At 63.6% G+C, this 115,343-nt stretch carries 89 protein-coding genes, 4 pseudogenes and 1 riboswitch (1 of these 94 cut by a window edge); of the genes and pseudogenes, 42 read left to right on the top strand and 51 right to left on the bottom strand.

The genetic code is table 11. From position 1 onward, the window contains the following. The 4 genes from DDQ68_RS00740 to DDQ68_RS00755 form a co-directional block, all read right to left on the bottom strand. Window positions 1–42, bottom strand: partial view of a 4'-phosphopantetheinyl transferase family protein gene (locus tag DDQ68_RS00740; RefSeq protein WP_109651998.1) — the beginning only. It extends 675 nt beyond the left edge of the window; only the first 42 of its 717 coding nucleotides appear in the window; the start codon lies at window positions 40–42; its stop codon lies off the left edge, out of view. 76 nt (window positions 43–118) lie between these two features. Beyond that, the gene (locus tag DDQ68_RS00745; RefSeq protein ID WP_109652001.1) at window positions 119–817 is read right to left on the bottom strand and encodes an IS630 family transposase; all 699 of its coding nucleotides are present in this window, start codon (window positions 815–817) and stop codon (window positions 119–121) included. A gap of 5 nt (window positions 818–822) precedes the next feature. Then, window positions 823–1,266 carry a helix-turn-helix domain-containing protein gene (locus DDQ68_RS00750; protein WP_162549684.1) on the bottom strand — a complete coding sequence of 148 codons (444 nt, stop codon included), beginning with the start codon at window positions 1,264–1,266 and terminating at the stop codon, window positions 823–825. A 414-nt stretch (window positions 1,267–1,680) separates the two neighbouring features. Further along, window positions 1,681–6,204, bottom strand: a complete 4,524-nt coding sequence (locus tag DDQ68_RS00755) for a Pls/PosA family non-ribosomal peptide synthetase (RefSeq protein WP_109652007.1) — start codon at window positions 6,202–6,204, stop codon at window positions 1,681–1,683. Window positions 6,205–6,884: 680 nt separating this feature from the next. On the opposite strand from DDQ68_RS00755, the gene DDQ68_RS00760 reads away from it, so the two are divergent. The 4 genes from DDQ68_RS00760 (at window position 6,885) to DDQ68_RS00775 (ending at window position 11,544) form a co-directional block, all read left to right on the top strand. Continuing rightward, complete coding sequence (locus DDQ68_RS00760; protein ID WP_109652010.1) at window positions 6,885–8,000, top strand: sensor histidine kinase; 1,116 nt, start codon at window positions 6,885–6,887, stop codon at window positions 7,998–8,000. Between the two features lie 214 nt (window positions 8,001–8,214). After that, a complete protein-coding gene (locus tag DDQ68_RS00765) occupies window positions 8,215–8,949 on the top strand; it encodes a LytR/AlgR family response regulator transcription factor (protein ID WP_109652012.1) in 735 nt (244 codons plus the stop codon). A 236-nt stretch (window positions 8,950–9,185) separates the two neighbouring features. Further along, on the top strand, window positions 9,186–10,217 hold the full coding sequence (locus tag DDQ68_RS00770) for a Kelch repeat-containing protein (RefSeq protein WP_109652014.1): 1,032 nt from the start codon (window positions 9,186–9,188) through the stop codon (window positions 10,215–10,217). Next, the gene (locus DDQ68_RS00775) at window positions 10,201–11,544 is read left to right on the top strand and encodes a DUF4270 family protein (protein WP_109652016.1); all 1,344 of its coding nucleotides are present in this window, start codon (window positions 10,201–10,203) and stop codon (window positions 11,542–11,544) included. The genes DDQ68_RS00770 and DDQ68_RS00775 overlap by 17 nt, the downstream gene beginning before the upstream one ends. 128 nt (window positions 11,545–11,672) lie before the next feature. Here the strand turns inward: DDQ68_RS00775 and DDQ68_RS00780 are convergent, their stop codons facing one another. From DDQ68_RS00780 to DDQ68_RS00790, 3 genes are all read right to left on the bottom strand, one after another. Beyond that, complete coding sequence (locus DDQ68_RS00780) at window positions 11,673–11,825, bottom strand: ATP-binding protein (RefSeq protein ID WP_109652018.1); 153 nt, start codon at window positions 11,823–11,825, stop codon at window positions 11,673–11,675. Window positions 11,826–11,976: 151 nt separating this feature from the next. Further along, the gene (locus tag DDQ68_RS00785) at window positions 11,977–12,711 is read right to left on the bottom strand and encodes a sigma 54-interacting transcriptional regulator (protein ID WP_109652020.1); all 735 of its coding nucleotides are present in this window, start codon (window positions 12,709–12,711) and stop codon (window positions 11,977–11,979) included. A gap of 17 nt (window positions 12,712–12,728) precedes the next feature. Next, on the bottom strand, window positions 12,729–13,034 hold the full coding sequence (locus DDQ68_RS00790; RefSeq protein ID WP_109652022.1) for a response regulator: 306 nt from the start codon (window positions 13,032–13,034) through the stop codon (window positions 12,729–12,731). Between the two features lie 369 nt (window positions 13,035–13,403). Here DDQ68_RS00790 and DDQ68_RS00795 point away from each other — a divergent pair, with 369 nt between their 5' ends. Further along, a complete protein-coding gene (locus DDQ68_RS00795; protein WP_109652024.1) occupies window positions 13,404–13,847 on the top strand; it encodes a thioredoxin family protein in 444 nt (147 codons plus the stop codon). 160 nt (window positions 13,848–14,007) lie between these two features. Beyond that, a complete protein-coding gene (locus DDQ68_RS22315; RefSeq protein ID WP_211320208.1) occupies window positions 14,008–14,160 on the top strand; it encodes a hypothetical protein in 153 nt (50 codons plus the stop codon). 214 nt (window positions 14,161–14,374) lie between these two features. Here the strand turns inward: DDQ68_RS22315 and DDQ68_RS00800 are convergent, their stop codons facing one another. From DDQ68_RS00800 to DDQ68_RS00810, 3 genes are all read right to left on the bottom strand, one after another. Further along, window positions 14,375–15,772, bottom strand: coding sequence for a sensor histidine kinase (locus DDQ68_RS00800; RefSeq protein ID WP_109652026.1), 1,398 nt, complete (start codon window positions 15,770–15,772; stop codon window positions 14,375–14,377). After that, window positions 15,756–16,427 carry a response regulator transcription factor gene (locus DDQ68_RS00805; protein ID WP_109652028.1) on the bottom strand — a complete coding sequence of 224 codons (672 nt, stop codon included), beginning with the start codon at window positions 16,425–16,427 and terminating at the stop codon, window positions 15,756–15,758. The genes DDQ68_RS00800 and DDQ68_RS00805 overlap by 17 nt, the downstream gene beginning before the upstream one ends. Before the next feature lie 62 nt (window positions 16,428–16,489). Continuing rightward, window positions 16,490–17,530 carry an IS630 family transposase gene (locus DDQ68_RS00810; protein WP_109652031.1) on the bottom strand — a complete coding sequence of 347 codons (1,041 nt, stop codon included), beginning with the start codon at window positions 17,528–17,530 and terminating at the stop codon, window positions 16,490–16,492. Between the two features lie 461 nt (window positions 17,531–17,991). On the opposite strand from DDQ68_RS00810, the gene DDQ68_RS00815 reads away from it, so the two are divergent. After that, window positions 17,992–18,660 (top strand): Dps family protein, encoded by a 669-nt coding sequence (locus DDQ68_RS00815; protein ID WP_109658272.1) that lies wholly within the window; start codon window positions 17,992–17,994, stop codon window positions 18,658–18,660. A 198-nt stretch (window positions 18,661–18,858) separates the two neighbouring features. Here DDQ68_RS00815 and DDQ68_RS00820 read toward each other — a convergent pair whose 3' ends face one another. Beyond that, window positions 18,859–19,671 carry a HEPN domain-containing protein gene (locus DDQ68_RS00820; protein WP_109652034.1) on the bottom strand — a complete coding sequence of 271 codons (813 nt, stop codon included), beginning with the start codon at window positions 19,669–19,671 and terminating at the stop codon, window positions 18,859–18,861. A gap of 66 nt (window positions 19,672–19,737) precedes the next feature. Next, window positions 19,738–20,295, bottom strand: a complete 558-nt coding sequence (locus tag DDQ68_RS00825; protein WP_109652037.1) for an urease subunit beta — start codon at window positions 20,293–20,295, stop codon at window positions 19,738–19,740. A 329-nt stretch (window positions 20,296–20,624) separates the two neighbouring features. On the opposite strand from DDQ68_RS00825, the gene DDQ68_RS00830 reads away from it, so the two are divergent. The 3 genes from DDQ68_RS00830 to DDQ68_RS00840 all read left to right on the top strand — a co-directional run bounded on the left by DDQ68_RS00830 (window position 20,625) and on the right by DDQ68_RS00840 (window position 27,182). Continuing rightward, the gene (locus DDQ68_RS00830; protein WP_109652040.1) at window positions 20,625–21,038 is read left to right on the top strand and encodes a hypothetical protein; all 414 of its coding nucleotides are present in this window, start codon (window positions 20,625–20,627) and stop codon (window positions 21,036–21,038) included. Window positions 21,039–21,132: 94 nt separating this feature from the next. Then, a complete protein-coding gene (locus tag DDQ68_RS00835) occupies window positions 21,133–25,731 on the top strand; it encodes a CusA/CzcA family heavy metal efflux RND transporter (protein WP_109652043.1) in 4,599 nt (1,532 codons plus the stop codon). Between the two features lie 248 nt (window positions 25,732–25,979). After that, entirely contained in the window at window positions 25,980–27,182 is a 1,203-nt protein-coding gene (locus DDQ68_RS00840) for an efflux RND transporter periplasmic adaptor subunit (protein WP_109652046.1), read from the top strand. 21 nt (window positions 27,183–27,203) lie between these two features. Here the strand turns inward: DDQ68_RS00840 and DDQ68_RS00845 are convergent, their stop codons facing one another. After that, the gene (locus DDQ68_RS00845) at window positions 27,204–27,623 is read right to left on the bottom strand and encodes a DUF983 domain-containing protein (RefSeq protein WP_245897225.1); all 420 of its coding nucleotides are present in this window, start codon (window positions 27,621–27,623) and stop codon (window positions 27,204–27,206) included. Window positions 27,624–27,708: 85 nt separating this feature from the next. On the opposite strand from DDQ68_RS00845, the gene DDQ68_RS00850 reads away from it, so the two are divergent. Then, entirely contained in the window at window positions 27,709–28,743 is a 1,035-nt protein-coding gene (locus DDQ68_RS00850; protein ID WP_245897227.1) for a Gfo/Idh/MocA family oxidoreductase, read from the top strand. Between the two features lie 229 nt (window positions 28,744–28,972). Next, window positions 28,973–30,139 carry a tol-pal system protein YbgF gene (locus DDQ68_RS00855; RefSeq protein ID WP_245897228.1) on the top strand — a complete coding sequence of 389 codons (1,167 nt, stop codon included), beginning with the start codon at window positions 28,973–28,975 and terminating at the stop codon, window positions 30,137–30,139. 198 nt (window positions 30,140–30,337) lie between these two features. Here the strand turns inward: DDQ68_RS00855 and DDQ68_RS00860 are convergent, their stop codons facing one another. Continuing rightward, the gene (locus DDQ68_RS00860; RefSeq protein WP_109652051.1) at window positions 30,338–30,739 is read right to left on the bottom strand and encodes a hypothetical protein; all 402 of its coding nucleotides are present in this window, start codon (window positions 30,737–30,739) and stop codon (window positions 30,338–30,340) included. 71 nt (window positions 30,740–30,810) lie between these two features. Between DDQ68_RS00860 and DDQ68_RS00865 the strand changes: the two genes are divergently transcribed. Next, on the top strand, window positions 30,811–31,104 hold the full coding sequence (locus DDQ68_RS00865; RefSeq protein WP_162549686.1) for a hypothetical protein: 294 nt from the start codon (window positions 30,811–30,813) through the stop codon (window positions 31,102–31,104). A gap of 160 nt (window positions 31,105–31,264) precedes the next feature. Continuing rightward, entirely contained in the window at window positions 31,265–32,902 is a 1,638-nt protein-coding gene (gene treF, locus DDQ68_RS00870) for an alpha,alpha-trehalase TreF (protein WP_109652057.1), read from the top strand. A gap of 86 nt (window positions 32,903–32,988) precedes the next feature. Here treF and DDQ68_RS00875 read toward each other — a convergent pair whose 3' ends face one another. The 8 genes from DDQ68_RS00875 to DDQ68_RS00905 form a co-directional block, all read right to left on the bottom strand. Continuing rightward, window positions 32,989–34,182 (bottom strand): argininosuccinate synthase, encoded by a 1,194-nt coding sequence (locus DDQ68_RS00875; RefSeq protein ID WP_109652060.1) that lies wholly within the window; start codon window positions 34,180–34,182, stop codon window positions 32,989–32,991. A gap of 229 nt (window positions 34,183–34,411) precedes the next feature. Next, the gene (locus DDQ68_RS00880; protein ID WP_109652063.1) at window positions 34,412–35,356 is read right to left on the bottom strand and encodes a Rossmann-fold NAD(P)-binding domain-containing protein; all 945 of its coding nucleotides are present in this window, start codon (window positions 35,354–35,356) and stop codon (window positions 34,412–34,414) included. 423 nt (window positions 35,357–35,779) lie between these two features. After that, a complete protein-coding gene (locus DDQ68_RS24160) occupies window positions 35,780–35,980 on the bottom strand; it encodes a glutamine amidotransferase-related protein (protein WP_281271059.1) in 201 nt (66 codons plus the stop codon). A gap of 125 nt (window positions 35,981–36,105) precedes the next feature. After that, window positions 36,106–36,852: a carbamoyl phosphate synthase small subunit gene (locus tag DDQ68_RS00885; RefSeq protein ID WP_211320209.1), complete on the bottom strand. Its 747-nt coding sequence runs from the start codon at window positions 36,850–36,852 to the stop codon at window positions 36,106–36,108. 171 nt (window positions 36,853–37,023) lie between these two features. Continuing rightward, window positions 37,024–38,160 (bottom strand): aspartate aminotransferase family protein, encoded by a 1,137-nt coding sequence (locus DDQ68_RS00890; RefSeq protein WP_109652066.1) that lies wholly within the window; start codon window positions 38,158–38,160, stop codon window positions 37,024–37,026. 532 nt (window positions 38,161–38,692) lie between these two features. Further along, on the bottom strand, window positions 38,693–39,676 hold the full coding sequence (argC, locus tag DDQ68_RS00895; protein WP_438830715.1) for an N-acetyl-gamma-glutamyl-phosphate reductase: 984 nt from the start codon (window positions 39,674–39,676) through the stop codon (window positions 38,693–38,695). Further along, complete coding sequence (locus DDQ68_RS00900) at window positions 39,663–40,856, bottom strand: argininosuccinate synthase (protein ID WP_109652073.1); 1,194 nt, start codon at window positions 40,854–40,856, stop codon at window positions 39,663–39,665. The genes argC and DDQ68_RS00900 overlap by 14 nt, the downstream gene beginning before the upstream one ends. After that, window positions 40,853–41,464: a GNAT family N-acetyltransferase gene (locus DDQ68_RS00905; protein WP_211320210.1), complete on the bottom strand. Its 612-nt coding sequence runs from the start codon at window positions 41,462–41,464 to the stop codon at window positions 40,853–40,855. The genes DDQ68_RS00900 and DDQ68_RS00905 overlap by 4 nt, the downstream gene beginning before the upstream one ends. Before the next feature lie 542 nt (window positions 41,465–42,006). Here DDQ68_RS00905 and argB point away from each other — a divergent pair. The 3 genes from argB to argH are packed head-to-tail and all read left to right on the top strand — an operon-like array spanning window position 42,007 to window position 45,192. Beyond that, window positions 42,007–42,786 (top strand): acetylglutamate kinase, encoded by a 780-nt coding sequence (argB, locus tag DDQ68_RS00910; protein ID WP_109652076.1) that lies wholly within the window; start codon window positions 42,007–42,009, stop codon window positions 42,784–42,786. Beyond that, window positions 42,774–43,838, top strand: a complete 1,065-nt coding sequence (locus DDQ68_RS00915) for a M20 family metallo-hydrolase (protein ID WP_109652079.1) — start codon at window positions 42,774–42,776, stop codon at window positions 43,836–43,838. Before argB ends, DDQ68_RS00915 begins: the two co-directional genes overlap by 13 nt. A 19-nt stretch (window positions 43,839–43,857) precedes the next feature. Further along, window positions 43,858–45,192, top strand: coding sequence for an argininosuccinate lyase (gene argH / locus DDQ68_RS00920; protein WP_109652082.1), 1,335 nt, complete (start codon window positions 43,858–43,860; stop codon window positions 45,190–45,192). On the opposite strand, the gene DDQ68_RS00925 is transcribed toward argH, so the two are convergent. From DDQ68_RS00925 to DDQ68_RS00935, 3 genes are all read right to left on the bottom strand, one after another. After that, complete coding sequence (locus DDQ68_RS00925) at window positions 45,189–45,794, bottom strand: nucleotidyltransferase family protein (protein ID WP_109652085.1); 606 nt, start codon at window positions 45,792–45,794, stop codon at window positions 45,189–45,191. The two genes, argH and DDQ68_RS00925, sit on opposite strands and share 4 nt — an antisense overlap. A 102-nt stretch (window positions 45,795–45,896) precedes the next feature. Continuing rightward, on the bottom strand, window positions 45,897–46,994 hold the full coding sequence (locus tag DDQ68_RS00930; RefSeq protein WP_109652088.1) for an alkene reductase: 1,098 nt from the start codon (window positions 46,992–46,994) through the stop codon (window positions 45,897–45,899). Window positions 46,995–47,150: 156 nt separating this feature from the next. Next, complete coding sequence (locus DDQ68_RS00935; RefSeq protein ID WP_109652091.1) at window positions 47,151–48,299, bottom strand: XdhC family protein; 1,149 nt, start codon at window positions 48,297–48,299, stop codon at window positions 47,151–47,153. 1,042 nt (window positions 48,300–49,341) lie between these two features. Between DDQ68_RS00935 and DDQ68_RS22325 the strand changes: the two genes are divergently transcribed. The 5 genes from DDQ68_RS22325 (at window position 49,342) to DDQ68_RS00960 (ending at window position 56,810) form a co-directional block, all read left to right on the top strand. Beyond that, on the top strand, window positions 49,342–49,488 hold the full coding sequence (locus DDQ68_RS22325; RefSeq protein WP_162549688.1) for a hypothetical protein: 147 nt from the start codon (window positions 49,342–49,344) through the stop codon (window positions 49,486–49,488). Between the two features lie 140 nt (window positions 49,489–49,628). Then, window positions 49,629–50,165 (top strand): hypothetical protein, encoded by a 537-nt coding sequence (locus DDQ68_RS00945; RefSeq protein WP_162549689.1) that lies wholly within the window; start codon window positions 49,629–49,631, stop codon window positions 50,163–50,165. Window positions 50,166–50,221: 56 nt separating this feature from the next. After that, entirely contained in the window at window positions 50,222–52,393 is a 2,172-nt protein-coding gene (locus DDQ68_RS00950) for an ATP-binding protein (protein WP_109652100.1), read from the top strand. Between the two features lie 96 nt (window positions 52,394–52,489). Beyond that, window positions 52,490–53,437 (top strand): YitT family protein, encoded by a 948-nt coding sequence (locus DDQ68_RS00955; protein ID WP_109652103.1) that lies wholly within the window; start codon window positions 52,490–52,492, stop codon window positions 53,435–53,437. A gap of 133 nt (window positions 53,438–53,570) precedes the next feature. Continuing rightward, entirely contained in the window at window positions 53,571–56,810 is a 3,240-nt protein-coding gene (locus tag DDQ68_RS00960; protein WP_162549690.1) for a cyclic nucleotide-binding domain-containing protein, read from the top strand. 156 nt (window positions 56,811–56,966) lie between these two features. Here the strand turns inward: DDQ68_RS00960 and DDQ68_RS00965 are convergent, their stop codons facing one another. Continuing rightward, entirely contained in the window at window positions 56,967–58,016 is a 1,050-nt protein-coding gene (locus DDQ68_RS00965) for an adenylate/guanylate cyclase domain-containing protein (RefSeq protein ID WP_109652110.1), read from the bottom strand. 4 nt (window positions 58,017–58,020) lie between these two features. Beyond that, the gene (locus tag DDQ68_RS00970) at window positions 58,021–58,407 is read right to left on the bottom strand and encodes a response regulator (RefSeq protein WP_109652113.1); all 387 of its coding nucleotides are present in this window, start codon (window positions 58,405–58,407) and stop codon (window positions 58,021–58,023) included. Between the two features lie 225 nt (window positions 58,408–58,632). On the opposite strand from DDQ68_RS00970, the gene DDQ68_RS22330 reads away from it, so the two are divergent. Then, on the top strand, window positions 58,633–58,788 hold the full coding sequence (locus DDQ68_RS22330) for a hypothetical protein (RefSeq protein ID WP_162549691.1): 156 nt from the start codon (window positions 58,633–58,635) through the stop codon (window positions 58,786–58,788). A gap of 129 nt (window positions 58,789–58,917) precedes the next feature. Then, the gene (locus DDQ68_RS00975) at window positions 58,918–60,735 is read left to right on the top strand and encodes a glycoside hydrolase family 15 protein (RefSeq protein WP_109652116.1); all 1,818 of its coding nucleotides are present in this window, start codon (window positions 58,918–58,920) and stop codon (window positions 60,733–60,735) included. A gap of 308 nt (window positions 60,736–61,043) precedes the next feature. On the opposite strand, the gene DDQ68_RS00980 is transcribed toward DDQ68_RS00975, so the two are convergent. Then, window positions 61,044–63,218 carry a bifunctional alpha,alpha-trehalose-phosphate synthase (UDP-forming)/trehalose-phosphatase gene (locus tag DDQ68_RS00980; RefSeq protein ID WP_109652119.1) on the bottom strand — a complete coding sequence of 725 codons (2,175 nt, stop codon included), beginning with the start codon at window positions 63,216–63,218 and terminating at the stop codon, window positions 61,044–61,046. A gap of 310 nt (window positions 63,219–63,528) precedes the next feature. On the opposite strand from DDQ68_RS00980, the gene DDQ68_RS00985 reads away from it, so the two are divergent. From DDQ68_RS00985 to DDQ68_RS00995, 3 genes are all read left to right on the top strand, one after another. Beyond that, the gene (locus DDQ68_RS00985; protein WP_109652122.1) at window positions 63,529–63,897 is read left to right on the top strand and encodes a hypothetical protein; all 369 of its coding nucleotides are present in this window, start codon (window positions 63,529–63,531) and stop codon (window positions 63,895–63,897) included. A 767-nt stretch (window positions 63,898–64,664) separates the two neighbouring features. Then, window positions 64,665–67,202, top strand: coding sequence for an excinuclease ABC subunit UvrA (locus DDQ68_RS00990; protein WP_109652126.1), 2,538 nt, complete (start codon window positions 64,665–64,667; stop codon window positions 67,200–67,202). Between the two features lie 238 nt (window positions 67,203–67,440). Then, window positions 67,441–68,079 (top strand): hypothetical protein, encoded by a 639-nt coding sequence (locus DDQ68_RS00995; RefSeq protein ID WP_109652129.1) that lies wholly within the window; start codon window positions 67,441–67,443, stop codon window positions 68,077–68,079. Window positions 68,080–68,322: 243 nt separating this feature from the next. Here DDQ68_RS00995 and DDQ68_RS01000 read toward each other — a convergent pair whose 3' ends face one another. Together DDQ68_RS01000 and DDQ68_RS01005 are read right to left on the bottom strand one after the other, a co-directional pair. Further along, on the bottom strand, window positions 68,323–68,781 hold the full coding sequence (locus DDQ68_RS01000) for a hypothetical protein (RefSeq protein WP_109652132.1): 459 nt from the start codon (window positions 68,779–68,781) through the stop codon (window positions 68,323–68,325). Window positions 68,782–68,883: 102 nt separating this feature from the next. Further along, window positions 68,884–70,866 (bottom strand): TonB-dependent receptor plug domain-containing protein, encoded by a 1,983-nt coding sequence (locus DDQ68_RS01005; protein WP_109652135.1) that lies wholly within the window; start codon window positions 70,864–70,866, stop codon window positions 68,884–68,886. A gap of 910 nt (window positions 70,867–71,776) precedes the next feature. Between DDQ68_RS01005 and DDQ68_RS01010 the strand changes: the two genes are divergently transcribed. Then, window positions 71,777–74,299, top strand: coding sequence for a M1 family aminopeptidase (locus tag DDQ68_RS01010; RefSeq protein WP_109652138.1), 2,523 nt, complete (start codon window positions 71,777–71,779; stop codon window positions 74,297–74,299). A 90-nt stretch (window positions 74,300–74,389) separates the two neighbouring features. Here DDQ68_RS01010 and can read toward each other — a convergent pair whose 3' ends face one another. The 6 genes and pseudogenes from can to DDQ68_RS01040 form a co-directional block, all read right to left on the bottom strand. After that, the gene (gene can / locus DDQ68_RS01015) at window positions 74,390–75,172 is read right to left on the bottom strand and encodes a carbonate dehydratase (RefSeq protein ID WP_170121914.1); all 783 of its coding nucleotides are present in this window, start codon (window positions 75,170–75,172) and stop codon (window positions 74,390–74,392) included. 56 nt (window positions 75,173–75,228) lie between these two features. After that, the gene (locus tag DDQ68_RS01020) at window positions 75,229–75,411 is read right to left on the bottom strand and encodes a hypothetical protein (RefSeq protein WP_109652141.1); all 183 of its coding nucleotides are present in this window, start codon (window positions 75,409–75,411) and stop codon (window positions 75,229–75,231) included. Beyond that, window positions 75,411–75,728, bottom strand: coding sequence for a hypothetical protein (locus DDQ68_RS01025; RefSeq protein WP_162549692.1), 318 nt, complete (start codon window positions 75,726–75,728; stop codon window positions 75,411–75,413). The genes DDQ68_RS01020 and DDQ68_RS01025 overlap by 1 nt, the downstream gene beginning before the upstream one ends. Then, window positions 75,692–76,411: a SulP family inorganic anion transporter gene (locus DDQ68_RS24165; protein WP_281271060.1), complete on the bottom strand. Its 720-nt coding sequence runs from the start codon at window positions 76,409–76,411 to the stop codon at window positions 75,692–75,694. The genes DDQ68_RS01025 and DDQ68_RS24165 overlap by 37 nt, the downstream gene beginning before the upstream one ends. A gap of 157 nt (window positions 76,412–76,568) precedes the next feature. Further along, window positions 76,569–76,862, bottom strand: a pseudogene (locus tag DDQ68_RS24170) (SulP family inorganic anion transporter); the annotation flags it as partial. Between the two features lie 262 nt (window positions 76,863–77,124). Then, the gene (locus DDQ68_RS01040; RefSeq protein WP_109652150.1) at window positions 77,125–78,540 is read right to left on the bottom strand and encodes a sensor histidine kinase; all 1,416 of its coding nucleotides are present in this window, start codon (window positions 78,538–78,540) and stop codon (window positions 77,125–77,127) included. A gap of 393 nt (window positions 78,541–78,933) precedes the next feature. Here DDQ68_RS01040 and DDQ68_RS01045 point away from each other — a divergent pair, with 393 nt between their 5' ends. Both DDQ68_RS01045 and DDQ68_RS01050 read left to right on the top strand, forming a co-directional pair. After that, window positions 78,934–80,406, top strand: a complete 1,473-nt coding sequence (locus tag DDQ68_RS01045; RefSeq protein WP_109652155.1) for an NADP-dependent isocitrate dehydrogenase — start codon at window positions 78,934–78,936, stop codon at window positions 80,404–80,406. Between the two features lie 93 nt (window positions 80,407–80,499). Then, complete coding sequence (locus tag DDQ68_RS01050; protein WP_109652158.1) at window positions 80,500–81,180, top strand: TetR/AcrR family transcriptional regulator; 681 nt, start codon at window positions 80,500–80,502, stop codon at window positions 81,178–81,180. Between the two features lie 298 nt (window positions 81,181–81,478). Here the strand turns inward: DDQ68_RS01050 and DDQ68_RS01055 are convergent, their stop codons facing one another. Beyond that, window positions 81,479–82,156: a response regulator transcription factor gene (locus DDQ68_RS01055; RefSeq protein ID WP_109652160.1), complete on the bottom strand. Its 678-nt coding sequence runs from the start codon at window positions 82,154–82,156 to the stop codon at window positions 81,479–81,481. A gap of 122 nt (window positions 82,157–82,278) precedes the next feature. On the opposite strand from DDQ68_RS01055, the gene DDQ68_RS01060 reads away from it, so the two are divergent. Both DDQ68_RS01060 and DDQ68_RS01065 read left to right on the top strand, forming a co-directional pair. Continuing rightward, a complete protein-coding gene (locus tag DDQ68_RS01060; RefSeq protein WP_109652165.1) occupies window positions 82,279–83,013 on the top strand; it encodes a GAF domain-containing protein in 735 nt (244 codons plus the stop codon). A 57-nt stretch (window positions 83,014–83,070) separates the two neighbouring features. After that, window positions 83,071–83,164, top strand: a riboswitch (SAM riboswitch). 242 nt (window positions 83,165–83,406) lie between these two features. Continuing rightward, window positions 83,407–84,870, top strand: coding sequence for an amino acid permease (locus DDQ68_RS01065; protein ID WP_109652168.1), 1,464 nt, complete (start codon window positions 83,407–83,409; stop codon window positions 84,868–84,870). A 169-nt stretch (window positions 84,871–85,039) separates the two neighbouring features. Here the strand turns inward: DDQ68_RS01065 and DDQ68_RS01070 are convergent, their stop codons facing one another. Beyond that, entirely contained in the window at window positions 85,040–85,459 is a 420-nt protein-coding gene (locus DDQ68_RS01070; protein ID WP_109652171.1) for a secondary thiamine-phosphate synthase enzyme YjbQ, read from the bottom strand. Between the two features lie 196 nt (window positions 85,460–85,655). Between DDQ68_RS01070 and DDQ68_RS01075 the strand changes: the two genes are divergently transcribed. Both DDQ68_RS01075 and DDQ68_RS01080 read left to right on the top strand, forming a co-directional pair. Further along, window positions 85,656–86,543, top strand: a complete 888-nt coding sequence (locus DDQ68_RS01075) for a CPBP family intramembrane glutamic endopeptidase (RefSeq protein ID WP_109652174.1) — start codon at window positions 85,656–85,658, stop codon at window positions 86,541–86,543. Between the two features lie 133 nt (window positions 86,544–86,676). Next, window positions 86,677–89,244, top strand: coding sequence for a type IA DNA topoisomerase (locus DDQ68_RS01080; RefSeq protein ID WP_109652178.1), 2,568 nt, complete (start codon window positions 86,677–86,679; stop codon window positions 89,242–89,244). Between the two features lie 15 nt (window positions 89,245–89,259). Here the strand turns inward: DDQ68_RS01080 and DDQ68_RS01085 are convergent, their stop codons facing one another. Both DDQ68_RS01085 and DDQ68_RS01090 read right to left on the bottom strand, forming a co-directional pair. Beyond that, window positions 89,260–91,188 carry a prolipoprotein diacylglyceryl transferase family protein gene (locus tag DDQ68_RS01085; protein ID WP_162549694.1) on the bottom strand — a complete coding sequence of 643 codons (1,929 nt, stop codon included), beginning with the start codon at window positions 91,186–91,188 and terminating at the stop codon, window positions 89,260–89,262. A gap of 177 nt (window positions 91,189–91,365) precedes the next feature. After that, window positions 91,366–92,844 (bottom strand): SDR family oxidoreductase, encoded by a 1,479-nt coding sequence (locus DDQ68_RS01090; RefSeq protein WP_109652184.1) that lies wholly within the window; start codon window positions 92,842–92,844, stop codon window positions 91,366–91,368. 428 nt (window positions 92,845–93,272) lie between these two features. Between DDQ68_RS01090 and DDQ68_RS01095 the strand changes: the two genes are divergently transcribed. Further along, window positions 93,273–95,876 (top strand): response regulator, encoded by a 2,604-nt coding sequence (locus DDQ68_RS01095; RefSeq protein ID WP_162549695.1) that lies wholly within the window; start codon window positions 93,273–93,275, stop codon window positions 95,874–95,876. 17 nt (window positions 95,877–95,893) lie between these two features. Here DDQ68_RS01095 and DDQ68_RS01100 read toward each other — a convergent pair whose 3' ends face one another. Continuing rightward, window positions 95,894–96,664, bottom strand: a complete 771-nt coding sequence (locus DDQ68_RS01100) for a slipin family protein (RefSeq protein ID WP_109652191.1) — start codon at window positions 96,662–96,664, stop codon at window positions 95,894–95,896. A 185-nt stretch (window positions 96,665–96,849) separates the two neighbouring features. Here DDQ68_RS01100 and DDQ68_RS23635 point away from each other — a divergent pair. Beyond that, a pseudogene (locus DDQ68_RS23635) lies at window positions 96,850–98,442 on the top strand (Na+/H+ antiporter). Between the two features lie 58 nt (window positions 98,443–98,500). On the opposite strand, the gene DDQ68_RS01115 reads toward DDQ68_RS23635, so the two are convergent. From DDQ68_RS01115 to DDQ68_RS01130, 6 genes are all read right to left on the bottom strand, one after another. Then, window positions 98,501–99,007, bottom strand: coding sequence for a DUF1810 domain-containing protein (locus tag DDQ68_RS01115; RefSeq protein WP_245897230.1), 507 nt, complete (start codon window positions 99,005–99,007; stop codon window positions 98,501–98,503). Between the two features lie 23 nt (window positions 99,008–99,030). Further along, a complete protein-coding gene (locus DDQ68_RS22340) occupies window positions 99,031–99,516 on the bottom strand; it encodes a hypothetical protein (RefSeq protein WP_162549644.1) in 486 nt (161 codons plus the stop codon). A gap of 4 nt (window positions 99,517–99,520) precedes the next feature. Then, window positions 99,521–99,919 carry a hypothetical protein gene (locus DDQ68_RS22345; protein ID WP_162549697.1) on the bottom strand — a complete coding sequence of 133 codons (399 nt, stop codon included), beginning with the start codon at window positions 99,917–99,919 and terminating at the stop codon, window positions 99,521–99,523. A gap of 36 nt (window positions 99,920–99,955) precedes the next feature. Next, window positions 99,956–101,323 (bottom strand): M20/M25/M40 family metallo-hydrolase, encoded by a 1,368-nt coding sequence (locus tag DDQ68_RS01120; protein WP_109652204.1) that lies wholly within the window; start codon window positions 101,321–101,323, stop codon window positions 99,956–99,958. Between the two features lie 267 nt (window positions 101,324–101,590). Beyond that, entirely contained in the window at window positions 101,591–102,565 is a 975-nt protein-coding gene (locus DDQ68_RS01125) for a PorP/SprF family type IX secretion system membrane protein (RefSeq protein ID WP_109652207.1), read from the bottom strand. 71 nt (window positions 102,566–102,636) lie between these two features. Continuing rightward, window positions 102,637–106,578 (bottom strand): DUF8696 domain-containing protein, encoded by a 3,942-nt coding sequence (locus DDQ68_RS01130; RefSeq protein ID WP_162549698.1) that lies wholly within the window; start codon window positions 106,576–106,578, stop codon window positions 102,637–102,639. 427 nt (window positions 106,579–107,005) lie between these two features. Here DDQ68_RS01130 and DDQ68_RS01135 point away from each other — a divergent pair, with 427 nt between their 5' ends. Then, on the top strand, window positions 107,006–107,713 hold the full coding sequence (locus DDQ68_RS01135; RefSeq protein ID WP_211320212.1) for a DUF92 domain-containing protein: 708 nt from the start codon (window positions 107,006–107,008) through the stop codon (window positions 107,711–107,713). Window positions 107,714–107,957: 244 nt separating this feature from the next. On the opposite strand, the gene DDQ68_RS01140 is transcribed toward DDQ68_RS01135, so the two are convergent. The 4 genes from DDQ68_RS01140 to DDQ68_RS01155 all read right to left on the bottom strand — a co-directional run bounded on the left by DDQ68_RS01140 (window position 107,958) and on the right by DDQ68_RS01155 (window position 110,796). Then, on the bottom strand, window positions 107,958–108,923 hold the full coding sequence (locus DDQ68_RS01140) for an enhanced serine sensitivity protein SseB C-terminal domain-containing protein (RefSeq protein ID WP_162549699.1): 966 nt from the start codon (window positions 108,921–108,923) through the stop codon (window positions 107,958–107,960). Between the two features lie 224 nt (window positions 108,924–109,147). Further along, window positions 109,148–109,660 carry a c-type cytochrome gene (locus tag DDQ68_RS01145; RefSeq protein WP_109652216.1) on the bottom strand — a complete coding sequence of 171 codons (513 nt, stop codon included), beginning with the start codon at window positions 109,658–109,660 and terminating at the stop codon, window positions 109,148–109,150. Next, window positions 109,657–110,349: an SCO family protein gene (locus DDQ68_RS01150; protein WP_109652219.1), complete on the bottom strand. Its 693-nt coding sequence runs from the start codon at window positions 110,347–110,349 to the stop codon at window positions 109,657–109,659. Before DDQ68_RS01150 ends, DDQ68_RS01145 begins: the two co-directional genes overlap by 4 nt. 3 nt (window positions 110,350–110,352) lie before the next feature. Continuing rightward, window positions 110,353–110,796, bottom strand: a complete 444-nt coding sequence (locus DDQ68_RS01155; RefSeq protein ID WP_109652222.1) for a hypothetical protein — start codon at window positions 110,794–110,796, stop codon at window positions 110,353–110,355. 103 nt (window positions 110,797–110,899) lie between these two features. Between DDQ68_RS01155 and DDQ68_RS01160 the strand changes: the two genes are divergently transcribed. The 5 genes and pseudogenes from DDQ68_RS01160 (at window position 110,900) to DDQ68_RS01180 (ending at window position 115,209) form a co-directional block, all read left to right on the top strand. Further along, window positions 110,900–111,889, top strand: a complete 990-nt coding sequence (locus tag DDQ68_RS01160) for an aldo/keto reductase (protein WP_109652225.1) — start codon at window positions 110,900–110,902, stop codon at window positions 111,887–111,889. 207 nt (window positions 111,890–112,096) lie between these two features. Further along, window positions 112,097–112,468, top strand: a pseudogene (locus DDQ68_RS24520) (transposase); the annotation flags it as partial. Between the two features lie 122 nt (window positions 112,469–112,590). After that, window positions 112,591–112,734 (top strand): annotated as a pseudogene (locus DDQ68_RS24525) (hypothetical protein); the annotation flags it as partial. 11 nt (window positions 112,735–112,745) lie between these two features. Then, window positions 112,746–113,303 (top strand): hypothetical protein, encoded by a 558-nt coding sequence (locus tag DDQ68_RS01175; RefSeq protein ID WP_170121909.1) that lies wholly within the window; start codon window positions 112,746–112,748, stop codon window positions 113,301–113,303. A 454-nt stretch (window positions 113,304–113,757) separates the two neighbouring features. Continuing rightward, window positions 113,758–115,209, top strand: a complete 1,452-nt coding sequence (locus DDQ68_RS01180; RefSeq protein ID WP_162549702.1) for a family 43 glycosylhydrolase — start codon at window positions 113,758–113,760, stop codon at window positions 115,207–115,209. Window positions 115,210–115,343 lie beyond the last annotated feature (134 nt).

Raw genomic sequence — 115,343 nt, forward strand, 5'->3', positions numbered from 1 at the left:
GGCCAGGTCGGCGTGCCAGAGGTGCACGAAAGGAGGGGGCATATGGCGGGGTTGCGGGGGTGGGTTGTGGGTTGCCGGCGCATAGTTTGAGGCAGTGGGAGCTTCTCAGTATTAAGAACTAGTGGTCTGACAACTTAGTTTCGTCAGTTTTTTTGGTTAATTCAGCGTATCTGTTTTTCAACTTATCGCGGGCCTTTTTGGTGGTGAAGGACCAATTGACTTTGGTGGCGGCGGCGTTGCGCTTGGCTTGCCAGGCCAATGCCTCTTGTTCGAGTCGTTGCTGGGTGGCGATACGCTGGGCCAGGCACTGGCGGGAGAGGGCGGCAAATTCGATTTCCGCCATGTTGAGCCAGGAGCCGTGCTTGGGCGTGTAATGAAATTCGAGGGTGTGGCGCAGGTAGCGGGCCGTCTCGAGGGGTAGGTGTTCGTAAAAGGCCCCGTAGGTGTGGGTGCTGTAATTGTCTTGCACGAGCTGGATTTTGGCCGCCTCGGGGTAGTGGGTTTGCACGAGCCAGTCCATAAAACGGGCGTAATCGCCCTTATTTTTGGTCGTCGTCACCTGCAAGTGGCGCTGACCTGTGTCGATGTTATAAGCCAATAGCACGTTGCAGACGCCTTTTCGCACGTACTCCTGGTGTTCTTTTTGGGTCGCGTTGGGCTTGGGCGGCAGCGGCGTAAGCACGTGGTCGAGCAGTTGGCAGGGCCGCTCGTCGAAACACAGGCGCACCACGCCCGCTACGGCCGGGGCGCTGTAGACGTCGAGCACGTCCTCCAGATTGGCCAGGTATTCGCCCGTGATGGTGCCGATGCACCACATTTCTTTTAGCCAGGGCTTGAGGTGGCTTTTTTTAACACCTGGCGAATCGTTTCCTTGGAAACGGCCGGTCCGTAGTCGAGCGAGACGAGGGTTTCGTTGAGCAGCGAGAGCGTCCAGCGGGCCGCGCCGGTCGGCAATTCACTGCACGCCAGACTGGTGATACGCGCTTCCAGGGCGGGCGTCACCTTCGGCGGTTGCCCGCTACGCGGGCGCTCTTCCAGCGCCTGGGCCAGCCCCCCGGCCAGGTAGCGGCGCTTGAGGCGGTAGTACTGGGTGGGGGAAATGCCCCCTTCGGCCTGCACGGCGGCGGCTCCTTTGCCGCTGCTCATGGCCAGTAGGGCACGGGCGCGCGCGATTTTGCGGCTCTTGTGGGTGCCTTTTGTGACAATCGCCTGCAATTTGGCGGCATCGGCAGGCGGTAGGTTGACGGGTTTGGCGAGGCGGGGCATTAGCGAAAAACGGATGGTGTCCACTCGTTACTGTTACAAACGGAATTAAGTTGTCAGACCACTAGTCGGGACTGAAGTAGGGACGTTTGTCACTATTTGACCTCTATTTTTGACTAGCTCACTTAGCGGGGAAGCCTACAGCCAAGCTTAGTCCGGCTGGAGAATGGCTGTGGGCGGTGCAAACGGAAGGTGACTACTACAGCTTCGGCGATTTAGCCACTAGCTTGGCGCTGGACAAAGCGGGCAATGTGTACATCGCGGGCTGTAAACTTCCCCGAATCAAGAGCCAGTCAAAAGTAGAGTCAAGTTGATTGCTACTGAACCTTGAATTTCGGTAAGCGCCTGACCCTAATTCTCGCCAATCTATTTAAGCGGAAAACTGACGCGCAACCCACTAACCCCGCCACCCCAACCTCACCCGTTGACACCCCCCGGAATGAAGGCGCACGGGATGCCCTGCCAGCGGGTGTTTGCGGGTAGGGTTTCGCCTTTCATCAAGAGCGAGAGGCTTTTGAGGGTGGCGCCGGGTCCGATTACGGAGTCGTAGAGCACCACCGCCGAGGTGCCCACCGTAGCGTAGCGCCCGATGCGCAGGGTCGACATCTTCATGATGCGGTCCTCGAATAAGTGGGTTTGGATGGTGCTGCCGTTGTTGAGCACGGCGTGGTCGGCCACCCAGGCCAGGTCGAATTCTGTGATTTCGGTCGTGTCCAGGTACACCGAGTGGCCGATGCGGCTGCCCATCAGCAGGAAGAACGAGGTGGCGAACGGCGTGCCCAGCAGCGGGGTCACCCAGTACAGAAACACGTAGCTCTCGCACAGCGAATTAACTAGCTCGTTGCGCCACACGTAGCTCGACCACAGCGGCTTTTCCGACGGCCGGTAGCACCCGATGAGCACCCACTTGGTGGCAGCAGTGAGCAGCGACAGCGCCAGCACGGTGCCTACTAGCACGCCCGTGCCCAGCAACGCGCTGATCCAGAACGGGTAGCCGTTGCGCAAATGCCAGGCGCAGTAGTGGTACACCGCCGCAAACGTGGCCGACACGAAGGCGAACGGCAGCGTGATTTTGAAGAACTCCATCGCGCCCCGCGCCCACACCAAATGCGCGGGCGGGTCGAACGTGAGGGCGTCCGTGAACGTGGCCGATACCCGCCGGTTGGGTAGTAAAAATGCCGGCGAGCCCACCCACGACGTGTTGGCCGGGGCCCCCGCGGGCGGCGCCGTCGACAGGGCCCCAATGAGCTGGCCCGTGCCTAGCACCGTACCCCCGGCCAGCACCGCGCTGTTGCCGATGAAGGTGCGGGCCCCCACCACGGTGGTTTCCACAGCCACCTGGCCGCGCTGCACGCGCGGGGCCCCCACGCTCACTGAATCGGCCAGGAAGGCTCCGGCCCCTACTGTGAGGTGGTCGGCGGAGATATGGTTGAGGGTGGATATTTCGGCCCGGCGGCCCACCTTCGCGCCCAGCAAGCGCAGCCAGAACGGCGCGTAGATGGTGGCGTACAGCGGCTTGAGCACGCTCAGGCTCTGGGCTAGTACGGCGTCGGCCAGCCAGTGGCGCACGTAGGCCAGGCTATATAAAGGCAGTGTACCGGCCAGTTGCCGCCCCGCCACAAAGCGCTTGGTGAGGGCCAGCAGGGCCCCCAGTACCAGCACGTAGGCCGCTGCCAGCGGCACTAGCGTCAGCAGGGCCGGCAGCAGCCCGTAGCGCTCCACTGCTTCGTAGAAGAAACCGAATACCGGCACCGAAGCGCTGGTGGGAAGCAACAGCATCAGGGCGATGGCCAGGGTTTGCACCACCATATAGGGGGCCCCGGGCCGTACCCGCGACGGGACTGCACCGGCCAGCGTGCGCACCCGTTGCGAGGGCGAGCCCTGCCAACCCTCGCGGGCCGGCACGCGCTGGCCGGCGGCCATTACCGAAAGGTCGTCCAGCTCGGCTTCGTCGCCCAGCTCGGTGTCGTTTTCGAGGATGGCACGCAGGCCCACGTAGGCGTCGCGTCCCACCCGGATGGGCCCCAGGATGAGGCGGTCGCGCTCGATGCGGTAGCCCAGTAGGCCAGCCTCGCGGGCAATGCTGGCGCCGTCATCCAGCGTCAGCAGGTCGAAGGTCATCAGGCGCGTCGAGCCCAGGTACACGCCGTGGCCGATGCGGGCCCCCAGCAGGCGGTAGAACACGTTGAGGTAGGGCGTGGCCGAAAGCAGCTGGGTGGGCGCGGCTTCCACTAGCTTCTTCACCACCCAAAACCGGACGTAATACAGGCCCCACAGCGGATACTCACCGGCCTTGAACCGGCCAATAATCAGCCACTTAAATAGAATAACCAGTCCGCACGCTACCGGCACGTAGGCCAGCACCGCGGCGGCTACCAGCGCCACAATGGCCCAGTCGGCCTGGGCCTGCAGCCAGGGCCGCACGGCGATGGAGGTGTTCAAAATCAGCACCGGCACCAGGTAGAACAAGAATACCGCCGCCGCTTGCAGCACCGCCGTGAATACCCGCGTGGCTTGCGAGGCGTGCGGCACTGGAGGCCCCGCGGGGCCCTCTGCGGCGGCGGCGGGCGCGGCGGCGGCGGCGGCGTCCACGGCCTGGGCCAGGGCCTCGATGGTGCGGCGGGTGTACATCTCCTTCACCGACAAGCCGGCGAACTGGGGCTGCTGGCGCAGCTCGGAAATGATGAGCGAGGCCAGCAGCGAGTTGCCGCCAATTTCGAAAAAGTCGTCGGTGGTGGAGAGGTCGGAGGTGTCGAAGCGCTTCTGCCAGGCGGCGTACACGGCGGCTTCGGTGGGGGTGCGGGGCAGGGCTAGCTCGCGGGTGGGGGCCGCGTCGCCGACTACCGGGTAGGGGAGGGCCTTGCGGTCGACCTTGCCGCTGGTGAGCAGCGGGAAGCTGGCCAGCGGCACCAGCGCGGCTGGCATCATATAAGGAGCCAGCCGCTCGCGCAGGTAAGCGCGCACAGCCTTGGCGTCGAGTAGCGGGTGGGCGGGGTCGAGGATAAGGTAGGCGATGAGCTTCTGCACGCCGTCGTCGTCGGTTTTCAGAGCCACGGCGGCGTTGCGGATGCCGGGCCACTGCAAGAGCAGCGACTCAATTTCGGCCAGCTCCACCCGGAAGCCCCTGATTTTCACCTGCGTGTCAATCCGACCCAGAAAGTCCACGTTGCCGTCGGCCTCGAAGCGGGCCAGGTCGCCGGTGCGGTAGAGGCGGCCGCTGAAGCCGGTGGCCAGCTCGGCTACGGTGTTGAACTTGGCGGCCGTCAGCTCGGGGCGGTTGAGGTAGCCGGCGGCCAGCGCGGGGCCCCCAATGCACAGCTCGCCGGTGGCGCCCAGCGGCACAAGCTGCCCGAGCTGGTCGAGCAGCAGGGCCTCGTAGCCCGCCAGGGGCCGGCCGATGGTGAGCTTCTGGCCGGGTACGAAGTCGGTAGCGGTGGCTACCACGGTGGCTTCGGTGGGGCCGTAGGTGTTCACCACGCGGCACTGGCGGCTGGCCCATTTGGCCAGCAGCTCGGGCGGGCATACCTCACCGCCGAGGATGAGCAGGCGCAGGCTTGGTACGGCGCTAGCCAGTAGCGAAAGCAGCGTGGGCACAGTCGAAAACACCGTTACCTGGTTGGTGCTCAAGAAGTCGGGGAGAGCGTCGGGCGCCTTCATGGTCTCCTCGGGCACGGGCACCAGGGCGGCCCCGGCGGCCCAGGCCAGCCACAGCTCTTCCAGCGACGCATCGAAGGCCACCGAAAAGCCCTGCGCCACGCGGTCCTGCGGGGTGGTTTGGAACAGCAGCTGCTCGGCCCGCACCAGGTGGCAGATGCTGCGGTGCGGGATGAGCACGCCCTTGGGCAGCCCCGTGGTGCCGGAGGTGTAGATGACGTAGGCAATGGACTCGGGGCCCCCAGCCACGGGGCCCAGCGGTGCGGCGGGGGCCCCGGCCGGCGCTTCGGCCAGGTTCAGCACCTGGCCGGGCCAGGCGGCGAGGTAGTCGGATGGGGCGTCGTTCACGAGCAGGGCCCGGGCCCCGCAATCGTTGAGGATGAACGTGACGCGGTCGGCGGGATAGGAGAGATCGAGGGGCACGTAGGCGGCCCCTGCCTTCAGCACAGCCAGCATGCCGGCGTACAGCTCCACCGACTTGTGCATGAGCAGGCCCACGAAGTCGCCGGCCCGCACGCCGGCCGCTTGCAGGCGCGCGGCCAGGGCGTCGGCCTGCGCGTTCAGTTCGTGGTAGGGCACGGCGCGGCCGGCCCACTGCACGGCCGTCTGGTTGGGGTAGGTGCGGGCGGTTTCCTCGAACAGCCGGTGCAGCTGCTGGGGCCCCCCGGTGGGCACGCGCTGGGGCACGGTGCTGAACTGTCGCAGCTGCGCCACCTCATCGGGGGCCAGGAAAAACACGTGGCCCACGGTGGCGCCCGGCGCCGTGGCCAACTGCTCGAACACGCTTTGCACGTGAGCGGGCATGAAGAGCTCGACGCGCAGCCCGCCCGTGGCCTCGGCGCAGCTGAAGCCCACGGCCACGGCCCCGGGCTGCTCGAAGCCCAGCGTCACGCACCAAGCCTGGTCGGGGCGCTGGGCCTCGGGAGCGGGGAAGGAAATGCGGGCCCGCATGATGCCCGCGCCCAGCTCCTCGGCCACGCCGGCCAGGGCCAGGGCGAGCTGGGCAGTGGCTTCGGCCTCTACTTCGGCCAGCGTGAGGGTGTCGTGCAGGCCCAGCGTCACAGCGGCGGCGGGGAAGTCGAGCGCCGCGTTGGCGATGTGCAGCGTGGCCTGCAGCTGGGCCGGGGAGCGCTCGGGCTGGTGGCGGTAATACACCACCGCAAAGGCGGCCAGGTAGCTGGCAATCAGCTTTTCCTTCTTCCGAAACAGGATTTCAAATTCGGGGACTGGTGGAGTCGGGTCGGGTGCGGGTGGCGGCGAAACCAGCGGTTCGTTAACGTCGAGCATGGGAGCGGGGGGCCCGCGCCGGGGGCCCGGGCGGGGCCCCCGGCGCGGCGGGTATGAAAGAAAGGCGGCGTGAAAGAAGCGCGGCGTTAAAGCTAGAAGCGCCGCAAAGGTTTTTGATGAAGGTAACGCGTCCCCGGCCCGGTCGGTTACCCCGGCCCGAGTCAGTGCAAGGATTGCGCCAGGCGAGGCCCCGGCGGCGGGGCTGCCCGGCCAAAGCCGGGCGCTGGTCGGTACAATCGGCCGGTCGGTCGGGCCGGCCGCCGGCGGGGCAGGCCCGGGCCTAAATTTGCCTTTCCGCTTGCCTACCTTTTTGCCGTTAAGAGGCTATCTATACTCGTCGCGAAGTGATTTGCGAAAAAGCAGTAGGGTGCGGGGCTTGCCCCCGCCCGCCGTTGCGCAAACCGCGCGCCAATTGTGCAACGACGGGCGGGGGCAAGCCCCGCACCCTACTGCGCGACGAGTATAAATAGGTGCTTGTCATCCAGACGAAGGAGGGATATGATCATCAATGAAGCTGCTCTAGGAAGTCGTCAGGACGTCATGCTGAGCTTATCGAAGCATCTCTACCGCTTCTTTAAACGATTGATTTAGTGTGCGGGAGAGATGCTTCGGCTACGCTCAGCATGACGTTCTTTTCGGTGCAAAATATTTTACGCTTGTTACTTACTGGCCCAATACTTATGGCTGATTTTTCTCCCCGGCGCGCCCTCCAGCCGCTGATCCATGTGCTGGTGTGGGGGCTGTTCGGGCTCACGTTTCTGCTGTTTCACCCGCTCACCGGGCGCGTCGTCATGCCCCCGCAGTTCTGGGTGAAGCAGGGCCTGATGCTGGCCGTGTGGGTAGGCGCCTTCTACCTCACAGTGGGCGTCAGCGTGCCGCGGCTGCTGTTTCGGGGGCACACGGGCTGGTTTGTGGGGGCCCTGGTGGCCACGGCCGCGCTGCTGCTGCTGGCCAACTACGGCCTGGAAAAGCAGCTGCACCTGCGCGAGCTGATGGACCGCGCCTTCCACGCGGCCACCCAGCCGGCGGGCGCGGGGCCCCAGCTGCTGCGGGCCCGCGGCAGCCTGCGGGGCCCCCGCGGCGCGTTCCGCTTCGATGCCACCAGCACGCTCATTACGCTGCTGGTGCTGGGCATCGCCACCAGCATCACGGTGGTGCAGCGCTGGCAAAACGAGGCCCAGGGCCGCGAGCGGCTGGAGCAGCAGCGCGTGCTTTCGGAGCTGGCCTCGCTGAAGGCCCAAATCAACCCGCACTTCTTCTTCAATACGCTCAACAACATCTACGCCCTCACGCTGCTCGATGGCGAGCAGGCGCGCGCGGCTATCCACCGCCTCTCGCGCATGATGCGCTACGTGCTCTACGACACGGCCGCAGGCCCCACGCTGCTCAGCCAGGAGGTGGCCTTCATCCAGGACTATATCACCCTGATGCAGCTGCGCCTCACCGACCGCGTGACGGTGGAATTCGCGCCGCCCGCGCCGCTGCGCGACGTGCCACTGGCCCCCATGCTGCTGCTGCCCTTCGTCGAAAATGCTTTTAAGCACGGCGCGGCGGCTTCGCATACCAGCCGCATTGTTGTGGCCCTGCGCCAGCCCACGCCCCACACGCTGGCCTTGGAAGTACGCAACACGCTGCTGCCCACGCCCACCACCGACCTGGCCGGCAGCAACGGCATCGGCCTGGCCAACACCCGCCGCCGCCTCGAACTCCTCTACCCCGGCCGCTACGACCTGCGCGTAACCGAGCGCACCCCCACCAACGAGTACCTGGTGGAGCTGGCGCTGACGGTGGAGTAGCCGGTGAGATTTAAGGGCGCTGTGGCGATTTTATAAAAGCCATCTACTAAGAAGTCATCGAAAACAATCAGAACGTCATGCTGAGCGCAGTCGAAGCATCTCTACCGCAGCAGTAAAATTGAATAGTTGCGCAGTAGAGGTGCTCCGCTGCGCTCTGCATGACGTTCAGATCCCCCAAACTACCTTACCAAATAAAGCTTACGAATTACTGCCCATGTCCACCGTTCTCAAGTGCATTGCCGTCGACGACGAGCCGCTGGCCCTGGGGCTGGTTTGCTCGTTCATTGAAAAAACGCCGTTTCTGGAGCTGGTGGGGCGCTACGACAACGGCGTGGCTGCCCTGCACGGCCTGCACGCGCTGCCCCCGGGCGGCGTCGACGTAGCGTTTCTCGACATTCAGATGCAGGAGCTCAACGGCCTGGAGCTGGCCCGCGTGCTGGCCCAGGCCGGGGGGCCCCGGGTGGTGTTCACCACCGCCTTCAGCCAGTACGCCGTGGAAGGCTACCGCGTCGACGCCCTCGACTACCTGGTGAAGCCCTTCAACTACGAGGAGTTTTTGCGGGCCGCTGGCAAGGCCCGTGCCTACGCCGAGCGTGACCAGGCCGCCGCCGCCCCCGCGCCGCCCGAGGAAGACAGCATTTTCCTAAAAGTAGAGTACCAGCTTGTGCGGGTGCTGCTGGCCGATATCTTGTACGTTGAGGGGCTGAAGGACTATGTGAAAGTGCACCTCAAAAGCTCGCCCCGGGCCCTGCTCTCGCTGCTGAGCCTGCGGGCCATGGAAGAAAAATTGCCGGCCCGGCGCTTCCTGCGCATCCACCGTTCATTCATCGTGGCGCTCGACAAAATTGAGGCTGTGCGCCGCCTCACCGTGCAAATTGGCGAGGCCACGCTGCCCGTGGGCGACCAGTACAAGGAGGCGTTTGGGCAATTCCTGAGCCGCTGGATCTGAGGCTGCCCGGGGCCCCAGTGCGGCCCTTTTCGCCCGGGAAGGGGCCCCGAACTATTGGCCGGTGCAGCGCCAGGGCGGGGCCGCCCGGGGCACTAAACCGTAGCCCGTTGCCGTTGGTGGGGCCATGCCGGGCCCCGAAAGCTCAAAAGTAGTTGGGTGGGCAAGCAACCATCAGATAGGTTTCGGGTATCTTTGCGGCGTACGACATCCATTTTGCTTACTCCATTTTTCTTTTCATGAAGAATTTTTTTCCAGTCGTTTTGCTTGCGCTGGCGACCTTAAGCCTCGGTTCCTGCAAAAAAACTCCCGATACCACCACCGCTACCGGCGTTTGGACCCGCAGTGCGTATTTCGGCGGCTTGAAGCGCAGCGGAGCCGTGAGCTTCACTATTGGCAGCACGGCCTACACTGGCCTGGGCATGAACGGTACGGATACCCTCGGTGCTTTCAAAGACTTTTACGCTTACAGCGCCTCTTCCAACAGCTGGACCCAAGTAGCCCGTTTTCCGGGTAAGGGCCGCTACCTGGCCGTGGCCTTTTCCGACGCCAACTATGGCTACGTGGGCACCGGCTACGACGGTCTGAACTACCTGAGCGACTTCTGGAAGTACGACCCCACCAAGAACACCTGGTCGCAGATTGCCTCGTTCCCGTCGGCCCGCTACGGCGCCGTGGCCTTCACCGCTAAAAATGTGGGGTACGTGGGCACCGGCAATACTGGCAACACCCAAAACGACTTTTACCAGTACAACGCTACCGCCAACACCTGGTCGGCCATCAATAGCTTCCCCGGGGCCAAGCGCCAGGGCGCCTCGGCTTTCACGGTCAACGACAAAGGCTATGTGATGCTGGGCACGGACAACGCCGCCTACCCCACTGACGTGTACTCCTACGACCCCAGCACCAGCACCTGGACGGCCCGCCGCCCGCTCATTCAGCACTCGGCTACGTCGGCCGATGCTTTGGACTACGACTATACCCTCGTGCCCCGCGCCAATGCCGCCAGCTTCGCAGTGGGCTCGATGGGCTACATTGCCACGGGTACCAAAGGCGCGGTGCAGGCTGACTGCTGGGTCTATAGCCCAACTGATGATACCTGGACGGTGAAAACGGCCTTCAACGCCACGACCGGCGGCGGCGGTGGCGTGGGCCGCTCCAACGGCGTTGGGTTCGCCATTGGCAGCATGGGCTACGTGGGCTTGGGCGTAACGGGCACCACGCGCCTCGACGATCTGTACCAGTTTGCGCCGGATGCAGTTCCTCAATAACGAACGCCACTTGACGAGCCAGCCCCGTACCGGGGCCGGCTTGCTGGGCCTGCTGCTGGCAATAGTGTTGCTGGCGGGCTGCAAAAAGGGCAACGGCATCAACGACTCGCTGCCCGCGCCCGCGGCGGTGAACCGGGTGGCTTTCTTCACCGACACCTTGACGGTGCGCACCAGCACGGTGCTCATCGACTCCATCATTTCGTCGAACAATTCCGGGCTGGTCGTGGGGCGTTACGCCGACCCGCTGTTTGGCACCGTAACGGGCCGGGGCTACGTGAGCCTTGCCCTCGACGCACCGCTGTTGGTCGACCAAACCCAGGTGTACGACTCGGTGGCGCTGGACATGAGGTCGGATGCCTACCGCTACGGCGATAGCACGAAAGTGCAGCGGGTAGAAGTGCACCAGCTCCTCAACGCGCTGCGTACCGACGGCAAGCCCTACCATACGAAGGACGACGTGCCCTACAGCACCACCGTGCTCGGCCAGCGCCAGTTCCGGCCGGGCACCAAGGCGAAGTCGCTGCACATTCGCCTGAGCAACGTGCTGGGCCAGGTCCTCTGGAACGCCGGCCAAACCAACCAGCTGACTGCGCAAGAACAGTTGGGGCGCTACCTAAACGGACTGGCCCTGACGCCCGGCGCCACCGACAACGGGGCCCTGCTGCGCTTTGGGGCGGCCGCCGTGCTGCGCTTGTACCACCACTCCGTCAACGACCCGGCCACGGTGCTTATCTACACCTTCACGGGGGGGCAGAGTCTCCCGCACTTCTACCACTTAGAAACCGACCGGACGGGTACTGCGCTGGCGGGCCTCACCGCGTTCCGCCAGGCGCTCAGCAGCACGGCCACGGGCAACCGCAGCTTTGTGCAGGGCACGCTGGGCATTTACACCAAGCTGGAATTCCCGTACCTGCGGTCGCTCAATCAGTTTGGTAACAGCTTGGTACTGAACTCGGCCACGTTGCAGCTGGCGGTGCCCGGCGCCGTGCGAGACAGCACCGCGGCGCGCCTGCCTATCCTGGGCACGACGCTTACCAACAGCTCCAACCAGATCCGGACAGCGTTTGATACCGGCCTTGCCGGTTTGGCCTCCACGGTTCGGCCTACGGTGATTACTTCGCCCCGGAGCGGCCTGCCGCAGGTCACGTACACCTTCAACTTGTTCAACTACATACAAGCCGTACTGGCCGGCACCATTGATAACAACGGCCTGCTGCTGAGCCCGGATGTGCAAGCGCTCGTTTTTAAAGGTGGTGCGCTGGGTAACCAGGCCAATACCGCTGCGCCGCTGCAAGTCAGGATATACTACACCCGCATCGTGCAATAGTCTACCCGCGGGGCCCCTAAAAAAGCCGCCGGGCCGCAGCAACTGCTGTGGGCCGGCGGCTTTTGCGTTGCGGAGGGGCGGCGGCCCGGGTGCCGGCTGGCGGCACAGGCTGCCAATGGAAATCCCGTTCAGCCCGCCACGGGCAGCGTGAACAGGACGCAGCAGCCGGCCGGCGGCTGGCTTTCCACCCACAGTTGCCCGCCCTGCGCGGCGATGAACTTGCGCGAAATGCTCAGGCCCAGGCCCGAGCTGCCGGGGCGGGACCCCTGGCACGCCCGCAAACTGCTGGAAGATGCGCTTGTGGTGCACGCGGGCCATGCCGGGGCCCTGGTCGCGCACGCTCAGCTGCATCATTTCGCCCCACGGCACGGCCTGGATGACGAGCGGGGCCCCCGCGGGCGAGTAGCGGGATGGTGGCCAGGAAGTCGGATTTCAGCTGGTCGAGCTTTTTGAAGTCCAGTATGTTGCGCAGGCACAGCACGTGGCCGGCCGGCGTGAGCGGGTGGCGAAGTGCTGCAAAAAGTAGGCGGCCAGCAGCGGCACGTCGGCCATACGGGCGCTGAACGGCGGCACCACGATGGTGAACACCGAGAGCCGGTAGTACAAGCCGTGCCGGAAGTTGCCGTCGGCCGCTGCCTGCTCGAGGTTGCGGTTGGTGGCGGCTATCAAGCGCACGTTCACCTGCGTAGGCTTGGTGTCGCCGGGCTTGGTGAACTGCTGCAACTCCAACACCCGCAGTAACTTGGCCTGCATGTTCAGCTCCAGCTCGCCAATTTCGTCCAGGAATAAGGTGCCGCCGTTGGCTTCTTCCAGCAGCCCTTTCTTGTCGCCCAGGGCCCCCGTTAAGGCCCTTTTCTTATGGCTAAACAGTTGCAAATCCAGCAAATCGCGCGGGAAGGTGCTGTAATTGACGGCCACGAATGCCTTTTGGCGACGCCCGCTGGCCTCGCGCAGCGCCTGGGCAGACTGCTCCTTGCCCGCGCCGTTGGGCCCCCCCAGCAGCAGGGTGCCGTCGGTGGGCGCCACTTGGCGGGCCAGGTCCTGGGCCCGGCGCAGGGCGGGCGAGGTGCCAATCATGGCGTCGAAATTGGCGCGCTGGGCCACGTGGCGCTCCAGGGTGGCCAGGCGCTGGTGCAGGCGGGCCTTGTCGGCGGCGCGCTCCACCACCTACCACGAGCTGCTGCTCAAAATCGCCCTTCGTGAGGTAGTCGAACGCGCCTTGCTTCATTGGCCCGCACGCCGTTGGCGATGGTGCCGAAGGTGGTGAGCAGCACTACTTCGGCGTCGGGTGCGGCGGCCCGGAAGCGGAGCAGCAGGTCCACGCCGTGGGCGTCGGGTAGCTTTACGCCGGAGAGGATGACGAGCACCTCGGCGGCGTAGGCGCGCAGCAGCTCGAAGCCGCGGGCCACGCCGGGGGCCTGGAGCACGGCGTAGCCTTCCAGCTCCAGTACCCGTGCCCGCAGCTGCCGTAAGTGGGCCTCGTCGTCGATTGCGCGGTTTTCGAGTCAGTGTACCGCCAATACGGAAGGATTGTAGAACGGAGTGGCACTCCGTTTCCGTGCAAACGCCAAGCGGAGTGCCACTCCGTTTTACGGTACCGGGTACACCAACTCGAAAACCGCTGTAATCAGCAGCGTACCGGTGGGCATGGGTGGGGCAGTTTGGGGAGGCTGCAAAAAACGCCAGTCTTTGGGCCGCCGGGGCCCCACCCACGCTCTGGCGTATTTTGTAGCTGGTTGGCCGGTGGTTGGGCTTAAGATTTGCTTAAAAGCACTGCGGGCCATACGCTTTGGGCACCGCGGCGGGTCGGGGCCGCGTTCTTTGAGGGGTTATTCGTCCTTTCTTATTGTCGATTCGCCATGCGTTTTTTCCTGGCCAGTGCGCTGCTGGTGGCCACCGGAGCCCGCGCCCAAACGCCGCCGCCCGCCACCGCCTGGAACCCCGACCTCACCGCCGCCCTAGCACAGGCCAAGGCCAGCCAGCGCCCGGTGCTGGCTGTGTTTTCGGGTTCCGACTGGTGCAAGCCTTGCATCATGCTGAAGCAGGAGGTATTCGACCAGCCCGAGTTCGCGCAGTACGCCCAGGACAAGTTCGTGCTAGCCCGCTTCGACTTCCCGCGCAACCGCAAAAACCAGCTGCCACCCGCCCAAACCAAGCTGAGCGAGCAAGCCGCTGCCCAACTCAATAAGGAAGGCACGTTTCCGCTGGTGGTGCTGCTTTCGTCCGAGGGCAAGGTGCTGGCCAAGAGCGGCTACCGCCCCGGCGGCCCCGCCGCCAAGCCCCATAGAGTTGTTCCCGAATAAGAAACCGCCCAAAAAAGAACGTCATGCAGCGCGCAGCCAAGCATCTTTCCCGCGCCAGTAATCAGGATTAGTTACGCAGGAAAGATGCTTGGCTACGCGCTGCATGACGTTCTTTTTTGTCTGATTTTAGGAATAAGTCTTAGCACTAAAACGCACTTTTATGATGATGAAATATCTTGTCTTTCTGCGCGTTGCCGTGCTGGGCCTGGGCTTCCGCTACGCCCCGCTCTACGGGCTCAGCTGCTTCAAAACGCCCTTCGTGGGCCGGGTGGCCAAGTTCAAATTCATCGACCTGCGCTACGGCCACTACTAGCAAACTACTGGCCTCACGGCCAATATCGTGAGCGCGGATTTATCTTTTGTGATGCCGTAAAGGGGGGTTAAAAGCAAATAAAACAGTCATGTAGCGCGCAGTGCAGCACCTCTACTGTTCCACTAGCCCTGATTACTGCCGCGGGAGAGATGCTGCGCTGCACGCTGCATGACCGTTCCGGCGGCCTCATCATGCGCAGTTTAAACTTGGGGCCCTACACTGGGAACACTAGCGTGAATACCGTGCCCTGGCCCAGCTCGCTCTGCACAGTGCGCTCGATGCCGAGCAGGGTGCAGGCCTTGGCCACGATGGAAAGGCCCAGGCCAGTGCCGTCGATGTGCTTGTGGGCCAGGGCGTCGGAGCGATACAGCGGGTCGAAGATGCGGGCCAGGTCGGTGGGGCAAATGCCGATGCCCTGGTCGGCCACGGTGCAGACCAGCCGGGGGCCCCGGTGCGCCAGCCCCACCGCAATGGTGGAGCCTGCCGGCGAATACTTGATGGCGTTGCTCAGCACATTGTCCAGAATCAGGTCCACTAAATACGGATCGGAGGCGATGGCGTCGGCCGGGTCGTCTTCCACGTCTACCCGGATGTGCTTGGCACTGAGGGCCCCGCGGTGGCGCAGCAGTACGTCGTGCACGCTGCTGCGCACGGCCAGCTCCTGCCGGTGGGGCCCCGGGGCGTGGTTTTCGAAGCGGGCCAGCAGCAGCAGCTGCTCGACGAGGTGCGTGAGGCGGTCGATTTCCTGGATGCCGAGCGTGATGTTATCGACGTATTCGGCGGGGGTGCGGGGCTTGCGTACCAGCACTTCCAGGGTGCCCTTGAGCACGGCCAGCGGGGTGCGCAGCTCATGCGAGGCGTCGGCGGTGAACTGCTTTTCGCGGGCCACGGCCTGCTCCACGCGCTGCAGCAGGCCGTTGATGGCGCTGGCCAGCGTGTGCAGCTCGTCGGGGCGCGGGGGCAGGGCAATACGCTCGGCCAGGTTGTTGCGCGTGATGCGGGCGGTGGTGGCCGTAATTTGGGCGATGGGGGCGATGCTGCGCCCGGCCAGCCGCCGCGCGCTGCCAAACAGTACCAGCAGCACCACCGGAAACGAGCCCAGCAGCACCAGCGCCAGACTATCCAGCACGTGCTGCGCGGCCTCCGACGATAGCCCTGACAGCAGGTAGCCCACCGGGGCCCCATCCCGCACGATGGGCACCTGCACCTGCCGGATGGCCTTGCCGCGCAGCATCGAGTTGCGGGGCGCGCGCCAGCCCGGCGTAGCGTCAAAGGCTAACTGGTCGGCCTTGAGGTTGGGCGAGCGGTCCATCAGGCGCCCCTGCGCGTCGTTCACCTGAATGAACACCGGGTCGACCTGCACCTCCCGGTGCTCGCGCTCCTCCCACTCGCTGCGGTCGGCGAAGCGCACGGTGCGGCCCGATACCGCCAGCTCGCCCATGTGCTTGGCGGCCTCGAAGCGCAGGTTGGCGTCGAGGTCGGTGTACACGCGGTGGCGCACCACCCCAAACACCAGCAGGTAGGCGGCCGCCACCAGGGCGGCCGTGGCCAGCACGTAGTGCAGGGCCACGCGGTCTTTAAAGCGCAGCTCCACGCTAATCGCGGGCGACATACCCAATGCCGCGGATGGTTTGCAAATACTCGTCCTCCTTACCTAACCTAAGCTTTTTGCGCAGCGCGTTCACGTACACGTCAATCACGCCGGTATTGTACTCGAAGTGGATATCCCACACATTTTCGATGATTTTCTGGCGGTGGCACACCTTGCCCTTGTGGCGCAGCAAGTATTCGAGCAGGGCAAACTCCTTCTGGGTGAGCACGATTTCCTCGCCGTCTTTGTGCACTTGGTGGGTGCCCACGTCGAGCACGATGGGGCCCACGCCGAAGCGCTCGGGCTCGGCCGGGGGCCCCGCCGGCCGCAGCTGCACCCGGATGCGCTCCAGCAGCTCCTCGAAGTGGAACGGCTTCTTAATGTAGTCGTTGGCCCCCGCCTGCAAGCCGGCAATGGTGTCGGCCACGGTGTCTTTGGCGGTGAGGAAAATGAGGGGCGTGCGGTCGTGGGCGGCGCGCAGCTGCTGGCACACCTCCAGCCCGCTGAGGCCGGGCAGCATCCAGTCCACCAGCAGCAGGTCGTAGGCCTGGGCCAGGGCCAGGGCGAGGCCGGTGGGGCCCGTGCCGGCCACGTCCACGGCAAAGGACTCTTCCTCCAGCCCCTGCTTCAGGAACCGGGCAATGCCGGGTTCGTCCTCAATTATCAATAGTCGCATAAGAATAGGAAAAGCTAGGGAAATAACGGCTCCGCAACGCGCGGCGGCCGGTAATATACTCGTCACGAAGAGGGTTGCGCGTCGAGAATATGATATTTCCGGGTTAGTAGGGACGTGAGGTCTTGGCCAAACTCGGGGAGCCGGTCAAAGAAGTTGAGCACGGCCTTTTTGAACTGGCCCTTGGTGCGGTAGAAGGTGGAGTTGATAATCTTCTGGCGCAGGTATTTCCAGAAGCGCTCAATCAGGTTCAGATTGGGCGAGTAAGGGGGCAAAAACACCTGGCAGATGGGCTTGTCGGCCAGCCAGACCCGCAATTCCTTGTTTTTATAGTAGCGGGCGTTGTCGCACACGACGTAAATGCGGGCCTTGTCGGGGTGGGCGGCCAGCAGCTGCTCGTAGAGTCGCCGGGTGCTCTGCGCGTTGACGCACGCGGTTTCGTCGAGCACCACCTGCGTCGGTTCGTAGGCGTTCAGGGCCGCGTTCAGGTTCACCCGCTCGCGGCCGCTGACCGTGAGCAGGGGGCGTTCCTGGCCCACGGCGCACCAGGCGCGGGTGCAACGCGTGTTGTGGGTCGGATGGGCCGCATCGGCGTAATAGAGCACCGCCTCGCCCCGCTCAACGTGGGCTTCAAGCACGACCAACTCGTCCAGAAAATCAGCTTGCGCGGCCGCATCGGCCTGGCAGGGCACGGGGGTGGTCAGCTTGTAGGTAAAGCCCAGGCGGTGGAGCAAGTCCGTCAGGCCGGAAAGCGAATAGGTCACTTGGTAGGTGCGCAACAGCCACGCCTGTATGGCTTTGCAATCGGTGTAGAGCGTCGTGTTGACTTCCCGGCACAAGTGGGCGAGTTGGGCACTGCACAGCAGGCCCCAGTAGCCCGGCTGCTCGTGGGCCAGGTACTTTTCCAGGCCCAGGTCGGTAAACGCCCGCACGTAGCGGTAGACCGTCGTCTCGTCCAGGCCCAAATCCTGAGCCACCGTCGCCAGGCCACGGCCCGCGTCGAGCATCAGCACGACCGTGACCTTCACGTACCCCTCGTCATCGCGTCGTTGCTTCTGCAACTGGCGCAAGTGCTGGCGCTCGGAAACGGTCAACTCCACGTTCATGACACAAGTTTAGTACTTTGCCCGCAACTCATTCGCAACTTACTTCGTGACGAGTATAAGTAGGTGTTTGGTAGTGGGTGCTTACGGGGAAGTTGAATAAATGAAACCCTGTGCGCTAGAATGGCTACGCTCACCTAGCGTCCGCGCAGCCGAAGTATCTCTCCCGTGTAAGTAACCATTCACTGCTGCGGGAAGTATGCTTCACTGCGCTCAGCACAACCACCCTTGGGTCGTCGGATAAGGCTGCTAACACCTCGGCTTGCCAAGTAGCTGCCTTTCTAAACAGCAAGTACACGCTTACAAACACCACGTTAGGGCCTTGAGCGAGGTCTTAAGCCAATTTTAAGCTTTTGCTAAGTGCCGCCTACGGCAAGGTGCCGTTCAAAGTCTATTCTCCCACGCCGGGGGGGGTGGCCCGGCTCGGGGCCCCACCGCTAGCCACGTTTCTTTTTCTTGTTTTTATGAAAATTTACTTCCTCGCGGCTTCCGTAGCCTTGTTGGCTGCCGCCGCCCCCTACCAAGCCACCGCCCAATCTCGCCGCGCCAACCGCACCACCACCGGGCAAGCTGCCCCGGCGGCCACTGGAACCCCCACGGCCCCCGACAACACCCCCACGCCCCCGGCCGACCCCAACGGCAAGCTCGACTACCGCAACCCGGCTGCTGACGCGCTCATTCCGGTAGAAGCCGAAAAGCGCCAGCCCATCACCGACGACCTGCAAGCCACCGTGGTAGAGCTGCTGGAGCTGTACCACGACGCGAAGCAGAGCCACTGGAACCTGCGGGGCCCCATCTACCTGCCGCTGCACGAGCAGCTGCAACAATATGCTAACCAGTACCTCAAGTACGCCGATATCATGGCCGAGCGCGTGCTACAAGTGGGCCACCCCATTGATGGCCGCACCGCCGTGGTGGCCGCCAACGCCAACCTAGGCGAGTTCCCGGGGGGCTACCTCTCTGATAAGCAAATGCTCATCCTCATGACCGAGCGCATTACCACCGTGGCCAAGCGCGTGCGCCAGCGCATCGACCACCTAGGCAAAATAGACGAGGTGACCTCCAACCAGTTGCAGGAGCTCAGCTACGTCCTCGACAAGCAAGTGTGGCAGTTCCGCGTGCACATGCAATAAGCCATCCGGGGCCCCCAGCCCCCAGGAGTTGAATGTTAAACGGGGTGGGTGCATTGCGGTAAGTAGCCGCAGCGCACCCATCCCGTTTGCGTTTATGGGCGTGGGTAGAGGTGATGACTTGAGAATGTATTGGGAGACTTGAATTATAATATGACCTCTTTATCTCAAATAATTATGAGCATGTTAAAACGTTCTGCTTCAATAAAGCTCAGCAATAAGCTTCTCACACCCTCTAATCAAGTCCTCAACTTCATCTGCTGTCGGTTCACGATCTTTTGAGTGAACACTCAAGTTTCTAATGTCGCCAAGTCGCTGAATTAAGCGCCAAGTTGGTACGTCAATCAGTTCGCTCTTTCTTAGTTCTTCATTGAAGTCAGTGATTGTTGGATGAGCTTTTTTGAAAACAACACCGTGATTGATGCAGACCTTTTTAAGATGAATTTCAAGAGTAATTCCTGCTAATGCGCCTGACACTCTGATATGTTTTTTCTTGAGCATATCCTTTGCCATATCTAGTTCGCTGGCAAATAGTTCAGACTGTAAAATGCCTTCAATATTGGATAGCTTAGAATCAATAATATCTAGACAAGAGTTTAATATAGATATCTGTTGTAATATTTTAGCGTGAAATGCAGCAAATGCGTCAACAGCATTTTCTTTCTCCCATCCCCGTGTAATTCTCAAGCCGATTAAATAGTCTGAAATAGAATAGTTTAAAAATGTTATATCTTTTGTGCGTTTTTCATCATTATATAATTTCTTAAATTCGATAATTCTGTCAGGTAAGAGTTGATTGATAATTTGAATGGTCTTTGAATACCATTTATTATAGCTTATGCTTATGTTATCGAACTCTTTTTGAAATTTTTTAAAATCAGTATCAGTATTTAATATATCTGCCTCCTTTTTGGGTATTTTTCCCTGCAATATTGCTTCATGATTATGCAGGTGCTCTGCATAACGTAAGAGATCAGCTAATTCAGCCTTCAGTTTTTTCTTTGTCTCACTCATTTCTTTGAAGTTTATTCGTTAGAAGTTCAGTTGTTATTAGGTTATGAGAGCACGACAAATCTAACCCTAACTCCCCCGAATCTCCTCCTTAATCTCCGCCACGAACTGCGCGAATTCTGGTTCGGATTCCACGCCGGGGTGCCAGGCCAGGCCGAGTTGGGCGAGGTTGTACTGGTGGCGGGGGCTGATGGTGGCCCCGGGCAGGAGCTGGCCGGTGGCGGCGTCGCGTTCGTGGCTCAGCAGCCAGAGGCGGTCGGCGAGGGCGGTGGTGGTGGCGATGTCGTGCGACACGATGAGCACCGTGTTCAGCTCGTCGAGGGTCGTGACCTCGACGATGATTTTCTCCACCTCGTCAATCATCGCCACGTCGAGGCCCGAGAAGGGCTCGTCGGGCAGAATGAGGTAGTCGGAGCAGAGTAGCTGCTGGGCGATGGCCGCCCGCTGGCGCTGCCCGCCCGAGAGCTGGGCCGGGTACTTGCGGCGGTGGGCCCCCAGGCCGAAGCAGCCGAGGTACACCTCGACGTGGGCCAAGGCGGCGGCGCGGTCGAAGCGCAGGGCGGCGTTGGTATCGAAGAAGGGATAGTGCGAGCCGACCTGCACCGGCCGGTCGGCCGTATTGCTCATGGCCCGTGGTAGGGCCCCAGGGCGTAGCTCGGGCCGGCCACCGAGGCAAATGCAACGGGCAAGGGGCTTTCCATGCCAGGGCAGCGGGGTAGGGTGAGGCGGCAAGATAGGGGCGTTTGGGCAACATCACCCCCCCGCCCACGCCGCTTAATGCGCACAATCTGGTGGGGAAGGATACCAGTACCTGAGCTGTTAACTAGCTCGTTGAACGCACCCTTTCCCACCGGAGAGGGAGCCGAGGGTGGGGTTGCGGCGGGCAACCCCTTAAAATCCCCTTAAATTCGCGGCGGGTTCCGAACCATTGGGGGGCCATTTGGGTACTGTCGCCAATGAAACGCTTCGCCGCCGTCTTCTTAAGCCTGCTGATGCTGCTGGGGAGCTGCGTGCCCGAGAACGACCTGGGCGAGCTGGCCAAGCTGCCCGAGCTGGTGAAGCACTACCGCTTCCACCACTCCGCGGCGGGCGGGGGCCTCACGCTGGGCGAGTTTCTGGTGGAGCACTACGGCGCGGGCACCAAGCAGCACTTCGGCTGCATCTGCTCGGCCCGGCACCAGCAAGACCACCAGGGCCTCCCCCTGCACGGCGGCCACGACTGCGCCGCGGGGGCCTTTTTGGTGGCCCAGGGCCCCCACCTGGGCTGGGCGCCGCGCGTGCCCCGTGCCGTGCCGGGGCCCCGCAGTGCCTGGGTGGCGCTGTACCGCTTCCAGCCCAGCGCCTCGCTGCTGCAACCGCCGCGAGCGTAGCCCGGCGGCCGCCCCCGTGGGCAGTGCGCCCGGTTGGGCCAGGGCCCCGGACGGGGCCGTGCGTAGTTTAGTAAATTGAAAATTAGCGGTTTGGGTGTGGCGCGGGCTCGGCGAGTCTGCGCACTGGCTGTTCAACGCGCAGGCCCGCTGGGGCCGTGCGGCGGGCGGCAGCGCCGGGGCCCTGTTCCTGTTTTTTATGCTTGAGAAAATAATTGCCGCCAGCGTCCGCAACAAGCTGCTGGTGGCGCTCATGGTGCTGGCCCTCATTGCCTGGGGCGGGTTTTCGGCGGTGAACATCCCGCTCGATGCCATCCCCGACGTCACCAACAACCAGGTGCAGGTCATTACCCAGAGCGACGCGCTGGCCGCCCAGGAAGTCGAGCAGCTCATCACGGTGCCGCTGGAGTTGCAGCTGCGCACCGTGCCGGGCGTAACGGAAATTCGCTCCATTTCGCGTTTCGGGCTCTCGGTGATTACCGTCGTTTTTCCCGACGAAATGACCACCTACCAGACCCGGCAGCTGGTGGCCGAGAAGCTGAAAGCTGCCGAAGCCGACCTGGCCGCCGGAGCCGGTAAGCCCAGCATGGCGCCCATCACCACGGGCCTGGGCGAAATTTACCAGTACAGTATCCGGGTGCTGCCGGGCTACGAAAAGCAGTTTGACCTGGCCAAGCTGCGCGACGTGCAGGATTGGATTGTGAAGCGCCAGCTGGCCGGCACCACCGGCGTAGTGGACGTGAGCAGCTTCGGCGGCTACCTGCGCCAATACGAGGTAGCCGTGGACCCCGTGCGCCTGGCCTCCAACGGCGTGACGATGGCCGAGCTGTACGTGGCTCTGCAGGACAACAACGCCAACACCGGCGGCGCCTACATCGAGCGGGGCCCCAATGCCTACTTCATCCGGGGCGAGGGCCGGGTCAGCTCGCTCGACGACGTGGGCGCCACCGTCATCAAGCAGGCCGCCGCCGGGGCCCCGCTGCTAGTGCGCGACGTGGCCACCCTGCGCATGGGCCACGCCGTGCGCTACGGCGCCATGACGCGCAACGGCCGTGGCGAAACCGTGGGCGGTGTGGTGCTGATGCTGAAGGGTGCCAGCTCGGAGCAAACCATTAAAAACGTGAAGACGCGGGTGGCCGAGATCCAGAAAACGCTGCCCAAGGGCCTGGTCATCACCCCATTTCTCGACCGCACCAAGCTCATCGACAAAGCCATTGCCACCGTCGAGCACAACTTGATAGAAGGCGGCGTGATTGTGCTGGTGGTGCTGCTGCTGCTGCTCGGCAACTGGCGCGCCGGGGTGGTGGTGGCCACCATGATTCCGCTGTGCATGTTGTTTGCGCTGGGCATGATGAGCTTGTTCGGCGTGTCGGCCAACCTGATGAGTCTGGGGGCCCTGGACTTCGGCCTCATCGTGGACGGGGCCGTGATTATCGTGGAAGCCGTCATCTTCCACCTCGTGCACCAGCGCGAGCAAGCGGCCCACGAAACGATGGACGACATGACAGAGGTAGCCGCCACGCGCCTCATGTCGTCGGCCTTGTTCGGGCAGCTCATCATCCTCATCGTGTACTTCCCCATCCTCTCGCTCACCGGCATCGAGGGCAAGATGTTCCGGCCGATGGCCCTCACAGTGAGCTTCGCCATTATAGGGGCTATGCTGCTGTGCCTCACCTACGTACCGGCCGTTACGGCTTGGGCCTTGAAGAAGGATATCAAGGAAGAGGGCACGGTTTCGTACCGCATCATGAAGTTTTTGCACCGCGGCTACGACCCCGTTATCCGCTGGGCGCTGGGGGCCCGGTTTGTGGTGGTGGGCGTGGCGGTGCTGCTGCTGGTGGGAGCGGGCTTTATTTTCTCGCGCATGGGTGGCGAGTTCATTCCGCAGCTCGACGAGGGCGATATTGCCCTGAACGTGACGCTGGCCCCGGGCTCGTCGCTGAGCCAGACCATCGCCACCAACACCCACGTGCAGAAGATTCTGAAGGCCAAATTCCCGGAAATCGAGCAGATTGTGGGCAAGAGCGGCACCTCGGAAATCCCCACCGACCCGATGTCGCTCGAGGACAGCGACGAGATGGTCATCCTCAAAGACCACAGCCAGTGGACCTCGGCCAGCACCCGCGAGGAGCTGGCCAACAAGATGCAGGCTGCCCTGGCCGGCGTGCCCGGCGTGACGATGGAGTTCCAGCAGCCCATCCAGATGCGCTTCAACGAACTGATTTCGGGCGTGAAGTCGGACGTGAGCATCAAGATTTACGGCGATGACCTGGGCGTGCTCTACGACAAGGCCAACGAGGCCGCCGCACTTATTCGCTCACTGGCGGGCGTGGGCGACCTGAAGGTGGAGCAAATTGCGGCCCTGCCCCAGATGCGCGTGACCTACAACCGCCAGAAGCTGGCCCAGTACGGCGTGAAGGTGAGCGACTTGAATACGATTCTGCGCGCGTCCTTCGCCGGCAACGTGGCGGGCCAGGTGTACGAGGGCGAGCGGCGCTACGATTTGGTGATGCGCCTCGACAGCACCCACCGCCAGGGCCTGGCCAACCTGAAGGACCTGTACGTGGACACGCCCGGGGGCCAGAAAATCCCGCTCGACGAGTTGGCCACCGTGGCCTACCGCAACGCACCCATCCAGATTTCGCGCGATAACGCCCGCCGCCGCATCAACATCGGCATCAACGTGCGCGGCCGCGACGTGCAGAGCCTGGTGCAGGAAATCCAGGGTAAGCTCGGCCAAGGCCTCAAGCTGCCCCCCGGCTACACCATCACCTACGGTGGGCAATTCGAAAACCTGAACCACGCCATCGAGCGCCTGAAAGTGGCCGTGCCGGTGTCGCTGCTGCTCATTTTTCTGCTGCTGTATCTCTCGTTCCGCTCCGTGAAGCAGGCGTTGCTCATCTTCACGGGCGTGCCGCTGGCTACCATCGGCGGCATTGCGGCGCTGTGGCTGCGCGGGATGCCGTTCAGCATCTCGGCGGGTGTGGGCTTCATCGCCCTGTTTGGCGTGGCCGTGCTGAACGGCATCGTGCTGCTGGCCAGCCTCAACGAGCTGGCGGCCGAGGGCGTGGCCAGCGTGCGCGACCGGATTCTGCGCGCCACCGAGGAGCGGTTCCGGCCGGTTATCCTCACGGCCAGCGTGGCCTCGCTGGGCTTCCTGCCGATGGCGCTAAGCACCTCGGCCGGCGCCGAAGTGCAGAAGCCGCTGGCCACGGTGGTCATCGGGGGCCTCATTTCGGCTACTCTGCTCACCCTTGTGGTGCTGCCGGTACTCTACGGCCTTTTCACCAAAGACGGTGACCCCAACCCCCGCGACGCCGCTAAGGCCAAGGAAGATGCCAAGCACGCCGCCGAGAAAGGGGAGGAGCCCAACCAGGGCCCCGACGGCCAGCCGGGCCCCGACGGCCAAGGCACCAACCAGGACCCTGAGCCGGCCAAGAAGCCCGCGGTAGCCGTGGCCACCGCCCTGCTGCTGCTGGCGCTGCTGGGGGCCCTGGGCCTTCCGGCGCGGGCCCAGAACACGTTGGGTTCGACGGCTGGCCAGCCCCTGAACCTGGGCGGGGCCCTGCAAGCGGCCGGGGCCCAAAACCAGTCGCTGCAAACCGCCGGCCTGCAAATCCAGCAGCAGCGAGCCCTGGTGCGCACTGGCCTGGAGGCCCCGCGCACCATCGTCGATTTTCAGCTCGGCCAGATTTCGGGGCCCCTGAAAGACCACACGTTCAACGTCATCCAGCAGGTGGCTTTCCCCGGCGTGTACATCGCCCAGCGCAAGCTGCTGCAAGGCCAGAGCGTGACGGCCGAGCAGCAGGCCCGCCTAAGCCGGCGCGGCCTGGAGCAGGCCATCCGCAGCAGCTACTACGGCCTGCTGGTGGGCTACCGCCGGGTGGCCCTGCTGCGCCGCCAGGACAGCCTGTACCGCCGTGCTGCCCACGCCGCGCTCATTCGCTATAAAGTGGGCGAAACTAACCGCCTGGAGCAAGTGGCTGCCGAGGCCCGCGCCCGCGAGCTGGAAAACCGCCTGCTCACTGCCCTTTCCGACCTGGAGGTGCAGCGCGCGCAGCTAGGCCAGCTGCTGGGCAGCCCGGACCCGGCCGCCATCGACACCACCGACGCGCTGGTGGCCCCGCTCGCCGCCACCGACACGGCGGCCCTCTCGCCCGAGAGTAACCCCACGCTGGGCTTGCTGCGCCAGCAGGTAGCCGTCAGCCAGCAGCAAACGCGGGTGGATCAGCTGCGCCGCCTGCCCGACGTGCGGGCCGGCTACTTCCAGCAAACCATTCGGCCCGAGTACCAGGCCCTGAGCGTGGTGCAGCTGGGCCTGGCCATCCCGCTGATTGGCGGCGCCGGCCGGGCGCGGGTGGCCGCCGCCCGCCTGGGCGAGCAGGTGGCCGCGGGCCAGCTCAGCTACGCCACCAGCCAGCTCGGCACCCAGCTGCGGGGCCTGCGCTTACAGCTGCGGCGGGCCCGGGCCTCGCTCGACTACTACGAGCGCACGGCCCTGCCCCAGGCCCGGCTTATCCTGAGCACGGCCGAAAAAAGCTTCCGCGCCGGCGACATCGACTACGTAACCTACGTGGTGAACACCGACCCCGCCTGGCAAATCCAAACCAACTACCTCGACCAGGCCCAGCGCTACAACGAGCTGGTGGTGAGCGTGCAGGCCCTAACGGGCACGGACACTCCCGCGGCAAAATAATAATGTAGAACGGAGTGGCACTCCGGCTTTATTGAACGTCGTGCTCATCTGGCATCCGCGCAGCCGAAGCATCTCCACTGCTGTAGTGACCCAATCGTTGTTTGGATCTGGATTTAGTCAGCGGGAGAGATGCTTCAACTCCGCTGCGCTACGCAGACGCCAGATGAGCATGACGGTTTGCCCGGCCTGAATAGGGCCCCGGGGACCCTAGGCCGCCGTCCTTTATTTAAAATCTGATCACAACCAAAATGCCTTTTAACTTCAAACTTTACCCCGTGCTGGGGGCCCTGGCGCTGCTCACAGCCTGCGGCTCCAAGTCCGGCGACGCTGCCCAAAAAGGCGACGCTGCCAAGAAAGATGGCTCCGCGCCCGCCCAAGCTGCCGCGCCGGCTAACCCCAACCAAGTTAGCGTGAGCCCCGCCCAGGAAAAGGCCGCGGGCATCACCTTCGGCACCTTCGAGCGCCAGAACATGACCACCGAAGTGCAGGCCAACGGCTCGGTGGAGGTGCCGCCCCAGAACCGCGTGTCCATCACGGCCGTGATGGGCGGCTACGTGCAAACCGTGGCCGTGCTGCCCGGCGAGCACGTGCAGGCCGGCGCCACGGTGGCCACCCTGCGCTCGCCTGAGTACCTCACCATGCAGCAGAACTACCTGCAGAGCAAGGCCAAAGTGCGCTTCCTGGCCGAAGACCTGGAGCGCCAGCGCATCCTCGACGTGGAGGATGTGGGCGCTAAGCGCAAGCTGCAAATGGCCCGCGCCGACTACGCCACCGAGCAGGCCACGCTGCGCGCCACCGCCGCCCAGCTGCGGCTGTTGGGCATTTCGGTGGCCCGCCTCGACGCCACGGGCCAGATTGTGCAGAGCGTGCCGCTTATTTCGCCCATTGCCGGCTACGTGAAGGCCGTCAACATCAACCCCGGCCAGTACGTGGGGCCCCAGGACGTGCTGGTGGAGGTGCTGAACCGCGACGACCTGCACCTGGAGCTGAAAGTGTTCGAGAAGGACGTGGCTCAGGTGAAAGTGGGCCAGAAAATCCTGTTCAAAATGCAGAACGCCGGGCGCGATGAGGAGCTGACGGCCCGCGTATTTTTGGTGGGTAAGGCCTTCGACGACAACGCCCGCACCGTGCGCGTGCACGCCCACCTCGAACCCGAGCGCACCGACCTACTGCCCGGCCAGTTCGTAGCCGCTCGCATCCAAACGGCCGGGGCCCGGGTGCGCACCCTGCCCGAGGCCGCCCTGATCCAGGCCGGCGAGTTGAGCTACATTTTCCGCGCCGTGGGCCAGGACTCGGGCCGCACCGTGTTCCGCCGCGTGAAGGTGCACGCCGGCCTGCCCCAGCACGGCGACGTGGCCGTAACCGTACTCGACCCGCTGCCCGATACCACCCGGCTGGTGCGCAAAGGCGCGTATTTCCTCGACGCCGAACTGCGCAAAGGCGAAGAGTAGCCTGGACTCGCAGATTCCAAGCTACTTGTCCAGCCCGCGGCGGAGGAAACGGGCCCAGTTGGGGTCGTAGCCGCTGTTGCCGAATAGGTACAGCATGATGGCTCGGGAGTAGCGGAATACCAGCGGCGTGGCCGCCAGCGTGAGGGCGGCCACCACGGACACGTACACCCACGTGTCGGGGTCGCCGGCCAGGAAGTAGAGGGCGATGCCCACCGCGAAGAAAATGGCCACCGCGAAGGCGAAGCTGATATACATGGCCCCGAAGTAAAAGCCCGGCTCGGGCTCGTAGCTGAGGCCACATACGGGGCAGGCGGCGGGCATTTCGGTAAACTTGGTGAGGCTGGTGGCGGGGTGCAGAAAGAGTTCGCCCTCGTGGCAGCGCGGGCAGCGTAGGCCCAGCAGCGCCAGGGTAGAGGAGGTGGGCGCGGGTTCGGTTTCCATAAAAGGGCAGGGGGTGAAGGACCGTAAAAGTACGTCTGGGCGGACTGGGGTGGCCGCGTTCGGGGCGGGGGCGGTAGTTTTGGGCATGATGCCTTCCTCCCCACCCATCCGCACCGGCCTGTTGGCTTACGGCATGTCGGGCAAGCTGTTTCATGCGCCCTTCATTACCGCCCACCCTGGTTTCGGATTGTACGCCGTGGTGGAGCGCCACGGCGCCCGCATGGCCGCCGACTACCCCGGCATCCGCAGCTACCCCAGCGTGGCCGAACTCCTGGCCGACCCCGCCATCGAGCTGGTCGTTGTCAACACCCCCAGCGGCTTGCACGTCGAGCAGGCCCGCCAGGCCCTGCTGGCCGGCAAGCACGTGCTGCTGGAAAAGCCCGTGGCCGCCACCGCCGCCGAGTGGCAGGCACTGGGGGCCCTGGCCCAGCAGCAGGGCCGCCACCTGCTGGCCTACCAAAATCGCCGCTGGGATACCGACTTCGGCGCCGTGCGCTGCGTGGTGGAGAGCGGCCAGCTCGGTCAGCTCATCGAAGCCCACTTCCGCTACGACCGCTATAAGATGGCCCTGAACACCAAAGTCTTCAAGGAGGAGCCCGGCCCGGCGGTGGGCCTGGCCTATGACCTGGGGCCCCACCTCGTCGACCAGGCCGTGGCCTTGTTTGGGCGGCCGCTGGGCGTGCGCAAGGTGCAGGGCCACTTCCGGCCCGGCGGGCGGGTCGACGATTTTTTCAGTTTCCACCTGCGCTACCCCGCCGGCCTCAACGTGTGGCTGACGGCCAGCCTGCTGGTGGCCGCCCCCGGCCCGGCCTACGTGCTGCACGGCACCCGGGGCAGCTACCAAAAAGGCCGTACCGACCCCCAGGAAGCCCAACTGCTGGCCGGCCTGCGCCCCACCAACCCCGCCTATGGCCAGGAGCTGCCCGGCAGTGACGGCCACCTCACCCTCGCCGGCCCCGACGGGGCCCTCAGTACCCAGCACGATCCGGCCCCGTCGGGAAACTATTTGGGCCTGTTCGACGCTGTGGCCCAAACCATCCGCCACGGCCAGCCCTACCCGGTGCGCGCCGAGGAGGTGGCCTGGCAAATGGAAATCCTGGAACAACCGGCTGAGGCGTAGTGGCCGGCTGGTTTATTTTAGCAGCAACTCTCTAGGCGGTCATGCAAAGCGCAGCGAAGCATCTTTCCCGCGGCAGTAATCATGGGTTAGTGAGCGGTAGAGAGGCTTCGCTGCGCGCTGCATAACGTTTTTAGAACTTTATAGCTATACAATTATCAAACAGCTATTCTACCTGTTTTGCCTGCTGCTGGGGCCCTTAGGGGCCCGTGCGCAAGCCCCGGCCGACACGGTGCGCCGGCCCCGCATCGTGGCGCTCGACACGGTGGCGGTGGCCCCGCAGGCCGTGGACACGCAGGGCTGGCTGCTGCTCGACCCCGACATCCGGCAGGAGCTGGGCGGGGCGGTGGCCAACCTCTACAACTTTAAGTTCGACCGCGCCGAACGGCAGTTTCGGTCGCTGCGCCGGCGCTACCCGCGCCACCCCATGCCCTACTTTTTGCTGGGCCTGAACGTGTGGTGGAAAATGATGCCCAGCAACCTCACCGACACGAAGTACGACCGGCTGTTTCTGGCCTATATGGACACGGCCGTGGCCCAGGCCAGGCGCCGCTACGACGCCGATAGCAAGGACTATGAAGCGTGCTTTTTCCTGTCGGCGGCCTACGGGTTCGAGGCGCGGCTCTACGGTGAGCGCAGCTCCTACGCCAAGGCCACGCTGTGCAGCAAGCGGGCCCTCAACTACCTGGAGCGCAGCCGCGAAGCCAACGGCCTCAGCCCCGAGTTCCTGCTCGGCCAGGGCCTGTTCAACTACTACGCCGACGTCGTCGGCGAGGCCCATCCCTGGCTCAAGCCCATCCTGGTATTTTTCCCGAAAGGCAACCGCGTGCTGGGCCTCCAGCAGGTGCGCACTGTGGCCGCCGAGGGTTTCTACACCCGCACTGAGGCCGTGGTGCAACTCATTGACATGCTGGAAAGCACGCGCGAGAAGAACTCCGTCGGGGCCCTGAAAATCTGCGCGGGTCTGCTAGCCGAATTTCCCGATAATGCCTACGTGCAGCGCGAATACGCCAAGCTGTGCTTCGTGACGGGCAACGTGGGGGTAGGCGAGGCCGTGAGCCGCCAGCTGCTCGACAAAATCAACCAGGGCCTGCCCGGCTACGAGGCCACCAGCGGGCGCTACGCGGCCTACTACCTGGGCTACTACAACCAGTTTTATTACCACAACCTGGTAGCGGCCAAGGACTATTACCTGCGCTGCATCGTGTTTGCCGAAGTCAGCGGCCAGACCCAGCAGCGCTACTACGCCTACGCCAACGGCAACCTGGCCAAAATGGCCGTGCAGGAGCACGACGACGCGGCCGCCCGCCGCTACTACCAGGCCGTGCTCGACCACGCCGATAAAAGCCTGCCCCTGCGCGCCGAAGCCCAGCGCTACTTGAAGCCGCGCAAAAAATAGTGTTGGTAGGGCCCCAGGGGGCCCCGGGGGGCGTCCAAATATGCGAAAAGAGGGCGGTCATGCTGAGCGTAGTCGAGGTATCTTTACCGCTCACTAATCATTGATTACTTGCGTGGTAGAGATGATTTGACTACGCTCAGCATGACCAGATTAATAGTCAAGAACCTGCCTTAGGGCCCCCGGCCACTACTGCTGCGCCTATTGCAACAGCCGCCCGATGAGGCCCGTCCAGCCGGTTTGGTGGCTGACGCCTAGGCCCTTGCCGTAGTCGCCGTCGAAGTACTCGGGGAAGAGTAGGTAGTCCTTAAAGTGCGGGTCGGTTTGCAGCAGCTCGGATTGGGCGAAGGCCGGGCGGCGGCCGTCGGGGCCCCGCAACAGCAGCCCGGCGAGTCGTTTGGCCAGGGCGGCGGCTACCTGATGCAGGTTCAGCTCGTGGCCCGAGCCGGTGGGGTACTCGATGGTGAACGAATAGCCGTCGTGGAAGTTCAATCGCTGCAATAACTTGATGATTAAGTAGTTGACTGGTAAACAGATGGGGCCCCGCCAGTTGGAGTTGCCGCCGAACATGTCGGAGTCCGATTCGCCCGCCACGTAGGCCACTTCGAATGAGGCCTCGGGGGTGTGGTACTGGTAGGGCTCGGCAGGTGGGGGCGCGAGCGCGAGCGGATGCCGTGGTCGGCCAGGAATCCCTGCTCGTCAGGCATCCGTGTGAGTATGTGGCGCAGGCGGGTGCGGCGCAGCAGGCTGAGGCGATGGCGGATGGGTTGCCCGGGCTCCTGCCACTGGCCGACTACGGCGGCCAGGTGGGGGCGGTGGGCGAGCAGCCACGCCATCCGGGCCGCGAACTGCGGCATGGCCGCCAGCAGCTCATCGTCAATGACTTCCACGGCAAACAGCGGAATCAGGCCTACCATCGAGCGGATGCGCAGGCGGATGCGCGAGTCGTCGGGGGCGTACCGCGCTGAGCGGGGTTCACGGCTGCGTCGTCGCTCGCCACCATGTAGCGGTTGATGCCGTCTTTGTAGTACGCGTCGGTGGCTGGGTTGTAGGTAAGGCCCCCAGCGTGACCGCTGGCCCAAAAGCGCCGAACTTGCCGGTCCGTTCCCACCCCAACGATCCTTGCCCATGCGCAACTACTTGTACGCCTTCGGGCTCGCCCTGCTGGCGGGCGCAGCCCACGCCCAGGCCCCCGCGGCCGCTCCGGCCACTGCCCCTGCCGCCCGGGTGGCCCCGGCTCCCGCGCTGCCGCCGTCGCCTCGGCAGCTGTATCCCGGCCTGTTCGAGGCCGTGCAGCTCGGGCACGTGTACGCCGACGGCAAAACCTTTGTGGATGCGCTGCCCAAAGCGCCGGTGGCCGCCATCGTGGCCGCCTACGCGCAGCAGCGCCAGCAGCCTGGCTTCGACCTGAAGGCCTTCGCCAACACCTACTTTCAGCCCCCCGCGGCCGCCACCGACGCCTACCGCAGCGACGTGGCCGCCGGCCTGCGCGCCCACCTCGACACGCTGTGGACGGTGCTGCAACGTCGGCCCGACGCCGCGGTCGGGGCCCCCGGCTCGTCGCTGCTGCCGCTTCCGCACCCATACCTGGTGCCCGGTGGGCGCTTCCGCGAGGTGTACTACTGGGATTCGTATTTCACGATGCTGGGCCTCGTCGATGCCCACCGCGTGGGCCTGGTGCGCGACATGGTGGATAATTTTGCCTATCTCATCGGGCGCTACGGCTTCATTCCTAACGGTAACCGCACCTACTACCTCACCCGCTCGCAGCCGCCGTTCTTCGCCCAAATGGTGGAGTTACTGGCCACCGCCCAGGGCGACACCGTGCGCCGCCGCTACCAGGGGGCCCTGCTGGGCGAGTACGCCTACTGGATGGCCGGCGCCGGCGCCGTGCGCCCCGGCACCGCCGCCGGCCCCGTGGTATGCCTGCCCGGCGGGGCCCTGCTGAACCGCTACTGGGACGCCAGCACCGAACCCCGCGAGGAGTCGTACGCCGAGGACGTGGCCGCCGCTAAGCTGAGCCCGCAGGTGCCGGCCGTATTCTACCGCAACATCCGGGCGGCGGCCGCCTCGGGCTGGGATTTCAGCAGCCGCTGGTTTGGGCCCGATGGCACGCTGGGGTCCATCCAAACTACTGATTTGGTGGCCGTTGATTTGAACTGTCTACTCTACGGGCTGGAGCAAACCATTGCCCGCGGCTACCGCCAGCAGGGCAATGCCGCGCAGGCCGCCGCCTTCGAGCAGAAGGCCACCCGCCGCCGCCAGGCCCTGCTGCATTACTGCTGGGACCCCGCCACCGGCTGGTTCACCGACTACAACTGGCGCGCCGGGCGGCGCTCGGCCCACACCACGCTGGCGGGGGTGTATCCGCTGGCCCTGGGGCTGGCCACGCCTGCCCAGGCCAAACTGGTGGCGGCCGGCCTGGAGCGCGACTTCCTCAAGCCCGGTGGCCTCGTGACCACGCCCCTGCGCACCGGCCAGCAGTGGGACGCGCCCAACGCCTGGGCCCCCTTGCAGTGGCTGGCCATCAGTGGGTTGCGTAAGTATAACCAACCCGCGCTGGCCCGCACCGTGGCCCTGCGCTGGGCCGGCCTGAACGCGCGCGTATTCACTCAAACCGGTAAGCTGCTGGAGAAATACAACGTGCTGGACATGAACACCGCGGCTGGCGGCGGCGAATACCCGTTGCAAGATGGCTTCGGCTGGACCAACGGCACGCTGCTCTGGCTCCTGAACCGCTACCCCGAAGCAGGTAAGTCGCTGTAGGGCAAAATTATTTGTCAGTTGTTAGCCAAGTGTTTACGAACGAACCACCGTAAGCTTCATGTTGGGCCCCGCCCACGATGCCCGCCTTAAACATTGCCATCCTGCAAGCTGGCGTGGATTTTCAGCTGGTTGCCGAAGATTTTGATGAAGCCCTGGGCGTCGCGGGCATCCCAGGCGTCGTTGGTTTCGCCGTAGGTGGCGGCCTTCGACTGCATCAGGTCGTAGGGCGATACTACGCCCAGCAGGTCAAAGCGGTAGGGCTGCAAGCGCACCGACACCTTGCCCGATACGCGGGCCTGCGACGAGGCCAGGAAGGCCTCCATGTCGCGCATTACCGGGTCGAGGTACTGGGCCTCGTGCAGCAGCGTGCCGTACCAGTTGGCCAGGTTGTCTTTGTGCAGCAGCTGCCAGCGCGAGCAGGTGTGTTTTTCCAGCAAGTGGTGCGCCTTGATGAGCAGGAGCGCCGCCGGGGCCTCAAACCCCACGCGGCCCTTGATGCCCAGAATGGTGTCGCCCACGTGCGTGTCGCGGCCGATGGCGTAGCTGGCCCCCAGCGCGTTGAGGCGCTGAATAAGGGCTACGGGGTCCATCGTTTCGCCGTTTAGGGCCCTGGGCTCGCCCTGCTCGAAGGTAATTTCGATTTGCTGGGCTTCGGTGGCGGTGGGCTGCGAGGGGTAGGCGCTGTCGGGCAGGGGCAGGTGCGAGGTCAGGGTTTCGACGCCGCCCACGCTGGTGCCCCAAATGCCCACGTTGATGGAATACCTGGCCTTTTCCCAGCTCATTTCGAAGCCGTTCTCTTGCAAATATTTAATTTCTGCCTGGCGCGAGAGTTTCTTGTCGCGGATGGGGGCAATGATTTCCGTATCGGGGGCAATGACGGCGAAGGCCACATCGAAGCGCACCTGGTCGTTGCCGGCGCCGGTGCTGCCGTGCACGATGTAGTCGGCCTTGTGCTGGCGGGCGTATTCGGCAATGGCCAGCGACTGAAACATGCGCTCGGCACTGACGCTCAGCGGGTACGTATCGTTCTTCAGCACGTTGCCAAACAGCAGGTAGCGCAGGCAGTCGCGATAGAACCGCTGCGTTACGTCAATCACTTCGTGCTGCACGGAGCCCAGCTCGTAGGCGCGCTGCTCGATGGCCGCCAGTTCAGCGGGTGAGAAACCGCCGGAGTTGACGATGACGGTGTGAACTTCCAAGCCGAGTTCGCGGGAGAGGTACACGGCGCAGTACGACGTGTCGAGGCCGCCGCTGTAGGCTAATATGGCTTTTTTCTTCATTAGGAGGCTAGATGTATAGTCCCAGGATGAGGCAATATTACCCCGCGTTCTGGGGCCCCGGCCCGCGAAACGGCCCCGGGGCCCTAATTATTCGCGCAAACCTTACCGGTAAGGTTTCCAAAATTGTCAGACTTTAATTAAATTATTTCCGCGGTGCCTCCAAAATGAAAAAGACCCACCGAATAACGGCAGGTCTTCAAACCGCTGGCCACCGCTGACCCGGCGCTGGTTACTTCAGTAGCTCGTGCAGCACGGTTTGCATGGAAAACGTCCGGTTGCCAGCTTCTTGGATGATGAGCGAGCCGGGCGCGTCGAGCACGGCGTCGGCCACTTCCACGTTGCGGCGCACGGGCAGGCAGTGCAGGAATTTGGCGCTGTCGGTGAGGGCCATGTGGTTGGGGGTGAGCATCCAGGCGGGGTCGTTGCCCAGCACCTGGCCGTAGTCGAGGTAGCTGCTCCAGTTCTTGGCCTGCACATAGTCAGCGCCTTCCAAGGCCTTTTTTTGGTCGTACTCAATGCGGGCGCCTTTCGTAAATTTGGGGTCCAGCTCGTAGCCTTCGGGGTGGGTGATGATGAAATCGACCCATTCGATTTCCGAGAACCAGTCGCAGAACGAGTTGGGCACGCATTGGGGTAGGGCGCGCACGTGCGGGGCCCAGGTGAGCACCACTTTCACGCGCTCCTTCTGCTTGGTTTCGGCTACGGTGATGAGGTCGGCGAAGGATTGCAGGGGGTGCAGCGTGGCGCTTTCCAGGTTGATAACGGGCACGGTGGCGTACTGCAGAATCTTGTTGAAGACGACTTCGCCGTAGTCCTCGGTCTTGTCTTTGAGGGTGGGAAACGTGCGCACGCCCAGCACGTCGCAGTACTGGCTCATCACCGCGATGGCGTCCTTGATGTGCTCCTGGGTGCCGCCGTTCATCACCGCGCCGTCGGTCATTTCCAGGGTCCAGGAGTCGGCTCCGGCGTTCAGCACCCAGGCTTGGGCCCCCAGGTTATAAGCCGCCTTCAGGCTGCTGAGCCGGGTGCGTAGGCTGGGGTTGAAGAAGATGAGGCCGACGGTTTTGTTGCGCCCGATGTGCTGGTAGCCGTAGGGATTAGCCTTGATTTCCAGGGCTTGCCGCAACAGGGCTTTGTAGTCGCCCGCATCCTCGAAGGAGGTGAAGTTTTTCATTCAGAGTAGTGCCAAGTATTAGATTAAGAAGCTGTTTAAGTTAGTATTTTTGAATTAACTAACTGATTTTTAAATAAAAGATATTTTTTGCCTGCCCTTCAACCCAGCCGCTGGCCCTTGCTTGGCATAAAGTTGGCCCGTTAGCCGCAACGTTTACTGCGGAAGCACCTTATTGGTACACCAGCAGCCTTCTTTGAGTGCGACTAACTTACTGATGTTACGCACTGATTGCGCCTACGCTTCAGAAAGGGACTCCAGCTGCTTCAGCAAATGCCCTTCCTACGCAATCCGTCAAAGTGGTGCGTAACATCACTAACTTAAACAGCTTCTAGTACTTGTAACTTGGATTGTTAGCTTCATTATGGGAATCACTGGGTAAAACCCTTGTTCTAGCGTGAGGATTTTCTGGATTCTTCCTCACCGCTAGCGCCCCGCCTTATACTTCTCCACCGCCGCCAAAAAGTCATCAAACAGAAACTTCGTATCCTCCGGTCCGCCAGCGGCTTCGGGGTGAAACTGGGTGGAGAAGAACGGCTTGGACGTGTACTTGATGCCTTCGCAGGTGCCGTCGTTCAGGTTCTCGAACAGCATCTGCCACTCGGCGGGTAGCGTTGCGTTATCCACCGCGAAGCCGTGGTTCTGGCTGGTGATTAGCAGCGCTGGGTGCCGGTGAGCTTCACGGGCTGGTTGTGGCTGCGGTGGCCGTATTTGAGCTTGAACGTATCGCCGCCCGCCGCCAGGCCCATTAGCTAGCTGCCCAGGCAGATGCCGAAAATGGGCTTGTCCTGGGCCAGGGCCTTTTGGAGGTGCCGGATGGTGGCTTCGCACATTTTGGGGTCGCCGGGGCCGTTGCTCAGGAACAGGCCGTCGTAGGCCAGGGTCGTGAAATCGTAGTCCCAGGGCACACGAATCAGCTCCACGTCGCGCTCCAGGAAGCAGCGGATGATGTTGGTTTTGGTGCCGCAGTCCACGAGCACGATTTTGTGCTGGCCGCTGCCGTAGTGCCGGATGCCGGCCGGGCTCACCTGCGCCACCAAGTTGTCGAGGTTGGGGTCGTGGAAGGGCACGTCGTCCTCGGCCACGATTTTGCCCAGCATCGCGCCTTTCTCGCGCAGCTTCTTGGTGAGCATCCGGGTATCGACGCCGCAGATGCCGGGGATGTTGTACTCCTTCAGCCAGTCACCGAGGCTTTTGGCGGCGTTCCAGTGGCTGTGCTCCTCGGAATAGTAGTTGACAATCAGCCCGGTAATATGGATTTTGTCGGACTCGAAAATGGTCGAAATCGACTCGTAAAGCGCTTCCCCGCGCATGCCGTAGTTGCCCACCATGGGGGTGGTGAGCACCAGAATCTGGCCGGCGAAGGATGGGTCGGTGAGGTCTTCGGGGTAGCCGGTCATGGCCGTGCTGAACACGACCTCGCCGGCGGCGGAGGCCCCGAAGGATTCGCCGGAGATGGAGATGCCGTCTTTGACGATGAGTTTTACTGTTTGGGTCATTGTGCTGGCGGTGCGCCTCACCCCCCGGCCCCCTCTTCGAAAAGGAGAGGGGGAGCCATGACGACGCGGTTACGAAAAGCTAGGGCTAAAAACTAAGACTAAAGACCAGAAGCTGGGCCCCCTCTCCTTTTTGCTTTTTGGAGAGGGGGCTAGGGGGTGAGGCGTACCGCGCTAGGCCGTAACCGCCGGTACTAACGCGTACAGCGCCTCCAAAAATCGGTCAACTTCGGCCTTCGTGATATTGAGCGGTGGCAGCAGCCGCAGCACCGTGGGGTCCGAAGCGTTGCCCACGAAAATATGGAACTTTGATAGCAGCTTGTCGCGAATTTCCTTGATGGGGAAGTCGTACTTGATGCCCACCATCAGGCCGCGGCCACGGATTTCCAGGGCCCCGGCGTGGGCCAGTAGCTCCGTGCGGAGATGGTCGCCCATTTCGGTGGTGTGAGCCAGCAGGTCTTCGTCTTCAATGACTTCGAGTACGGCCAGGGCGGCGGCACAGGCCAGGTGGTTGCCGCCAAAGGTGGTGCCCAGTAGGCCATAGGACGCTTTCAGGGTGGGCGAAATCAGGATGCCGCCGATGGGGAAACCGTTGCCCATACCCTTGGCCACGGAAATAATATCGGGGCGGATGCCGGCGTGCTGGTGCGCGAAAAACTTGCCGCTGCGGCCGTAGCCACTCTGCACTTCGTCGGCAATTAAGATGACGTTGTGGGTCCCGCACAGCAGCGACAGGCCTAGCAAGAAATTATCGGAGGGCATGATAATGCCGCCCACGCCTTGAATAGGCTCCACGATAACGGCGCAGGCGTCGCCGCCGCGCAGCACTTCGGCCACGGCTTTCAGGTCATAATCGACAAAGGAAATAATGTGGCCCGCGTTGAAGGGCGCTACTATTTTGGGGTTGTCCGTAGCCGCCACAGTACCAGAGGTGCGGCCATGAAATGCGCCTTTAAAGGCTATTACCCGCTTTTTGCCGGTGTGGAACGAAGCCAGCTTCAGTGCATTCTCGTTGGCCTCGGCCCCGGAGTTGCATAGAAACAGCGAGTAATCCGGATAGTCCGATACGCGGCCCAGCTTCCCGGCCAGCTCGCGTTGAATCGGAATCTGTACCGAGTTGGAGTAGAAACCGATGTTTTGCAGCTGCTCCGTCAGGCGCTGCACGTAGTGCGGGTGGCTGTGGCCGATGGAAATCACAGCGTGGCCGCCGTAGAAATCCAGGTACTCCTGGCCCTTGTCGTCCCAGAGTTTCGCGCCGAGTGCGCGCACGGGCGTGATGTTGACGAGGGGGTAAACGTTGAAGAGCTCCATGTGAAATAGAGGTTAGATGTTAGAGCTTAGAACCCAGAAAAAGAACGTCATGCTGAGCTTATCGAAGCATCTTGTCAAAGTATATCTTGGGTGTCAAGTGCAGCATGAGAAGGCTCACTTAACTGGTTGCTACATATGCGAAGCCAGCACCCAAAAGACCAAGGACAAACAAGATTATCCCTAGCCACATTTTCGCATAGCCAATATCCTTTTTCTGTATGTCGTCCTGTTTACTAGCCAGTTTAAATCCGTTTCGTGTGAAGTAAAGTCCAATGATGCTGTAGAGGGTAGAATTGTAAGGAAAGCGAGAGGTGTAAAGAGGTCCCACATAAACCCGAACAGCAGAAACCCAAGCGGTGTCAAGTAATTATAAGTAGCTGTTTTGTAATATTTTATAATATCCGCTCTGGTATTTCCTGCTTGTGCTGTTGGTCCCATGTTGACAAAAAGTAAGTTATCGATAAATGATAATCCACTATGTAACGAAGCGGGAGAGATGCTTCGACTTCGTTCAGCATGACATTCTATTAGTTCAAAAAAACGAAGCCTTACTCATCAACCCCATCGTTTCCGGCAACCCAAATAGTAAATTCATATTCTGCACTGCCTGGCCCGATGCGCCTTTTACCAGATTATCAATTACTGAGGTAATTAATAATTGCTTGCCCTGTTTCTGCACGTGCAGCAGGCATTTGTTGGTATTCACTACCTGCTTCAAATGAATTTCCTTGTCCGAAACCGTGGTGAACGGCGCGTCGGCGTAGAAATTCTGGTACAGCTCCCGCGCCTCGTCCTGCGTCAAATCCGAGGGCGTATAAACGCTGGCGAAAATGCCCCGCGCGAAATTGCCGCGGTAGGGGATGAAGTGAATTTCCGCCGCGATTTGCGGCTGCAGCTGCGCCAGACTCTCGCCGATTTCGCCGAGGTGCTGGTGCGTGAAGGGTTTGTAGATGGACACGTTGTTGGTGCGCCACGAGAAATGCACCGTTTTCGATAGACTCTGGCCTGCACCGGTCGAGCCGGTGATGGCCGACACGTGGATGTCGTCGGTTAGGGCCCCGGCAGCGGCCAGCGGCAGCAGCGCCAGCTGAATGGCTGTGGCAAAACAGCCGGGATTGGCGATGCTGGTAGCGCCTTTGATTTTCGCTCGATTAACCTCCGGTAAGCCGTATACGAAGCGGCGGCCTGCCACGTCGCGGTCGGCAGCTAGGCGGAAATCGTTGCTTAAGTCGATGACGCGGGTGGTGGCGAGCAGTGGGTTTTTCTCCAAAAACGCCCGCGAGTTACCGTGGCCCAGGCAGAGGAATACCACGTCTTCCGCGCCCGACAGTTCACTGGCAAATACCAAATCAGTATCGCCCAGCAAATCATCGTGCACTTGGGCCACGGGGGCCCCGGCGTTGGAGCTGCTGACTACGGCCGCAATTTCTACGTTGGGATGCGGGAGCAGAATGCGTAGCAATTCGCCGGCTGTGTAGCCGGCCCCGCCCACGATGCCCGTCTTAAACATTGCCATCCTGCAAGCTGGCGTGGATTTTCAGCTGGTTGCCGAAGATTTTGATGAAGCCCTGGGCGTCGCGGGCATCCCAGGCGTCGTTGGTTTCGCCGTAGGTGGCGGCCTTCGACTGCATCAGGTCGTAGGGCGATACTACGCCCAGCAGGTCAAAGCGGTAGGGCTGCAAGCGCACCGACACCTTGCCCGATACGCGGGCCTGCGACGAGGCCAGGAAGGCCTCCATGTCGCGCATTACCGGGTCGAGGTACTGGGCCTCGTGCAGCAGCGTGCCGTACCAGTTGGCCAGGTTGTCTTTGTGCAGCAGCTGCCAGCGCGAGCAGGTGTGTTTTTCCAGCAAGTGGTGCGCCTTGATGAGCAGGAGCGCCGCCGGGGCCTCAAACCCCACGCGGCCCTTGATGCCCAGAATGGTGTCGCCCACGTGCGTGTCGCGGCCGATGGCGTAGCTGGCCCCCAGCGCGTTGAGGCGCTGAATAAGGGCTACGGGGTCCATCGTTTCGCCGTTTAGGGCCCTGGGCTCGCCCCGCTCGAAGGTAATTTCAATTTGCTGGGCTTCGGTGGCGGTGGGCTGCGAGGGGTAGGCGCTGTCGGGCAGGGGCAGGTGCGAGGTCAGGGTTTCGACGCCGCCCACGCTGGTGCCCCAAATGCCCACGTTGATGGAATACCTGGCCTTTTCCCAGCTCATTTCGAAGCCGTTCTCTTGCAAATATTTAATTTCTGCCTGGCGCGAGAGTTTCTTGTCGCGGATGGGGGCAATGATTTCCGTGTCGGGGGCAATGACGGCGAAGGCCACGTCGAAGCGCACCTGGTCGTTGCCGGCGCCGGTGCTGCCGTGCACGATGTAGTCGGCCTTGTGCTGGCGGGCATACTCGGCAATGGCCAGCGACTGAAACATGCGCTCGGCACTGACGCTCAGCGGGTACGTATCGTTCTTCAGCACGTTGCCAAACAGCAGGTAGCGCAGGCAGTCGTGGTAGAACCGCTGCGTCACGTCAATCACTTCGTGCTGCACGGAGCCCAGCTCGTAGGCGCGCTGCTCGATGGCCGCCAGTTCAGCGGGTGAGAAACCGCCGGAGTTGACGATGACGGTGTGAACTTCCAAGCCGAGTTCGCGGGAGAGGTACACGGCGCAGTACGACGTGTCGAGGCCGCCGCTGTAGGCTAATATGGCTTTTTTCTTCATGATGCAGAATCGAATGCGGAGTCGGGAGAAGCGGGCTGCGGCGCGGTGGCGGCGTTAAAATCGGGTATTTGCACTTGCAAGATCTTGTCGGCCGCATCGTAGAGCATGCCCGTGCAGAGACACATCTTGCGGTCGTTGTCCATCAGGATGCCGTAGTTCTTGCAGCTTTTGCAGCCTTTCCAGAAATCCTCGCTGGCGGTCAGTTCGGAGAACGTTACCGGCTCGTATCCCAAATCGGTGTTAATCTTCATTACGGCCAGGCTGGTCGTAATGCCGAAAATTTTGGCCTGCGGGTATTTCGAGCGCGATAGATTGAACACGCCTTGCTTGATGGCACGGCCCACGCCGTGCTTGCGGATTTCGGTGTTCACCACCAGGCCCGAGTTCACGACGAAGGTCTTGTCGTCAAACGTTTCGATGTAGCAAAAACCGGCCAGCTTGCCGTCGACGAAAGCAATGATGCCGTCGCCGCTGGCCATTTTTTGGGCCACGTAAGCCGGCTCGCGCTTGGCAATGCCGGTGCCACGCTGTTTGGCTGACTCGATGTACCACCGGCACAGCTCGTCTGCGTAAAGGGCATCTGCTGCCGTTGCAACCCGAATATTCATTTGTGAACTGAGGAAAAACTTAAGGAGAGATGCACGGCTTCCCTGGCAAGCGCAGGGGGCGCTTGGTGGGGTTGGGAAGGCCCAAAATCCATCGGTAAGCAACGCGGGGCCGGGCCCGGCGCAAGGGAGAGGTGGCCCCGGGGGCGCACCAAGCGGCTGTCGCAGCCGCTAGAGTCGTCGCTCCCACGAAGTCCGAATGCACACCATTGAGCCCATGGCCAGACCGGCGACGGCAAACAACGTTTTGGTGTGGAAGGATGCAATCATGGCAGAAGTAGCGAATCGGCGGTTGAACGAGCTACGGAAGCGAAGCGTTCAATTCTGTGGCAAAAGTAAAACCCGCTACTTTTACCTGCAACCTTTCCGGGTAAGTTTTTCAAAAAGTTGATTTTAGCGGGCAAGAAATAGCTCAGCATTCGTCCGCGGGTATGGTACTGCTGGATAGCAGTAGGATTTCAAATTAATTAGGCTCGCTATCAAAGAAAACGCTGAATGCTTTGGTGCATCTCGGCGATTGGACCAAGTAACCAGGTGAAAGAGGGATGAAAAAATTAAGAATAATTAAAATCGGCGGTGGCATAATCGACGACGAGCTGAGCTTGCACCAGTTTCTGCAATTATTTGCCCGAATCGATGGACTAAAAATACTGGTGCACGGCGGAGGTAAGGGGGCCAGTGAAATGCTGCGGTCTTTAGGCATCGCGCCGCAGCTAGTCAACGGCCGCCGCATCACCGACGCCGCCACCCTCGACGTGGTGACCATGTTTTACGCTGGCAAAACCAACAAAGCTATTGTCGCTGGCTTGCAGCAAAACCGCGTCAATGCCCTGGGCCTCAGTGGAGCCGATGGCAACGTAATTCGGGCGGTGAAGCGGCCGGTGCGCGAAGTTGACTACGGCTTCGTGGGCGACCTTCGTCCCGCCAGCGTCGATGGGGCGCTGCTAGGGGCCCTGCTCGGGCTGGGCCTCACCCCGGTAATTTGCGCCATTACGCACGACGGCCACGGCCAATTATTAAATACGAACGCCGATACCATCGCCGCCACGGTAGCCGTGGCATTGAGTAGTCAGTTTACAGTCGAGCTGCATTACTGTTTTGAAAAGAACGGTGTACTGCTTGATGTAAACGACGATGATTCGGTTATTGCTAGAATTAATCTAACCAGTTACGTGGAGTTAAAAGAGGCCGGAATTATTACTGAGGGAATGATTCCGAAACTAGATAATTCGTTCGACGCGCTGAGCCAAGGCGTTAACAAAGTAATTATTGGCCATGCGCTAAAAATTAATGAGCCACTCAAAACTGTGCTATGCCTGAATTAGCTGCGCTTACGCAAGCGGCCGTGGCGCTGCTGGAGCAATTAATCGGTACCCCGTCGATTTCCCGGGAAGAAAACGGTACGGCAGATTTATTATTCGATTTTCTGGCCGCGCACGGGGCTCCGCCGCAGCGCCGGGGCAACAACGTGTGGGCCGTGGCCCCGGGCTACGCGCCCGACCGGCCCACGGTGATCCTTAGCTCGCACCACGACACTGTGAAACCTGGCGCAGCTTGGACGTATCCACCGTTTACTGCCACCTGGGAAGGCGATAAATTAATTGGCCTGGGCAGCAACGATGCGGGCGCATCAGCGGTAAGTTTATTAGCGACGTTTTTATATTTAAAAGACCGGCCGCGGGCTTACAATTTAATTTGCGCCATTACAGCCGAAGAGGAGATTTCGGGCGCTAATGGTATTGCCAAACTATTACCGGAGTTGGGGCCCATTGCCCTCGGAATCGTGGGCGAGCCCACGCAAATGCAGCTTGCAATTGCTGAAAAAGGCTTGCTGGTGCTCGACTGTTTGGCTCGTGGCAAAACCGGCCATGCGGCTCGCGATGAAGGCGAAAATGCCCTTTATAAAGCCCTGAACGATATTAACTGGCTGCGGAACAATCAACTGCCACGCGTGTCGCCCTTGCTGGGGCCCGTAAAGACCACGGCTACCCAAATTAGCGCTGGGTTGCAGCATAACGTGGTGCCCGACGAGTGCCGCTTCGTAGTGGACGTGCGTACTAACGAACTGTATTCTAACGCCGAAGTGGTGGAAATGCTGCAACAAAACCTGCAGTCAGAAATCACGCCCCGTTCGCTGCGCCTGAATTCGTCGCGCATTGCGGTCGACCACCCAATTGTACAGCGCGGCCAAGCCCTGGGCAAAGAAACGTACGGCTCGCCCACGCTTTCCGACCAGGCCCTGATGCCGTTTGCGACAGTAAAAATCGGCCCCGGCGATAGTGCGCGTTCGCACACGCCGGACGAATTTATTTTGCGCAGCGAAATAATTAGCGGCGTGCGCGATTACGTGGCGCTGCTGACAGATTTAGTGATTTAATTAATTGTAAAAAGCAAGGATGAAAATCTGGGAAAAAGGCTTTTCGGTTAACGAGAAAATCGAGAAATTTACCGTGGGCCGCGACCGGGAATTAGACCTGTATCTGGCGTATTACGACGTACTGGCTTCCCGGGCCCACGCGGACATGCTGGCCGATACCGGATTAATTACCCCCGCTGAGCAGCAGCAGTTGGCCCAGGGCCTCGACGAGCTGAAGCAGCAAATTGAGGCCGGTACGTTTGCGATTGAGCCCGAATTTGAGGATGTGCACTCTAAAATCGAGTCGTACCTGACCGAGAAGTTTGGCGACGCGGGTAAGAAAATCCATACCGCCCGTTCGCGCAACGACCAGGTGCTGACAGCTATCCAGCTGTTTATTAAGGATTACACCAGGCAAGCGGCGGCTAAGCTCGTAGCCCTGGCCGAAGTGCTGCTGCAAAAAGCTGCCGCGCACCGCGAAGATTTGCTGCCCGGTTACACGCATTTCCAGGCGGCCATGCCGAGCAGCTTTGGGCTGTGGTTTGGGGCCTATGCTGAGCATTTGCTGCTCGACGTAGCACTGTTTGAGGCTGCCTACACGGTGGCCGATCAGAACCCCCTAGGCTCGGGCGCGGGTTTCGGCAGCAGCTTCCCCATCAATCGCGAGCAAACGACGGCTGCGCTGGGATTTAATAGCTTGGCTGTGAGCGCCGTGGGAGCCCAGATGCTGCGCGGCAAAACCGAGCGTACGGTGGCGTTCGCCATCGCTGGGGCCGCCGCCACGCTGGCCAAAATGGCCTACGACCTGGTGCTCTACAACGGTCAGGACATGGGGTTTGTGAAGCTGCCCAAGGAGTTCACGACGGGTTCCAGCATCATGCCGCACAAGAAAAACCCCGACGTGTTCGAGCTGGTGCGCGCCCACGCCAACCGCCTCCAGGCCTTGCCAACCGACCTGATTCTGGCTACCAGCAACCTGCCTAGCGGCTACCACCGCGACTTTCAGATTCTCAAGGAAATTTTGTTTGGGCCCCTGCGCCAGTTCCTCGATTTGCTGGATATACTGCTTTTCGCCGTACCCGAAATCCAAGTGGTGCCCGGCATCATCGACCAGCCAAAATACGATCCGATTTTCTCGGTTGAAAACATCAACCAGCTCATCCAAAGCGGCGTACCGTTCCGCGAAGCGTACCACCAGGTAGGCCAAGCGGTGGAGGACGGCAGCTACCGGGCCCACCGGGAGTTCCGCACCACGCACCTGGGCAGCGTGCACAACCCCGGGCTGGCCGAAATCGCCGCTAAAATCCAGCAGTTGAAAGCGCACAGCCAAGTGCTGGGCGGGGCCTCGCCTAAGGCCCCGTTCCAGGGCCCCTAGCGATTCTGCAGGTCCTGATAAGCGGCGGGCGTGTCCACGTCGAACGCCGCATCGGGCATGGGCACCAGGGCCAGCGCGGGGCCGTAGCGGGCCAGCAGGGGCTTTGCGCCCTGCTCGGGGCGGAGGTTGTGCAAATCGGCTAATGCGCTACCGGTGAACAGGGCCGGGATGCCAAACGCATTGGCGTAGGCGGCTGCTACCGCTGGGGCCCCGGTGGCTTGCTGGTGCTGGGCCAGGGCGGCTAGCTGCGCGGCGGTTACCAGCGGCTGGTCGGAGCTAAGGACGAGCACCGCGGTGGCCGCGGGGCCTAGCGCGGCCAGGCCGGCCCGAATGGAGGCGCCCATGCCAGCGGCCCAGTTGGGGTTGTGCACGGTTTGGCAGGGCAGGTCGGCCACGGCGTGGCGCAGTTCGGCGTCCAGGGCCCCCGTCACGACGACCACTGGGGCATAGCCGGCGGCCAGGGCCGTGCGCACGGCCCGGTGCAGTAGGGTTTCTCCTTGGTAAACAAGCAGTTGTTTGGAATGACCCAGGCGGCTGGAGTTGCCGGCCGCCAAAACCAGGGCGGCGGCCGACGGGGCAAGCGGCGGCGGTGATGGGGGCATATTTTTGAAAATTAACGCAAAAAAGGCCGGTGGCTAGGCGGTTGCGCATTGCCAAGCAACGCACGACTACCCAGCCACCGGCCCGAAATTAGCCGCTGCCAATTAGGCGTTCAGTTTGGGGTAATCGGTGTAGCCTTTCGCGCCAGGCACGTAGTACGTGTCTTTGTCGCTGGGGGCCAAAGGGGCGTTTTGGGCGAAGCGCTCCACCAAATCGGGGTTGGAGATGAAGAGCGTGCCGAAGGCCACGAGGTCGGCGTCGCCGTCGGCAATGACCTGGTTGCCCTTCTCCTGCGTCATGCCGGCGTTGATGATGAGCGTGCCTTGGTACAGGGGCCGGTAGTGCTTGGCGATGTGCGGCTCGGCGAACGGGATTTTGCTCACGTCGGTGAACGGCTCGCAAAGGTGCAGGTACGCCAAGTTGTAGTCGTTGAGGCGCTTGACGATGTAGTCGAAGGTGGGGATGGTTTCCTTGTCCATCTTCGTGCCGAAGGGGCCTTCGAGCGAGGGGTTGAGGCGCACGCCCACTTTGCCCAGGTCCACGCCGGCTGCTTTGATGGCGTCGAGCACGTCGAACAAAATGCGGGCGCGGTTCTCATTCGAGCCGCCGTATTCGTCGGTGCGGTGGTTGCTGGTGCCGTTAAAAAACTGCTGGAACAGGTAGCCGTTAGCGGCATGCACTTCCATGCCGTCGAAGCCAGCGGCCAGCGCGTTTTGGGCGGCGGTGGCAAAGTCGGCCACCGTGTACTTAATCTCGGCCAGGGTCATGGCCCGGGGGGTCACCGTATCCTTAAAGCCGGTGGGCGTGTACACTTTTTCGTGGGGGTTGAGGGCCGAGGGGGCCAGGGGCAGGGCCCCGTCCAGCAGGTCGGGGTGCGACATGCGGCCCACGTGCCACAACTGCACGAATATTTGACCGCCCAGCTGGTGCTGGCCACGGGTGACTTTCTGCCAGCCCGCCACCTGCTCGGGGGTGTAGATGCCAGGCACGTTGATGTAGCCCGCTGCCTCGCGGTTCACGTAGGTACCCTCCGTCACGATGAGGCCCGCCGAGGCACGCTGGTCGTAGTAGGTCACCATCAGGTCGTTGGGTACGGCGCCGGGGTTGTCGGCGCGGCTGCGCGTCATGGGAGCCATGACGACGCGGTTTCTCAAGTTCAGCTTATCGGAATGAAAAGGGGTCAGAAGCGGTTGCTCAGCCATAGTTATGTTTTGCAAATTGATTGGAACGCTTTCAATTGGAAAGCGTCCGATAAGCCCGGGGCCCCGCTCTTTGTTTCCACGCCGGCCGCCGCCGCCGGGGCCCTGGCCCTGCCAGGGGCCCCAGCCCGACGTGCTCCGTGGCTGGTATAGAATGCCTTACGAAGCGCTGGCCGCGCCGGCGTAGTCAGTTGCCGGCACGTGCACTGTGCCGGCCCGCTCGCGCAGGGGCCGGCCCTGCCGCCCGCTGCGCTGCGCCTGAATTTCGGCTACGATGGCCAGGGCAATTTCCTCTGGGGTTTCGCTGCCCAGGTCGAGGCCGATGGGGCTGTGCAGGCGTTCGCGCAGCAACTGGGCCCGTTCGGCCTCGCCCAAGCCTAGCTCGTCCAGCAGCCGGGCCGCCTTCAGGCGGGGCCCCAGCAGGCCAATGTAGGGCGCGGGCGAGGGTAGCAGGCTCTGCAGCGCGGCCAGGTCGTAGGCGTAGTTGTGGCTGAGCAGTACGTGGTACGCGCCGGGGTCGGGAGCCTGGGTTTCCAGTGCGCGCACCGGTACGACGCGCACTTCCGCCGCTTCGGGAAAACGCAGCGCCGTGGCCAGGTTGGGCCGCCCGTCCACCACCGTGATGTGCCAGCCCAGCGAGCCGGCCAGGTGCACCAGCGGCTGGGCATCGTTGCCGGCGCCGTACACCACGAGGCGCAGCGGCGGCTTCAGCACCTCCAGTAGCGCCCGCACGGGGCCCCCGTCGGTTTCCACGTCCAGCACCTGCGACTGGCCGTGGGCCAGCGTGGCGCGCGCCGCCTCGGCCAGCGGGGCGGCCAGCAGCGGCGTGCCGCGCCGGGCCCCGGCGGCTGGCAGCAGCAGGCGCTGCCCCACGGCCGCCGTCGGGCCGGTGGTGTCGGCGGCGAACACGGTGGCCAGCACGGCCGGCGCGGGGTGCTGGGCAAAGCCGCGCAGCAGCTCCAGCGGGTTGTGGCCGTCGGCAAAGTTCAGCGGCTCCAGCAGGATGCGCACCACGCCCTGGCAGCCGGGGCCCAGGCCGTGGCGCGGGTCGTCCTCGTCACGGGTGTCGTAGGTTACCAAGGTCGGCTCGCCCCGGAAAATGGCCCGCCGGGCCCGCTGCCGCGCATCGCCCTCCAGGCAGCCACCGCTGATGGCGCCGGTCAGTTCGCCGTCTTCCGTCACGAGCATCCGGGCCCCGGGGCGGCGGTAGGCCGAGCCCAGGACTTCCACCACAGTGGCGAGCGCGCAAGGGCGCTGCGCTGCGCGGTGCTGGTCGTAGGCGAGGAACAGGCGTTGAAGTTCAGTCATTGCAGAAAAAAATCATTTTGGCATTACGCCCCGCGGCGGGGCGCGGTTGTTGACAACCGCCTCCCTAGTGGCCCGGTTCTGGGCCGGGGCCTGGCACCCGGCCAATGGCGCGCGCTGGGTCTTGTATGAATGCTAGTATCTCTGTTTAGCAAGTAGATATATCTGCCGAGTCAGCCGGTGGGCCGGCCGCTTATTTCTTTCCGGGGCCCGGTTCTGCGCCGCAGCCGGAACAATTGCCGCCTGCTAGCGGCCCCCGTATACTGGCACTTGGCTCTACCAGCGCTCAACCCAGCCTTGCATCAGGCGGAGCTGCCACATTTGGCATAGGTAAAGCCGCCTGAACCGTTGCCAAAGATATCCCTCGCCAAATCTCGCCACCGCCAGAAGCAGGTGGACAGAACCAAGCCTACGCGGCCGCTGCGGCGCGGTTAGGGCCCCGGTGGTGCCCGGACTAATTCCCATTTAAATAGTTGCGCCAAGTGTTACTCAACGCGTTTTCAGCCAGCTGTTTAAGTAGCTGATTGTCTTAATTATTTGGCTTCTGGAAGGGGTAGCGGCGCATCCTGGCGTCTTCGGTTTGAACGATATTCGGATCAGTCGTTCAAGCCGGAGACGCCAGGATGTGTTTCTATACCGTGCTGACGTTATACTGCTCACGAAGTGGAATGCGAAAATGGAGTAGGGTGCGGGGCTTGCCCCCGCCCGTCCTTGAACGGTTCAGTTGGCTTTCGTTCAGCGACGGGCGGGGACAAGCCCCGCACCCTACTTCGTGCCGAGTATAATTCAGACAGCTGCTAAGCAACTGCGGAGGTTCAGCGGCCCTGAGGGCCATGTGATTCATCGCCAAATTTGGGTAGCACGCTGGGAGTTGTAACGCCTGTTGCAGCCGCGTGTTTTCTCATCAGGGGCCCCATGGTTAGGGGAGGGGTTAGCAATCATGGAAGCGAGAATAATTGCATAAAAATTATATATATTATATATAAAATAATACCTTATCTTTAGGCTTTCTTTTCTCATTTCTCTCACCTCATCCCAACCGCTCATGGAAAATCCCCGAGACCCCGAAACCGACGACGCGCAGGAAGCCGAAGAAGCGTCTCCGTCCCAAGCCGTCACTTCCGCCGCCGAAGAAGCTGCGGTGGAAGGGGCCGCTGTGCAGAGTGCGGTGGACCACAACCCACCCGATTGAGCGCTGCGCGTTGCCCGGGCTGGGCCGCGGCGCAGTTGATGGGCGTCCAGCGAAAACGACGGTCCCCCGCCAGTGGTACTCCACCGAAACAGGGGCCCCAGAATACCTTACAGGACATTACCCTTCAAACCCGCTGCCTCATGAAAAATTCTTCAGACCATTATCCAGCTTCGGCGTCAGCGGACCCTGCTAACGTGGAATTGATTAACGATACCCCCATTCCGGTGCCGGACGCCCAATGGGTAGGTACGGTGGAAGTATTCGCGCTCCGGCTGGGTCCGCCCGTTTTGTTGCCGAAAGGGGCATCAGATGAGACGGCAACGGACGCCATTTGGGGCAAAGGCGAAAACGCAGTGCACCTGCACCGGGGCGATAAGGGCAGCCATGACCTAGCGCCGGTGGGCCGGAACTTGATGTTGGTGTGCGCCACCCCCAAGCAGACGGCAACTATTTTTAAAAGATTTAAGAAGTTGAAGTATAGGGTGAGAAGCGAGCTCGCGACGTTTGCTGAAATTGGCTTATCCCACGGCTCCGGGGTGGGCCCCCCCCGGACCATCACTGTGGGTACTTTCTACTTGAACGGGCCTGCCGAGGAGCACGGGGCCAAAAATGGTAAGCGGCTGTTTCCGAAAGCCGATTTAGTGGGCGTGGTGGACCACAACCCGCCCACCAAGTAATACGGTTTCGGCCGGTGCACTGGCTTGGTGGTGCGCCCCGGTTTTAACGCCCCCGCATGAAGTTTTTGGCCGTTTCGTTGCTCCTGCGCTGGGTTGTGTGCGCGCTGCCTGCCGCGGGCCAGACGCCCGAGGCCGATAGCCTGCGCCAACTATTGCGTGTGCCGGCCAGGCCCGACACCACACGGGTGCGCCGGCTACAGGCACTGGCGCAGGCACTCAAAACTACCGACGCTCCGCAGGCTACCCAACTGAGCAATGAGGCCCTGCAACTGGCTCAGCAACTGGCTGACCCCACGGGCGAAGGCCAGGCCTTGCTGGCCCTTAGTATGCTGCACCGCCGGCAAACCGATTACGTCAATGCCCGTCGCTATGCACGCGAGGCGCAACGCTTTTTTGCCGGCCGCGCCGACCGCCGGGGGATTGCCCGGGCGGGGCTCCAACTGAGCCGGGTTGATAAGTTGCAGGGCGACTTGGTGCCGGCCCTAGCTGGGGCCCTTAAGGCCCTGGTTCTGACCGAACAAACCGGCGATGGGCTAACGCAGGCCAGCTTACAGGCTAATATCGGCGACATCTACTGCAGCATGGGCAACTATGCCGAGGCGCTGCCCATGTTGCTGGCTTCTCTAAAGATCAGCCGGCGGGCCAGCGACTATCAAGGTATATCGCTAGCGTTGAGCGGATTGGGTAATACCTACCAACGGCTGAAAGACTGGCCCCGGGCCCTGTTCTACCACCAGCAAGCCTTGCAGCTGAGCCGGCAGTTGGGCGATGCATCGAGCGAAACCGTGGACGAAACCAACCTGGCCGAAGTGTACGGCCTGCAGGGCAATCAGGCCGAGGCGCTGGCCCACGGGCGCCGGGCCCGGGCGCTGGTGCGGGCCACGCACGACCAGTATAACCTGCCCTCGATGGAACTGATGCTGGCCCGCGGCTTTGTGCTGGCCCGGCAGCCCGACAGCGCTATCGTACTGGCCCGGCACGCGTTGGCGCTCAGCCAACAGTCGCGCAGTAACGAGAATATCCGCAACGCGGGCGATATCCTGGCGCAGGCCTATGCGCAGCGGCGCAACTACGCGCAGGCCTACCGCTACCGGAATCTGCAGATGGCCTACAACGACACCCTTTCGGGCGAGGACACCCAGCGCCGCACCAGCGCCCTGCGCTACGGCTACGAGCTGGACAAGAAGCAGGCCCAGATCGTGCTGCTGAAGAAAGACCGGGAAATTGCGGGCCAGAAAGCCTACCGGCAGCGCCAGCAAATGCTTGCGGTGCTGGCCGGGCTGGGCGGCGTGGTGCTGGTGGTGGGCCTGCTGCTGCGCAACATCTTCCTCAAGCAGCGCGCCAACCGCCGCCTGGGCGAGAAGAATGTGCAGATTGCCGCCCACCGCGACGACCTTGACCGCACCCTCACCGAGCTGCAAACCACTCAAAACCAGCTGGTGCAGCGCGAGAAAATGGCCTCACTCGGCGAGCTTACCGCCGGCGTGGCCCACGAGATGCAGAACCCGCTCAACTTCGTTACCAACTTCGCCGACCTGAGCGTGGAGCTAGTGGCCGAACTCGAAGCCGAGCTGGCCAAAGAGTCGCTTTCGGCCGCGGGGCGGCCGGCCATTGGGGCCCTGGTGCAGGCCCTGGCCCAAAACCAGGCCAAGATTCATCAGCACGGCCACCGCGCCGACCGCATCGTGAAGAACATGCTGGAGCACGCGCGCACCTGCAGCGGCGAACGCCAGCCCACTAACCTCAACGCCCTGGCCGACGAATACCTGCGCCTGGCCTACCACGGCTGGCGAGCCAAAAACAAGGACTTCAACGCCGCGCTGGAAACCGACTTCGACCCCCACCTGGGCCCCGTGCCAGTGGTGCCGCAGGACCTGAGCCGGGTGCTGCTCAACCTATTCACCAACGCCTTCTACGCCGTGGCCGAGAAGGCCAAAACCGCCGGCCCGGCCTACCGCCCCCGGGTGGCCGTGGCCACCCGGCGCACCGGCAGCACGGTGCGCATCCGGGTGCGCGACAACGGTAACGGCATTCCGGCGGCGATGCGCGAGAAAATCTTCCAGCCCTTTTTCACCACCAAGCCCACCGGCGAGGGTACCGGCCTGGGCCTGTCGCTGAGCTACGACATCGTGGCGAAGGGCCATGGCGGCACGCTGGCTGTGGCCAGCCAGGAAGGCGAGTTTACGGAATTTACCATCAGCCTCCCTACGGAAGTCTGCGGCAATTGATTTATAATTATTTATTTATATATTATGCCAAGGTAATGGTACGCCCCGTCTTGGGAACCTCCACCAGTAGTTATGCTGCCCGAACCACCGCTTTCAATGCGCTTCCGCCCAGGCGCCGCGGCTGGCGCCGGCGCGGACCCCGCTGCGGGGCCCGCGCCGGCGCCAGCCGCGGCGCCGGCGCGGCCCGGGGTGGGGGCGGCGGCGGTGCTCCGGGCGGGGCTGCTGCTGGCCGGCGTAGCCTCGGCTACGGTGGGGCTGAAGGGGTTTCTGCTGCCCAACGGCTTCATCGACGGGGGCGTGACGGGCATCGCCTTGCTCACCAATCAGCTGACGCACATTTCGTTGTCGCTGCTGATCGTGGCCATCAACGTGCCGTTTGTGGTGCTGGGCTACCGCCAGCTTGGGGGCCCGTTTGCGGTGCGTACGCTGGTGGCCATTTTGGTGCTGGCGGGGGCTGTGGCGGTGGTGTCGGTGCCGCCCCTCACGCATGATAAATTGCTGATTGCCGTGTTTGGCGGCTTCTTTCTGGGGGCCGGCTCGGGGCTGGCCATGCGCGGCGGCGGCGTGCTCGACGGCACCGAAATCCTGGCCGTGTACCTTACCCGTAAGCTGCCCGCGTCCATCGGCGACATCGTACTGGTTATCAACGTGCTGATTTTTGGCGTGGCGGCCTGGCTGCTGTCGGTCGAAACGGCGCTGTACTCCATCCTGGCCTACCTGGCGGCGGCCAAAACCGTGGATTTCGTGCTCGTGGGCATCGAAGAGTACATTGGCCTGACCATCATCTCGTTTCACAGCCCCGAAATCCGCCGGTTCATCACCGAGCGCCTGCACCGCGGCGCCACGGTCTATGAAGTCACCCAGGGCTACGGCTCGCACGGGGCCCAGCATCTGAAAGTGGAAGCTATTTTCACAGTCGTCACCCGCCTGGAAGTCATGACCTTAACCGACGCAATCAATAAAATTGACCCCCGCGCTTTCATCGTGCAGCACAGTGTGAGCGACATCAAAGGCGGGCTGATAAAAAAGCGCGCGCTGCACTAGATGATTTTAGTAATTGATAATTAGGCCGTCATGCTTCGACTACGCTCAGCATGACGGCCTGGAAGTTCTGCATGACGGCCTGCTAGAAGCTAGCATCGCTAATAAACAACATCTCCCAACCAGCTGATTACCAATGGAAAGATGGCATCGTTTTCTGGGGGTGCGGCCGGGCGAGATGAAAGCTGTGGGGCTGTTTGCGGCCCATAATTTCCTGCTGGGCACCGGCACCATTCTGGTGTACGTGGCGGCCACGGTGCTGCTGCTCGGGCACGACCCGGTGCGCGCCCTGCCGCTGGCCTACGGCGCGGGGGCCCTGGCGGGGCTGGCGGTGGGCCGGCTGTACGCGCGCTGCGAGCACCACTGGGCGCTGCAACGGCTGGCGGGGCGGGCGCTGGCGGCGGCGGCCGTACTCGTGCTGGTGCTAGGGGCCCTGCTATGGTGGGGGCCCTCGATGGGGGTAGCGGTGGCCATCATGGCGGGCTACCGGCTGATTTATTTGCTGACGAGCCTGGAGTTTTGGGGGATGTCGGCCGTGGTGTTTAACGTGCGGCAGGGGCGGCGGCTGTTCGGTGTCATCAGCGCCGGCGACCTGCCGGCCAAGGCCCTGGGGGCCGGGCTGGCGGTGTTTGTGCACGCCCAGTACGCGCTGTACGGGCTGCTGCTCATGGCGTTTGGGGCCTACCTGCTGGCGCTGGTGGTGCAGCGGGCCACGTTCCGGGCGCAGGCGGCGGCCCGCCCGGGGCCCCGGCCCGCCGACGAAGTGCACGGGCCCGGGGCCCTACCAGCCGCAAGCAGCCCGCTGGTGCGGGCGCTGGGCCTCAGCCTGCTGGCCCTGGCGGCGGCGGCGGTGGGGGTGGAGTACTTGTTTCTAGTAAACGTGAAGTATAAGTTTCAGGACCAGGGACTTGTGTTGCAGTATGTAGGTGGCGTGCTGGTGCTCACCTACTTGTTGGCCACGGGCCTCAAGCTGCTGTTTGCGCGCCGCGGCCTCGATTGGCTGGGGATGCAGCGGGCGCTGCTGGTGCTGCCGCTGGTGGCGCTGGTGGGCATTGGGCTGTTTGGGGTGCTGCGGGTGGCGCACGCGGGGCCGAGCGCCCAGCTGGCGTACTTCTGCGGGCTTTATCTGGGGCTGGAAGTGCTGCGCCGGGCTGTGTTCGAGCCCGTGTTTCTGGTGCTGTTCCAGCCACTATCGCCGCCCGCGCGGCTGGCTGGCCACACGCAGGCCAAGGGCTTTTACGAGCCGCTGGGCCTGGGCCTGGGGGCCCTGCTGCTGCTTGCGTTGCCTCGGGCTACGGCGCTGGGCGAGTGGCTGCCGCTGGCCTGGATGGCCGCGCTGCTGCTGGGGGGGCTGGTACTGCTACGCCGCGCCTACGTCCGGTATATGAGTGAGTTGCGGGCCACACTGGGGCTGCGCTTCGCTGAGCTGCCGGAAGCTGCCGGGGGGCCGGCGGGGGCGGGGGCTACCGCATCCGGGGGCCCGGGGCCCACTGCGCTCCCGGGTTCCGCACCCATTGAAGCCGCTACGCCCGCCCCCGACGCGGCGCTGCAAGCCCTCGTCCATCTCCAGTACGCTGGCCCTGAGGCCCTGGCCCACCATGCCGAAGCGCTGCTCAGCCACCCCGACGGCCGGGTGCGCGGCCGGGCCCTGGCCCTGCTGGGGCCTCGCGCCGACGCCGCGCTGCTCTGCCGCCGCGCCCTGGCCGACCCCGACCCCGCGCTGCGCGAGCTGGCCGCCCATCTGGCCGGCCCCTACCCGGCCGCTGACGCCCTGCTCGACCATCCCGACTGGCCCGCCCGCCAGGGGGCCCTGCGCGGCCGCCTCGAAGCCGCCCCGGCCGATGCGCGCGCCCGCGCCAGCCTGGTCGCGCTGGCCGCCGATGCCGGCCCCGCCGCGCACCTGGCCCTGCTCGCGCTGGTGGTTTTCCTGGAGCCCGGGCAGCAGGCGCAGGTGGTGGCTGCCGGCCTGCGGGGCCCTGGCGCGGCGCTGGCCGCCGCTGCCGTGCGGGCCGCCGCCGCCGCGCCTACGCCCGCCGTGCTGGCGCAGCTGGTGGCCCTGCTGCACACCAAAGCCGTGCAGCCGCTGGCTGCGGCGGCCCTGGCCGGGGTGGGCGCGGCAGCCCTGCCGGTGCTGGGCGCCGTGCTGGCACACGAAACCGACGGGCGGCGCCTGCAGCGCGTGGCGCAGGCCTGCGCCCACCAGGGCACACCCGGGGCCCGGCAGCTGCTAGTGGCCGCCGCCCGGGGCCCCCACCTGCCGGGGCGCGCCGCCGCGCTACGGGCCCTCACCGGCTTCGCCTCCGAGCAGGCCGATGCGCCCGTCTTTCAGCACTTGGTGGAGGAGGAGCTGCGCTTTGCCCAGCACCTGCTGCACGGCATGGCTGCCGCTGATGCCGAGCTGCGGGCCGCCCTGCGCTACGAGCTGCGCAAGTGCCAGCAGCGCCTATTCGGGGCCCTGGCGCAGCTCTACGAGCGGCAGCCCATCCTCGACGCGCAGCGCGGGGCGGCCCATACCGCCGGCGAGCGGCAGGCCAACGCCCTCGAAATGCTCGATAACCTGCTGCCCCGGCCGCTTTACCAGGGCCTGCAAGCCATGCTCGACGTGGGCCGCCTGCGCGACAAAGTGCTGGTATTCGACGGCCTGCTGGGCCCCCCCACGGCCACCGAAACCCTCCCAGCCCTGGTGGTGCGCCGGGGCCTGGGCGCGTTTTCGGCCTGGACGGTGGGCGTGGCCCTGCGCCACTGGCACCCCCAGCCGGCCACCGTGGCCCACCTCTACCCGCACCTGGTGGCCGAGGGGCTGCTGATCCAGGAAAGCGCCCGGGCCCTGCTGCGCCAGCTGCCCGTGCTGCGCCCCGCCGCCTACGATGCCTTACTTGCCGAATTCCCCGACGTCGCCCTCCTGCCCATGACCCCTTCCCCCGAGTCCTCCCCGTTGCCCTGCGCCTCGGCCCTGGCCCGCGTGCGCCTGCTCAAAGGCACCGCCCTGTTTGCCCAAACGCCCGAAAGCATCCTTGCCACCATCGAGCCCATCATGCGGGAAGTGGACTTCGCGCCGGGCCAGGAAATCTTCGCCAAGGGCAGCCTGGGCACCTCGCTCTTCATTGTGTGCACCGGCGAGGTGGGCATCTTCGACGGGCCCCGGCCACTGGCCACCTTCCGCCAGGGCGACTTTTTCGGCGAGCTGGCCTTGCTCGACGCCGAAGCCCGCTCGGCCTCTGCCGTGGCCCAGGGCCCTGTGGCGGCCTTCCGCATCGACCAGGAAGATTTCTATGACGTGATGGAGGAGTGTGCCGAGGTGGGCCGCAACGTGCTGCGCGTGCTCTGCCAGCGCCTGCGCCGCCAAAACGAGAAGATGCCGCCGGTGGCGGCGTGAACGGGTAAAGCGGGTTGAAATAAACCTATAGCGGTTTCGGGGTTCGTGTGGGTAGGGTGCGGGGCTTGCCCCCGCCCGCCGTTCGCGCCATTACAACGGTTCCGGGCAGCGACGGGCGGGGGCAAGCTCCGCACCCTACCCACACGAGTCATGATATTACGCCACTACCTCGTAAATCATCACTGGTTTGGCTTTGTGCTTGAGGATTATTTCCTTCAGCGGGAGGCACTGGAATGACTCTTTTACCTGCTCGAATACGGCGGCGGTGATGATGATTTGGCCGGGCTTGGCGGCGGCTTGCAGGCGCTGGCTCAGGTTCACGGCGTCGCCGATGACGGTGTAGTCGAAGCGCTTGAGGGAGGCCGAACCGATGTTGCCCGACACCATTTCGCCGGCGTTGAGGCCGATGGAGAGCTGCGGCTGGTAGGTGCTGCCGTCGGGCAGGGTGGTGGGATGGGCCTGCACGGCGGCGCGCACGGCCAGGGCCGCGTCCATGGCCCGGTCGAGGTGGTACGCGCCCCGAAATACGGCCATGATGGCGTCGCCGATGAACTTGTCGACGTGGCCGCCCTGGGCGATGATTTCGCGCACCGCCTGGTCGAAGTACGTATTCAGCAGCGTCACCACATCGGCGGGGGCCAGCACTTCGGCCAGGGCCGTGAAGCCGCAGATGTCGATGAATACCACCGTGGCCGCCACCGTTTCGCTGGCCGTGAGGGTGATCTGGAAGTCGGGCCGCGTCATCACGTTCAGCACGGTTTCGTCCACGTACATCCGCAAAATGTTGTTTTCCTGGATGGCGCGCAGCGTTTGGCGCAGTTGCGCCACCTGCCGGGCCGCCTTGTCGATGGTCAGCTCCAGGTCGGCGAAGTCCACGGGCTTGGTCACGAAGTCGAACGCCCCGCGGTTCATGGCCGTGCGGATGTTGGCCATGTCCCCGTAGGCCGACACCATTATGGCCCGCGGCACGGGGTTGGCGGCGGCCAGGCGGGGCAGCAGCGCCAGCCCGTCGAGCTGGCCCGGCATGTTGATGTCGGTGAGCACCACGTCGAGCTCAGGCCACTCGCCCACGCGCACCAGCGCCTGCTCGCCGTCGCGCGCAAACCGGAACTCGTAGGCTCCTTCCCGGATTTTGCGCCGGAATTTCTGCTTGATGAGCAGCTCCAGGTCGGGCTCGTCGTCCACCACCAGAATCTTGGTTGCCATGGCGTTAGGCAGCTTGCAGCGGGGCGAGTTTCTGGCGCAGGGCGGCGAAGTTGAGCGGCTTGGTGAGGAAATCCTGGGCCCCCAGCTGCATGGCCTGGCGGTAGCTGTCGGCGTCGCCGTAGGCCGTGACCATCATCACAGTGGGCGGGGGCACGGCGTGGGCCAGCTTGATGCGCCGCAGCAATTCCAGCCCGCTCATGCCGGGCATGTTGATGTCGGAGAGGATGAGCACCACCTCCGAGTAGTGGTGGGCCTGCTGCAAGTAGTCCAGCGCCTCCTCGCCCGAATGGGCGAAGGCGAAGGACAGGGCCCCGCTGCGGATTTCGTGGCGGAAGCGCTGCTCAAACAGCAGCGGCACGTCGGGCTCGTCGTCGACTACCAGGATTTTCATTGCGAACGGAAAAAGTAGGCCAGCGCCCCGGCGGCACCCCGCCGCACCCGGACAGGATGCTAAAGGGGGGATGAAGTATGGAATGTAGTAAATAATAAATATAATTTTTCAAACCTTCGCCCAGTGGGAGTGGCCGTTGGCCCAGCAGCCCCCGCCGTTGGCTTGCAAAGTCAACCATGGGCTAAGCTTCTCGCTTACATTTGAAGTGCTTAACTCAGATGGGCCGTGCTCACCAATATTCAACGCTACTTCCGCTACTACCTGGCCCTGATGCTGGCCGCGCTGCTAGCCTTGGGTACCCGCCTGGCCCCGGCCGCCCCGCTGCCCGGGGCCCCCGCCGCCGGTGGGGCCCCGGAAAACTTTAACATAGCCGGTAAGTAGCTATTGGTGAAGACGTAGCGTAACCAGATTTGCCGCCGGTGCTGGTGGCCGGGGCAACTATGGGGCCCCAAACGGGGTACACAGGGGCTCAGGGCCGCCCCGGCCCGCCCCACCAACCGACGGATTTTGATGAGCAAACACACCTATGACATGGGCCTGATCGGCAATTGCGCCTTTCTGGGCCTGATTGGCACCGACACGGCCGTGCGCTGGCTCTGCTGGCCACGCTTCGACAGCAGTTTTGTGTTCGGCAGCTTGCTGGACGACGAGAAGGGCGGCGAGTACAGCATCCGGCCCGCCGACGGCGCCGCCTTTACTTCGCACCAGTACTACGAGGAGAATACCAACGTGCTCTGCACCGAGATTACGACCGAGGAGGGCAGCTACCGCGTCACGGACCTTGCGCCTCGCTTTGCCCAATACGAGCGCTACTACAAGCCGCTGATGTTTGTGCGCGTGGTGGAGCCGCTCGGCGGCACGCCCCGGGTGCGCGTGGCCTGCCGCCCCGTGGGCGATTACGGCCGCCTGCCCCTCACGCGCCGCCGCAGCTCGAACCACGTGGCCTACCTGGGCCTGGAGGAGGAAATTCGCCTCACCACTAACATCCCGCTCACCTACGTGCTCGATGAGCAGGACTTCCTGCTGAATGAAACCAAGTACTTGGTGCTCACCTACGGGGCCCCGCTGGAGGCGCCGCTGGAGAAAACGGCCGAGCAGTTTTTGCGCAGCACGCTGGCTTACTGGCGCGGCTGGGTGAAGAGCACCAGCATCGGCAACTTCCGCCAGGAGCAGGTCATCCGCTCGGCGCTGGCGCTGAAAATTCACCAGTACGAGGACACCGGCGCCATCATCGCGGCCACCACCACCAGCTTGCCCGAGGCCCCCGGCAGCACCCGCAACTGGGACTACCGCTACTGCTGGATGCGCGACACCTACTACATCCTCACGGCCTTCAACAACATCGGCCACTTCGAGGAAATGGACCGCTACTTCCAGTACATCGCCAACCTGCCGCGCCCCAAGCAGGCCCGCTACCAGCCCCTGTACGGCATCAGCGGCGAGGCCAAGCTGGTGGAGCAGGAACTAGATTTGGCCGGCTACCTGGGCAATAAGCCGGTGCGCATCGGCAACGACGCCTATACCCACATCCAGAACGACGTGTACGGGCAAGTGCTGGTGGCCCTGCTGCCGCTCTACGTGGATGCCCGCTTCCAGGACCCCAGCCGCCGCGACGCCGAGCAGCTGGTGACGGATGCTTTGGACATGATTGCCAAGACGATGGACGAGCCCGACGCCGGCCTCTGGGAGTTTCGCCACATTGCCCAAAAGCACTGCTACACATACCTCTTTCACTGGGCCGGCAGCCACGCCGCCGCCCGGGTGGCCCGCCGCCTCGGCCGCCCCGACCTGGAGGCCCAGGCCGAGCAGCTGCGCGAAACCGCCGCCGCCCACATCGAGGAGTGCTTCAGCCCCGGGCAAGAAGCCTACACCAGTGCCATCGGCTCGGAAAACCTCGACGCCAGCACCATCCAGCTCATCATTATGGGCTACCTCGACCCCACCTCCGACCGGGCCCACCGCCACCTGGAGGCCCTGGAAAAGGAGCTGAAAACGCCCGAGGGCCTGTTCTACCGCTACCGCCACGAAGACGACTTCGGCACGCCTGAGACGACGTTTCTCATCTGCTCGTTCTGGTACGTGGACGCGCTGGCCTGCGTAGGCCGCGTCGACGAGGCCATCGTGGAGTTTGATAAGTTAGCAGGGTACACTAACCACCTGGGCCTGCTCAGCGAGGACGTGGACGCCAAAACCGGCTCGCAGTGGGGCAATTTCCCCCAGGCATACAGCCACGTGGGTTTGGTAAACGCCGCCTACCGCATCGCCAAAAAGCTGGACTTGCCCAACTTTGTTGAGCCCGCGGGCCCCGGGCGCAAGGCCGTTTCGTAAGCCAAATCATGTGATGTAAAAGGCCGTTTGGAGTGCGCTCCAAACGGCCTTTTGCGTTTTTTGTACATGGATTGCCACCGCCGGAACCTCACGAAACCCCCACGGGGCGGGCCCCTCTCCAAAAGAGAGGGATGCCAGTACCTGAAGAGCAAATTGAACGCCCTCCTCCCCACCGGAGAGGGGCCCGCCCTGTAGGGGTCTCGTGAGGTTCCCCCAGGGCCCCGAAACCGCTCTACGGCCGTTTGCCTGGGGCCCCTGTTGGTGCACCAGCCGGCACGGGAGCTGCCGGGGCCCCTCGCAACGGGCCGCTACAGCAGCTTGCGGAGCAGGTCGCGCACGGCCGGCACGCCCGGCAGGTGGAAGCGGGCCCGCGAGCGGGCCCCGGTGCCTACCCGGATGGTGTAGGCCGAGTCGGGCAGGGCCCGGAAGGTATCCTCGTCGGTGCGGTCGTCGCCGAGGGCCAGCACAAAATCGGTTGGGTAATGGGCCAGCCAGCGGCCGGCGGCGGCACCTTTGTGGATGCCGGCGTTCTTGATTTCGATGACCTTGTTGCCCTCCATCACCTGCAAGTCGGTGTTCGACGTCATAAAGGTGAGGTGGGTGAGTAGTTCGCGGGCGCGCACTGCCCCCAGGTCGGCGTCGGCGCGGCGGTAGTGCCACACGAGCGAGTAGTCCTTCACCTCCACAAACGAGCCGGCGGTGCGGGCCACGTACAGGTCGAGCACCGGGCGCATTTCGCGCATCCAATCGTTATTCAGGGCTTGGAACAGCTCCCACTCCTGGCCAGCCGGGCGCAGCCACACGCCATGCTCGGCAATGAAGTCGATGGGCAAATCGCCAAGCCACTTTTGCAGCGTGGTCCGGTCGCGCCCGCTGATGACCACCACCCGGTTCTGGGGATTGTCGGCGAGGGCGCGCAGCAGCAGGCGCAGCTCGTGGCCGGGTTCGGCGCGCTGTGGGTTGGCGTGGAAAGGGGCCAGCGTGCCGTCGTAGTCGAGCAGCAGCAGGCGCCGGGGCGCGGCGCGGTAGTCGGCCACGAGCTGGCCAATGGCGGCGGGGCTGAGGAAATCGGTGGCCAGCGTGTGCTGCTTGATCTTGCTGTAAGTGAGCTGGTCCATGAACAGGCGCGTCCACGAAAACACGTTGTAGCGCTTCACCAGGGCCCGCATGGCCTCCAGGCGCTGGGCCTGCTCCTCGGCCGGCATCACCAGGGCCTGGTGCAGGGCCTCGGCGTGGCCCACCAGGTCGGTGGGGTTGATGAGCAGCGCATCGGACAGCTCGCGCGCCGCGCCGGCCCGTTCGCTGAGGATGAGCACCCCACGGCCGTCGGCCTTGCTGGCCACGTATTCCTTGGCCACCAGGTTCATGCCGTCGCGCATAGGCGTCACCAGGGCCACCTCAGCCAGGCGGTAGAGGGAGGCCAGCTCTTCGAGCGGAAACGAGCGGTAGAAGTAGTGAATCGGGTTCCAACCGATGGTGCGGTACTGGGAATTGATGCGGCCCACTAACTCGTCAATCTCCTGCTTCAAAGCGGCGTATTGCGGTACCTGGTCGCGCGAGGGCACCACTACCATAATCAGGCTCACCTGGCTCACCCATTCGGGGTAGCGCAGCAGCAGCAGCTCAAAGGCCAGCAGGCGTTGGGCAATGCCCTTGGTGTAGTCGAGCCGGTCGATGGAGAGTACCACGCGGCTCGTGCCCAGGGCCTGGCGGTATACTTCTTCGTGCTCCACGGCCTCGTCGGCGGCGGCGGCTTCTACAAACCGCTCGTAGTCAATGCCCATCGGGAAGGCATCAACGAGCACTGTGCGGGTGGGCGTCTCAATCAGCCCGTTGGTGGTGGCGTGGCCCAGCAGGTGCGTCACGGCGCTGAGGAAGTGCCGCATGTAGCCGAAAGTATGGAAGCCGATGAGGTCGGCCCCCAGCAGGCCTTGCAGCAGCTCGGTGCGCCAGGGCAGCACCCGCAGCAGCTCGTAGGAGGGAAACGGGATGTGCAAAAAGAAGCCAATGGTGGCCTCGGGCCGGGCGGCGCGCAGCATGGCCGGCAGCAGCAGCAGCTGGTAGTCGTGCACCCAAATCGTGTCTCCGGGGCCCGCCTGGGCCAGCACGGCCTGGCAGAATTTCTCGTTCACGGCCACGTAGGCGGCCCAGTGGGCGGGCTCGTAGGTGGCAAACTGCGGGAAGTAGTGGAAGGTGGGCCAGAGCGTGGAGTTGCTGAACCCCTCGTAATAGTCCTGAATTTCGGCCTCCGTGAGGAACACCGGGGCCATGCTGTCGGCCCCCAGGGCCTCGGTGATGTACTGCTCCTCGGTGGCGTCTTCCAGAAACAGGCCCGGCCAGCCCACCCACACGTTGCCGTCCTGGCGGTAGATGGAGCCCAGGCCGGTGGCCAGGCCGCCCTCGCTGGGCTGGAAGGTGAGGCCGTCGTCGGTGCGTTGTACTTTGGTAGGTAGGCGGTTAGATACAATAATTGTTCTTGGCATGCGGGGTGTGCGGACGGTAGAATCCGATGATGTAAGTATACAACACCAAAAACGGGGCATTATGCTCATTTGTTGCTCATCTTTTGGCGTGCTCCCTGCCTCCGGCCGGCCCACCCCGCCCCGGCCCCCGGGAAAACGCCGGGCCCCAAAACCGTCCAAATAGCGCTCTGTGCAGTGCAGGCGCGGGGCCCCGGGCCGGCCCCAAAGGCGCGGCGCCCCGGGGTTTAGGCAATTATCCTGGCCTCTATTTTGTATAGTGTAACGATGTTACCCTTTCACTTTTACCTGACGCGCTCCGGCGCTTTTCGACATGAAAGCTAAATCCATGGTGTTCGCTTTGGTGTTGTTTGTGGTATTGCTCAGTGGCTGCACCGCTTCCATCGGGGCCGGTGGCTACTACGGTGGCAGTGGCTACGGCTACGGCAGTCCCGGGTACGGCTACGGCTACGGGGGCCCCGGCTACTACGCGCGGCCTTACTACGGCTATGGTCCCCGCACCAACGTCATTGTGGTGCCTAACCGCGGCGGGGCCTACCGCGGCAGCCACGGCCACTACAGCGACGGCCGCGGCAACGGCAACCCCCGCGCGGGCTTCAACGGCGGGGGTGGCCCGCGCGGCGGCTTCGGTGGGGGCGTGCCCCGCGGCGGCTTCGGCGGGCGGGGCGGCCGCGGGCGCTAGCCCGGGGCCCAGGGCCCAACCAGAATAACTGAACGGCCGCGGTGGGAGCAATTCCCGCCGCGGCCGTTTGCGTGGGGCTGCAGCGTGGCCGGTGGCCATTGGCTGCGTAAAGTCAGCGAATGAATCCTGCTGGGCGGGGTTGGGTGCCTCGCCCGCTGCGTTTTTGCCTGGCCTATAAATTTCCAAATCTTCCGTGCTTGCCCCGGCTTCGCAGGTAGTGAGCCGGGCGTTTTCTCTTGGCAGAGATTATTGATTATGATTACCATAATCAATAATCTCTGCCAATACCTTTGTAGCGTACAAAACAAAAAGAGGTAGCCAGCGCCCGACCGACCACATCCTCCCAACTAATTAAGCAGATGAGTGAGCAACAACAGGCCGATGGCCTTCGCTGCTCCTTTCAAAAGATCTAGCAGGACAGGTTTGCCCTATTCTTACCATAGTTGTTTTGCACGTCCCTTTTTCATTTCTGGATGAAGCGGAGGATTGCTAATCAGCCCCCACTTCCGAAGCCCCGACTGTTCCACCAGTCGGGGCTTCATTTTTAAGAAACGCTAGGTCGGGGGCCGTAGTCTCCCGTGCTCAACAAAGGTAAGTTGGCGGGTTTGGTGTCGAACCCTTTAGCTATGCACCGGCTGGCAATAACCCATAGCCGGTGCGTAATTCTTGATTGCAAAAGGGCCCCGGGGCCGGATGTCAGGGCCCCGGCTGCGTATGAGGAAGCCGCGCCGCCGCTACCCGGCGGCGCCTTCTTTGCCCCAAATTTCATGGCTGACGCTCCCCAAAAAACTACTAATGAGCCGCTTGCCGGCTACGTGACCGTACGCGGCGCCCGCGAGCACAACCTGCAAAACGTGGACGTGGACATTCCGCGCGACGCGCTGGTGGTATTCACCGGTGTGTCGGGCTCGGGCAAATCCAGCCTGGCGTTTGGCACGCTCTACGCCGAGGCCCAGCGCCGTTACCTGGAGTCGGTGTCGCCCTACGCGCGGCGCCTGTTCCACCAAATGGCGGTGCCCGAGGTGGATAGCATCAACGGGCTGCCGCCGGCCGTGGCGTTGCAGCAGCAGCGCGGGGCCCCCAGCACCCGCTCGTCGGTGGGCTCGGTCACGACGCTCGCCAACCTACTGCGGATGCTGTACTCGCGGGCCGGCGATTACCCAAAGGGCCAAAGCATTGTGTACGCTGAAGGATTTTCGCCCAACACGCCCGAGGGTGCCTGCCCCACCTGCCACGGCCTGGGCCGCGTGTACGAAGTGACGGAGCAGACGATGGTGCCCGACCCCATGCTCACCATCCGCGAGCGGGCCATTGCGGCCTGGCCCCAGGCTTGGGGCGGCCAGAATCAGCGCGATATTCTGGTGACGCTGGGCTACGACGTGGACACGCCCTGGCAAGATTTGCCTCAAAAGGACCGCGACTGGATTCTGTTCACCGACGAGCAGCCGGTGGTGCCCGTGTACCCCGGCTACTCGCCCGCGCAGACGCAGCGGGCCCTGAAACGGCAGGAGCCGCCCAACTACATGGGCACTTTCACGGGCGTGAAGCGGCACGTGCTGCATACCTTCGCCACCACCCAGAGCGCCCTGATGAAGAAGCGCGTGGCCCAGTATATGCTCAGCCAGGAGTGCCCCACCTGCCACGGCAAGCGCCTGCGCCGGGAGGCCCTGGCCGTGACCTTCGCCGGGCTCGACATCGCCGATTTCTCGCGCCTGCCCCTTAAGCGCCTGGCCGAGGTGCTGGGGCCCTACGCCGCGGATAAAGTGTTGAGCAAGAAGGCCGAAGCCGCCGCCCCCGAGAAAGCCATCGTCACCCAGCGCATCGCCGCCGACCTGGGGACCCGCCTGGCCGTGCTGCTCGATTTGGGCCTGGGCTACCTGTCGCTGGAGCGCGGCACGCCCACGCTCTCGCCCGGCGAGCTGCAACGGCTGCGACTGGCCACGCAGCTGTATTCCAACCTGTTCGGGGTGGTGTACGTGCTCGACGAGCCCTCCGCCGGCCTGCACCCGGCCGACACTGAGGCCCTGCTCACGGCCCTGGCCGGCCTGAAGCGCGCGGGCAACTCGCTGTTCGTGGTCGAGCACAACCTCGACGTGGTGCGCCAGGCCGACTGGCTCGTGGACGTGGGGCCCCAGGCCGGGGCCCTGGGCGGCCGCATCCTCTACAGCGGCCCGCCCGCCGGCCTGGCCGCCGTGGCCGAGTCGCAAACCCGCCGCTACCTGTTCGATGCCGCGAAGCCCGTGCTGCCCGTGCCGCGCCCGGCCACCGGCTGGCTGCAACTGCGCGGCGTCACGCGCCACAACCTTAGCAACCTGGACGTTGACTTCCCGCTGGGCGTGTTCACGGCCGTCACGGGCGTGTCGGGCTCGGGCAAGAGCAGCCTTGTGAGCCAGGTGCTGGTGGAGCTGGTGGCAGCCCAGCTCGGCCAGGCCCTGTCCGCGGAAGACGAGGAAGGCGACCCCCTGGAGCGCGCCGTGCCCGAGGCCACCGGCGGCCACTTGGCCAGCGGCATGGCCGGCATCCGCCGCCTGGTGCAGGTAGATCAGCGGCCCATCGGCCGCACGCCGCGCTCCAATTTGGCTACCTACACGGGCCTGTTCGACCCCGTGCGGCAGCTGTTTGCCAGCACCCCCGCGGCCCGGCAGCGGCGCTACGACGCCGGCCGGTTCTCGTTCAACGTGGCCAAGGGGCGCTGCGAAAACTGCCAGGGCGAGGGCTTCGTGATGGTGGAGCTGCTGTTTCTACCCAGCGTGTACGCGCCCTGCCCGGTCTGCCACGGGGCCCGCTACAACGATAAAACCTTGGAAATCAAGTATAAGGACAAAAGCATTGCCGACGTGCTGGGCCTGACCGTGGACGATGCCTGGGCCTTCTTCATCGAAGAGACCACCGTGCGCCGACCCCTCACCGTGCTGCGCGACGTGGGCCTGGGCTACTTGCGCCTGGGCCAGCCCGCCACCGAGCTGAGCGGCGGCGAGGCGCAGCGCGTGAAGCTCGCCACTGAGCTGCAACGCCCCGCCCGCGGCCACACTCTCTACGTGCTAGACGAGCCCACCACCGGCCTGCACCCCTCCGACGTGGAGCGACTGCTTCTCCAACTAAACGCCCTGGTCGAAGCCGGTAATACCGTCGTAGTAGTGGAGCACGAAATGCGTGTCATCGCCGCCGCCGACTGGCTCATCGACATCGGCCCCGGCGCCGGCGACGAAGGCGGGAAGGTGGTCATCGCCGCGCCCCCGGCCGCCGTAGCTGGGGCCCCAGAAAGCCGCATTGCGCCGTACCTGGCGCGGTTCCTGGCGGGGTAGGGGGCGCGTTTCTTGTTCGCTGCCACGCTCTTTTTGCTGCTAAGCCCCTGCTATTATGCTTGTTCTGAATTAAGAAAAGCGGAACGTCATACTTCACTGCGTCGACGCCAGATAAGCCTGAGCATTTTTATTGGTTCAGAAAGCTTCCGAGATGACATTCTGCTTCCCTGAATACTGTCTATATTTGATATAGGCCGTTGGCAGCGGCCCCGGTTTCGCTTACCAAACCCCCGTTGTTATGCGCTTCCCCGGTCGTACTTATTGCCAGCTGCTGGCCTTGGCCGCGTTGGGTGGCTGTGCGCTGGGCCCGGACAAAAGCCAAGGCCCCACGACGGCCGCCGGGCAAGTGGTGGAGATGAGCACCAGCAAGCCCCTGCCCAACGCCCAGGTGCAGGTCTGGGTGTTCCGCGGCGGCAGCGTGGGGGGCAGCGGTGGGGGCTTCGCGGCGCTGGGGGCCCCGCACCCGGCCGATGCGCAGGGCCGCTTCGCCTTCGGATTCGACGCAGAAGAAGGCGGTTCCTACCGGCTGCGGGCCTTCCGCGACCCGGGCTACCTGACCAACTGGGGCTATGACGTGGGCGTGAGCAACGGCCAGGAAAATAACGACTTGCGCGTGCCCGTCCAAGCCCCGGCCTGGTTACGATTCGTTATCGTGGACGAGATACCCAAAAATCGTATCTGGCTTAACGTGGGCGGTTACGGCCAGGGATTTACATTGCCATATCCCCGGGATATGGTAATTATCCGGCCGATGGCCAGCGATATTGCCAGTAAGGTTATTTGGACCATTACGGACGAAAAGGGTAAAGATACCCAATATTCAAAAGATATTTTAGTGCCGCCCCTCGACACATTAACCGTGCGTATTCCTTTTTAGACGCCTTCATTATAGGGTAATTTATCTGTAAAGCTTCTGCTAAAATATAGCAGAACGGCCATCCCTTTTGCCATTCTCCCGTTTCACCTCAACTTTTTTCTCGCTACTCCAATGAAAAAAACGCTAGGTAGAAAAGGAGCATGATCATCGCCGGGGCCCCAGTTGCCGTAATCCAAGGCCCCGGCGAGTCGCGTTGAGCCGTCCAGCATTAACGGGCCCCAGGCAACGAGCCAGAGCCCCCGGCTAACGCTGAATGGCGCTGGCGGGCAGTTGGAAATACTTTTCCTTCAACCGGGCCTTGGTGGCGGCGGGCAGGTAGTGGGCCTCGAAGGCCTCAATGGCCCGCCGTTCTTTTCTGTGGCTGTATTGGGCGTGGTAGATCAAATTAGTCGTCAGCACTGGGATGGCCACAATGACTATGATGGCGGCGTCGTAAACGCTCCCGAATGCCCGAGGGTTTGTTGGGTCGATGGCGATGCCAAGGGCCACGACTGATGCAAAGCCACCCGCAATCAGCAGGCCCCGATGCCGCCGCGCCGCGTAGAACCGGTGCAGGGCCCCCACGGTATCGGTGGCCGCGCCGGCCTCGGCCGCCAGCCGCTGGGCCCGGACCTCCGCCTGCGAAGCGGCCACCAGCGAATCGGTGCGGGCCAACGACGGGGCTGTTTGGGCGAAAGCCTGGGTACCAGCTAGGAAAAGCAATAGGGAAAGTAAGAAACAGCGCATAAAAAAGATGGGGCGGTTTGCGTCGTCAAGTACGACACAAACCGCCCCATCTTCCTCATTCACAATTCATAAGCTGCATTATTTTCCCAGCGCCAGCCGCGCGCCTAGCATGCTCCAGCGGCGGGGCATTTGGGCCCCCAGCAGGTCGGCGTAGCGGGCGTCGAACAGGTTCTGGACCTGGCCCAGCACCCAGAGGCGGCCGGGCAGCAGCGCCACTTCGAGGCGCACGTTGAACACGGCGTAGGTGGGGGTGAGCACGCTGGGCAGGGCCGTGGCGCTGGCCGGGTCGGTCTGCTGGGCGGCGCGCTGCTTGAACACGCCGCTGACCGCGAAATTGGCCCGGCGGTGGGTGAGGCTCAGGGCCCCCGTGGCGAGGTGGCGCGCCACGTTGGAGAGGTACTGCGAGGCCACGCCGGTCCTGTTGTCCAGGTTCACGTAGGTGTAGCCCAGGCTGCCGTTGAGGCGCAGGCCGGCCGCGAGCTGCGCCTGCGCCTGCACCTCGGTTTCCACGCCTTGGGTGGTCACGCTGAACAGGTTCTGGGCGAAGCGGTAGCTGCTGGCGGGGTTGATGTTGGCGAGGCCGGTGGCGGCAATTACCTGGGCCCCGGACTGGGCCACGTAGTCAATCAGGTTGCGGCCGTCGCGGTGGAAGTAGGTGGCGCGCACCAGCAGCGCCGGCGTGGGCTGGTAGTCCACGCCGCCTTCGTAGTTGAAGGTGCGCTCGGCGGCCAGGGCCGGGTCGCCCACGTTGAAGCCCGCCGGCACAATACCCGGCCGCACGTTGGAATTGTACTGCTCCGTGAAATTGGCCGCCCGAATGGCCTTGCCCAGGGCCCCGCGCACGGTCAGGCGCGGGCCCAGCTGCTGGCTGGCGTTGAGCTGCGGCACCAGCTCGGTGCCGTAGGCCTGGTCGTGGTCGAGGCGCAGGGCCCCGGTCACGTTCAGGCCGGGGGTGGGGGCGAGGGCGGCCACGGCGAAGGCCCCCGTGTGCCACACGGTGTGGTCGCCGCGGTCGTTGCTGCGCACGGCGCGGCGGTCGGCCTGGCCGCCCAGCGTGGCCCGCAGCTTGGGGCTGATTTGTAATTGGTGCTGGCCCTGCACGTTGAGGTAGTGCATGAGGTGGTCGCTGGCCACCGACGTGGGCGTATACACGTAGTAGTCAGTGCTCGCCGTGCCCACGATTTGCAATTCGGTGCGGGCCTTGGCGCTCCACTCGTAGCGCAGCTGGCCCTGGTACCAGTCGCGGGTGAAGGTTTCGCGGGCCCGGTCGCCGAGGTTGGTGGTGTAGTAGTTCTGAGCGTTGAAGTCGCGCCGGTCGAAGCTGGCGCGAGCGGCGGCGCTGAGCTTCGACGTGATATCGTAGGCCCCCGACAGCGAGTAGGTGTTGAGCTTGACGTCGTTGCGGCCCCCGCCGGGCGCGTCGAGCAGCTGGCCGCTGGCCGTGTTGTTGAGCAGGCCGCCGGCCAGGCGCAGGCCCTTCTCCTGGCCGTAAAAGCCCAGGTTGGTGCTCTTCAGCCCGTACTCGCCCGATTGGAATGTGGCGGCCAGCTGCGTGCCGTCGGGCCGGTGGGTGGCGGCGAAGGTTTTGGTGACGATGTTGATGAAGCCGCCCACCGCGTCGGGCCCATAGAGGGCCGCGCCAGGGCCCCGCACAATCTCAATCTGCTCAATCTCGGCCGGGCTGATGGGCAAATAGCCCGCAAAGTGGCCCGTGAGCGGGTCGTTCAGCCGCATGCCGTCGAGCAGCAGCAGTACCTGCGTGAAGGTCGAGCCACGCATCGTCACGTCGGCCTGGGCCCCGAAGCTGCCGCGGCTCTGCACTTCCAGGGCCGGCAGCACGCGCAGCAAGTCATCGAGCGAAAGCACCGGGTATTCGTTCAGCCGGCTGCCGGGGATAACCGTCACGGCCCGGCCAGTTTGGCCCGCCGCCTGGCCCAGGCGCGAGCCATATACCGTCACCTCGCGCAGGGTGCGGGCGCTATCGGCCGGGGCCGTTTGAGCCAGGGCAGTAAGGGTGAAAAAAGTGCCGAGAAGGGTAGCAGTGGTACGTATAGCCAGCATGGTTGGGGATGAGATGTTGCCGCAAAGCTAGGGCCCCCGGGTGGCGGTGGCCTAGTGCAACTCCACGGGGCCCCTACGAGGCCGGTCCCTCCCCGGCGGGGAGGAGCACTGTACTTGCGGCTTGTTAAACGCTTCCCTTTCCTTTTGGGAGGGTTGAGCGGGGAGTCGGCCAGAAATGGACCACGCTTCACAATAGCGGGGTGTTTATTACCCAATATACTGATTGGAGAACTGCCACGGGAGCATCCTTGCATTCCTTAGTGCCTGTTGCTCATCGCCTAAGTAAGGATCCAGCACCGAGCTGTTTTCCCTTTATGGACAGCCCATTTCTATTTTGCTCTACCAAACTTCCGCGTTAGAATACATTTATGCCGCGGTGGTTATCGGTGGGGCTTTAGCCGTTCTCGTAGGAATTTCCTACGGCTTATCGAGGGTGGAGAAATACTTGCGCGGGCGTAACAAGCCGTCCCGCAACGCCTCGGTTACTAGAGCCCAGCAGGTGCCAGGGCGCGCTGCGCCAGAAAGCCGCACCCTATCTACTCGCACTGTGCTGTTCTTGCTTGCAATACTGATCGTTACGAATGTAGTCGTATCGGTCATTGATCAGGTATTCCGACCTTTGCCTTGCCAGCCGGCTGTGGCGATAACGGAGCCGGCGCACCAGCAAGAGTAGTTGTGGGCGGAGGCCTGGGCGCAACAGCGGCAGAAAGTAAAACTGGACAGTGCACATCGTTCCATTGAGTCGGACGCCGCTTGGCCGGATACTACCGCTCGGTAGCCCGCTGGATTTTCTGGTGGTGCTAGTAATTGCCACTTGCATCCGGGGAACTAAGCTAGAGCCCCGACGCGCAACGCCCGGCCCAAATCCTGCATCTTTGGGGCCCTGATTCTCCACCCCCTCCTTCACCGTATGAAGTACGTTTCCACGCTGGGCCTGTTGGGCCTGCTGGCCGGCCCCGCCCTGGGCCAAACGCCCACCCCGCCGCCGGCCCCGCCCGCCCCGCCGCTGCCCCTGCGCGACGCCGCCCCCGACCCCGTGGGGCCCTACCGCGCCTCGGCCACTAAGGTCAACGACCTGGTGCACACCAAGCTGGCCGTGAAGTTCGACTACGCCAAGCGCTACCTCTACGGCCAGGCGTGGGTCACGCTCAAGCCCCACGGCTACGCCACCGACTCGCTGCGGCTCGATGCCAAAGGCCTGGAAATCAAAGCTGTGGCTTTGATGAACGGCACCCAGCAGACGCCGCTCAAGTTCACCTATACCGACCAGAACAACCTCTACATCAACCTGGGTCGCAGCTTCAAGCCCGGCGAGGCCTACACCGTGTACCTCGACTACGTGGCCAAGCCCAACGAGCTGAAGGTGAAGGGATCGGCTGCCATTACCGACGCCAAGGGCCTGTACTTCATCAACCCCGACAGCACCACTAAGGGCAAGCCGGTGCAGGTCTGGACGCAGGGCGAGACGGAAAGCTCGTCGGCCTGGTTTCCTACCATCGACCGTCCCAACCAGAAATCGACCGAGGAAATTGCCATGACCGTGCCCAGCAAGTATGTGACGCTTAGCAACGGCAAGCTGGTGAGCCAGGTGCCCGCGGGCCCCGGCCTGCGCACCGACACCTGGAAAATGGACTTGCCCCATGCGCCCTACCTGTTCATGATGGCGGTCGGCGACTTCAAAATTTACAAAGACACCTGGCGCGGCAAGGAGGTGAACTACTACCTCGAACCCAAGTACGCGCCCTACGCCAAGCAGATTTTTGGCAACACGCCCGACATGCTGGAGTTCTTCTCGACCCGCCTGGGCGTGGAGTTTCCGTGGAACAAGTACGCCCAGATTGTGTGCCGCGACTACGTGAGCGGGGCTATGGAAAACACCACCGCCACGCTGCACGGCGAGCAGGTGCAAATGACTGACCGCGAGCTGCTGGACCGCGAGTACCAGGAAGAATCGGTGATTGCCCACGAGCTGTTTCACCAGTGGTTTGGCGACTACGTGACCGCCGAGAGCTGGAGCAACCTGACCGTGAATGAGTCGATGGCCGACTTTTCCGAAGGGCTCTACGCCGAGCACAAGTACGGCCGCGAAGCCGCCGACTACCACAACTACACCAACCTGCGCCGCTACCTGGCCAACCCCGCCGACGCCGCCAAGGACCTCGTGCGCTTCCACTACGGCGACAAGGAGGAGATGTTTGACCTGGTGACCTACCAGAAGGGCGGGGCCGTGGTGGATATGCTGCGCACCTACCTCGGCGACGACGTATTCTTCGCTGGCCTCCAGAAATACCTGAAGGACAACGCCCTGGGCAACGGCGAAGCCCACCAGATGCGCCTGGCTATGGAAGCCGTGTCGGGCCAGGATTTGAACTGGTTCTACAACCAGTGGTATTTTGGGGCCGGCAATCCGGTCGTGAGCATCGACTACGCCTGGGACGCGGCCCGCAAAACCGAGCTGGTCACCGTGAAGCAAACCCAGGCCGGGGCCCCGTTCCGCTTGCCGTTCGCCATCGATTACTACGTGAACGGTAAGGCCCAGCGCCAGCGCGTGCTGATGACGCAGGCCAGCCAGACGTTTGAAATGCCCCTGGCCGCCCAGCCCGCCCTGGTGAACGTGGACGCCGAGAAGAAACTCGTGTGGCTGAAAGCTGATAACCAACCCTTCAGCGCCTTCGCCTACCAGTACGCCCACGCGCCCTTGTATGTGGACCGCCGCGAGGCCCTGGCCGCCGCCAAAGACGCCCAGGCCACCGACCCCGCCGCTCGGGCCCTGCTGCTGGCCGTCCTCAACGACAAGTTCTACAGCCTGCGCCGGGCCGCCGTGCAAAGCCTGGATTTGGAGAATAAAACCGTGGCTAAAGTCGCCGCGCCCGCTCTGCGCAAGCTGCTGGCCACCGAAAAAGACCCCAACGTACAGCTGGAAATCCTGGGGGCCCTAAGCCGCCTGAACGACAAGCGCGACGCGGCCACGTTTGCCAAGTATCTGGCCGAGAGCCGCTCGTACGGCTTGCAGGGCGCGGCCCTGCAAGCCCTGGCCGAAGTGGCGCCTCAGCAAGCCCTGGCCAAAGCCCAGGCCCTGGAAGGCGACGACAACGTTGCCCTCGTCCGGGCCGTGGCCACCACCTACGCCGTGGCCGGGGGCCCCGCCCAGTGGCCCTACATCCGCGACAAGTTCGACGCGGCGCCCATTGCCGGGAAGGCCAGCCTGCTGCAAGGCATGGCCGCCATGCTGCCCCGCCTGAGCGACCCCAAGCTATTCGCTGAAAACGTGGACCGCCTCAAGTCCATTGGCATTCAGTACAAGGCACAGGGGGCCGACCGGGCCATCATCGGCTTGTTGCAGAGCGAGCCTATCCAGAAATCGAGCGCTGCCGTGCCCGCCAATCGCGAGACGCTGGAACGCGCCGTGCAGGAACTTCAGCAGGCCAAATAGGGCCCCGCTGTACGGCCACAACAGGTAAAAAAAGGGACCCCCGGCCGCGGCCGGGGGTCCCTTTTTGGTAGGGTCGAAGTGCCCGGTGGGTCAGCTGGCCTTGGCCTGCTTCCCGGGTTTGGCCAGCCCCCCGGCCTGGGCCTGGGCCGGGGCAGCGGGGTCGTGCGGGGCGTCGCCGGAGGGGCTGGCGCCGTCGTCGGGGCGCACCGCTTCGGTGGCGTAAATGTGCTCCATGGTCGTCATCACGTCGTCGCCATCCACTTCCAGGTCTTTCAGCACGCCGTCGGCGATGTCGTACACGAGGCCGTGCAGGCGCGGGGGCTTATCGCCGCGCATGGCGTTTTGGATAATGTTGGTTTTGGCCAGGTTGTGCACCTGCTCAATCACGTTCAGCTCCACCAGCCGGCGCAGGCGCTGCGCTTCGCTGGGGATGCGCAGCAGCTCCGTTTCGTGCAGGCGCACCACGTCGCGGATGTTCACCAACCAGTTGTCAATCAGGCCGTACTGCTTGTTGCTGGCCGCTGCGGCCACGCCGCCGCAGCCGTAGTGGCCGCATACCAGAATGTCCTGCACGCCCAGCACCTCCACCGCGTATTGGAGCACGCTAAGTAGGTTCATGTCGCTGTGCACGACCAGGTTTGCAATATTGCGGTGCACGAACATCTCGCCCGGCCCGGTGCCAGTAATGCCCGAGGCCGGTACCCGCGAATCGGAGCAGCCAATAAACAAGTAGCGCGGCTGCTGTTCGTTGGCCAGGCGCTGAAAGAATTGCGGGTCTTCCGCGTTGCGGTCGGCTACCCATTGGCGGTTATTGGCCAGAATGTCATGGATACCTGAAGCAGGTTTTCCAAAGGAGAGCGAAGAGGGGTTCATGTGTACGTTGGGCGTGGCGATAGCGGAATAGTTGGTAAAGTAACGGGAGAAAGAACTTAATGGCCGGCCAGGGCCACCGTCCGCACGTCGCGCAGCTCCAGCGCGATGCCCCGCGCCGGGGCCGCCCGCCGGAAAGCCTCGATTGCCTCCAGTACATCGTGGTCAATCACGTCGGAGCGCGTGCCATCGACTAGTACGCGGCTGCCCGCAGGCAGTTGTTCCAGGGTAGTTATACTCATCACGAAGTAGGGTGCGGGGCTTGTCCCCGCCCGTCGTTGAACGAAAGCCGACTGAACCGTTCAAGGACGGGCGGGGGCAAGCCCCGCTCCCTACTTCGTTTTCGTATTCCACTACGTGAGCAGTATACGATGCTGGCTTTGTTGAGAAACGAGACGTGCTCGGGCAGGCGCAGGTGCAGAAAATTATCCGCATCGGGAGCGGTTTCGTCGCGCCGCAGGTAGGAGCCAGCCTTAGCGTTGTCCTTCAAAATGAAGAAGAAGCCTAACACCAGCCCGATGCTCACGCCCTTAAGCAAATCGGTGAGCAGCACCGCCACGATGGTGAAGATGAACGGCCCGAACTGCGCCCAGCCCAGCCCAGCCGCCACTGCTGCCGATAAAGCGCGGGCTTGGTCAGCTTGAAGCCCACCACCAGCAGCACCGCTGCCAGCGCCGACAGCGGAATCAGGTGCAGCACAGTGCCCAGCAGCAATAGGCTCACCATCAGAAGGATGCCATGAATGAAGGCTGAGCGCTTGGTTTGTTCGCCGGCCGCGATGTTGGCCGATGAGCGCACGATAACGGCCGTGAGGGGCAAGCCGCCCAGTAGGCCGCTCACCACGTTGCCCGCGCCCTGGGCCAGCAGCTTGCGGTTGGTGGGCGTGTGGCGCTTTTGCGGGTCGAGGTTATCCACGGCCTCCACGCTGAGCAGTGTTTTGAGCGAGGCCACAATGGCGATGGTAAAGGCCACGCCGTAGGTGGCCGGATTGCGCAGGGCCCCGAAGTCGGGAAACGTCATCGCGCCCGCTAGCTGGCCCAGGGAAGAAATCACGGGCAGTGTCACCAGGTGCTCGGGGCGCACGGCCAGAGCCGGGGCCACGGCCAGTAGCAGCTGGTTGATACCCACCGCCGCCAGCACCGCCATCAGGGCGCCTAGTACCAGCCGCGCCCAGGGCTGCCGCCGCACCGGCGCGCTGTCCCAGAGTAGTATCAGCGCCAGCCCTACCCTTCCCACCAGCACCGAGCCGGGGCTGACGTGCGCCAGCGCCGCGCCAACGGCCGAAAACGTATTCTCGCCATATAAGTTGCAAAAAGTCCATGTCCTCGAAGTAGTCCCGGTCGGCCCCCAAAAAATGCTGTATCTGATTAATTATCAAGATAATGCCGATAGAAGCCAACATCCCGCGAATTACGGTTGCCGGGAAGTAGAGGGCAATGATACCCGCCCGCGCCACGCCCAGCTGCATCACGCCCGCCACCACGGTAGCCGCCAGCACCGCCGGCCACGAGCCCAGCGTCGAAATAGCTGCCAGCATAATGGTGGTGAGGCCCGCCGCCGGTCCGCTCACGCTCATCGCCGAGCCGCTGAGCACGCTCACCAGCAGGCCCCCCACAATGCCCGAAACCAGCCCCGCCAGCAGCGGCGCGCCCGAGGCCAGGGAGATGCCCAAACACAGCGATAACGCTGCCAAAATACCACCAGCCCCGCCGGCGTGTCCTAGCCGAGGATGCTGAGGCGGGAGGGGGTAGGGGCCCCTGAGGTTGGGGGCGCAGAGCGGGCGGGGCGCGCCGGTAGCGGCGCGGAACTAACCTGAGTTATACGAGTAAGAAGGGTACTTGAGCCCAGCCCTGATTACCGGGGGCTAGTTTAATTAGTGTAAGTCTACTGCCGCGTAATTAAGATGAAGTTAAAAGGGAATTAAAATTACTAACCACTTGATAATGAATGATAATTTAAGCTAGGTTCTTCGGCGGGGCCGGCCATTCCAGCCACACGCGGGTGCCCCGGCCGGGCTCGCTGGCCAGGCGCACCGCGCCTCCGTGCAGGGCCATGATGCGCGCCGTGAGCGGCAGCCCGATGCCGTGGCCCGGCACCGCCCGCGCCGCCGCCGCCCGAAAAAACGGCACGAACACTTGCTCCAAATCGGTGGGCGACAGGCCGAGGCCTTCGTCGGTTACCAGCAGGGTAGGGCGGCCAGCGGGTAGGGCCAGCGTGGCCGTGACGGGCTGCCCGCCAGCCGCCGAAAATTTGCAGGCATTATCCAGCACGTTGAGCATGGCCGAGAGCAATAGTGGCTCGTTGCCGAGCACCACGAGGGCCCCGGCCTCCGCGCTTTCGCCCAGGTCCAGGTCCACGCGGCTGGTGGGGTAGCGGCGGCCCACTTGCTCGTGGGCTAGCAGCAGCAGCTCGCCCAGGTCCACGGGCCGTAGGGGTAGCTGCGAGGGGTCGCCCGAGGCCTGGGCGATTTGCAGCAGGCCGTTGGTGAGGCTGGTGAGCTGCCGGGCTGCGTCGAGGGTGCGCTGAAGCACGCGGCGGTACTCGGTAGCGGGCCGCTCGGCTTGCAGCAGGGCCACTTCCAGCTCGCCGGTGAGGGCCGTGAGGGGCGTGCGCAGTTCGTGCGAAGCATCGCGCACGAAAGTGCGCTGGCCGGCAAAGGCCGCTTCGAGGCGGTCGAGCAGCTGGTTGAAGCGCTGGGCCAGCCGGCCCAGCTCGTCGGCCGGGCCGGCGGCGTGGCTCAGGCGCTGGCCCAGGTCCGAGGCCGTGATGCCGTCCACTTCGCCCACCATGCGGCGCAGCGGGCGCAGGGCCTGGCCCGCGAACACCCAGCCGCCTACCCCTGCGAAAACCACCGCCGCCAGTAGGCCCGCCCCCAGCACCCGGCGCAGCCCGCGCAGCTGCTCGCGGCCGTCTTCGTCCACCGATGAAGCCAGCACGATGAGGTCGCCCAGGCGCGGGTCAGCGTAGCGCAGCCCCACGGTTTCGTGAAAATCGTGCTCCGGCTCCAGCACTGCCCGGCCCGTGCGGCGCACCTCGTGCAGCCAGGCAGCCGGCACCCGGTGGCTAGTCGCACGCTGTCCCTCCCGAAACACTAGGCGCCCCGCCGTGTCGTACACCTGCCCCTCCTCGTCGGGCAGCGTGCGATAGAGCTGCCGCAAGTAGCGCCGGTAGGAAGCCGCCTGGCCTGAGTCGGCCCGCGCCTGCCCGTCGGCGTACACGTGCCCCATCACTTCGGCCCGGCTAAACAGGCTTTGGGTGAACACTTCGCGCCGCGACTGCCGGGTGAAAAAATAAATTGCGGCCAGTAGCAGCACCAGCGTCACCACCAGTAGCCCTCCGAACTGTAAGGCTAGGCGCAAGCGAATGGACATAAGATTTTTAATTGAAAATGAATGCGTTAGTAGGAAAAAATTAGGCGGTCACGCTGCGTTTGTCGAAACATCTTTTATTCGGGGTTAATTGAAACATTTAGAGTTAGTTATGAAATATATACTTTAACAATCTCAGCATGGCCGTCTGTTTTAACAATAAGCTATTTATCAACGGGTACTTACCTGCGCGGTAGAGCTGTTTCGACAAGCACAGCGTGACCGCTTTTTTTGGGTTTTTAAAAAGCTTCAATTAGTAAAAACCTGCTTCAACAAACCATATTAATTTTACTATTCTTTTTGAAAGTAAAACTATCAAAACAAAAAGTAGTCGTAAGTTTGTGCCGTTGAAACGGCTTTGTCAGCCTTCGCTTCACCCTTAACGCTACCCTCTCAATGCAGCCCAAAGTACCCATCACCGTTGCTACTGGCGACGGCATCGGCCCCGAAATTATGACCCAGACCCTGCGCGTGCTCGAAGCCGCGGGGGCCGCCATCGCCCCGGAGTTTATCGAGGTGGGCGAGCAGGTGTACCGCGCCGGCCACAGCTCCGGCATCCTGCCCTCGGCTTGGGATTCGCTGCGGCGCACGCAGGTGCTGCTGAAAGCGCCCATCACCACGCCGCTGGGCGGAGGCTACAAAAGCCTGAACGTGACGCTGCGTAAAACCCTGGGCCTGTACGCCAATGTGCGGCCGAGCCGCAGCTTGTTTCCGGCCGTGGCCACGCGCTTCCCCGACCTCGACGTGGTGATTATCCGCGAGAACGAGGAGGATTTGTACGCCGGCATCGAGCATCAGCAAACGCCCGATGTGGTGCAGTGCCTCAAGCTGGTGTCGCGGCCGGGCTGCGAGAAAATCGTGCGCTACGCCTTTGAGTATTGCCGCCTGCACGGCCGGCGCAAGCTCACGTGCATGACCAAGGACAATATTATGAAGCTCACCGACGGCCTCTTTCACCGGGTGTATACGGAGGTGGGCCAGGAGTACCCCGATATCGAGCAGGAGCACCAGATTATTGATATTGGCACCGCCCGGCTGGCCGACACGCCTGAGCGCTACGACGTGGTGGTGACCCTGAACCTGTACGGCGACATTATTTCGGACGTGGTGGCGCAAGTGGCCGGCTCGGTGGGCCTGGCTGGCTCGGCCAACGTGGGCGACCACGGGGCCCTGTTCGAGGCCATTCACGGTTCGGCCCCTGACATTGCGGGCCAGAACATTGCCAATCCCTCGGGCCTGCTGCAGGCGGCCGTGCTGATGCTGGTGCACATCGGGCAGGGCGAGGTAGCGGCGCGGGTCCACAACGCCTGGCTCCGCGCCCTGGAAGACGGCTACCACACGGCCGACATCTACCAGCCCGGCACCAGCCAGGAAAAGGTGGGCACGGTAGGCTTCGCCGATGCCGTGATTGCCCGCCTGGGCCAGCTGCCCCAGCACCTGCGGCCCTTCCAGGCCGGCCCAGCCGCCGAGCAGAAGCCGATGGTGCTGACCCCGCGCCATGTGGGCGTGCAGCAGCTGGTAGGTATTGACGTGTTTTTGCGTTGGGATGGCACCGACCCCAACGAGCTGGGCCAGCAGCTGGAAATGCTCACCGGCCACCGGCTGCAACTCAAGCTCATCACCAACCGCGGCGTGAAGGTGTACCCCGAGGGCCACCCCGAAACGTTCTGCACCGACCACTGGCGCTGCCGCTTCGTGGCCGCCACCGCCCGCGTGAGCGATGGGCAGCTCGGCTACACCCCCGTGCCGTTTGCCGACGTGCTGGCCCTGCTGCACCGCCTGGCCGATTTCAACCTCTACATCATCAAAACCGAAAACCTGTACCTTTTCGACGGCGAGCGCGCCTTCTCGCTGGGGCAAGGCGAGTAGGCCAGCGGGCTGCGGGGGGGAGGCAGAATTTCTGGCGTATTACGTTATTTGGAGCGGGGTTCTCCTTTTCCCCACCTTAGTCCTGCCCACTTTATGAATGCCACGATTCGCCTTGAGCTGAACGACAAGCTGTACCTGCGCGATCCGCAGGACACTGATCTGGGCCGCCGGCTGGTGGCCGAAAGCGTGCGGCTGATTGATGAAATCGGCTTCGAGCAGTTCACTTTCAAGAAGCTGGCCCAGCGCATCGAATCCACGGAGGCGTCGCTCTACCGCTATTTTGAGAACAAGCACAAGCTGCTGGTGTACCTGGTGAGCTGGTACTGGGCCTGGCTGGGCTACCAGATTCGGTTCCATACCCACAACGTATCCGACGCCCACGACCGCCTGCGCCTGATTCTGGGCATCCTCACCCAGGCGCACACCAGCGACCCGGCCACGACCCAGCTCGACGAGGCCGCCCTCTACCGAATCGTGGTCAGCGAAGCCTCCAAAGCCTACCTCACCAAGGATGTGGACTTGGACAACCAAGCCGGGCTATTTCGGGAATATAAGCGGCTGGTAGCCAGTATTGCCGAGGTGGTGCGCGAGATTAACCCCGCCTATCCCTACCCCCTCGCCCTGGTCAGCACCCTGCTCGAATCGGCGCGCAAGCAGCTGTTCTTTGCCCAGCACCTGCCTTCGCTCACCGACGCAGCCACCCGCCAAGGCGAGCAAAACGCCATCTACGACTTTCTGCTGAAGCTGGCTTTTGCCGCGCTGAACCAAGCTTAGCCGGACGACAGTAAGTACCAATCACCGACTCCTAAAATGCCCGTTATGCCCGAATTAATTATGCATTAATTCGGATATATACTGCTCACGAAGTGGAATGCGAAAACGGAGTAAGGTGCGGGGCTTGTCCCCGCCCGTCCTTGAACGGTTCAGTCAGCTTTCGTTCAACGACGGGCGGGGACAAGCCCCGCACCCTACTTCATGACGAGTATAATAGACTAATTATCGATAAATAAGCTATCAAATAAGGGCTGCTTAAAGGCCTCCGCTAAGGGCTTAATAATTAACCACCAGATCCTTATTCTTTGCGCAGCATGTAGCCCATGCCCACTAGCGTGTGGATGAGCTTGGTGTCGAAGCCTTTGTCGATTTTTTTGCGCAGGAAGTTGATGTACACGTCCACCACGTTCGAGCCGGTGTCGAAGCTCAGGTCCCAGACGTGCTCCAGCAAATCGGCGCGGCTCACCACCCGGTTTTGGTGGCGCAGCAGGTATTCGAGCAACGCAAACTCGCGGGCCGTGAGCTGCACGGCCTGGCCAGCGCGCGTCACGCGCTTGGCGGCGGGGTCGAGGGTGAGGTCGGCCAGGTGCAGGGGGGCGGCTAAGGCGGGGGCCTCGGTGCGGCGGCGCACCAGGGCCCGCAGGCGCGCCAGCAGCTCCTCGAAGGCGAAGGGCTTCACGAGGTAGTCGTCGGCCCCAGCGTCGAGGCCCCGGATTTTATCGTCCGTCTCGCCCAGCGCCGTCAGCATCAGGATGGGTATGCCCGCGTCGTGGGCCCGCACCTGGCGGCACACTTCCAGCCCGCTCAGCCCCGGCAGCAGCTGGTCGAGGATGAGGCAGTCGTAGCGCGTGGCCTGGGCGCGGGTGAGGCCCAGCAGGCCGTCGGCGGCCAGGTCCACGGTGTAGCCCTGCTCGCGGAGGCCCTGGTGCAGGAATGCGGCCACGGAAGGTTCGTCTTCGACTAATAGAATGCGCATACAATTGGCTAGTGGGGGGGGCAAAGGAACGCACCGGCCGCTCAGGGCGGGCCCCAGGCTTATTTAAAGCTCCGCCGTAAACTGAACTTTAGGATTGCCTTTGTGCTTAGCCAGGAAAATATATGGCTAACCCGTCCGCGCACCCCGACCTGATTCCCACCTACGAGCCCCATCGCCTGGAGGCCCTGCGGCCCTACCAGGTGCTGAGCGTGCCCGGCCAGCAGCTCTTCAACGACCTGGTGGGCATTGTGGCCAAGCTCTTTGGCGTGCCCGTAGCCCTGGTTTCGCTGGTGGGGGCCGACGAAGTCGTCTTCGCCGGCAACGTGGGCCTGCCCGGCCTTGAGCGGGTAGCGCGGCCCGACAGCCTGTGCTCGGTGGCCATTTTGCAAGACGGCGCGACGGTATACGAAAACCTGCTGGCGCGCCCCTGCCACCTCACCAGCCCCGGCGCGGCGGCGGCGCTGGACCTGCAGTTCTACGCCGGCCAGCCCCTGCGCTCGGCCGACGGCTTCCCCATCGGCACGCTGTGCGTGATGGACCACGCGCCGCGCGTGTTTTCGGCCGAGGAAAGCGTGCTGCTGGCCAGTCTCGGCGACGTGGCCACGGCCTTGCTCGACCTGCGCGTAACCTTGGAAACTAACCCTGGCCTGGCCGATGCCCTGCGCCAGCGCGTCGACGCGCGCATCGACCAGTCACTCACCCGCATTGACACCCTGGCCTCGCTCCAGCAGTGGGAAAGCGCGCCCGACACCGAGGCCGCCCTTAGCTACCGCCGCTCCAGCCGCGAAGAGGCCACCCAGGTGGTGCGCGTGCTGCACGCCGAGCTGCGCCAAACCCTGGCCGACCTGCACCGCTAGCACCGGGGCCCCCGCCGCCTTACCTTTGCCCGGCAATGTGCGGTGCGCCGCGGGTTGTTTTTATAAAGAGGCGCCGAGAGACAGGCTCGTTGACGCGCCGGCAACCCCCCGCCTTTGGCGGGCCCGGTGCCAAGGCCTGGTTCTATAAAAACGCGCTGCCGTGCTATACCTGCCCCTTTTGTTGCCCCTTTTGCCAGCTGTAGCTGGCTGCCGTCCCGTGTCCACTGGCCGCTGTTGTAGCGCCCGGCATTGGGCCAGGTAGGGGGCCCCCACCGGCGTTGGGCCGGCTTTTCATTACTTATCTTTTTGTGGGGAGCGGTTTGGACGGGGCCCCAGGGCCCCGGCGGCCACCTTATTTACCGCCCGGCCCGCGCCGGGCCCCGAGTTTTAGTTATGCTGAAAAAATCACTGGCCCTGTTGCAGCGCGAAGCGGCCGAAACCGGGAGCAACACCCTCAAGCGTACCCTCAACGGCTTCAGCCTCATTACTATCGGTATCGGCGTCATTATCGGCGCGGGCCTGTTTTCGCTCACCGGCATCGCGGCGGCCAACAACGCGGGGCCGGCCGTTACGCTCTCCTTCGTGGTGGCAGCGGTGGGCTGCGCCTTTTCGGCGCTGTGCTACGCCGAATTTGCCGCGCTGGTGCCCGTATCAGGCTCGGCCTACACCTATTCCTACGCCACTATGGGCGAGCTTTTCGCTTGGATTATCGGCTGGGACCTCGTGCTTGAGTACTCGGTGGGGGCTGCCACGGTGGCTATCAGCTGGTCGCAGTACCTCATCAAGTTTCTGGGTAAGTACGGCCTGCACCTACCGGCCCAGCTAGTGATGTCGCCCTTCGAGTCGGCCAAGCTGGCCGACGGCTCCACCGTGACGGGCTACGTGAACGTGCCGGCCATGTTGGTGGTGCTGGCCATTACGGCCATCGTCACGCGGGGCACTAAGGGTTCGGCGTGGTTCAATGCCCTGGTAGTGGCCCTGAAGGTGGCCGTGGTGCTGGTGTTCATCGCCCTGGGCTGGAAGTACATCGACCCCGCCAACTACCAGCCCTATATCCCGGCCAACACCGGCAAGTTCGGCGAGTTCGGCCTGAGCGGCATTTTGCGGGGCGCGGGCGTGATTTTCTTCGTCTTCATCGGCTTCGACATCGTGGCCACCATGGCCCAGGAAACCAAGAACCCGCAGCGCAACATGCCCATCGGCATCCTCGGCTCGCTGGCGGTGTGCACGGTGCTGTTCGTGCTCTTCGGCCACGTCCTCACGGGCTTAGCCAATTATACCGAGTTCAAAAATAGCGCCGCGCCGGTAGCCATCGCCATCGAAAAAACGCCCTATGCCTGGCTCAGCTCAGCCGTAATTCTGGCCATCCTCATCGGCTACACGTCCGTGATTCTGGTCGATTTGCTGGGGCAGTCGCGGGTGTTTTTCTCGATGTCGCGCGACGGGCTGCTGCCGCCGGTGTTCTCCCGGCTGCACCCAAAATTCAACACGCCGTTTCAGTCGACCCTGCTGCTGGGTTCGTTCATTGCCGTGTTTGCCGGCTTCGTGCCCATATCGGTGGTAGGCGAAATGACGAGCATCGGCACGCTGCTGGCCTTCGTGATGGTGTGCCTGGGCGTTATGATCATGCGCCGCACCAACCCCGACGCGCCCCGCAGCTTCCGCACGCCGTGGGTGCCGGTGGTGCCCATTCTGGGCATCGTGGTGTGCCTGGTAATGATGGCCTCGCTGCCCTGGCAAACCTGGCTGCGGCTGTTCGTATGGCTGGCCCTGGGCCTGGCCATTTACTACGGCTATGGCCGCAAAAACAGCAAGCTGCGCCAGGCCCAGGAGCGCGGCGACACCGATGCGGCCTAACAAGCAGGGCCCGGTACGAAGTAGGCAGAAGATTTGTCCTTGAATTAGCAAAAGCAAAAAAGGCCGTCATGCTGAGCGCAGCCGAAGCATGACGGCCTTTTTTGTATTTCAGTACCTCCTGAACAGCTTTAACAAGAGCTCCCCACGCCAGGCGCGCCAAGCCTTCCGCTTACTCGCCCATCAGCGTGATTACTAATGAGCGGTGGCCGCCGTGGTCGCGGTGCTCGCCCAGGTAAATGCCTTGCCAGATGCCCAGGGCCGGGGCCCCGTTCGTGATGGGTATGCTGACGCTGCTGCCCAGCAGCGCAGTTTTCAGGTGGGCCGGCATGTCGTCGGGGCCCTCTGAGTTGTGCCGGAAATAGGGCGCATTTTCGGGGGCGGTGCGGTTGAAGAACTGCTCGAAGTCGTGGCGTACCGTGGGGTCGGCGTTTTCATTGATACACAAGCTGGCCGACGTGTGCTGGATGAAAATGTGCAACAGGCCGGCCCGCACCTGCCGGAGCTCGGGCAGCTCGTCCAGCACGTAATCGGTGATGAGGTGGAAGCCGCGGCGTAGGGCCGGCAGCCGCAGCTGTTTCTGAAAAACCATTGGGTAGCGGTGAGGGGTGATGGGAGGCATACGCGGCCCCGCCCCACGGGTAGGCACTGGCAGCGGCAACGGCCGCCGGAAAGGTGCGTAGCGGCTGGGGGGCCTAATCAAAATAAATGCGGGGCCGCCGGTGTTTTGTGGAGAGCAGGTCGGTACTTTTGGCGGCCCTGTTTTTCGGCCAGCACATCTTCTCTGCATGGAGATATTCGTATCCGAAGCAACCGAAGCACCCGCACCCCGCCGCCCCGCCCCGGCGTACCCCATCCTGGCCGAGAGCTGGGGCATCCTGGGCTGGTACGTGCTGGCGACCCTGGTGGTGGGCAGCGGCGGCTACGCATTGCTGAACACCGCCACTTCCTGGCCACGGGCTCAGTCAATACTGGTGGCCTCGATGGTGGCCAATGGGGCCCTGCTGGCATTTCTGCGCTGGAAGGCGGGCCCGCGGTGGCAGTCCTGGCAGCTGCGGGGGCAGGCGCGGCCGTGGCTGTTCGCCGCGCTGCCCGCGGTGGCAATGGCCAGCATTTTGGTACGTTCACTGCTCGGTTTTTTGCACCTGCCCAGTACCAGCGGCAGCATTTTTCAGGAAATAAGCCGAACGCCCGCCGTGGCCCTGCTGCTGGGGGCCGGGGGCGCCGCCGTACTCGAAGAAATACTGTTTCGGGGCGTTATCCTGAACGGATTGCTGCAAAACCGGCGGCCCTGGGTGGCCATTGCGCAGTCGGCGCTGCTCTTCAGCTTGTTCCATCTCAACCCGGCGCAGAGCGTAAGCGCCGGGCTTTTTGGCCTGCTGCTGGGCTGGCTGTACTACCGCACCCGGTCGCTGGGCGTGTGCATGGCGGTGCACGCGCTCAACAACTCGGTGGCGTTCGTGGCGTTGCGCTGGGCCCCGGCGGCCTGGCAAAAAGATCCGCTGCTGGAGGACTTCGGTTCGGGCTGGGCCTACGCGGGTGCGGTGGGGCTGAGTGCGCTGGTGCTGGCCGCAGTGCTGTGGTGGGTGCAGCGCACGACTTCGCCCCCGGTATGGGCCCCGGGCGAGCCGGCCGATGATTCGGCGGTGGCAGTGGGGCTGGGCGCGGCGGCATAGGGCCCCGGGGCGGCGGAAAGCTGCGCCATTGGCAACGTGGCCGGGGCCCTGGGTACCGACCTTTTCCGCGGTTACCTTTGTTGATTATTCGCGCTGAAAAACCAGCCGAATCAATCAAAACCGTCTAGAATCCGTGATTGTCTGCATTGCCGAAAAGCCCAGCGTAGCCCGTGAAATTGCCACCGTGCTGGGCGCCACCCGCCGCATGGACGGCTATATGGAAGGCAACGGCTACCAGGTGACCTGGACCTTCGGCCACTTCTGCCAGCTCAAGGAGCCCGACGACTACGACCCGCAGTGGAAGCGCTGGAGCCTGCACAGCCTGCCTATGGTGCCGGAGAGCTTCGGCATTAAGCTCATGCGCCGCGACGAGGGCGTGGTGAAGCAGTTCCACACCATTAAGCGGCTGGTGGACGGGGCCACGGAGGTCATCAACTGCGGCGACGCCGGCCAGGAAGGGGAGGTGATTCAGCGCTGGGTGCTGATGGAGGCCAAGTGCCGGAAGCCGGTGAAGCGGCTCTGGATTTCATCGCTCACCGAGGAAGCCATTCGCCAAGGGTTCAATAACTTGCGCGATGGCAAGGAGTTCGATAAGCTGTACCAAGCTGGTAAGAGCCGGGCCGTGGGCGACTGGCTGCTGGGCCTGAACGCCACCCGCCTCTTCACCCTGAAATATACCACCTACCAGGACAAGCAGCTGCTGAGCATCGGGCGAGTGCAGACGCCCACGCTGGCCCTGCTGGTGGCCCGCCACCACGAAATCCAGAACTTCAAGCCCGAGCCCTACTGGGTGCTGCGCACCGAATACCGGGGCACGATGTTCGCCCACATCGCCCCGCCCAAGCAGGCCAAAGCCGCTGAGGATGCGCCCGACGAAAAGGAGCGCCTCCGGGCCCTGGGCTACTTCGTGACCGAGAAGGAAGCCAACGAGGCCCTGGAAGCCGTGCGCCCCGCGCCGCTGGTCATTACCGACGTCGAGATTAAAAAAGGGCGCGAATCGCCGCCGCGCCTGTTCGATTTGACCTCGCTGCAAGTGCAGTGCAACAACCAGTTAGGGTTATCGGCCGAGGATACGCTGAAGCTGGTGCAGGCCCTGTACGAGAAGAAAGCTGTGAGCTACCCGCGGGTGGACACCACGTTTTTGCCCGATGACCAGTACCCGAAAATTCCCGGTATTTTGCGCGGGCTGGCGTACCCCACGCTGACGGCGCCGCTGCTGGCGGGCAAGATTCCGAAGACGGGCAAGGTGTTTAACAACAACAAGGTAACCGACCACCACGCTATCATTCCGACCGGCGCGGCGGGCCCCGGCGGCGGCATGGAGAGCAGCGTGTACGACATCATCGCCCGGCGCTTCATCGCCGCGTTTTACCCCGACTGCGAGGTGAGCAACACCACTGTGCTGGCCGAGGCGGCCGAGCGCCCGTTCCGGGTGCGCGGCCGCCAGATTCTCAGCCCCGGCTGGCGCGTGGTGTACGGCGACCCGGCCCAGCAGGCGGCCCCCAAGCCTGCACCCGCCACCGATGCCAAATCTGGGGCCCCCGCCGCAGAAGACGACGATGTAGTGAGCACCGTACTGCCGGCGTTTGTGAAGGGTGAAAGTGGGCCCCACGCGCCGCGCCTCGATAGCAAAACCACCCAGCCGCCCAAGGATTACACCGAGGCCAGCCTGCTGCGCGGAATGGAAACTGCTGGCCGCAACATCGATGACGAGGAGCTGCGCCAGGCCATGAAGGAGAATGGTATCGGCCGTCCCAGCACCCGCGCTGCCATCATCGAAACGCTGTTCAAGCGCAACTACATCCGGCGCGAGAAAAAGCGTCTTCTGCCCACGCCGACGGGTGTCGAACTGATTGGCCTCATCCGCAACCCAACCCTGAAATCGGCGGAGCTGACCGGACAGTGGGAGCACAAGCTGCGCCAGATTGAGCGCGGCGAGCTCACCAGCGAGCAGTTCCTGGGCGAGCTCACGAACCTGGTGCGCGAAATGGTGCAGGAGGTTAAAACCGACAGCAGCGGCCGCGCCGTAACCAGCGGCAGCGCCGAGCAAGCCGTCGCCCGGGGCCCCCAGGGCCCCGCCCCGGCCGCCGGTGGCCAGGCCAGCGCGGTCCCGGCGGCCAAGAAAACCGCCGACGTCCCAGCCGGCCTGGGCCCCTGCCCGGTCTGCAAAACCGGCCACGTGCTGCGCGGCAAAACAGCTTTTGGCTGCGCCCGCTTCCGCGAGGGCTGCGCTTTCCGGCTGCCGGCCGAAATGCAGGGCAAGAAGTTCAGCGACCCGCAGATTAAAGCGCTGCTGGCCAAGGGCCGCACGCCGATTATGAAGGGCTTTGTGGGGCCCGACGGGCAGAAGTTTGACGCCGCCCTGGGCCTCGACGCCCAGCACCGGCCCGTGCTGCTGCCTGCCGCCGAAAGCAAGCCCACCACCGCTACCGAACCCGGCCAGATTCCGTGCCCGGTGTGCAAACTCGGCACAATGCTGCGCGGCAGCAGTGCCTACGGCTGCTCGCGCTTCCGCGAGGACTGTCAGTTCCGGGTGCCCTTCGCCTGGGGCGGCAAGGAGCTGACCGACTCGCAACTAAAGCAGCTGCTGCGCCGCGGCGAAACGGGCGTCATCAAGGGCTTCGTGTCGGCCAAAACCGGCAAGAAGTACGACGCTGCTTTGAAGGTTGACGAAGGCCGGGTGGTGCCAGTGTTTGGGTAAGAATAGGGTCCTGGATTACTTTTTGAGGCCGATGCGGTAGTGCAAGCGCAGGCTGACTTGGTGGCGGCGGCCGAAGTTGGTAGCGGCGGTGGGCTCCAGGCTGAAGCTGCCGCCGCGCAGGCGGATGTTAGCTGCTGCAAAGCCCAGGGTCGAACCAACGGCGCGTTCGGTGCCGTACTTGTCGGAGGTGTAATAGGCCCCGGAGCTGGGGTCGGCGAAGGCTAGGCCGGCCACTACGGTGCTGCCATTGCTCGTGCCCAGCCCCGAGCCCAGGCCAACGCGGTAGAGGTAGTTGCCTAAACCGCCCGCCCCGCGGCCCGCATCAGCTTGCACGAAAAACTTCTGGCGGTTGCCTACCCACAACTGCACATCGGGTAGAAAATGAGTGCCTTGCAACACGGAATCGCCCTTCAAGCTGCGGCTGTTGAGCAAGTTGCCCGCATGAAACCCCAGGTGAACCCCGAAGCTGACGTTGCCTCGGATGCGGCGCCCACCTTCCACGTAGGGGTTGATGTCGAATAAGCTGTAGTCGCGGGTATAAGGCACGAAATTGGTTTGCAGGGGCCCCCCGCCGGGTATTTGCGGGGCGTACCCCACGCGGTCAGTGCCGCCCCACACGCCCAGGCCGATGGCCGCCGTTCCGGTGCGTCTCAGCCGCAAAGTGGCTTCTGCGCCCACGGCTTGGTAGCGGTGCAGATAGGCCGAGCGGGCGGGGGGCACCGGGTAGCTTCCGCCCCCGCCGCAGCCCCCACCGGTGGTAGTTGCTGGGTAATCAAAATCCTGGTCGTAAGCGCCTTGCAGGGCCCCCACGGCGAAGTCTATGCTCCGCACCGAATCCTGGCGCGGGGCCGGGGCCTGGCTCATCAGCACGAGTAGGCCCAGCGTAGCGGCGAAGGCCAGGCGCGGCTGTCCGCTCCACCCGGCCGCGGCCAGCGCTGGCCACCAGGCGGCCGCTTCGGCCAGCAACAGGGCCCCCAGCGCCACTTGCAGCACCCGGAATTCGGCCCCGGTGAGGGCGTGCGGGGCCAGCGCGGCCGTGAGGGCTAATAGCGCTGCGGCGCCGGCCAGCTGCCGTATCGGCTGCGGTGTGCCGGGCGCGGCCGCCCGTGCTACCGAAAAAACTGTGCCCCACCACCGTAACAGCGCCGCGCCGGCCAGGTGCAGTAGCCCCGCCGCTAGCACGCCCCACTGGATGGCCAGCAGCCGCACGCTGCCCAGTGCCAGCAGCTGGGCCCCAAGGGTTTGGCTGGCTGGGTCGCGCCATTGGCACAGCCCGCCCCAGGCCAGCAGCAGGGCCCCCGTGCCCAGCAGGTAGCGCGTGCCGGCCGGCCAGGGGCGGCGGCGCGTGGCCCACGTGGCCGCGGCCAGCGCCAGGCACACCAGCAAAGCATAGAGCTGCGTGGGCACCACCGGCAGCGCGTGGGCGGCCCCGGCGGGCAGCAAGCCCCGCGCCACCTGGGCGGCGTAGGGCCCCGTGCCGGGCCCAAAGCGGATGCCCAAGCCGCCGTTACCCGCCAGCTCGCCCCAGCAGCAGCCGGCTGCCAGGCAGCCCAGGCACTGCACGGCCAGCCCCACCGCCAGGGGCCCCACAAACGCATCAAACGCCGCCCAGCCCAGGCCCAGCCACCGCCGCAACGCCAACAGCACCAGGCTGCTAGCGGCAATGCCGCCCAGCGCCGAGCGTACCGGGTAGGCCCCCAGGGCCGCCGCCCCGCCGCCCCACAGTACCGGCCAGTCGGCCAGCGGCAGCACCACCAGCTTGCAGCCTACTACGAAAGCTAGCAGCGTAGCCGCCTGCATCAGCAGCCAGGGGCGCTGGGGAAAGCCGCGCCGCCGGCCTTCCAGCAGCAGCAATAGTTGGTAGGTGGCCACGGCCAGCAGGTAGCAGGCGGTGTAGTGGCCAGGCCGAAAAACGGCGGGCAGCTCGAACGTACAAAGGGGCATGGGCCGGGCGGTGGGGGAGAGGGAAGACGGCCCGAAAGGTAGTGGCCCACTCCGCGCAAACATCACCCAAAAAACACGGCTGTTAGACCCGCCACTACCCGGTTTGGGCACGGTAAGTTGTTGACCAATAATTAATAAAGCAAAAAGAATCAGACTTTTTCCTACCCTGGTAATAGGCTACTTTTCTGCCGCCGGGGACCCAAATTCGAGTAGGTTCTTCACCATTCCCTTGAAGATGATGCCGTGAAAGGGCAGCACCGAGTACCAGTACAAGCGGCCCGCCAGGCCCTCGGGGCGGTAGGCGGCCAGCTGCTCCAGGGCGTGGGTGCCGTCCTCGTTGTCCACGATGCGGAACTGAAGCCAGGCCTCGCCGGGCAGGCGCATCTCTGCGTAGAGGAGCAGGCGCTTGGTGGCGCGGTCGGCCACCAGCACGCGCCAGAAATCGAGCGGATCGCCGGCGCGCAGGCGGCTGGGCGAGCGGCGGCCCCGGCGCAGGCCTACGCCGCCCACCAGCTTGTCCATCAGGCCCCTGATGCGCCAGAGCCAATCCGTTTTGTACCAGCCCCGCTCGCCGCCGATGCGCCAGATATTGTCCAGTACCTCGGCTACGGGCCGCGTAAACGGCCGCAGCTGCCGGTCGAAAAACATCCCGTTTTTCGGGATTTGGATGGCGTCCATGTAGTTCTGGCGCAGGGTGCCGCTGCTCATGGCATCGCTCCAGCTGCTCACCACCTCGTTCTGCTCGATGCGCTGGAAAGCCAGGGCCAGGGCTTGGCGGTAGCTCATGCACAGGTGCGGCACGGCGCGGGCAATGCTGCGGGCCGGGTCGGCCACGGTGTCGTTCTTAAGGCTCTCCACCAGGCTTTGGGCTAGCGAAAACGAGGTGCTGGTGACCAAATACAGCCACCACGACGAGAGCCGCGGCGTGAGCACGGGCACCGTCATGATCCAGCGCTTGTAGCCGCGCTGGGCGGCCAGCCCGAGCAGCATCTCCTTGTAGGTCAGCACGTCGGGGCCCCCCAGGTCGAAGCTCTGGCCCAGGCAGGCGGGGTTGTCGAGCACCGCTACGAGGTAAAACATTACGTCGCGGATGCCCAGCGGCTGGCAGCGCGAGTTCAGCCAGCGCGGCGTTACCATCACCGGCAGCTTCTCCACAATGTCGCGGATAATCTCGAACGAGGCCGACCCCGACCCGATGATGATGCTGGCCCGCAGTACCGTGAGCTGGGTTTTTTGGGCCCCGGCCAGCACGTCTTCCACGGCGCTGCGCGAGCGCAGGTGCACGCTCAGGTCGTGGTCGTTGGCGATGCCAGACAGGTAGATGACCTGCCGGGCCCCGGTGCGGTCGAGGTACTGGGTGAAGTTGCGGGCCGAGTCCTGCTCCAGCTGAAAAAAATCCTTGTCGCCCCCGCTCATCGAGTGCACCAGGTAGTAGGCCGCGTCGATGTCCAGGGGCAGGTCGGCCAGGGTTTCGGGCTTCAGCAAATCGCATTGCACGGCGCTTACCTGTGGGCGTAGGGCCTCGGGCAGCGTGTCGGGCAGGGCGAAGCGGCGGGCGTCGCGCACGAGGCACACCACCTCGTGGCCGGCTTCGGCTAACCCGGGCAGCAGGCGCTGGCCAATGTAGCCGGTGGCCCCGGTGAGCAAGATCTTCATGGGCGGGAAGTAGAAAGGGCGGCGCGGTGGACCGTGGCCCTGCGCCGCTGCCCTACTAAGAACGTGGAAATGATGTAGTTGTTCGAGGCCGCCGCGTCCTGCTTTTGCCGGCCCACCGGCCATTTAGCGGGGCGCTTGGCAATTGGTATTCTAAGCTGTAAGCTAAGATGCCGCCTTTGATATTGTATTATAAAAAGATAATAAATAAAGATAAGTTATTGCTGCTTGGTATCGTATTATTAACATATTATATTGATTGCTACTACGTAATGTAGTTCAACGTCTGTCTTTTATTGTTGAATCTCCGTACTATGTTCATATTGAATACAATTGACGAACTTTGTGCAAATTGTACATTATTTAGGACCCCGTTATTAGATAGGTTTCGCCTGATAGGTTGCTCGGGGCAAGTTTTTTGCTATTTTATTATGGTTTTTCCACCTCTCGTCTCGGATTCAAAAACCGACTTGACCACCGACTTGACCACCGACTTGACCACCGACTTGACCACCGACTTGACTACCGACTTGACTATCGACTTGACTACCGACTTGGCTGCCGAACTGGCTGCCGAGCGGGCCCGACGCCAAGTAGTAGAGGCGAAGCTGGCCGCTGCCGAAGCCAAGCTGGCGGCCTTTGAACTAACGGTGGCCGATGCTCAGCAACTGGCCCAGCGCCACGAAAACGAGCTGCTGGCGGTGCTACGGGCCTTGCCGATGGCCACCATGCTGCTCGACGACAAAAACCAGGTTCGGTTCGTTAATCAGGCTTGCCGCGACATGCTTGGGCTATCAGCCAATAGCTTGCAACACCTCAACGAGCAGCGAAACGCGTCGGGCATCCTACTTGATGCACAGCTGCTGGCCGACCCGGAAACCATTAGGGCCCGCGTGTCGGCGCTGCGGGCGGGCAATCAAACGTCGCTCAACAACGACTTGATGCTGGCCGACGGCCGCATTATTTCGCTTGACTACCTGGTGCTGCAAGGCGTGGGCGCCGGCCGCCTGTTTTGCGGCCGTGACGTGACGGACCAGCGACGCGCCAAGCAGCAAATGTCTGAACAGCAAGCATTCTACGAGAACGTGCTGATGAACTTGCCGGCGGCCGTGTCGGTGCTGGACGCCGGCTTGCGGTACCTGTTCACCAACGCCACTGCCGAATCCAGCCCAGCATTACGCGTGGCCATGACGGGGACTACCACGGCCGAGTGCTTTGTGCTGCGCGGCCGCTCCCGGCTGCTGGCCGAGCAGCGGCAGCAGCGCCTGGAGCAGGCCGTGCGGCAGCAGCGCGAGGTGACGTGGGAAGAAAAACAGACGGTCGCGGCCGGCGAGCGTTACTGGCTGGGCAGTGCCCAGCCCTTATTTGGCCCGGATGGCGCCTTGCGGATGGTTATCCTGTCGGGCATCGACATTACGGACCGGCTACGCATTGAGCAAAAGATGGCGTACCAGCGCGAGTTCTACGAGGCCATTCTCAACGAGCTGCCCGTCGACATTGCCGTGTTTGACACGGCGCATCGCTACCTATACGCCAACCCTGCTTCCATTTCTAACGCCGAGGTGCGGGAACAAATCATCGGCATGACCAACCGGGAATACTGCGCGTTTCGGCAGCGCCCGGCCGAGGTGGCCGTGCAGCGCGAAAAAGTGTTTGCCGAAGTGCTGCACCAGCGGGCCGACGTAGCCTGGGAGGAAACGGCGCAGGGCCCCACCGGCGTGAAGCAAAAAATGCGGCGCCTGCGGCCGGTGTTCGGGCCCGACGGGGCCCTGCGCATGGTCGTCGGCTCGGGCCTCGACGTGACGGAGCGCTACCTGGCCGAGGGCGAGCTGCGGCGGGCCAAGCTGGCGGCCGAGCAGGCGGCCCTGGCCCGCGAGAGCTTCCTGTCCAACATGAGCCACGAAATCCGCACGCCCCTGAATGCGGTGCTGGGCATGGCGGGCCTGCTGGCATGCAACACCCCGCTCACGCCCCGGCAGCAGGAGTACGTGGGGGCCATCCGCACCGCGGGCCAGCACCTGCTGGGAGTGCTCAACGACGTGCTCGACATTGCTAAAATTACGTCGGCCGAGCAACCGCCCGCGCACGAGCCCTTCGACTTGGCGGCCGCCCTGCACGCCGTAGGGCAGATGCTGGCCCACCAGGCGGTCGAAAAAGGCCTGGCCCTGACCCTCGACCTGGCGCCGCTGCCCTGGGTGCGCGGCGATGCCCTGCGCCTGCGCCAGGTGCTGGTAAACCTGCTCGGCAACGCCCTCAAGTTCACCGAACGCGGGGCCGTGGAGCTGTGCGCCCGGGTGCTGGCCCGCCCCGCCGGGGCCCTCACCGTGGCCTTCCGCGTGACGGATACGGGGCCGGGCATCCCGGCCGACCGGCAGGAGGCTGTTTTCGAGAGCTTCGCGCAGGCCTCACCCGACACGTCGCGTCAGTTTGGGGGCACCGGGCTGGGGCTCACCATCAGCAGCCGCCTCGTCGAGCAGCTGGGCGGGCACCTGCTGGTGAGCAGCGCCCCGGGCGAGGGCACTACCTTCGCCTTCGCTCTCACCTTTGCCGCGCCCGAAGCCGCGCCTGAAGCCGCGCCCGAAGCCGCGCCCGAAGCCGCGCCCGAAGCCGCGCCCGAAGCCGCGCCCGAGGCTGCCGGGGCGCCCGCTCAGGCCGCCAGCCTGGCCCGCGGCCTGCGGGTGCTGCTGGTGGAAGACAACGAGATGAACCGCCAGCTGGTGCAGTACGTGCTGGAGCACCACGGCCTGGCCGTGGACAGCGCCGTGAACGGGGCGGGGGCCCTGGCCCTGTTTGCCCAGGCCCGCTACGACGTGGTGCTGATGGACATCAAAATGCCCGACATGAGCGGCATGGACGTGACGGCCCGCATGCGCCACGACCCCGACCGCACCCGGGCCCGCACGCCCATCATCGCCCTCACGGCCAACGCGTTTCAGGGCGATTACGATAAGTACCTGGCCGCGGGCATGAACGACTACCTGGCCAAGCCCTTCGAGGCCGACGAGCTGCTGCGCAAAATAGTGGCCGTGCAGTAGGGCCCCGGGGGGCCAGGCTACTCGGCCGGCTTGGTACCCTGGTTCACCATTTGCGAGAAGCTTTTGGCAGCGTTGGAAAACTCGGAGGGCAGCAGAATAACCGTCGTCGTGTTGTTGTCGATGCCAATTTCGGAGAGCATCTGCATCCGGCGCAGCTCCAGCGAGTAGGGGCTCTTCTCCATCTCCTGCGCGCCCTGCGTGAGCTTGATTGAGGCTTCAAGCTCAGCCTCGGCTTTAATGATGCGGGCGCGCTTCTCGCGGATGGCCTCGGCCTCGCGCGCCATCGCCCGCTGCATGGACTCGGGAATCTCCACGTCCTTGATTTCGACCAGCTCGATTTTGACGCCCCAGGCCCCGGTGGCGGCGTCCACAATTTGCAGCAGGGACCCGTTGATTTGGGCCCGCTCGCGCAGCACCTCGTCGAGTTGGTTCTGGCCGATGATGTTGCGCAACGCCGTGACCGACAGCTGGTAAACCGCCTTATTATAGTCAGCCACCTTAATCACGGCGTCGGCCGGGTTGAGGACTTTGAACCACAGCACGGCGTTCACCTTAATGGTCACACTGTCCTTGGTGATGGTTTCCTGCTGCTCCAGCTCCACCGTTTTGGTACGCATATCAATAGTTTGCTGGCGCTCCAGAAACGGAATAAGCCAGTACAGCCCAGGGCCCCGCGTGCCCGTGTACCGCCCCAGCCGAAACACAATGGCGCGCTGGTATTCCTGCGCAATGCGCAGGCTGAGAGCGAGTAGCAGCAAAACGATGGCCAGCAGGACGAGCAGCGACATGGCGAAAGGATGTTAGGGTTTGACGAATATACCGCTTGTATCGCCGCGGGGGCCCCGGCATTACAGAGGGTCGGCGCGGCACCCCGCCCGCCTAGTGAGCACTAAATGCCGGCGGGCCCATGCGGCGCCCCGTATAGGCCGTTACTTTCGGCCGGCTACTTACTTTCCAACGGCCCCACTCCCCAATGCACGAAATTGAACTCCTGGTACTGCTGCTGGCCGTGACGACGGCGCTGGCGGAAGTGGCCAACCGGCTGCGGGTGCCCTACCCGGTGCTGCTGGTGCTGGCGGGCCTGGCCCTGAGCCTGTTGCCGGAGCTGCCGCCGGTGGTGCTGGCCCCCAACCTGGTATTTTTCGTGTTTTTGCCGCCGCTGCTCTACGCCTCGGCCTGGGCGCTATCGTGGCCGGCGTTTCGGGCCGAGGCGCGGCCCATCACGCTGCTGGCCGTGGGGTGCGTGCTGTTTTCGCTGGCGGTGGTGGCGGCCGTGGCCCACTACGCGGTGCCGGGCTTCGGGTGGGGCCCCGCGTTTGTGCTGGCCGCCATCGTGTCGCCTACCGATGCCGTGTCGGCGGCGGTGGCCACCAAGGGGCTGCCGGTGTCGCGGCGGGTGAGCGTAGTGCTGGAGGGCGAGAGCCTGGTGAACGACGCCACGGGCCTCATTGCCTACCGCTACGCGGTGGCGGCGGTGGTGACCGGGCAGTTTGCGCTGGGGGCGGCGGCGGGGCAGCTGCTGCTGGTGACGGCGGTGGGCATCGGGGTGGGGCTGGCAGTGGCGGCCGCGTTCTACGGCGTGCACCGGCTCTCGCGCACCAGCGCGGCCATCGACACCAGCCTGACCCTGCTCACGCCTTACGCGGCCTACCTGCTGGCCGAAAAGCTGCACGGCTCGGGGGTGCTAGCGGTGGCGGCGGCGGCCCTCTTTGCCAGCCAATACGTGGGAGGCGTCGCCACCCACGACCGCCGCCTGCAAGCCGCCGCCGTGTAGGACACGCTGACATTTTTGCTCAACGGCCTGGTGTTCATCTTAATAGGTTTGCAGCTGCCGGGCGTGGTGGCGGGCGTGCCCACCGGCCTGCGCTGGCCGCTGGTGGGCTACGGCGTGCTCATCAGCCTAGCGGTGCTGGGGGCCCGGATGCTGTGGGTGTACCCCAGTGCCTACCTGCCACGCTGGCTGGGCGGCAGCCGGGCGCGGTCGGCCGAGGCCCCGCTGGCCGAAGCCACGTTGCTGGGCTGGGGCGGGATGCGGGGGGTGCTGTCGCTGGCCGCCGCGCTGGCTCTGCCGTTGGCCTTGCCCACGGGGGCCGCCTTTCCGCAGCGCAACCCCACGCTGCTGCTCACCTTCGTGGTCATTCTGGTGTCGCTGCTGGTGCAGGGCCTCACCCTGCGGTCCCTCATCGGCTGGCTGGGGCTGGAAGCCGACGGGGTAGCCGAGCGCGAGGAGCAGGCGCTGCGGGTGCGCCTGGCCACCCACATGCTGGCCTACCTGCAAGGCCCCGAGGCCGCTGGCCAAGCCCCGGCCGAAATTCTGGGCCGCATGCAGTCGCGCTACCAGATTCGCCTCGACCGCCTCCAGCGCCGCGCCGCCGGGGGCCCCGGGGCCGTGCCCGAAGCCACCCTCAGCCCCTTCCAGAAACTACAGGAGGTGCTTATCCACGTCGAGCGCGGGCTGCTCGAAAAGCTGCGCCACGAGCAGCGCACCAACGCGGAACTGCTCCGCAAGCTCGAAAACGAGCTGGACCTGGAAGAAGGCCGGCTGGCGCTGGATAAGGCCTCGTAGGCCCCCGCCGCCGGGCCGGCGCGCCGCTCTGGGGCCCCCAGCTACCGCCAGCCGGCGCCTACGGCTGCGGGCCAATAATTTGCAGCGTTTTGGCGTCGCGCACCCCGCCGAAAAATTTCACCAAAACCGCCTGAAAAATAGGGTCAGCGCCCGGCAAAGCGGCAAACAGCGTCATCGACGATTTTAGCTTTAAATCGTCGGGACTGCCGAATACCCGGCCGGCGTCGCTGCCCGCCAGCCCCAGCAGGGCCCTGCAAATTTCCACCAGCCGGGGGCCCAAAACGGGGTGCTTGGCGTAGGCTTCTGCTTCCGCCAGGCCCGTGATGGCGTAGTGCTTGGAAATATCACTGAACCCCAGGCCTTGGATTTGGGGGAAAATAAACCACATCCAATGGCTGCGCTCCTGGCCGGCTTTTATTTCGGCCAGCGCCTGCGGGTAGGCCGTTGCCTGGGCGTCGAGGAAACGGATTAAATTATGTTCTTCAATCGTAATATAGAGAGCAATCTTTTGAATTGTACTCTTATGTTGGCGCGAGTCAGTCACGATGCGCTGAACCCACGCCAATTCGAAAAATGAGTATTGTGGCTCTACCCTATCGCTATAAAGTAGCTTCCGCCTTGAAAGGTATTTTTGCTAAAACTGCCTCCACCTACTGAAAGCCCAGTTTCATCTCCAAACATGTTAATTCCTATGGGACGTAAATCAATAAGTCTAACTGCACAAGATGTTGAGTCAATCATTTGAGAATGAACAATCATCTTAGTACCTGCTGCAATGGCAGTTGTTTTATTAAATTTATCTTCTATCAAGGAAATATTCGGATTCATCCGTATGTTATTTGATACTATTTCAATAAATCCACTTTGTTCCGAAAAACCTTGTAGCCAAATCCTAGGGAATTCTCCAGCACCAATTAGGATAGGTGGAATTCCTCTAATTAAAGCAATCCCCTCGCAGTCAATTAATTTGTTCGAGCAAATGTCTTTGTTCAAAATCCGTTTATATTCTTTTGGAAGTTTATATTCTGCAAATAGGTTATGATGTTCTTTCGGGGCTTGTGATGTATCAGTCATGTTCTTAAGGCTTTTGGAAATGATTGTTTATTTCATTAATCAACTTTTTTCTATCATTCGGGACTAGATAATTTAATAGCATGAATGATAACATAATTATGAGTGATATAACAAATGCGTAAACTTCCCATTTATCAAATTGTATAGTGGTATCAATCTTATTGCCTATAAGTTTAGCAATTAAATTTATAAACAATCCTATTGTAGCTCCTAAAATAGGATCAATTAATTTACTAAAAAAAGAATTATTTGTAATCAGAATGTTGAATTTATGAATTTCTAATAAAAATGGTTGCCTAATAATTGTTATTTGTGGATTTGTAGTTGGACTACCGTTGATGAGAATTGTTCCATTAAGATTCTGTCCTGTATACGTTTGAGGCGAGCTTTGAGCAGGATTCATTGTTGGTATGCCTGATTAACGATGATTATTCTAGACCTACCGCCCCACCACCGGCAGCACGGCCGTGCTTTCGTGGCCAGCGGCGTCTACGCTGGCGATGCCGAAGGTGAAGTTGTCCTTGCTGATGGGCAGGTCGGCCTTGGTGTCGGTCACGAGGTAGCGCTGCTGCCACTGCGGCGCGTCGCTGGCGCGGACGAGCACTGCGTAAGCGGCCGGCTTGGGGCCCCCGGTGGGCGCCAGCCAGCGTAGCTCGGTGCGGTTGGTGAGGTTGGCGGTGAGGACTTCTACCTTGGCGGGGGCGGCAGGGGCCAGGGCCAGGCTGGCCATCGTGGCGAGGTTGATGCCGGCATTGCGGCGCAGGTAGGCGTAGTCCACGCCTGAGGCTACGTCGCCGTAGGCCCGGCCTTTTTCGGTGCGCAGGTCCTGGTGCTGATGGCTGTAGTCCTCGTTCATCTCCGTAAAGCGCACGGCGGCAAAGCCTTGCTGGTTGAACGGCGTGTGGTCGCCGCCGCGCAGGAAGCGGTCGGGCCGGTTAATCATCACCAGGTCGTGGCCTTTGGCGTAGACGAGGGCAGCGCGCTGGGCGGCGCGGGCCAGCTGGCGGCTGGGGGCGTCATTCTCGGAGCTAAGCTGGCGGCGCTGCTTGGTCTGCTCGGGCGTTTCGGTGGCCGGCACGCCCTCGCTGAACACGCGCAGCTTGGTGGCATCGCTCAGGTCAGGGTCGTGGCCGTGCGAGTTGCCCACGATGTCGTTGTTGAGCATGGCCACCACGTTCCAGCCTTCTTTTTTGGCCCGTTCGGCCAAGTGGCTGGAGCCGTAGAGGCCCTGCTCTTCGCCCTGTACGACCACAAATTTCAGGGTGCACGGGAATTTCTGGCCTGCCAGCACGCGGGCCAGCTCCATCACCAGCACGGTGCCCGAGCCGTCGTCGTTGGCGCCGGGCGCGTCGGCGGTGGCGTTCATCACGTCGCTCACCCGCGAGTCGATGTGGCCGCTCACGAGGATGACGCGCGTGTCGGTGGGGTCGGTGCCGGGCAGCGTGGCCAGCACGTTGGCCATCAGCACCGGCTTGTTGATGCGGCGGCCGTCGGGCTTGACGGTGAAGGTGTCCATTTCCACCTTCAGGCGGCCGCCGCTGGCTTTGCTGTACTTCTCAAACTCGCCCTGCACCCACTTGCGGGCCGCCCCAATGCCGCGCGTGGGGCTTTGGGTGTCGCTCAGGGTGTGGCGGGTGCCGAAGCTGACGAGCTTCTCGATGTCGGCTTGCAGGTTTTTGGCCGAAATCTCGCTCACCAGCTTCGCAATGGCTGGGTCGGCCTTGGGTAGGAGCGGGGCGGCGGGGATTTGGGCCGGTTGAGCAACGGCGGCCAGTGGCAGCAAGGCCAGGAGGAGAATTAATTTCATACGGGGGTAAACATACGCTGTAGGGGTTAAATACAAAAAGCCCCGGGGCTTGGGGCCCCGTTCCCACCCAAATCTTTGTCGGGCTCCCTGGAAGTGGCCCAAGCGCCTTTGTCGCCGGCGGATACCGCTTGAAAAGTGGCAAGCCGATCAGGGAAATGCCCAAAACTCAAAAGCCCTCCTGTGCCGCACGGCCAGGAGGGCTTTTGAGTTTTGGGCAAGGCCAAGGGCAAGGCTCTATCAATAATCCGCACCGGCCAAACGCCGACCCTACCAGAACTTATTGGTGCACACAACCTGGGCTTTTTTCTTGAGCCGCAGGCCCAGGAGCACCTCGTGGCTGCCGCCGTGGTAGCCAGCCAGCCCGGAAATGCCGGCGTCGTAGGAATAGCCCAGCGTGAACTGCTCGTAGCTGACGCCTACCATCGCCACGGCCGAGTCGAAGGCCCGCCACGACGCGCCGAACCACAGCAGGTCGCGGTACTTAAGCTTGGCGTTGAGGTCGACTGAAAGCGGGGCCGGGTCGACGGCCTTGACCAGCACCGACGGCACCAGCGACCAGTCGTCGTCAATGGGCAGCCGCACCCCGGCCGTGGCGAAGTAGTGGCGCCGCAGGGTGTTGCCGGGCGCGCCAGCGTCCACCAGGTTGGGGCCGTAGGAGAAATTGAGCTTGTTGCCCAGCAGCTGCGCGCTCGACACCCCGAAGTAGAAATCGGGGCTGTACACCCACAGGCCCACCGAGCCGTCGAGCACCCGCGAGGCGGCGCTGCCCGCGCGGGTCGTGGGGTCGTAGAAGTGCAGCTGGTCCCCGTCGACGGCAAACTGCTGCATGCCTACCGATGCGCCCAGCGCCATCCGGATTTTGTTCGTCAGCACCAGGTTGATGGCGTAGGACCCGTAGGCGCCGATGCGGCTCGTGGGGCCCGTCACGTCGTTGTACACGAGGCCGCCGATGGCGTGAAACGGCCGGTGCCGGTCGCGGATGGTGCGCTTGCTGGTGCTGCGCCACTTGCCCAGCGAGGAGCTGGCGCTGGCGTAGTAGGACTTGGGGGCCCCCTCCAGGCCCGTCCACTGGGTGCGGTAGCTGAGCTTCACGTCGATGTAGTCCTCCACGCCCGTGGCGCCGGGGTTCAGGAGGTAGTTGTTGTTCATGTACTGGCTGTACTGCGCTATTTGCTGGGCCCGGGCTGGCGCAGTGGCTAGCAGCAGCAGCGGGAGCAGCAGTAAGTAGAAAGCTCTTTTCATAACAGTAAGTACCTCAGGATTAACGCTAAGAAGAAAGGGCCCAGCCGCAACGAGCGCCGCCGGACGCTTTGTTAATACAGAACCGTAATCGATCCGGCGTAGGAACGGCCCAGGGGCCCCTTCGTCACGACGACGTAGTAATACGTGCCTACCGGCGCGGGCTGGCCGTTGATGTCGCCGCGCCACTCGTTGGCCCGGCTGTAGTTATCGACCGAGAAAACCTTGTTGCCCCAGCGGTTGAACACGTTCACAGTGTTGTCGGGAAACTGCTCGATGAACTCAATCTGCCAGGTGTCATCGCGGCCGTCGCCGTTGGGCGTGAAGGCGTTGGGGATGCGGATGGGCGGGCGCACGGTCACGGTCACCTGATCGGAGCTGGCGCAGCCGCCGACCCCGGCCGAGAGGGTGTAGGTAGTGGTGGCCGTGGGCGCGGCCACGGGGTGCAGCGGGTCGTTGGCCGGAATAGTTAGCCCCGTGGCGGGCGTCCACGTCACGGGGTAGTTGCCGTCGGCAGTGCCTTCCAGCACCACGGATGTGCCCAGCAGAATCTCCTTATCGGGGCCCGCATTCACCACTACCGGCGGCTGAATGCGCACGCCCACGCCGTTGGACACCACCGTTACGGACTGTCCGCAGGCGTTAACGGTGCGCAGGCGCAGCGTCACGAGCTGGCCGTCGCGCAGCGTTGTGCTGGTGAAGACCGGCCCTATGGCCCCGTTCACGTCGTTGCCGTTCACCTGCCATTGGTAGGCGGGGGCCAGGCCGGCCTCCGTCACGCTGGCGATGCTGAACGTGAGTGGTGCGCCCAGGCACACGGGTCCGTTGGGCTGTACAGTGATGGCGAGTGTGGGCGTGGGCGTCGGCGTGCGCGTCACTGTGACCGTAGCCGCGACCAGGTTTGCCGTGACGCACAGCCCCGCCGTGGGCGTTACTTCCACCCGCACCTGGTCACCGGTCACCAGCGTGCTGCTCGTGAACGTGGGCCCGCTGGCCACGGCCACGTTGTTGACGAACCATTGAAAACCAGGCGTGGGGCCCACGTTCGTGGCCACAGCCGCGAAGGTGAGGGCCGTGCCGGGGCATTGCGTGGGCGGCGCCGCCAGGCTCACGCTGGGCGTCACGAAGGGCTGCACAACTATCGTCAGCACGTTGGAAACCGCTGTGGAACAGGTGCCCGTGCCCGACGTTGCCCGGCGCCGGTAGTAGGTGGTGGCCGTGAGTGGCCCAGTCGCGTAAATAAGGCCGGTGGCCCCGGCGATGGGGTTCCAGTTGGCATTATCTGCCGACACTTCCCATTGGTAAGTAAAAGTGCCCGTGCCGCCGCTGGCCTCGGTACCGCTGGAAAATGAAGAGGGCGCGGTGCCGGTGCAGATGGTCTGGCTGGCCGAGATGCTGCCCGCGTTCAGCGGTGGCAACAGCGTCAGGGCAACGGAGGACGAATATTCCAGGCCGCAAACCCCCGATGTTGCCCGGCGCCGGTAGTAGGTGGTGGCTGTGAGCGGGCCGGGCGCGTAGTCGGCGCCGGTGGCGCCGGCAATGGGCGTCCAGGTACTGTTGTTCGGCGACGATTCCCACTGGTAAGCATACGTGCCCGTACCGCCACTGGCCCCCGCCGTGCTGGTGAGGGGGGCGGGGGTAGCGCCCGGACACAGCCCCTGGGGGCTGCCGATGGTGCCGGCCGCCAGTGCCGGGGCCACGGTGATGACCACGACGTTGGAGAAAACCGGGGCGCAGGTACCGGGCGAACTCGCCCGGCGGCGGAAGTAAGCGGTGGAGCCGAGCGAGCCCGGCGCGTAAGCCAGCCCGGTAGCCCCGTTAATAGCAGTCCAGGTCGCATTGTCCGGGGAGAATTCCCACTGATAGGCAATGGGCCCCGGGCCGCCCGTGGCCGGCGTTTCGCTGGTGAGGGGCGCCGGCGCCGCGCCGAGGCAGATGGCTTGGTTGGCCGCAATAGTGCCGGCCAACAGGGCAGGCAGCACGGTCAGCTTCACGGCGTTGGATACCGCGCCGCAGGGCCCCGACGTCACCCGGCGGCGGAAGTAGGTGGTGGCGGCGAGGATTCCGGGTACGAAGGTTGCGTTCGTAGCGCCAGCAATGGCCGTCCAGGCAATGTTGTCCGGCGACGATTCCCACTGATAAATGAATGTGCCGGTGCCACCTATGGGCAGGGAGGTGCTCATGAGGGGCACGGCGCCGCTGCCCGCGCATACGGTTTGGTCGGCGGTAATGCTGCCAGCGGTCAGCACCGGCAGCACGGTGATGGCAACGGACGCCGTGGGCGTGCGCGGGGCGCAGAAGCCCGAGGTCACCAGCCGCCGGAAATAGGTGGTGACGGTGAGGGGCCCCGGCGCGAAACCCGGGCCATTGGCACCGTTAATGTCGGCCCAGGTGGTGTTGTCGGGCGACGACTGCCACTGGAACGTGAACTGCCCGGTGCCGGCGCCGGGCGCGGCCGTGCTGGTGAGCGGGGCCGGTGTGGACCCGCCGCACAGCGTTTGGGCCGCCCCGATGCTGCCCGGTGTGGGGGCCCCTGGTACTGGAACCTGGAACTGAATCTGCCGGCAAAAGCAGCCGGTTGTGATAAGGAGCGTTACCGTGTAACTCTTCGCGCTGGGGAAGGTGTGGGGCGGATTAGCCAGCATCGACTTAGGACTACCGTCGCCAAAATCCCAGGAGTAGCTCACCAGGGCAAAATTGACGGGCGGGCTCGTAAACGTAATCTCCAAACAAGCCGTGGACTGCGCCCCGAAGCCAAATTGCAGCAACGAGCTTTGGTTGAAGTTGACCAGGCCCAGGCCGCTCAGGCGCCCCCCCAGCTTCAGGCTGTCGTCGGCGTAGCGGGCCTTGGCCCCCAGCGAGTCGGGGTAGGTAATGAAGCCCAGCGCGGGCTGGTTGTTGCGGGCCACGTAAATCTTGCCATCGGGTGCGGCTTGCAGGGAACCCAGGTCGGCGGGGGTCTTCTGCTTAAGTGGAATGTCCTTCGGCTTGGGAACCGGCCCATTGCCGCTGATATCGAATTGCAGTAGCTTGGGCGGGTTCATCACCGTTGCGTAGAGGTAGCTACCGGGCGAAAACCCAACCCCGTAGTATTTCCCCGCGCCTTTGTCCACGATGTACGGAACCATTGGATTCGCGCTCACCGTGCCCGTGTTGGTATTAAACCCGAACAGTTCGACGGTGCTGCTACTGTCGCCCAGTACTTCGCTGTAGCGGGCCAGGGCCAGCCGCTGGCCATCGGGGGTTACCTTCATCTGGCCTTTGTAGCCCAGAGCCGCCTTGCTCGGCGCGTGCAAGCTGCCGATAGTCGAAATAATGGGCGCGTCGATGAGGACCGGACCTATATAGTTGGCTGCTTGCTGCACACGATAGGCCAGAAAGGCATCGCCCCGGTTATCATTGCCGGTTTTGGCATCGCCCCAGCCGTGCGTGATGACCCAGATATCACAGCCGTTTTTATGGAATACGCCCGTTAGCTTCTCCGCCGTGCCACGGGCCAGGGGCGTATTTCTGGTAGCGAGTATGACGGTGCCCGGCCCACCGCCCGCGGGAATGGTTATTTCCGAGTAGCTCAGGCCCACGGTGCTGTTCAGGGTGAAGAGCAGGTAGCGCGTCGGTTGACCCGGCATAGGTATGCCCGGCATCTTAAGGGGCAGGGGGCCGTCGGTAGTGAAGCGATTGCCAGCCAAGCCCGTGCCATTGGTCATCACGGTACCGTCGCCGTTCCAAACGGTTTCGCCGTTGCTATAAAAGAGGATTTTGCCGTTTTTATCCGACATCACCCCCGAGCCAGCGGGGGCGTCCATCGCCCCGTCCGTCAGCACCTTGGGCAGGGAACTACGATTGAGAGAATCGACCGTGAGATTATTGAAGTCAAGCCCCGCTTTGTAGCCGAAGTACCAAGTGTTGGCAAACTTCTCGTCAGCCGCGCACTCAGGCGGGGCCGGGGGAGCCGTTTGCGCCAGGGTCGCTGAGGCCCCACCCAGCAGGAGCAGCAGCGCCAGTAGCCAGCCCATCGCTGGCCGGCGGGGCTTAACAGTAAGTGGGGTAAGAATTCGGGGAGTGGATAGGGTAGAATACAGTAGCGCTGCGGGCATAGGGGGGCAGGTAAGTGGGCAGACAGGTAAGCGGCTACTTTAGAAGAGAAGAACCACTCGTCGCCCTTTAAGGAACGGAGCCTGATGACCAGTTATTGCTGTAAAAAGCGCTGCTAGTCGGTTTCAAGTAAAGCTACGCACTGCCAGCCAGCTTTGTGCAAGGCAATGCCCGAATAGTGCCGAAGGAGCCCACCCAACGCTCCTTTATGGGCTCCGCTGGCCTCAGCCGCGTGGGTGGGGCCAGCGGGGGGCGGTTTGCGGCAAGCTGAAAAGCTCCCGTTTTCGGCTCCGGACTTTCCCGGGCGTGGCGTGGGCTGCGCCGCTGCGGCCGAGTAGTTTTGCCTGCATGACGGCCATGTACTCTTTTGGTTTGGTTGCCTTGCTGCTCGGGGCCGGCATGGCCTACAGCACCCGCACCGGCAAGCTGACCCCCGCCGCCGCTGGCACGGGGGGCCTCCTGGGCCTGCTCATCTACGGGGGCGCGGGCTTTGGGGGACTTGGCCTGTTGGTCCTCTTTTTTGGGTTGGGTTCGGCTGCTTCGGCGTGGCAGGGCCCCACGAAGCGCCGGCTCGGGCTGGCCGAAGCCAACAAAGGCCGGCGCACCGCAGGGCAGGTGCTGGCCAATGCTGGCGTGGCGGGGCTGCTCGGGGCGGTGGCCGCGTGCTATCCCGCGCACGCGCCGCTGGCCCGGCTGATGCTGGCCGGGAGCTTTGCCGCGGCCACGGCCGACACGCTGGCCTCGGAGCTGGGCAACGTCTACGGCCGCCGCTACTACAACGTCCTGACCTGGCGGCCCGACGTGCGGGGCGAGAACGGGGTCGTCAGCCTGGAGGGTACGCTCCTGGGCCTGGTGGGGAGTGCGCTGGTGGCCGGCCTGTACGGCTTATGCTTCGGCTGGGGCCCGAGCGTCGGTTGGCTGCTCGTGGCCGGCACAGCTGGCAACCTCGCGGATTCGGTGCTGGGGGCCACGCTGGAACGGCAACAGCTCATCAGCAACAACACCGTCAACCTGCTCAATACGCTGGTGGGGGCCCTAGTGGCAGGCGCTCTGTAGCCGCGGCCTGCCCCCGGGGCCCGCCGCCGCCTGGCACCCCGGCCCAATGGGAAAGCTCCGTGCGGCCGGTTGCCTGGGTCTTCAGGGACCCTAAAATAGCGAGCGGCGCCTCCCTGCGTCTCAACCGCTGCCCGATTTCGGGCCGGCGGGAAACGCAAGGAGGCGCCGCTACTTTATAGCAAAAGTTTGGAAATTAACCCAAACCGCCTCGTTGCCAGCGGCTAATGCCGCCTGCAAAGCTGCGCTAGGCGCGCTGGTAAATGGGCTCTACCTGTAGGAAATACGGGTTCACGCCTTCCTGCGATTCCAGGTCCAGCAGCATCAGGTCCACGAACTGGAAAGCGTCGGTTCTGCCTTCCAGCACGGGGCCCAGCTCCTGCATGAACTCGGGGGTGGCGGCGTCGCTCTCGAAGGCCAGTAATAGGCGGGGCGTTTCGGGGGCGTTAGCCAGCTGCATCTGGGCGAGGTAGGCGGTGCGCAGATGCGGCTGAGTGGCGGCCCAGGCCACCACGGCGTCGGCCACGGCGGTGGGGTAGTCTTCGGGCTGGCTCAGCAGCACCTCGGCGTCGCCGCCGGCGGGCGAAGTCGGGCCCGTGAGCTGGCCGTTGAGCAGGGCCTCAATCTCCTCCTTGGGTAGCAGTTTGCCGGCGGGCGAGAAGGGGTTCAGCACGCAGTCCTGGCCCTGCACCATGCTGAAAAACGCGTGGCCGGGGATGCGGACGTAGCTCACCTCGGCGGCGTCCTGGCCGCCGTCGGTGAGGCGGCTGGGCGAGGTGAAGATGGGTAGCTTGCCATCGGTGAGCACCTGTAGCTGGATTTGCGCGCCTTCGGCGGGCACCACATCGCCGGGACCCACGCCTTCTTCGGGGGCCAGAATCATTAGGATTTCCTCCTGCATCAGGGCCTGGTAGAAGGCCGGGCGGGCCTGCTCCTCGGTGGCGGCCAGTAGCAGCAGCTGCTCCAGCACGTTTTCGGGCTCGAAGGGGAACGGCAGCGGCTCGGGGGCTGGGAAGGGCAGCGGCGTGGCCGATACCTGCGCCAGTTCGGGAGCCGGCGTCTTGAAGTTGGAGCCCTGGTAGCGGGGCCCGGCGGGCTTGGCTGTGGTTAAGGCATCGGCCGGTGCTGGTGTGCCGGGCACGGCAGGGGTAAGAGCCGGCGCGTCGGCGGGTTTATTCTCGGGCTTATTTTTTAGAAAGTCAAGCAGACCCATGAGGCAAAGAAAAAGAGCAGTGGAATGAACCGCAAAGTACGGCCCGGACGGGAAACGGGCGGGGGGCCGTGGCATGGACAACTGGTTTTTCGGCCAGTGGCTGGCTGGTTATTGAATTATTGCTGGGGGCCCCGGGCGGTAATTGGCTGTTCAAATTAGAACGTCATGCCGAGCGAAGCAGAGCGCAGTCGAAGCATCCCTCCCGCTGAGTAAATAATTAATTACTACCGCAGCAGAGATGCTTCTGCTACGCTCAGTATGACGACCTTTTTGCTACTATGAAGCGCCCCAAGATTAATTGCCTTGTCCGCCTCGCCAACGTTGGGGCAGGCGGTGAGCTGGCGCTCAACCTCCTGGATGGTGCGGGGCGCGGCGTGGTTGCCCCAGTTGTTCTCGATGTAGTTCAGCAGATTGGTGAGGCGGGCGGGGCTGAGCTGCTTGTCGTCGATGCGGGCGGCGGGCATCACCTGGTTGTAGAGGATGCCGTTCACCGTCATGGGGCCGTGCACGCCGCGGCGCAGCATGCAGGGCAGCTCGGCGCGGTGCAGGGCCAGGTAATCGGCCCCGGCTATGGGCGGAATGAGGCGGCCCAGGCCCTGGCCGGCGTCGCCGTGGCAGCCGGCGCAGGCCTCGGCGTAGATGCGGGCCCCCTGGTGGCGGTTGTTGGAAAAGCAGCCGGGCAGCGACAGGGCCGCCACCACTCCCAGGGCCCCCAGCCCGAGGCAGCGCCGCATCATTTGGCGGCGGTGGCTTGGGGGTGGCGCTCCGCGATTTCGGCTAGCAGCACGGGCAGCTCCTTTTGCAGGCGGGCTACCTCATTGGCGTTCAGGCTATCATACAACCCGCGGATGTGGCCTTGGTCGTCCACCAGGGCGAAGGTGCCGTTGTGGGCGAAGCCGCCGGGAGCCGCTTTGTCGGGCTGGGCCGCCGTGAAAAAGCCCTTGGCCAGGCCATATACTGTGTCGCGGGCGGTGGCCGAGCGGCCGGTCGTCACGAAGTGCCAGCGCGCGGCGTCCGTCACGCCCAGGCGCTGGGCGTAGTCGTTGAGTACGAGCAGCGAGTCGTGGGCCGGGTCGATGGTAAACGACACGAATGCCACGCGCGGGTCGGTGGCGTAGGGCTTGAACACTGTGAGCAGGGCCCCGTTCATTTTGGGGCAGATGCCGGGGCAGGTGGCGAAGAAGAAATCGGTGATGTAGGCCCGGCCCGCGAAGGTCTGGTTCGTGACGGGTTGGCCGGCCTGGTCCACGGCCTTAAAGGCGGGGGCGGTGGCAAAAATGGTATCGGCGGGACCCCCGTTGGGGTTGGGGCGCACGTCGCGCTCACCCAGAATGGGCAGGCGGGCGGCTTGGTCGGCACTGGGGCCAGAGCAGGCCGTGAGCAGGACGGCGGCCAGCGCGGGGGCCAGCCAAAAGCGGTTCGACATAGCTTACTTGGTAGCGGGGGCAGGAGTGCCCGGGGCTTGCTTCAACAACGCGGCGGCCGAATCGATAGTGCCGTGCATTTGCTTTTCCACGGCTTGCAGCTTCACTTGCTGTTGCTGGATGTAGGCCAGTCGGGCCGGGGCGGGCGTGGTGGCGGTGTCGGGGGCGTGGTAGCCGTGCATCCAGGCCATCATGGCGTTGTCGGCGGCTTGCAGGCCGTGCACGTAGGGCCCCGGGTTGGCGGGCTTGGCGGTGGCTATCTGCTGGCGCAGCTCATACAGGCGGCCGGTCTGAGTCATGACCGAGTCGTGGCGGTCCATGAGCAGGGTTTCGGCGGCGCGGGCGCTAGCGGCGGGCGCGTCGGCGGCAGTAGTGGTGGGCGAGCAGGCGGCCAGGCCGGCGGCGGCCGCTAGGGCCACGAGTAGGGTTTTGGGAGCAAATACCTTCATGGGGCAAAGGTACCGGCCAGCGGCGTGCCGGCAGCCCGGGCCGCCCGAACCCCGCGGGGCCCCGGCCGTTTAGTAGGGTCCCATACTATTCAACCCCTTTTTCATGCAAACCCGCATCCTTGGCCGCTCCGGCCTCACGGTTTCTGCCCTCGGCCTCGGCTGCATGGGCATGTCCGACTTCTACGGCCAGCAAGACGACGCCGAAAGCATCCGCACCCTGCACCGGGCCGTGGCGCTGGGCGTCACGCTCTTCGACACGGCCGACATGTACGGGCCCTTTAAAAATGAGGAACTGCTGGCTCAGGCCTTCAAGGGCAAGCGCGACCAGGTACTGATTGCCACCAAGTTCGGCATCGTGCGCGACCCCCACGACCCCACCAAGCGCAGCATCAACGGCCGCCCCGAGTACGTGAAAGCGGCCTGTGAAGCCAGTCTCAAGCGCCTCGGTACCGATTACATCGACCTTTACTACCAGCACCGCGTGGACGCCAGCACGCCCATCGAGGAAACCGTGGGCGCCATGAGCCGCCTTGTGGAAGCGGGCAAGGTGCGCTACCTGGGCCTGAGCGAGGCCGCCCCCGCCACCCTGCGCCGAGCCGCGGCCACGCACCCCATCGCCGCCCTGCAAACCGAGTACAGCCTCTGGAGCCGCGAGCCGGAGGACGATATCCTGCCCACGTGCCGCGAGCTGGGCATCGGCTTCGTGCCGTACTCGCCGCTGGGCCGCGGCTTCCTGACGGGCCAAATCCAGCAGTTTGAGGACTTGGCCGTCGACGACTACCGCCGTTTCACACCACGCTTCCAGGGCGAGAATTTCCAGAAAAACCTCGACCTTGTGGCCCGCATCAACGATCTGGCCAAGCAGAAGGACTGCACCCCCGGCCAGCTGGCCTTGGCCTGGGTGCTGGCCCAGGGCCCCGACGTGGTGCCCATTCCCGGCACCAAGCGCGTGGCTTACCTCGAAGAAAACCTGGGGGCCCTGGCAATCACCCTCTCCAAGAATGAGCTGGCCCAGCTCGACGACATCGCCCCCAAGGGCGTGGCCGCCGGCACCCGCTACCCCGCCGCCATGATGGGCTCGGTGAACGGATAGCTGTCATTTAGCTCTACTTTAGCAAGTTAGGGGGCAGGTAGCGTTGTCATAATTTTGGGGCATGGAATTGCCAGTCACTAAAAAAAAGCGGAGGCGTATGTAGCGGGCTACGCCGCCTTCTTTCGGCCGCGTTTACACGGCCAACTTGCGCACTGCCAGCAGTATTTTAAAGGTTTATTTCACGCTTGCCCAAGCAATGTGGAGCGCATGGACGAACGCTTGCCCGATTCCACATACGACGCGCTACATCACTTTATCAGCGTCTCCTCCTGGGACGGGCTGGCCGTGATGGACGAGGTAGCGCGGCGGGTGCAGGCCAGCCTGGCCCCACTCGGTGGGGAGCAGGGCTTGCTGCTGGATGAGTGCGGCTGGGAGAAGGCGGGCCACCACAGCGTGGGCGTGGCCCGCCAGTACAGCGGGCAGGTGGGCAAGGTCAGCAACGGGCAGGTGGGCGTGTTCGCCGTGCTGAGCCGGGGCACCCACGCCGGGTTGGTAGGCGGGCAACTCTACCGGCCCCAAACCTGGAGCATCGACGCGGCCCGCTGTACGCAGGCCCGTATCCTGGCCGCCGCCCAGGCCTACCGCACCAAGCCCGAGCTGGCGGCAGAGCTGGTTAAGCACCTGCTGGTCAGTGGGTTGGTGCAGGCCGACTGGGTGGGGGCGACGCGGCCTACGGCAACTCGCCCGCCCTGCGCCAGGCCTTGGAAAGCCGCCAACAGGCCTACGTGCTCGACGTCGGGCCGAACCTGGGCCTGCACGGGTCCGACCCGACCCCGGCCGCGCCGCCGGCCAGCACCAGGCGGGGCCGTCCCGCCCGGCGGCTTCAGCCCACGCTAACGGCCCAGCTCTTGCCCGCGTGGGCCACCCAGGTGCCCGCCAGTTCCTGGCGGCGCGGCGCTACACGTACCGGGCGGGACGCAAAGGCCCCCTGCAACGCGAGGCAGTGCTGTTGCCCGTCTGGCGCTGGGAGCCCGCTCAGCAGCAGGCGCAGGCATTACAGCTGCTGATTTCCCGCGAGCTGGACGGCTCGCAAGTGAAATACAGCCTCTGCTATACCCCACCCGGTAGCCCAACGCTGGGGGTGGCCCAGGCGCCTTACCGGCAGATGCAGCGCTACTGGATTGAGCGCGTGTTTCAAGAGGCCAAGCAGCCGCTCGGCCTGCACCAAAACCAGACCCGCCACTGGCCCGCCTGGCAGCACCACGTGGCCCTGACGATGATGGCACTGCATTTTATGCTCGCCGCCCAACTCGAAGGCCACGAAACGATTCCCTACCCGTCTTTTGCCAGTCTCAAACTGCTGCTGGCTCAAAAGCTGCGCAATCTGCTCCAGGAGGATGAGGCCCTGCTGGCGGCCATTCACAAACGCGCCGCTTATACCGTCCCGAAACCCGCCGTAAAACCGCCCACCTAACTTGCCAAAGTAGAGTTAACTTCCCAAACTCACGGAAAAAGCCCCTCCTCTGAAACGACCGCGTTATGGTGCGGCCTTCCGTGCCGGAGCCTTGCGACTGGCCCGCAAAAGCCGCTCCACGCTGGCCGCCGCCCATGCCCGGAATATCGACCCCAAGCGGCTTTATGCGTGGCAGAAAGCGGCCTAATAGCCCTGACCCGCCGACCCGGCCGAGGCTGCCGAAGTGCGGGCGCTGCGCACGGCCAACAAACGGGGGACGTAGGAGCTGGATATTTTAAAAAAGCCATCGCCATCTTCTTACATCCCCTGACGCCATGAGCGAGTTGCAATTCGTTGACCAGCAGCGGTCCTGTTCCTCAATCCGCAACCCAAATCTTGGAAGCGTGCGAAATCCCTAAAAAATGCTGCAAAGATTCTAATGCCTTAAATGCAGGTCTTCTACCTTGCTTCTCAAATGAAAACCTTCCTGTTCTTCCTGGCCGCGCTGCTGACCGGCTTCTCCTTCGCCCACGCCCAAGCGCCGGCCGACTCGTCGGTGCTGCGGCTGTGGCTGCACCGCGACAAGCCCTTCAATGCCCCCGGCAACGGCAACCCGCTGCTGCCCGGCTACTACGCCGACCCCACCATCATCGAGGATAAGGGTACCTACTACATCTACGCCACCAGCGACCTGACCGACTGGAACGGCATCAACCGCATGGCGGCCTGGACCTCCACCGATTTCGTGAACTGGCAGTGTCAGTACCTGAACTGGCCCACCAAGGCGCAGTGCGGCAGCTCGACTTCCCAAACCGCCGGCGTATGGGCCCCTAGCGTGGTGAAAGCGCCCAACGGGAAGTTCTACATGTACGTGTCGGTGGGTGAGGAAATCTGGGTGGGCGTGGCCGATGCGCCGCTTGGCCCCTGGCGCAACGCCCGCGCCGAAGGCGGGCCGCTGATTCGGCACAAGGCGTTTTTCTTCGTCGAAACCATTGATGCCGAATGCTTTATTGACGATGATGGCCAGGCCTACCTCTACTGGGGCTCATCGCACTCCGACTTCGATATTGAAGGCCGCTGCCTGGCCGTGAAGCTCAAGCCCGACATGGTTACCTTCGACGGGGAGCCGCGCGACGTGACGCCGCCGCACTACTTCGAAGCGCCCTACATGCTCAAGCGCAATGGGCAGTACTACTTTTCCTATTCCTGGGGCCATACCTGGGACAAGACGTATCAGGTGCGTTATTCAACTGGCCCTACTCCCTTCGGCCCCTGGACTGAGGGCATGATGCGTCCCATCCTAGGTACCAATACCAGCGACGCCACCATCTTCTCGACCGGCCACCACACGCTGCTGCGCAAGGGTGCTGATACGTACATCATCTACCACCGCTTCAACACGGTGAACGAATACAAAATATCCGCCAAGCTGCGCCAAACCGCCGTTGATAAGCTACTCTACAACCCCGATGGCTCCATTCAGCGCGTGGTAACTACGCACGTCGGGGTTGGAGCGCTGGGCCCGGTGCCGCCGCGCAAAAACCTGGCCTACCGCGCCCCTACCACTAGCTCGGGCGACCTCGACCCCAAAACCCGGGCCAGCTACGCCACCGACGAAAACAACGGCACGCCTTGGATTGGCAAGCCCGGCCCCACCGCTTGGCTCACCGTGGACCTAGGCACCGCGAAGCCGGTGAAGGAAGTCAACATCTACCCCGAATATCCGATTTACACCTATAATTTTGAGGTACTTACCTCCAACGACAACCGCACCTGGCTCTCGGCCGGCCGCCAAACCAGCACGCCGGCCGTGGCCTCGCCGCTTACCGTGACTTTGCCCGCCACCAAGGCCCGCTATGTGCGCGTGCAGCTGACGGAGCGGACAGGGGGGCCGCGGGCAGGGGTTTGGGAGGTGAAGGTGTATTAGTTGTTCATACGGCGTGGCCGGTTGGCCTCACCCCCTGACCCCCTCTCCGAAAAGGAGAGGGGGCACCAGTCTTGCGCGGTTCCAAATCGTTCGGCTCCCCCTATCCTTTTCGGAGAGGGGGCCGGGGGATGAGG

The organism is Hymenobacter nivis (assembly GCF_003149515.1).
Taxonomy (GTDB): domain Bacteria; phylum Bacteroidota; class Bacteroidia; order Cytophagales; family Hymenobacteraceae; genus Hymenobacter; species Hymenobacter nivis.

Bases quoted from the DNA above. Each gene is read 5' to 3' on its own strand.
- DDQ68_RS00745 (WP_109652001.1), bottom strand. From the start codon at position 817: ATGTGGTGCATCGGCACCATCACGGGCGAATACCTGGCCAATCTGGAG.
- DDQ68_RS00750 (WP_162549684.1), bottom strand. From the start codon at position 1,266: ATGCCCCGCCTCGCCAAACCCGTCAACCTACCGCCTGCCGATGCCGCC.
- DDQ68_RS00755 (WP_109652007.1), bottom strand. From the start codon at position 6,204: ATGCTCGACGTTAACGAACCGCTGGTTTCGCCGCCACCCGCACCCGAC.
- DDQ68_RS00760 (WP_109652010.1), top strand. From the start codon at position 6,885: ATGGCTGATTTTTCTCCCCGGCGCGCCCTCCAGCCGCTGATCCATGTG.
- DDQ68_RS00765 (WP_109652012.1), top strand. From the start codon at position 8,215: ATGTCCACCGTTCTCAAGTGCATTGCCGTCGACGACGAGCCGCTGGCC.
- DDQ68_RS00770 (WP_109652014.1), top strand. From the start codon at position 9,186: ATGAAGAATTTTTTTCCAGTCGTTTTGCTTGCGCTGGCGACCTTAAGC.
- DDQ68_RS00775 (WP_109652016.1), top strand. From the start codon at position 10,201: ATGCAGTTCCTCAATAACGAACGCCACTTGACGAGCCAGCCCCGTACC.
- DDQ68_RS00795 (WP_109652024.1), top strand. From the start codon at position 13,404: ATGCGTTTTTTCCTGGCCAGTGCGCTGCTGGTGGCCACCGGAGCCCGC.
- DDQ68_RS22315 (WP_211320208.1), top strand. From the start codon at position 14,008: ATGATGATGAAATATCTTGTCTTTCTGCGCGTTGCCGTGCTGGGCCTG.
- DDQ68_RS00800 (WP_109652026.1), bottom strand. From the start codon at position 15,772: ATGTCGCCCGCGATTAGCGTGGAGCTGCGCTTTAAAGACCGCGTGGCC.
- DDQ68_RS00805 (WP_109652028.1), bottom strand. From the start codon at position 16,427: ATGCGACTATTGATAATTGAGGACGAACCCGGCATTGCCCGGTTCCTG.
- DDQ68_RS00810 (WP_109652031.1), bottom strand. From the start codon at position 17,530: ATGAACGTGGAGTTGACCGTTTCCGAGCGCCAGCACTTGCGCCAGTTG.
- DDQ68_RS00815 (WP_109658272.1), top strand. From the start codon at position 17,992: ATGAAAATTTACTTCCTCGCGGCTTCCGTAGCCTTGTTGGCTGCCGCC.
- DDQ68_RS00820 (WP_109652034.1), bottom strand. From the start codon at position 19,671: ATGAGTGAGACAAAGAAAAAACTGAAGGCTGAATTAGCTGATCTCTTA.
- DDQ68_RS00825 (WP_109652037.1), bottom strand. From the start codon at position 20,295: ATGAGCAATACGGCCGACCGGCCGGTGCAGGTCGGCTCGCACTATCCC.
- DDQ68_RS00830 (WP_109652040.1), top strand. From the start codon at position 20,625: ATGAAACGCTTCGCCGCCGTCTTCTTAAGCCTGCTGATGCTGCTGGGG.
- DDQ68_RS00840 (WP_109652046.1), top strand. From the start codon at position 25,980: ATGCCTTTTAACTTCAAACTTTACCCCGTGCTGGGGGCCCTGGCGCTG.
- DDQ68_RS00845 (WP_245897225.1), bottom strand. From the start codon at position 27,623: ATGGAAACCGAACCCGCGCCCACCTCCTCTACCCTGGCGCTGCTGGGC.
- DDQ68_RS00850 (WP_245897227.1), top strand. From the start codon at position 27,709: ATGATGCCTTCCTCCCCACCCATCCGCACCGGCCTGTTGGCTTACGGC.
- treF (WP_109652057.1), top strand. From the start codon at position 31,265: ATGCGCAACTACTTGTACGCCTTCGGGCTCGCCCTGCTGGCGGGCGCA.
- DDQ68_RS00875 (WP_109652060.1), bottom strand. From the start codon at position 34,182: ATGAAGAAAAAAGCCATATTAGCCTACAGCGGCGGCCTCGACACGTCG.
- DDQ68_RS00880 (WP_109652063.1), bottom strand. From the start codon at position 35,356: ATGAAAAACTTCACCTCCTTCGAGGATGCGGGCGACTACAAAGCCCTG.
- DDQ68_RS00885 (WP_211320209.1), bottom strand. From the start codon at position 36,852: ATGACCCAAACAGTAAAACTCATCGTCAAAGACGGCATCTCCATCTCC.
- DDQ68_RS00890 (WP_109652066.1), bottom strand. From the start codon at position 38,160: ATGGAGCTCTTCAACGTTTACCCCCTCGTCAACATCACGCCCGTGCGC.
- argC (WP_438830715.1), bottom strand. From the start codon at position 39,676: ATGGCAATGTTTAAGACGGGCATCGTGGGCGGGGCCGGCTACACAGCC.
- DDQ68_RS00900 (WP_109652073.1), bottom strand. From the start codon at position 40,856: ATGAAGAAAAAAGCCATATTAGCCTACAGCGGCGGCCTCGACACGTCG.
- DDQ68_RS00905 (WP_211320210.1), bottom strand. From the start codon at position 41,464: ATGAATATTCGGGTTGCAACGGCAGCAGATGCCCTTTACGCAGACGAG.
- argB (WP_109652076.1), top strand. From the start codon at position 42,007: ATGAAAAAATTAAGAATAATTAAAATCGGCGGTGGCATAATCGACGAC.
- DDQ68_RS00915 (WP_109652079.1), top strand. From the start codon at position 42,774: ATGCCTGAATTAGCTGCGCTTACGCAAGCGGCCGTGGCGCTGCTGGAG.
- argH (WP_109652082.1), top strand. From the start codon at position 43,858: ATGAAAATCTGGGAAAAAGGCTTTTCGGTTAACGAGAAAATCGAGAAA.
- DDQ68_RS00925 (WP_109652085.1), bottom strand. From the start codon at position 45,794: ATGCCCCCATCACCGCCGCCGCTTGCCCCGTCGGCCGCCGCCCTGGTT.
- DDQ68_RS00930 (WP_109652088.1), bottom strand. From the start codon at position 46,994: ATGGCTGAGCAACCGCTTCTGACCCCTTTTCATTCCGATAAGCTGAAC.
- DDQ68_RS00935 (WP_109652091.1), bottom strand. From the start codon at position 48,299: ATGACTGAACTTCAACGCCTGTTCCTCGCCTACGACCAGCACCGCGCA.
- DDQ68_RS22325 (WP_162549688.1), top strand. From the start codon at position 49,342: ATGGAAAATCCCCGAGACCCCGAAACCGACGACGCGCAGGAAGCCGAA.
- DDQ68_RS00945 (WP_162549689.1), top strand. From the start codon at position 49,629: ATGAAAAATTCTTCAGACCATTATCCAGCTTCGGCGTCAGCGGACCCT.
- DDQ68_RS00950 (WP_109652100.1), top strand. From the start codon at position 50,222: ATGAAGTTTTTGGCCGTTTCGTTGCTCCTGCGCTGGGTTGTGTGCGCG.
- DDQ68_RS00955 (WP_109652103.1), top strand. From the start codon at position 52,490: ATGCGCTTCCGCCCAGGCGCCGCGGCTGGCGCCGGCGCGGACCCCGCT.
- DDQ68_RS00960 (WP_162549690.1), top strand. From the start codon at position 53,571: ATGGAAAGATGGCATCGTTTTCTGGGGGTGCGGCCGGGCGAGATGAAA.
- DDQ68_RS00965 (WP_109652110.1), bottom strand. From the start codon at position 58,016: ATGGCAACCAAGATTCTGGTGGTGGACGACGAGCCCGACCTGGAGCTG.
- DDQ68_RS00970 (WP_109652113.1), bottom strand. From the start codon at position 58,407: ATGAAAATCCTGGTAGTCGACGACGAGCCCGACGTGCCGCTGCTGTTT.
- DDQ68_RS00975 (WP_109652116.1), top strand. From the start codon at position 58,918: ATGAGCAAACACACCTATGACATGGGCCTGATCGGCAATTGCGCCTTT.
- DDQ68_RS00980 (WP_109652119.1), bottom strand. From the start codon at position 63,218: ATGCCAAGAACAATTATTGTATCTAACCGCCTACCTACCAAAGTACAA.
- DDQ68_RS00985 (WP_109652122.1), top strand. From the start codon at position 63,529: ATGAAAGCTAAATCCATGGTGTTCGCTTTGGTGTTGTTTGTGGTATTG.
- DDQ68_RS00990 (WP_109652126.1), top strand. From the start codon at position 64,665: ATGGCTGACGCTCCCCAAAAAACTACTAATGAGCCGCTTGCCGGCTAC.
- DDQ68_RS00995 (WP_109652129.1), top strand. From the start codon at position 67,441: ATGCGCTTCCCCGGTCGTACTTATTGCCAGCTGCTGGCCTTGGCCGCG.
- DDQ68_RS01005 (WP_109652135.1), bottom strand. From the start codon at position 70,866: ATGCTGGCTATACGTACCACTGCTACCCTTCTCGGCACTTTTTTCACC.
- DDQ68_RS01010 (WP_109652138.1), top strand. From the start codon at position 71,777: ATGAAGTACGTTTCCACGCTGGGCCTGTTGGGCCTGCTGGCCGGCCCC.
- can (WP_170121914.1), bottom strand. From the start codon at position 75,172: ATGAACCCCTCTTCGCTCTCCTTTGGAAAACCTGCTTCAGGTATCCAT.
- DDQ68_RS01020 (WP_109652141.1), bottom strand. From the start codon at position 75,411: ATGAGTATAACTACCCTGGAACAACTGCCTGCGGGCAGCCGCGTACTA.
- DDQ68_RS01040 (WP_109652150.1), bottom strand. From the start codon at position 78,540: ATGTCCATTCGCTTGCGCCTAGCCTTACAGTTCGGAGGGCTACTGGTG.
- DDQ68_RS01045 (WP_109652155.1), top strand. From the start codon at position 78,934: ATGCAGCCCAAAGTACCCATCACCGTTGCTACTGGCGACGGCATCGGC.
- DDQ68_RS01050 (WP_109652158.1), top strand. From the start codon at position 80,500: ATGAATGCCACGATTCGCCTTGAGCTGAACGACAAGCTGTACCTGCGC.
- DDQ68_RS01055 (WP_109652160.1), bottom strand. From the start codon at position 82,156: ATGCGCATTCTATTAGTCGAAGACGAACCTTCCGTGGCCGCATTCCTG.
- DDQ68_RS01060 (WP_109652165.1), top strand. From the start codon at position 82,279: ATGGCTAACCCGTCCGCGCACCCCGACCTGATTCCCACCTACGAGCCC.
- DDQ68_RS01065 (WP_109652168.1), top strand. From the start codon at position 83,407: ATGCTGAAAAAATCACTGGCCCTGTTGCAGCGCGAAGCGGCCGAAACC.
- DDQ68_RS01070 (WP_109652171.1), bottom strand. From the start codon at position 85,459: ATGGTTTTTCAGAAACAGCTGCGGCTGCCGGCCCTACGCCGCGGCTTC.
- DDQ68_RS01075 (WP_109652174.1), top strand. From the start codon at position 85,656: ATGGAGATATTCGTATCCGAAGCAACCGAAGCACCCGCACCCCGCCGC.
- DDQ68_RS01085 (WP_162549694.1), bottom strand. From the start codon at position 91,188: ATGCCCCTTTGTACGTTCGAGCTGCCCGCCGTTTTTCGGCCTGGCCAC.
- DDQ68_RS01090 (WP_109652184.1), bottom strand. From the start codon at position 92,844: ATGAAGATCTTGCTCACCGGGGCCACCGGCTACATTGGCCAGCGCCTG.
- DDQ68_RS01095 (WP_162549695.1), top strand. From the start codon at position 93,273: ATGGTTTTTCCACCTCTCGTCTCGGATTCAAAAACCGACTTGACCACC.
- DDQ68_RS01100 (WP_109652191.1), bottom strand. From the start codon at position 96,664: ATGTCGCTGCTCGTCCTGCTGGCCATCGTTTTGCTGCTACTCGCTCTC.
- DDQ68_RS22340 (WP_162549644.1), bottom strand. From the start codon at position 99,516: ATGACTGATACATCACAAGCCCCGAAAGAACATCATAACCTATTTGCA.
- DDQ68_RS22345 (WP_162549697.1), bottom strand. From the start codon at position 99,919: ATGAATCCTGCTCAAAGCTCGCCTCAAACGTATACAGGACAGAATCTT.
- DDQ68_RS01120 (WP_109652204.1), bottom strand. From the start codon at position 101,323: ATGAAATTAATTCTCCTCCTGGCCTTGCTGCCACTGGCCGCCGTTGCT.
- DDQ68_RS01125 (WP_109652207.1), bottom strand. From the start codon at position 102,565: ATGAAAAGAGCTTTCTACTTACTGCTGCTCCCGCTGCTGCTGCTAGCC.
- DDQ68_RS01130 (WP_162549698.1), bottom strand. From the start codon at position 106,578: ATGGGCTGGCTACTGGCGCTGCTGCTCCTGCTGGGTGGGGCCTCAGCG.
- DDQ68_RS01135 (WP_211320212.1), top strand. From the start codon at position 107,006: ATGACGGCCATGTACTCTTTTGGTTTGGTTGCCTTGCTGCTCGGGGCC.
- DDQ68_RS01140 (WP_162549699.1), bottom strand. From the start codon at position 108,923: ATGGGTCTGCTTGACTTTCTAAAAAATAAGCCCGAGAATAAACCCGCC.
- DDQ68_RS01145 (WP_109652216.1), bottom strand. From the start codon at position 109,660: ATGATGCGGCGCTGCCTCGGGCTGGGGGCCCTGGGAGTGGTGGCGGCC.
- DDQ68_RS01150 (WP_109652219.1), bottom strand. From the start codon at position 110,349: ATGTCGAACCGCTTTTGGCTGGCCCCCGCGCTGGCCGCCGTCCTGCTC.
- DDQ68_RS01155 (WP_109652222.1), bottom strand. From the start codon at position 110,796: ATGAAGGTATTTGCTCCCAAAACCCTACTCGTGGCCCTAGCGGCCGCC.
- DDQ68_RS01160 (WP_109652225.1), top strand. From the start codon at position 110,900: ATGCAAACCCGCATCCTTGGCCGCTCCGGCCTCACGGTTTCTGCCCTC.
- DDQ68_RS01180 (WP_162549702.1), top strand. From the start codon at position 113,758: ATGAAAACCTTCCTGTTCTTCCTGGCCGCGCTGCTGACCGGCTTCTCC.